A 114419-nucleotide genomic window follows, 5' to 3' on the forward strand; every position below is an offset into this window, starting at 1 on the left:
TGTGCCACTGCACGCGCGGGCTCAGCTTTTTCACCGCATCCATGAGCGCCTGGCGAACTAATGACGGTTCGAACAGGGCCAGTTGTTTACGACTCATGACAATTTCTCCGCAAAATCAGCGTAAAGAGAGGTATTCCGCGACCGGGCCTAACGCGAGGGCGGGGATAAAGGTCAGGGCGCCGACCAGCAACACGGTGCCGGTCAGCAGGCCGATAAACAGCGCGCCGTGGGTCGGCAATGTCCCTGTGGTGGTCGGCTGAATTTTCTTATTCACCAGCGATCCGGCGATCGCCATCACCGGCACAATGATCCCGAAGCGACCCACAAACATGCAGAACGCCAGCAGGCAGTTCCAGAACGGAGAGTTGGCGCTTAAGCCTGCAAAGGCGCTGCCGTTGTTGTTGGCGGCAGAAGAGACGGCGTACAGCACTTCACTAAAGCCGTGAATGCCGGGGTTGAAGATGCCGCTGCGTCCGGCCTCGGTCATCAGCGCCAGCGCGGTGCCGAGCAGCACGAGAGCCGGGGTGACCAGAATCGCCAGCGCGGTTAACTTCATCTCGCGAACGTCGATTTTTTTACCCAGATATTCCGGGGTGCGGCCAATCATCAGACCGGCAATAAACACCGCCAGCAGCACGAACAGCAGCATGCCGTACAGACCCGAGCCCACGCCGCCAAACACCACCTCGCCAATCTGCATCAGCCACATCGGGATCATGCCGCCCAGCGCCGTAAAGGAATCATGCATGGCGTTGACCGCCCCGCACGACGCCGCCGTGGTCACTACCGCATACAGGCTGCTGGCGAGAATGCCAAAGCGGCTCTCTTTGCCTTCCATGTTGATATTGCTGTTAGCCCCAAGCTGCATGAAATGGCTGTTGCCGTTCCACTCGGCCCACATCACCAGCGCAACGCAGACCACAAAGATAAGCGACATGGTCCAGAGCAGGGTGCGCCCCTGACGGCGATCGTTCACCACGTCACCAAAGGCAAAGCAGAGCGCGGCGGGGATCAGGAAGATCGCCAGCATCTGCACAAAATTGGTCAGGGCGGTTGGGTTTTCAAACGGGTGCGACGAGTTGGCGTTGAAGAAGCCGCCGCCGTTGGTGCCGAGCATCTTGATGGCTTCCTGCGACGCCACTGGCCCCATCGGCAGGAGCTGTTTCGCTCCTTCCAGCGAGGTATAAGGCGCATAAGGCAGCAGGTTTTGCAGGCTGCCCTGCTGGATAAAGAACAGCGCAATCAGCAGCGCAATCGGCAGCAGGATCCACAGCGTAATGCGCGTCAGGTCCACCCACGCGTTACCCAGCGTGCTCACGTTCTGGCGCGCAAACGCACGCGTCAGCGCGAAGATCACCGCAATACCGCTCGCGGCAGAGAGGAAGTTCTGCACGGTTAAACCGACCATCTGGCTGAAGTAGCTGAGCGTGGTTTCACCGGAATAGGACTGCCAGTTGGTGTTGGTGACAAAGCTGACCGCCGTGTTCAGCGCCAGATGCCAGGACAGGCCCGGTAACTGCTGCGGATTCAGCGGCAGGATACCCTGCACCATCAGCATGGCAAAAAGCGCAATGAGTCCAACGATATTCAGCAGCAGAATGGCAATCAGATAGTCGCGCCAGTTCATCTCCCGATCGTCGATGCCCAGGACGCGCCAGATCCCTTTTTCAACGCTTCCCGTGCCGGGCAGGGGAACGTTATTGATTAGCCGTGCCAGCCCCGAGCCCAGCGGCCTTGCCAGGACAAACAACACCACTAAGAAACTGGCAATAAGCAAAAACGCCTGAGCAGCCATCAGAATGCCTCCGCATTAATCAGGGCATAAACCAGATAACCCAATAACAGGAACACCAGCACGATGCCGGCAATAAGACCTGCACTCACAATCCACCTCCGGGTGACTTTCGTTGTTGTGTTAACGGTAGGATTTATGGCGCAAAGATTTCGCAAAAATGGGAAGGGCGGGTGTAAAAAAAGTATAAAAATGGCAAAGCCCACAATTTAACTATTGATAAGTAAATCGTTAACTTTTTTGTAACTTAATTACGGCGTGAATGTAAATTTTCCCTAAACGGGCAAAAATAAGTGGTCGGATGAGTAGTAAAATTACAAACAAAGCGATATTATTTTAGCCAGGTCACAGATTTTGAATTTTCCGGATGACGTTTCCGGCCAACTATAGGGGAGAAAAATATGGATCTTTATAAAGAGTTTCCGGCTCATATCGTGTTCATGCGCCGCACTTTCGCCGTAGTGGCTGGCGTGCTGGCTCTGCCTGTGATGCTGTTCTGGAAAGATCGCGCCCGTTTTTACAGCTATCTGCACCGCGTCTGGGCGAAAACCAGCGAGAAGCCGGTGTGGATGGAGCAGGCCGAGAAAGCGACCTGCGATTTTTACTAAAAGAAAGGCTACACGCAGCAATAAAAAAACCGCCAACAGCAATGTGGCGGTTTTTTTGTCCCTCGGGATTCGCGGTCCGTTGGGTAGTCTTCAAGCTCTCGTCAGAGGCTTATAAGAATATCTCGGGTCCTTAAGTAATCAAACTGCAACTCCCTAAATATATTCTTAAAAACCTTTTCGGTGGATTACGTTTTACGCCAGGGCCAACTACTATGCAGCGTCCCTTTCCGCCATCTCGCACATGGGCACCGGTCCCGGGAAAGGCGTGACCACAACCGTAAGTCAGGCTCTCGTCAGAGCTTGTGTCCACCGACTTATCACCGGTGGTGAACGGTGGAGCGGTTAGCAGCAGGGACCGCATAATGAAACGCTATTTTTGCATCGCGTTCATTGTCGCCAGCGTACTCGTTGTCAAAAGTGATGAACCGATGGGGTTTGTTGCATTTAACACGATAGTGCAGGACAAGTAGCGTTAAGGCCGCCCTGGGCGGCCTTTTTTATTTCATCCCGTCTACACTTCATGGCAAAGTAGTTCAATGCATGCTTTTTCCTTTGAGGGCATGCCCTTACGGACATAATGGATAACTGCCTGGAGTTTTATGCCCACCCATCTGGTTTGGTTTCGCGCGGACCTGCGCGTACATGACAACATCGCACTCGCGGCGGCCTGCCGCGCCAAAGGCGCTAACGTACTGGCTCTGTTTGTGGCTACGCCCGGGCAGTGGCGACAGCATGACATGGCGCCCCGCCAGGCGGCCCTGCTGCGTGCGTATCTGACCGATCTGCAGCACTCGCTTGCCGGAAAGGGGATACCGCTTCTCTATAAAGAGGTGAGTGATTTTTCCGCACAGCTGCAGACGGTGCAGGAGATCTGCAAGCAGCACAACGTCACGCGTCTGTTTTACAACTATCAGTACGAATTCAACGAGCAGCAACGCGACCGGCAGCTGGATAAGCTGCTGCAGGGTGTGGTTTGTGAAGGATTTGATGACAGCGTGATGCTGGCGCCGGGCAGCGTCATGACCGGCAGTCAGGAAATGTACAAAGTGTTTACGCCGTTTAAAAATGCGTTTGTTAAACGCCTGAAAGAGGCGCTGCCCGAGTGCGTGGCCGCGCCCGCCGCTCGCGGCGATGCCATCACCGATCTCCCTGAATTAACGTTTAACTATCCCCAACAGGCGTTCGATGAACTTCTGTTCCCTGCCGATGAGAAATCCGCTATTGCGAAGCTGCGCCAGTTTTGCAAGCAGGGCGCGGGAGAGTACGACGCGCGCAGGGATTTTCCGGGGATTGAAGGCACGAGCCGCTTATCCGCGAGCCTGGCGCTGGGCGCAATCTCCCCGCGTCAGTGTTTACACCGCCTGCTGGCCGAGCAGCCGCAGGCGCTGGAGGGGGGCACCGGTTCTGTCTGGCTGAATGAGCTTATCTGGCGCGAGTTCTACCGCCATCTGATGACGTTTCATCCCGATCTCTGCAAGCATCGTCCGTTCATTCCCTGGACCGATAACGTTAAATGGCAGCACGACGAGACCCTTTTACAGGCCTGGCAAAAAGGGGAAACGGGGTATCCGATTGTGGATGCCGCGATGCGTCAGCTCAATGAGACGGGGTGGATGCACAACCGTCTGCGAATGATTACCGCCAGCTTCCTGGTGAAAGATCTGCTTATCGACTGGCGTGTCGGGGAGCGCTATTTTATCTCTCAGCTGATCGACGGCGATCTGGCGGCAAATAACGGCGGATGGCAGTGGGCGGCCTCGACCGGCACCGATGCGGCACCCTATTTCCGGATTTTTAATCCGACCACGCAGGGGCAAAAATTTGATGCGGACGGCGACTTTATTCGCCGCTGGCTGCCCGCGCTCAGGAATGTTCCGGCGAAAGCGATCCATGACCCCTGGGCGTGGGCGGATAAACAGGGCGTAAAGCTGGATTATCCTCGTCCGATTGTTGACCATAAGCAGGCGCGCGTCGCCACGCTGGCGGCGTACGAAGCCGCCCGAAAAGTGTGAGAGAGTAAAGATGAAAAACAGTGAACTGGAACGCCTGATCAACGAAAAACTGAACACCAGCGCCTTTAGCGACTACGGTCCGAATGGCCTGCAGGTGGAAGGCCGTGAGGCGGTGCAAAAAATCGTCACCGGCGTGACGGCAAGTCAGGCATTGCTGGATGAAGCGGTGCGCCAGGAGGCCGATGCGGTGATTGTCCATCACGGCTATTTCTGGAAAAACGAATCGCCGATTATTCGCGGCATGAAGCGCAACCGCCTGAAAACGCTGCTGGCAAATGACATTAACCTGTACGGTTACCACCTGCCGCTGGATGCGCACCCGGAACTCGGTAACAACGTCCAGCTGGCGCAGCTTCTGGGGATTACCGTGATGGGCGAAATCGAGCCGCTGGTGCCGTGGGGCGAGCTGGCGATGCCGGTGCCAGGCCTGGAGCTGGCCTCGTGGATTGAAGCGCGCCTGGGGCGTCGCCCGCTGTGGAGCGGCGATACCGGCCCGGATACGGTGAAGCGTGTTGCCTGGTGTACCGGCGGCGGCCAGGGCTTTATCGACAGCGCCGCGCGTTTCGGCGTCGATGCTTTTATCACCGGCGAGGTGTCCGAGCAGACCATTCATTCGGCGCGTGAACAGGGGCTGCATTTTTACGCGGCCGGCCATCATGCCACCGAGCGCGGCGGCATTCGCGCCCTCAGCGAATGGCTGACGGAAAATACCGATCTCGACGTGACCTTTATTGATATCCCTAACCCGGCCTGATGAGAGGTGCCTGAGTGCAGCGAGCGCGTTGTTATCTTCTGGGGGAAACGGCAGTGGTTCTGGAGCTTGAACCGCCGGTAACCCTTGCCACGCAAAAGCGTATCTGGCGGCTCACCCAGCGTCTGGTCGAACTGCCCGAGGTGGTTGAAGCCATTCCGGGGATGAATAACATCACGGTGGTGCTGCGTAGCCCGCATACCGTGGCGCTGGACGCTATCGAACGTTTGCAGCGCTGGTGGGAAGAGAGCGAGGCGCTGGAGCCGGAATCGCGCACCATCGAACTCCCGGTCGTTTACGGCGGGACGGGGGGGCCGGATCTTGGCGTGGTGGCAGACCACTGCGGATTAACGGAAAAGCAGGTTGTTGAATTGCACAGTTCTGTTGATTACGTGGTCTGGTTCCTGGGTTTCCAGCCCGGGTTCCCGTATCTGGGGGGATTATCACCCCAGCTGCATACGCCGCGTCGCGCTGAACCGCGGCTGAGCGTACCCGCCGGGACGGTGGCGATTGGCGGCGAGCAGACCGGCGTCTATCCGCTGACGTCGCCTGGCGGCTGGCAGCTGATTGGGCATACCGCTACGCCGTTATTTGAACCCGGGCTGGAGTCGCCAATACTCCTGCGTCCGGGCGATACCCTGCGCTTTATCCCGCAGAAGGAGGGGGTATGTTAACGCTTATTCGCGCGGGGCTTTATACCTCCGTACAGGATGCCGGGCGCTTTGGCATGCGCCAGTCTGGCGTGAGCTATTGCGGCGCGCTGGACAGGCCCGCGCTGGAGATTGCTAACGTGCTGGTGGGTAACCCCGGCAATACGGCCGCGCTCGAAATTACGCTCGGCCAGTGCGTCATTGAGTTTGGTCAGGAAACCTGGTTTGCCTTAACCGGCGCAGGCTGTGATGCCACGCTGGATGGCAAAGCCGTCTGGACCGGCTGGCGGCTGCGGGCGAAAGCCGGACAGCGTCTGACCTTAAAGCGCCCTTTGCACGGCGTGCGTAGCTATCTCGCGGTGGCGGGCGGCATTGACGTGCCGGAGGTGCTGGGCTCATCCAGTACCGATCAAAAAGCCGGGATCGGCGGTCACGAAGGACGCCTGTTGCGCGACGGCGATCGCCTGGCGATTAAGCCTTCATCGCGCCACTTCTCGACGGCTCAGGGGGTGAAACAGCTTCTCTGGGGAAACCAGATCCGTGCCTTACCGGGGCCGGAATACCATGAGTTCGACGAGGCTTCGAAAGAGTCCTTCTGGCGCTCGCCGTGGAAGCTCAGCCCACAGAGTAACCGCATGGGCTACCGCCTGCAGGGGCAGCCGCTGACCCGCACGACGGACCGGGAGCTGCTTTCCCACGGCCTGCTGCCGGGCGTCATTCAGGTGCCGGGCAACGGGCAGCCCATCGTGCTGATGAACGATGCGCAAACTACCGGTGGTTATCCGCGAATTGCCTGCATTATTGAAGCCGATCGTTACCATCTGGCGCAAATTCCCCTCGGTCAGCCGATTCACTTCGTACAGTGTTCGCTGGAGGAGGCGCTTAAGGCGCGCCAGGATCGGCAGCGTTATCTGGAGCAGCTGGCGTGGAGGCTTGATGGTAAAGATTGATTTAAACGCTGACCTGGGCGAGGGCGGCGGCGCCGACGCAGAGCTGATGACGCTGGTCACCTCGGTTAACATCGCCTGCGGCTTTCACGCGGGCGATGCGCAAACCATGCTGGAGAGCGTGCGTCATGCCATTAAAAATGGCGTCGCGATAGGCGCGCATCCGAGCTTCCCCGACCGGGAAAACTTTGGCCGCACGGCGATGGACCTGCCGCCTGAGACGGTCTACGCTCAGGTGCTTTACCAGATCGGCGCGCTGGAAGCGATGGTGCGCGCTGAGAGCGGTGTGCTGCGCCACGTGAAGCCGCACGGGATGCTTTACAACCAGGCGGCAAAAGATCCGGCGCTGGCTGAGGCGATTGCCCGCGCGGTGAGGGATTGCAACCCGCAGCTGATCCTCGTGGGGCTGGCAGGCAGCGAGTTGATTCAAGCCGGACAGCGGCTGGGGCTGACGACGCGTCAGGAAGTCTTTGCCGACCGGGGATATCAGCCGGACGGCAGCCTGGTGCCGCGCGCTCAGGCTGGAGCGCTGATTACCGATGAAGATAGAGCGCTGGCGCAAACGCTGGAGATGGTGCGCGCCGGGCGGGTGACCGCGGTGGATGGAACCTCAGCGAACGTTCAGGCCGATACGGTATGTTTACACGGCGACGGCGAGCATGCGCTTCAGTTCGCACGCCGCTTGCGGGCCGCGTTCTCTGAAGAGGGTATCCTCGTTAGCGCAGAATAATCATGAAAGGACAATAACATGCCAGAAGGTCCGGAGATCCGCCGCGCGGCGGATAGCCTGGAGGCGGCGATAAAGGGCAAACCGTTGACGCGTGTCTGGTTTGCTTTTCCTCAGCTAAAACCGTTTGAATCACAGCTGGTGGGGCAGACGGTGACCCACATTGAAACGCGCGGCAAGGCGTTGCTCACGCACTTTTCCCATAACCTCACGTTATATAGCCATAACCAGCTTTACGGCGTCTGGCGCGTGGTGGAGGCGGATGAACAGCCGCAAACCACCCGCGTGCTGCGCGTCAGGCTGCAAACGGCGGATAAAGCCATCCTGCTTTACAGCGCGTCGGACATTGAAATGCTAACGCCGGAGCAGCTGCTCACTCACCCGTTCTTACAGCGGGTCGGACCGGACGTGCTGGACATGCGCCTGACGGCGGGCGATGTAAAAGCACGCTTGTTATCGCCTAAATTCCGCAACCGACAGTTTTCCGGCCTGTTTCTTGACCAGGCCTTTCTGGCCGGGCTCGGCAACTACCTGCGGGTGGAAATCCTCTGGGAAGTCGGGCTGGCGCCGCAGCATAAAGCCTCGCAGCTCAGCGATGAACGGCTGGAGGCGCTGTCCCATGCGCTGCTGGACGTTCCGCGTTTATCCTACACGACGCGCGGCGTGGTGGATGACAACAGGCATCACGGGGCGCTGTTCCGGTTCAAGGTGTTTCATCGGGCGGGGAAAAAGTGCGAGCGGTGCGGCGGGATTATTGACAGGATGATGCTCTCTTCGAGACCTTTTTACTGGTGCCCGCACTGCCAGAAATAAAAGTAAAACGGTAACCCAAGGGTTACCGTTTTAAGGTTTTCACCCTCTCCCTGTGGGAGAGGGCCGGGGTGAGGGCATCAGGACGCGCCCAACCTCTTTTAACGCTTCAGGTCAGACTTAAAATCGCGCTGCTCGTAGCCGGTGTACAGCTGGCGAGGACGGGCGATTTTCATGCCTTCGCTGTGCATTTCGTTCCAGTGCGCAATCCAGCCTACGGTACGGGCCATCGCGAAGATTACGGTGAACATGGAGGACGGAATACCCATCGCTTTCAGGATGATACCGGAGTAGAAGTCGACGTTCGGGTAGAGCTTCTTCTCGATGAAGTACGGGTCGTTCAGCGCGATGTGTTCCAGCTCCATCGCCACTTCCAGCAGGTCATCTTTGGTACCCAGCTCTTTCAGCACTTCGTGGCAGGTCTCACGCATCACGGTGGCGCGCGGGTCGTAGTTTTTATAAACACGGTGACCGAAGCCCATCAGGCGGAAGGAGTCATTCTTGTCTTTCGCGCGGCGCACGAACTCAGGAATGTGCTCAACGGTGCTGATCTCTTCCAGCATCTTCAGTGCCGCTTCGTTCGCGCCGCCGTGCGCCGGTCCCCACAGGGAGGCGATGCCCGCAGCGATACAGGCGAACGGGTTCGCGCCTGAAGAGCCTGCGGTACGCACGGTAGAGGTGGAGGCGTTCTGCTCGTGGTCAGCGTGGAGGATCAGAATACGGTCCATCGCGCGTTCCAGCACCGGGTTCACTTCGTACTCTTCGCACGGTGTGGAGAACATCATGCGCAGGAAGTTACCCGCGTAGGAGAGGTCGTTGCGCGGATACACAAACGGCTGGCCGATGGAATATTTGTAGCACATCGCCGCCATGGTCGGCATTTTGGACAGCAGGCGGAACGCCGCGATGTCACGGTGACGCGGGTTATTCACGTCAAGGGAGTCGTGGTAGAACGCCGCCAGCGCGCCGGTAATCCCGCACATCACCGCCATTGGGTGAGAGTCACGACGGAACGCATGGAACAGACGGGTAATCTGCTCATGGATCATGGTGTGACGGGTCACGGTGGTTTTGAATTCATCGTACTGTGCCTGCGTCGGTTTTTCGCCGTTCAGCAGGATGTAGCACACTTCCAGATAGTTGGATTCGGTGGCTAACTGATCGATGGGGAAGCCGCGATGGAGCAGGATACCTTCGTCACCGTCAATGTAGGTGATTTTGGATTCGCAAGATGCGGTAGAGGTGAATCCAGGGTCAAAGGTAAACATACCTTTAGAACCCAGCGTACGGATATCAATAACATCCTGACCGAGCGTGCCTTTTAGCACATCCAGTTCAATAGCATCACCACCGTTGAGGGTGAGTTTTGCCTTTGTATCAGCCATTTACGGTCTCCTTAGCGCCTTATGCTTAAGACTGCGCTTTACCGGATTTGCTTTCAGCTGTTAATCACCGTTACCAGATTGTTATTTGGCTTACCGCTCAGCTCACGAGGACAAACCAGGGTACAGAGCTATGGCGCCTTGCAGGTAAACGAATGAAATATCAGTGAAACAACAGCAAATCAGCGTTTTTGCAGTCCGAATTATTCAAACCTGTATATCACTAATAACTGTCCTGATAACTTCGGTCAATACCATCACACTGTTACATAACTATTTGTCAGGTGAAAGAGAGACCTCATAACTTTTGCGCATTATATGCCTTTTCTGATGACGTTTGTAACAATATTGTTTAACATTTGTCAAATCAGATGATTAAAAATTAAAAAGATGTTGTTATCGTGACCCCGATCACTGTTCCAGAGAAAACCCGACAAACTGTATGTAGGTTAATTGTAATGATTTTGTGAACGGCCTATACTGCCGCCAGGTCTCCGGAACACCCTGCAATCCCGAGCCACCCAGCGTTGTAACGTGTCGTTTTAGCATCTGGAAGCACTGTTTTGCATGACGCGCAGTTATAGAAAAGGAACGCTGCTTGACCCGCATCGCAGTCCGGAGGAAGGAAACAATAAGAACAGCATGTGGGCGTTATTCATGATAAGAAATGTGAAAAAACAAAGACCTGTCAATCTGGATCTCAAAACGATCCGGTTCCCCGTAACAGCAATAGCGTCCATTCTGCACCGTGTCTCTGGTGTGATTACGTTTGTGGCGGTCGGCATTTTGCTGTGGTTACTGGGTACCAGCCTCTCTTCCCCTGAAGGATTCCTCCAGGCCTCCGCCATCATGAACAGCTTCTTCGTGAAATTCATCATGTGGGGCATTCTGACCGCGCTGGCGTATCACGTCGTTGTCGGCGTTCGCCATATGCTGATGGACTTTGGCTACCTGGAAGAGACTTTCGAAGCCGGGAAACGCTCCGCTAACATTTCATTTGTGATTACAGTCGTGCTTTCACTTCTCGCAGGAGTTCTCGTATGGTAAGCAACGCCTCCGCATTAGGACGCAACGGCGTACATGACTTCATTCTTGTCCGTGCTACCGCTATCGTTCTCACCCTTTACATCATCTATATGATCGGTTTCTTCGCGACCAGCGGCACGCTGACGTGGGAAATCTGGAGTGGGTTCTTCGGATCCGCCTTCACCAAAGTGTTCACCCTGCTGGCGCTGTTCTCCATCCTTATTCATGCCTGGATTGGCATGTGGCAGGTGTTGACCGATTACGTTAAACCGCTGGCGATTCGCCTCCCTCTGCAGCTGGCCATTGTCGTTGCACTGGTGGTTTACGTTATTTATGGATTCGTTGTGGTGTGGGGTGTGTAATGAAACTGCCAGTCAGAGAATTTGATGCTGTTGTAATCGGTGCCGGTGGCGCAGGTATGCGTGCCGCACTGCAAATTTCCCAGAGCGGCCAGACCTGTGCGCTGCTCTCTAAAGTGTTCCCAACCCGTTCCCACACCGTATCCGCGCAGGGCGGTATCACCGTTGCGCTGGGTAACTCCCATGAAGATAACTGGGAATGGCACATGTACGACACGGTGAAAGGTTCCGACTACATCGGCGACCAGGATGCCATCGAATATATGTGTAAGACCGGCCCGGAAGCGATTCTGGAGCTGGACCATATGGGCTTGCCGTTCTCCCGTCTGGAAAACGGCACCATCTACCAGCGTCCGTTTGGCGGCCAGTCGAAAAACTTCGGCGGCGAGCAGGCGGCACGTACCGCGGCGGCGGCTGACCGTACCGGCCACGCGCTGCTGCACACTCTGTATCAGCAGAACCTGAAAAACCACACCACCATCTTCTCCGAGTGGTACGCGCTGGATCTGGTGAAAAACGCCGACGGCGCAATTGTTGGCTGTACCGCGCTGTGCATCGAAACCGGTGAAGTGGTTTACTTCAAAGCCCGCGCGACCGTGCTGGCGACCGGCGGCGCAGGCCGTATTTACCAGTCCACCACCAACGCCCACATCAACACCGGTGACGGTGTCGGTATGGCTATCCGCGCGGGCGTGCCGGTGCAGGATATGGAAATGTGGCAGTTCCACCCAACCGGTATCGCCGGAGCGGGCGTTCTGGTAACGGAAGGCTGCCGCGGTGAAGGCGGTTACCTGCTGAACAAACACGGCGAACGCTTCATGGAGCGTTATGCCCCGAATGCGAAAGACCTGGCGGGTCGTGACGTGGTGGCGCGTTCCATCATGATCGAAATCCGCGAAGGCCGCGGCTGTGACGGCCCGTGGGGTCCACACGCGAAGCTGAAGCTCGACCATCTGGGTAAAGAAGTGCTGGAATCCCGTCTGCCGGGCATTCTGGAGCTGTCCCGCACCTTCGCACACGTCGACCCGGTGAAAGAGCCGATTCCGGTTATCCCAACCTGCCACTACATGATGGGCGGTATTCCGACCAAAGTGACCGGTCAGGCGCTGACCGTGAACGAGCAGGGCGAAGACGTGGTCATTCCTGGCCTGTTCGCGGTAGGCGAAATCGCCTGCGTATCCGTACACGGCGCCAACCGTCTGGGCGGCAACTCGCTGCTGGACCTGGTGGTGTTTGGTCGCGCAGTGGGTCTGCATCTGCAGGAATCCATTGCCGAGCAGGGCGCGCTGCGTGACGCGACCGACGACGAAATTGATGCTTCTCTGGAGCGCCTCAACCGCTGGAACGGCAACCGTAACGGCGAAGATCCGGTGGAAATCCGTAAAGCCCTGCAGGAATGCATGCAGCACAACTTCTCGGTATTCCGCGAAGGCGACGCGATGGCCAAAGGTCTTGAGCAGCTGAAGGCGATCCGCGAGCGTCTGAAAAATGCCCGTCTGGACGATACCTCCAGCGAGTTCAACACCCAGCGCGTTGAGTGCCTGGAGCTGGATAACCTGATGGAAACCGCGTTCGCGACCGCGATGTCGGCAAACTTCCGTACCGAAAGTCGTGGCGCGCATAGCCGCTTCGACTTCCCGGATCGTGATGACGAAAACTGGCTGTGCCATTCCCTGTACCTGCCAGAGTCGGAAACCATGACGCGTCGTAGCGTCAACATGGAACCGAAACTGCGTCCGGCGTTCCCGCCGAAGATTCGTACTTACTAATGCGGAGACAGGATAATGAAACTCGAATTCTCAGTTTATCGTTATAACCCGGATGTTGATGACGCTCCGCGCATGCAGGACTACACCCTGGAAGCGGAAGAAGGTCGCGACATGATGCTGCTGGATGCCTTAATCCAGCTGAAAGAAAAAGATCCAACGCTGTCGTTCCGCCGCTCCTGCCGTGAAGGGGTGTGTGGCTCTGACGGGGTGAACATGAACGGCAAAAATGGCCTGGCCTGCATCACGCCAATTTCCGCGCTGCAGCGTCCTGGTCAGAAAATTGTTATCCGTCCTCTGCCAGGCCTGCCGGTCGTGCGTGATTTGGTGGTAGACATGGGGCAATTCTATGCACAATATGAGAAGATTAAGCCTTACTTATTGAATAATGGGCAAAATCCACCCGCTCGCGAGCACTTACAGTCTCCCGAGCAGCGTGAAAAACTCGACGGGTTGTACGAGTGTATTCTCTGCGCATGCTGTTCTACGTCCTGCCCGTCGTTCTGGTGGAACCCGGACAAGTTTATCGGCCCGGCCGGCCTGCTGGCTGCCTATCGCTTCCTGATCGATAGCCGCGATACCGAAACCGACAGCCGTCTGGAAGGACTGAGTGACGCTTTCAGCGTATTCCGCTGCCATAGCATCATGAACTGCGTCAGTGTGTGTCCGAAGGGGCTGAACCCGACGCGCGCCATCGGCCATATTAAGTCGATGCTGCTGCAGCGCAGTGCATAAGTCGTGAGAGGGGAGCACTGTTCCCCTCACCCTAACCCTCTCCCAAAGGGAGAGGGAACAGATTGCAGAAACCTTTAAAAACTGCCAGATAAGTAAATAATCGAGACGTTCAGCGCGAGACAAGGCGCGGTTGAACGAATCCCCAGGAGCATAGTGAACTATGTGACTGGGGGGAGTGAAAGCCGCAACGCAGTCGCAGCCGGAACGACGAAGATTATTTAGACAGTTTCTAAAGGTTCCTTCGCGGGCCACATAGAGCTCGCAGGTGAACCCCGGCACGTACACGCGGTGTGCGTGGTAGTTTCTACGGCGAAAGTAAGCATAAAAATGCTTAAGGGATCACGATGCAGAACGGCGCAATGAAAGCCTGGCTGGACTCTTCTTTCCTTTCTGGTGCAAACCAGAGCTGGATTGAACAGCTCTATGAAGACTTCTTAACCGATCCTGACTCAGTGGACGCAAACTGGCGTTCCATGTTCCAGCAGTTGCCTGGCACAGGGGTCAAACCGGATCAATTCCATTCCAAAACACGTGATTATTTCCGTCGTCTGGCGAAGGATGCCTCACGTTACTCTTCTGCGATTTCCGACCCTGACGCCAATGCGAAGCAGGTTAAAGTCCTGCAGCTTATCAACGCTTATCGCTTCCGCGGTCACCAGCATGCGAATCTCGATCCGCTGGGACTGTGGAAACAAGACCGTGTGGCCGATCTCGATCCGGCGTATCACGATCTGACCGAGGCCGATTTCCAGGAAAGCTTTAACGTAGGTTCCTTTGCCATCGGCAAAGACACGATGAAGCTGGGCGATCTGATTGACGCGCTCAAGCAAACCTACTGCGGCTCCATCGGCGCGGAATACATGCACATTACCTCTACCGAAGAGAAACGCTGGATCCAGCAGCGCATCGAATCCGTAGCGGGCCACGCGACCTTCTCGGCTGACGAGAAAAAACGCTTCCTGAACGAACTCACCGCAGCGGAAGGGCTTGAGCGCTACTTGGGCGCGAAATTCCCGGGCGCAAAACGCTTCTCGCTGGAAGGCGGCGACGCGCTGGTGCCGATGCTGAAGGAGCTGATTCGTCACGCAGGCAAGAGCGGCACCCGTGAAGTGGTGCTGGGCATGGCGCACCGCGGTCGTCTGAACGTGCTGGTCAACGTGCTGGGTAAAAAACCGCAGGACCTGTTCGACGAGTTCGCGGGCAAACATAAAGAACACCTCGGCACCGGCGATGTGAAGTACCACATGGGCTTCTCGTCTGATATCGAAACCGAAGGCGGTCTGGTTCACCTGGCGCTGGCGTTTAACCCGTCGCACCTGGAGATCGTCAGCCCGGTGGTTATCGGTTCCGTGCGCGCGCGTCTGGATCGTCTGGACGAGCCGAGCAGCAACAAAGTACTGCCCATCACCATTCACGGCGATGCGGCGGTCACAGGGCAGGGCGTGGTTCAGGAAACCCTGAACATGTCGAAAGCGCGTGGTTATGAAGTGGGCGGTACCGTTCGCATCGTGATCAATAACCAGGTGGGCTTCACCACCTCTAACCCGCTGGATGCGCGCTCTACCCCGTACTGCACCGACATCGGTAAGATGGTGCAGGCGCCAATCTTCCACGTTAACGCGGATGACCCGGAAGCCGTTGCCTTCGTTACCCGTCTGGCGCTGGACTTCCGTAATACCTTCAAACGCGATGTGTTCATTGACCTCTTCTGCTACCGCCGTCACGGCCACAACGAAGCGGATGAGCCAAGTGCAACCCAGCCGCTGATGTACCAGAAAATCAAAAAACACCCGACCCCGCGCAAAATCTATGCTGACAAGCTGGAGAGCGACAAAGTGACGACGCTGGAAGATGCGACCGAAATGGTCAACCTCTACCGCGACGCGCTGGATGCGGGTGAATGCGTGGTGAAAGAGCTGCGTCCGATGAACATGCACTCTTTTACCTGGTCGCCGTACCTCAATCACGAGTGGGATGAGAGCTACCCGAACAAGGTTGAGATGAAGCGCCTGCAGGAGCTGGCTAAACGCATCAGCACCGTGCCGGACGCCATCGAGATGCAGTCTCGCGTGCAGAAAATCTACGCTGACCGACAGTCCATGGCGGCAGGCGAGAAGCTGTTCGACTGGGGCGGCGCGGAAACGCTGGCTTACGCGACGCTGGTTGACGAAGGCATTCCTGTACGTCTGTCCGGTGAAGATGCGGGCCGCGGCACCTTCTTCCACCGTCACGCGGTGGTTCACAACCAGTCCAACGGTTCAACCTATACTCCGCTGCAGCACGTGCACAACGGTCAGGGCCAGTTCAAGGTCTGGGACTCCGTGCTGTCTGAAGAAGCGGTACTGGCCTTCGAATATGGTTATGCCACGGCGGAACCGCGCACTCTGACCATCTGGGAAGCGCAGTTCGGTGACTTCGCCAACGGTGCGCAGGTGGTTATCGACCAGTTCATCTCCTCCGGCGAGCAGAAGTGGGGCCGTATGTGTGGTCTGGTGATGCTGCTGCCGCACGGCTATGAAGGCCAGGGTCCGGAGCACTCCTCCGCGCGTCTGGAGCGGTATCTGCAGCTTTGCGCCGAGCAGAACATGCAGGTCTGCGTGCCGTCTACCCCGGCGCAGGTGTACCACATGCTGCGTCGTCAGGCGCTGCGCGGTATGCGCCGTCCGCTGGTGGTCATGTCGCCGAAATCCCTGCTGCGTCACCCGCTGGCGGTGTCGAGCCTGGACGAGCTGGCGAACGGCACCTTCCTGCCAGCCATCGGTGAAATTGACGAGCTGGATCCGCAGGGCGTGAAGCGCGTGGTGATGTGTTCTGGTAAGGTTTATTACGACCTGCTTGAACAGCGCCGCAAGAACGATCAGAAAGATGTCGCCATCGTGCGTATCGAACAGCTTTATCCGTTCCCGCATCAGGCGATGCAGGAAGTGCTGAAACAATATGCTCACGTACATGATTTTGTCTGGTGCCAGGAAGAGCCGCTCAACCAGGGCGCATGGTACTGCAGCCAGCATCATTTCCGTGAAGTGATTCCATTTGGGTCCGCTCTGCGTTACGCAGGTCGCCCGGCCTCCGCCTCTCCGGCGGTAGGGTATATGTCCGTTCACCAGAAGCAGCAACAAGATCTGGTCAATGACGCGCTGAACGTCGATTAATTAAAGGATACAAAATGAGTAGCGTAGATATTCTTGTTCCCGACCTGCCTGAATCCGTAGCAGATGCGACCGTCGCTACCTGGCATAAAAAACCAGGCGATGCCGTTAAGCGCGATGAAGTGCTGGTAGAAATCGAAACTGACAAAGTGGTACTGGAAGTACCGGCTTCGGCGGATGGCGTACTGGACGCGGTGCTGGAAGATGAAGGCACCACCGTCACCTCTCGCCAGATCCTGGGTCGCCTGCGTGAAGGCAACAGCGCGGGCAAAGAGTCCAGCGCGAAATCTGAAGAGAAAGCGTCTACGCCAGCGCAGCGCCAGCAGGCCTCCCTGGAAGAACAGACGAACGACGCGCTCAGCCCGGCGATCCGTCGCCTGCTGGCTGAACACAGCCTCGACCCGGCCGCTATCAAAGGCACCGGTGTGGGCGGCCGTCTGACCCGCGAAGACATTGACAAGCACCTGGCGAAAGCGCCTGCTCAGGCGGCAGAAGCGAAAGCCCCTGCGGCCGCGCCAGCAGCAGCTCAGCCTGCTCTGGGCGCCCGCAGCGAAAAACGCGTGCCAATGACCCGCCTGCGCAAGCGCGTGGCCGAGCGTCTGCTGGAGGCGAAAAACTCTACCGCGATGCTGACCACCTTCAACGAAGTCAACATGAAGCCCATCATGGACCTGCGCAAGCAGTACGGCGACGCGTTTGAAAAACGTCACGGTATCCGTCTTGGCTTTATGTCCTTCTACGTGAAGGCGGTTGTTGAAGCGCTGAAACGCTACCCGGAAGTGAACGCGTCCATCGATGGCGATGACGTGGTTTACCACAACTATTTCGACGTCAGCATGGCGGTGTCTACTCCACGCGGCCTGGTGACCCCGGTTCTGCGTGACGTGGATACCCTGGGTATGGCTGACATCGAGAAAAACATTAAAGAGCTGGCCGTGAAAGGCCGCGACGGCAAGCTGACCGTAGACGACCTGACCGGCGGTAACTTCACCATTACCAACGGCGGCGTATTCGGCTCGCTGATGTCTACCCCGATCATCAACCCGCCGCAGAGCGCGATCCTGGGTATGCATGCCATTAAAGATCGTCCGATGGCGGTAGACGGTAAAGTTGAGATCCTGCCGATGATGTACCTGGCGCTCTCTTACGACCACCGCCTGATCGACGGCCGCGAGTCCGTGGGCTTCCTGGTCGCGATTAAAGAGCTGCTGGAAGATCCAACGCGTCTGCTGCTGGACGTCTAGTAACGATTTAGCATCACCTGCCCTGTAGGCCGGATAAGCGTAGCGCCATCCGGCACACACATCGCGCCGGTCTACAGGTTTGAAGATAACGATTACCCTGAAGGATGGATAGAACACATGAACTTACATGAATATCAGGCCAAACAGCTGTTTGCCCGGTATGGCTTACCGGCTCCGGTGGGTTATGCCTGTACTACCCCGCGTGAAGCAGAAGAAGCCGCATCTAAAATCGGTTCCGGCCCGTGGGTAGTTAAATGTCAGGTTCACGCTGGTGGCCGTGGTAAAGCGGGCGGTGTGAAGGTTGTTAAGAGCAAAGAAGAGATTCGCGCGTTTGCGGAACATTGGCTCGGCAAGCGTCTGGTGACCTACCAGACGGATGCGAACGGCCAGCCGGTTAACCAGATCCTGGTTGAAGCCGCGACCGACATCGCAAAAGAGCTGTACCTGGGCGCGGTTGTTGACCGTAGCTCCCGTCGCGTGGTGTTCATGGCGTCTACCGAAGGCGGCGTGGAAATCGAAAAAGTGGCGGAAGAGACCCCGCACCTGATCCACAAAGTGGCTATCGATCCGCTGGCGGGCCCAATGCCTTACCAGGGTCGCGAGCTGGCGTTCAAGCTGGGCCTGGAAGGCAAGCTGGTTCAGCAGTTCACCAAGATCTTCATGGGTCTGGCGACCATCTTCCTGGAGCGCGATCTGGCGCTGATCGAGATCAACCCGCTGGTGATCACCACCCAGGGCGACCTGATCTGCCTCGACGGCAAGCTGGGCGCTGACGGCAACGCGCTGTTCCGCCAGCCGGATCTGCGCGAAATGCGCGACCAGTCTCAGGAAGACCCGCGTGAAGCACAGGCTGCACAGTGGGAGCTGAACTACGTGGCGCTGGACGGCAACATTGGCTGCATGGTTAACGGTGCGGGCCTGGCAATGGGCACCATGGACATCGTTAAGCTGCACGGCGGTGAGCCAGCGAACTTCCTCGACGTGGGCGGTGGCGCAACCAAAGAGCGCGTAACCGAAGCGTTCAAAATCATTCTCTCTGACGACAACGTGAAGGCCGTTCTGGTTAACATCTTCGGCGGTATCGTACGTTGCGACCTGATCGCCGACGGTATCATCGGTGCGGTAGAAGAAGTGGGCGTTAACGTTCCGGTTGTTGTGCGTCTGGAAGGTAACAACGCTGAACTCGGCGCGAAAAAACTGGCTGACAGCGGCCTGAATATTATTGCAGCGAAAAGTCTGACGGATGCAGCTCAGCAGGTTGTTGCCGCAGTGGAGGGGAAATAATGTCAGTTTTAATTAATAAAGATACCAAGGTTATCTGCCAGGGCTTCACCGGTAGCCAGGGGACTTTCCACTCCGAACAGGCGATTGCCTACGGCACGCAGATGGTTGGCGGCGTAACGCCAGGTAAAGGCGGCACCACGCACCTGGGCCTGCCGGTGTTCAACACCGTGCGTGAAGCCGTAGAAGCGACGGGCGCAACCGCGACCGTGATCTACGTTCCGGCACCGTTCTGCAAAGACTCCATTCTGGAAGCGATCGACGCGGGCATCAAGCTGATCATCACCATCACTGAAGGTATCCCAACGCTGGATATGCTGACCGTGAAGGTGAAGCTGGATGAAGCCGGCGTGCGCATGATCGGCCCGAACTGCCCGGGCGTTATCACCCCGGGCGAATGCAAAATCGGCATCATGCCGGGCCACATTCACAAGCCGGGCAAAGTGGGCATCGTCTCCCGTTCCGGTACCCTGACCTATGAAGCGGTTAAGCAGACCACCGACTACGGCTTCGGCCAGTCCACCTGCGTGGGCATCGGCGGTGACCCGATCCCGGGCTCTAACTTCATCGACATCCTGAAGATGTTCCAGGAAGATCCACAGACCGAAGCGATCGTGATGATCGGTGAGATCGGTGGTAGCGCGGAAGAAGAAGCGGCTGCTTACATCAAAGAACACGTGACCAAGCCGGTTGTCGGTTACATCGCCGGTGTAACCGCGCCGAAAGGCAAGCGCATGGGTCACGCAGGCGCGATCATTGCCGGGGGTAAAGGTACGGCTGATGAGAAATTCGCAGCGCTGGAAGCCGCAGGCGTGAAGACCGTTCGCAGCCTGGCGGATATCGGCGAAGCACTGAAATCCATCATTAAGTAAGTCCTCTCTGCTCCCCGAAAGGGGGGCGTTGCAGTATAAAAATGTCCGTTTCGACATGGTTGGCCGCTGTAAAGCGGCCTTTTTTTATTGCCTGCCGGGCGTCATGCAATAGTCACACAGTGGTGTTAATTAGAGAGGGTGTGAAAGTAAAATAATTGTTATTCATTTACCTTGCAGCGAGCAGATGGAAAAAAATGAAAAATACACTAAAATTTATGTCCTGAATAAATCGGTCGTTCAGGATTGCTGAGTTAATAAAAATCACTTCTGTTTATATTTATCTGTCGATTCGATAACCTTAATTGTATTTCATATACATATCTTTAACATGGTTTTTACCATGTTCACCACATCAAAACACAATTAACATAACGGATTGTTTTTGATTTAAATCAATGTTTAATCCTTGGAAAAACCCATCAAAAGGCGCTAAATTGTCCCCGATCAAAATGGCCGAAAAGTGGTAATTTTGCTATAAATTGATCGCCGTCGAAAAACGTAAATGTGATTCAATAAAAACCTGTTTATTGTAAGGGTTTTGCAGCGTATTATATTTGCGGGATCAATTTGAGTTTTTTATTAACGTATTTGTAACCTCACGTCATCGTTTTTATCTTCCTTTAGGGTAATAACGACGACAAGGATGCGAATAATTTGTATTGGGGCATGCGTGTGGATCTCTCTCTGACGGGGTTCACTCTCGGAGTCTTCATGCGATGAGCAAGGAGTCATGATGTTAGATATAGTCGAACTGTCGCGCTTACAGTTTGCCTTGACCGCGATGTACCACTTCCTTTTTGTGCCGCTGACGCTCGGTATGGCGTTCCTGCTGGCCATCATGGAAACGGTATACGTTCTCTCCGGCAAACAGATTTATAAAGATATGACCAAGTTCTGGGGCAAGTTGTTTGGTATCAACTTCGCACTGGGCGTGGCAACCGGTTTGACCATGGAGTTCCAGTTCGGGACTAACTGGTCTTACTATTCCCACTATGTAGGGGATATCTTCGGTGCGCCGCTGGCCATTGAAGGTCTGATGGCATTCTTCCTCGAATCCACCTTTGTAGGTCTGTTCTTCTTCGGCTGGGACCGTCTGGGTAAAGTCCAGCATATGGCGGTGACCTGGCTGGTGGCATTAGGTTCGAACCTGTCCGCGCTGTGGATCCTGGTGGCGAACGGCTGGATGCAGAACCCTATCGCGTCTGATTTCAACTTCGAAACCATGCGCATGGAGATGGTCAGCTTTGCCGAGCTGGTCCTGAACCCGGTTGCGCAGGTTAAATTCGTTCACACCGTTGCCTCTGGCTACGTGTGCGGCGCGATGTTTGTCCTGGGTATCAGCTCCTACTACATGCTGCGCGGTCGCGACTTCGCGTTTGCTAAGCGCTCCTTTGCTATCGCTGCAAGCTTCGGTATGGCTGCCATCCTCTCTGTTATCGTTCTGGGTGATGAATCCGGTTACGAAATGGGTGACGTGCAGAAAACCAAACTGGCTGCGATCGAAGCCGAATGGGAAACCCAGCCGGCGCCTGCCGCCTTTACGCTGTTCGGTATTCCCGATCAGGACGCGCAGGAAAACCGCTTCGCGATTCAGATCCCTTACGCGCTGGGCATCATCGCCACCCGTTCTGTTGATAAGCAGGTAACCGGTCTGAAAGAGCTGATGGTTCAGCACGAAGAGCGTATTCGTAACGGTATGAAAGCCTACTCGCTGCTGGAACAGCTGCGTGCCGGTTCTACCGATCAGACGGTGCGCGACCAGTTCAACGACGTGAAGAAAGATCTGGGTTACGGTCTGCTGCTGAAACGCTATACCCCGAACGTTTCTGATGCGACGGAAGCGCAGATCCAGATGGCAACCAAAGACTCCATTCCGCGCGTTGCGCCGCTGTACTTTGCATTCCGTATCATGGTGGGCTGCGGCATCATCATGCTGCTGATCATTGCGGCCTCCTTCTGGTCCGTGATTCGCAACCGTATCGGCGAGAAAAAATGGCTGCTGCGCACCGCGCTGTACGGTATTCCACTGCCGTGGATCGCGATTGAATCCGGCTGGTTTGTTGCCGAGTATGGCCGTCAGCCATGGGCGATTGGTGAGGTACTGCCAACCGCGGTAGCGAACTCGTCCCTGACAGCGGGCGATCTGATCTTCTCCATGCTGCTGATTTGTGGTCTGTACACCCTGTTCCTGGTGGCTGAACTGTTCCTGATGTTCAAGTTCGCGCGCCTTGGCCCAAGCAGCCTGAAAACCGGTCGCTATCACTACGAGCAGTCCACTGCGACTACTCAGCCGGCACGCTAAGACAGGAGTCATCAAATGATCGATTATGAAGTATTGCGTTTTATCTGGTGGCTGTTGATTGGCGTTCTGCTGATCGGTTTCGCCGTCACCGATGGTTTCGACATGGGGGTGGGGATGCTCACCCGTTTCCTCGGTCGTAATGACACCGAGCGTCGAATCATGATCAATTCCATCGCCCCGCACTGGGACGGTAACCAGGTGTGGCTGATCACCGCAGGCGGCGCGCTGTTTGCTGCCTGGCCGATGGTCTACGCGGCTGCGTTCTCCGGCTTCTATGTGGCGATGATTCTGGTGCTGGCCTCTTTGTTCTTCCGTCCGGTCGGTTTCGACTACCGTTCCAAGATTGAAGACACCCGCTGGCGCAACATGTGGGACTGGGGCATCTTCATCGGTAGCTTCGTTCCACCGCTGGTGATCGGCGTGGCGTTCGGTAACCTGCTGCAGGGCGTACCGTTCCATCTGGACGAATACATGCGCCTCTACTACACCGGTAACTTCTTCCAGCTGCTGAACCCGTTTGGTCTGCTGGCGGGTGTGGTGAGCGTGGCGATGATCATCACCCAGGGCGCTACCTACCTGCAGATGCGTACGGTGGGTGAGCTGCACCTGCGTTCCCGCGCGACGGCTCAGGTTGCTGCGCTGGTCACGCTGGTCTGCTTCGCGCTGGCCGGTGTGTGGGTGGTGTACGGTATTGATGGCTACGTGGTGACCTCTGCGATCAACCATACCGCGCCGTCTAACCCACTGACCAAAGAAGTGGCGCGTCAGGCAGGGGCATGGCTGGTGAACTTCAACAACACCCCTGCGCTGTGGGCGATTCCGGCGCTGGGCGTGCTGCTGCCGCTGCTGACCGTGCTGACGTCTCGTCTGGAGAAAGGCGCGCTGGCGTTCGTGTTCTCTTCACTGACCCTGGCATGCATCATCCTGACGGCGGGTATTGCCATGTTCCCATTCGTCATGCCATCCAGCACCATGCTGAATGCTAGCCTGACCATGTGGGATGCAACGTCCAGCCATATGACGCTGAACCTGATGACTTACGTTGCTTGCGTGTTTGTTCCGATCGTTCTGGCCTACACCATCTGGTGTTACTGGAAAATGTTCGGCCGCATCACCAAAGAACATATCGAAAGCAACACCCACTCTATGTACTAAGTAAGGAGCTGAATATGTGGTATTTCGCATGGATTTTAGGGACGCTTCTTGCCTGTGCATTTGGTGTCATCACTGCCCTGGCGCTTGAGCACGTCGAAGCGACCAAAGCGGGTGAAGAAAAACACTGATGAATATTATCGCAACGTTATATGCGGTAATGGATAAGCGCCCGTTACGGGCGCTTTCTTTAGTGATGGCATTACTGCTGGCAGGTTGTATCTTCTGGGACCCGTCGCGCTTTGCAGCGAAGACCAGCGAGCTTGAAATCTGGCACGGCTTCCTCATTATGTGGGCGGTGTGTGCTGGGGTGATCCACGGCGTGGGCTTTCGTCCGAAAGCCGTTCACTGGCAGGGAATTTTTTGCCCGCTGATTGCCGACCTGGTGCTTCTCGCCGGTTTGATTTTCTTCTTCTTCTGAATAAGAAATGTCCGTTAACGTTATGGGCTTACCCAAGCCCATAAAAATTTACTCTCCGTTTACTTTCTCCCATTCCCAACCCTCATTCCCGCGCGTATAGTAGCGAAGTTTAAAAGCATTAACTTTTGTTGCATTACTGGGATGTAAAGTGAATACAACGCTGTTTCGATGGCCGGTTCGCGTCTATTACGAAGACACCGATGCCGGTGGTGTGGTTTACCACGCCAGCTACGTTGCTTTTTATGAACGGGCACGCACAGAGATGCTGCGCCATCATCACTTTAGTCAACAGGTGCTGTTGGCTGAGCGAGTTGCCTTCGTGGTACGCAAGATGACGCTTGAGTACTTTGCGCCTGCCAGACTCGACGATATGCTCGAAGTCCAAACTGAAATTACATCAATGCGCGGGACCTCACTGGTTTTCACGCAGCGGATAGTCAACGCAGAGAATACCGTACTGAACTCAGCTGAAGTGCTGATTGTTTGTGTTGATCCAACCATAATGAAGCCTCGTGCGCTTCCTAAGTCTATTGTCGCGGAGTTTAAGCAGTGACTGACATGAATATCCTTGATTTGTTCCTGAAGGCAAGCCTTCTGGTTAAACTTATCATGTTGATTTTGATTGGTTTTTCAATCGCATCCTGGGCCATCATTATCCAGAGAACGCGTATCCTCAATGCCGCTGGCCGTGAAGCTGAAGCGTTTGAAGATAAGTTCTGGTCGGGTATTGAGCTTTCTCGTCTGTATCAGGAAAGCCAGGGACGCCGTGAAAACCTTACAGGCTCCGAGCAAATTTTTTATAGCGGTTTCAAAGAGTTTGCTCGTCTCCATCGTGCAAACAATCATGCGCCGGAAGCGGTGGTGGAAGGTGCCTCGCGTGCGATGCGTATCTCGATGAACCGTGAGCTGGAAAATCTCGAAACGCACATTCCATTCCTCGGCACTGTCGGTTCCATCAGCCCGTATATCGGCCTGTTTGGTACCGTGTGGGGGATCATGCACGCCTTTATCGCGCTGGGCGCGGTAAAGCAGGCGACGTTGCAGATGGTTGCACCGGGTATCGCTGAAGCACTGATTGCGACCGCTATCGGTCTGTTTGCGGCCATTCCGGCGGTTATGGCGTATAACCGTCTGAACCAGCGCGTGAACAAACTGGAACTGAACTACGACAACTTTATGGAAGAGTTCACCGCGATTCTGCACCGTCAGGCGTTTACCAGCACCGAGAGCAACAAGGGGTAAACCATGGCCAGATCGCGTGGACGAGGTCGTCGCGAGCTCAAGTCCGAAATCAATATCGTTCCACTGCTGGACGTCCTGCTGGTACTGCTGCTGATCTTCATGGCAACAGCGCCCATCATTACCCAGAGCGTGGAAGTGGATCTGCCGGATGCGACAGAATCACAGGCGGTGAGCACCAATGACGATCCTCCTGTTATCATTGAGGTTTCCGGCGTAGGGCAATACAGCGTGGTGGTCGAGAAAGATCGTATGGATCAGCTGCCGCCTGAGCAGGTTATTGCTGAAGCGCAGCGTCGCCTGGCGTCAAATCCGAAAACGGTCTTCTTAATCGGTGGCGCGAAGGACGTACCCTACGATGAAATTATTAAAGCGCTGAACTTGCTACATAGTGCGGGCGTTAAGTCAGTTGGCTTAATGACCCAACCTATTTAATCATCCGCGTAGTTTTTGGGAACCGATAGTGTCAAAGGCAACCGAACAGAACGACAAGCTTAAGCGAGCGATAATCGTCTCCGCAGTGCTGCACGTTATTCTTTTTGCAGCGCTGATCTGGAGTTCGTTCGACGAGCATATTGATGCATCAGCCGGCGGCGGTGGAGGCTCTTCCATTGACGCCGTGATGGTGGATCCCGGTGCGGTAGTACAGAACTATAATCGCGAACAACAGCAGAAAGCGAGTGCCAAACGGGCTGAAGAGCAGCGTGAAAAACAGGCGCAACAGCAGGCGGAAGAGCTGCGTGAAAAGCAGGCCGCAGAGCAGGAGCGTTTGAAGCAGCTTGAGAAAGAACGTTTGCAGGCGCAGGAAGCCGCGAAAGCGCAGGCGGAACAGCAGAAACAAGCCGAAGAGGCCGCGAAGAAAGCCCAGGAGCAGCAAAAGCAGGCGGAAGAGGCGGCAGCAAAAGCCGCAGCGGACGCGAAAGCGCAGGCTGATGCCCAGGCAAAATTAGCGGCAGAAGCGGCGAAGAAAGCCGCTGCTGATGCCCAGAAGAAAGCCGAAGCGGAAGCCGCGAAGAAAGCCGCTGCTGATGCTCAGAAGAAAGCTGAAGCGGAAGCCGCGAAGAAAGCCGCTGCCGATGCTCAGAAGAAAGCCGAAGCGGAAGCCGCGAAAAAAGCCGCTCAGGAAGCAGAGAAGAAAGCTGCTGCCGAGGCCGCGAAGAAAGCGGCTGCTGCTGAAAAAGCAGCAGCAGAAAAAGCGGCAGCCGCCGAAAAAGCCGCTGCTGATAAAAAAGCTGCAGCTGAGAAGGCCGCTGCCGATAAGAAAGCGGCAGCTGAAAAAGCCGCTGCGAAGAAGGCCGCCGCCGCTGAGAAAGCTGCTGCCGCCGCAGGGGTTGACGATCTGCTGGGCGATTTGAGCTCCGGTAAGAATGCGCCGAAAACGGGCGGTGGTGCGAAAGGAAACAACGCAGCGCCGACGGGAAGCGGTAACACTAAGAGTAACGGTGCGACAGGGGCTGAAATCAACGGTTATGCCGCGCAGATTAAATCCGCTATTGAAAGCCGATTCTATGATGCGTCTTCCTATGCCGGTAAAACGTGTACGTTGCGTATAAAACTGGCTCCGGACGGCATGCTGCTGGATATTAAGTCTGAAGGTGGCGACCCGGCTTTATGCACTGCGGCCCTGGCTGCAGCGCGTCAGGCGAAGATGCCTAAACCGCCTTCGCAGGCAGTCTACGAAGTCTTCAAAAATGCGCCGCTGGACTTCAAACCTTAAGTTACATTTTCCCCGTGCAAACGGGGAAAAATAGACCAGGTTTAGTCACAGGGTTCGGTAGTTTTGTCTATTTGAGTTTGTTAACATTCTGCTAAATTATCGTGGGTAAGGTTACCCGGATAAGGGAGATATGATGAAGCAGGCATTACGTGTAGCATTTGGTTTTTTAATGCTGTGGGCAGCAGTCCTGCACGCAGAAGTACGTATCGAGATCACCCAGGGGGTGGACTCGGCACGCCCAATCGGCGTCGTTCCGTTCCAGTGGGCCGGTCCTGGCGCTGCACCTGAAGATGCCGGTGGCATCGTGGCGGCTGACCTGCGTAACAGCGGTAAATTCAACCCGTTAGATCGTTCTCGTCTGCCTCAGCAGCCGGGCAGCGCGCAGGAAGTACAGCCTGCTGCATGGTCTGCGCTGGGTATTGATGCGGTCGTTGTGGGTCAGGTTACCCCTAACCCGGACGGCTCTTACAACGTGGCCTGGCAGCTGGTGGATACCGGTGGTGCACCGGGTACCGTTCTGGCTCAGAACTCTTACAAGGTCACTAAACAGTACCTGCGCTACGCGGCTCACGCTGCCAGCGATGCGGTATTTGAAAAACTCACCGGCATTAAAGGTGCGTTCCGTACCCGTATTGCTTATGTAGTGCAGACCAACGGTGGTCAGTTCCCGTATGAGCTGCGCGTCTCTGACTACGACGGCTACAACCAGTTCCTGGTGAAGCGTTCCTCACAGCCGCTGATGTCTCCAGCATGGTCTCCGGACGGTTCTAAGCTCGCCTATGTGACCTTCGAAAGCGGCCGTTCAGCGCTGGTTATTCAGACGCTGGCAAACGGTGCCGTTCGTCAGGTAGCGTCCTTCCCACGTCACAACGGCGCGCCTTCGTTCTCTCCGGACGGGTCTAAACTGGCGTTTGCGCTGTCGAAAACCGGTAGCCTGAACCTGTACGTGATGGACATTGGCTCTGGCCAGATCCGTCAGGTGACGGATGGTCGCAGCAACAACACCGAACCATCATGGTTCCCGGACAGTCAAAACCTGGCGTTTACCTCTGACCAGGCTGGCCGTCCACAAATCTATAAAGTCAACATCAACGGCGGTGCTCCGCAGCGTATTACCTGGGAAGGTTCACAGAACCAGAACGCAGACGTGAGCACCGACGGTAAATTTATGGTAATGGTCAGCTCAAACGGTGGGCAGCAGCACATTGCCAAACAAGATCTGGTAGCGGGTGGCGTTCAAGTTCTGTCGTCAACGTTCCTGGATGAAACGCCAAGTCTGGCACCTAACGGCACGATGGTAATCTACAGCTCTTCTCAGGGGATGGGATCTGTGCTGAATCTGGTTTCTACGGATGGGCGTTTCAAAGCGCGTATTCCGGCCACTGATGGACAGGTAAAATCACCTGCCTGGTCGCCGTATCTGTAAATAATAATTAATTGATTACTAAAGGAATCATAGAAATGCAACTGAACAAAGTGCTGAAGGGGCTGATGATCGCTCTGCCTGTAATGGCAATCGCAGCGTGTTCTTCTAACAAGAACGCCAGCAATGACCAGAGCGGCGAAGGCATGATGGGTGCCGGCACCGGTATGGACGCGAACGGCAATGGCAACATGTCTTCTGAAGAGCAGGCGCGTCTTCAGATGCAGCAGCTGCAGCAGAACAACATCGTTTACTTCGATCTGGATAAATACGACATCCGTTCTGACTTCGCTGCGATGCTGGATGCTCACGCTAACTTCCTGCGTAGCAACCCATCTTACAAAGTCACCGTAGAAGGTCACGCGGACGAACGTGGTACTCCAGAGTACAACATCTCCCTGGGTGAACGTCGTGCTAACGCTGTTAAAATGTACCTGCAGGGTAAAGGCGTTTCTGCTGACCAGATCTCCATCGTTTCTTACGGTAAAGAAAAACCTGCAGTACTGGGTCACGACGAAGCGGCTTACTCCAAAAACCGTCGTGCCGTACTGGTTTACTAAGAGAATGGCATGAGCAGTAACTTCAGACATCATCTGTTGAGTCTGTCGTTACTGGTTGGAATAGCGGCCCCCTGGGCCGCTTTTGCTCAGGCACCAATCAGTAGTGTCGGCTCAGGCTCGGTAGAAGACCGGGTCACTCAACTCGAGCGTATTTCTAACGCTCACAGCCAGCTTTTAACCCAGCTCCAGCAACAACTTTCCGACAACCAGAATGATATTGACTCTCTCCGCGGCCAGATTCAGGAAAGCCAGTATCAGTTGAACCAGGTTGTGGAACGCCAGAAGCAGATTTTGCTGCAAATTGATAGCCTGAGCAGCGGTGGTGGTGCAGCACAAGCACAGCCAGCCGCGGGCGATCAGAGCGGTGCAGCAACATCAGCTCCGGCTGCGGACGCGTCTGCTTCAACAGGTGCGCCTGTACAGAGCGGTGACGCGAATACGGACTACAACGCGGCCATTGCCCTGGTGCAGGATCAATCTCGTCAGGATGACGCGCTGGCTGCGTTTCAGAACTTTGTTAAGAAATACCCTGATTCCACTTACCAGCCGAATGCGAATTACTGGCTCGGTCAGCTGAATTACAACAAGGGTAAAAAGGACGATGCGGCGTTTTATTTTGCCTCCGTGGTGAAAAATTACCCGAAATCGCCGAAAGCGCCTGATGCGATGTACAAAGTGGGCGTGATCATGCAGGACAAAGGCGATACGGCGAAAGCCAAAGCGGTTTATCAGCAGGTGGTCGCAAAATTCCCAGGTACCGAAGGTGCTAAGCAGGCGCAAAAACGTCTGAATTCGATGGGATGATTATCGCATGACCAGAAATCGCGTTATTTCTGGTCGTGCAGCATGATTACTAAGCAGTTAAGTGATCTTCATCGAAATTTTTGTTGCGCTGAATTCTTAAATCAGTAATATATGCCGCCGTTGCCACGGGATATCAAACAACGTGAAAACAGCGTAAAAGTGGGTCGTTAGCTCAGTTGGTAGAGCAGTTGACTTTTAATCAATTGGTCGCAGGTTCGAATCCTGCACGACCCACCACTTAAAGCAGTTCCGGCAGTACAGAGTGGGTGATTAGCTCAGTTGGTAGAGCATCTCCTTTACACGGAGGGGGTCGGCGGTTCGAGCCCGTCATCACCCACCACTCGGGTCGTTAGCTCAGTTGGTAGAGCAGTTGACTTTTAATCAATTGGTCGCAGGTTCGAATCCTGCACGACCCACCACTTAAAAGTGGTACCGAGTAAAAATCTTCGAAGTCAGCACCCGAATGGGTCGTTAGCTCAGTTGGTAGAGCAGTTGACTTTTAATCAATTGGTCGCAGGTTCGAATCCTGCACGACCCACCACTTCGAAGAAAAAATCCCGCAAGGGGTCGTTAGCTCAGTTGGTAGAGCAGTTGACTTTTAATCAATTGGTCGCAGGTTCGAATCCTGCACGACCCACCAGTGTAGAAAGGCGCCCTAAAGGCGCCTTTTTGCTACCTGGAGCTTTTGTAGGTCGGGTAAGGCGAAGCCGCCACCCGACAAATGCTATCCGCACCTATTTCCGGTGACTTTTTCTCTCATATTCGCTATCTTGTTTAGTATACAAAACACAATTGCCATGCGTTTTGCTATGTCAGGCAAAAGAAAGGCAATATTGTTAAGCCAGTAAAACGAGAAGCCATAATGAGCGTGATGTTTGATCCCGAAGCCGCAATCTACCCCTTTCCGCCAAAGCCTGCCCCGCTGAGCCTTGATGAAAAGCAATTCTACCGCGAGAAGATCAAACGTCTTCTCAAAGAGCGCGATGCGGTGATGGTAGCCCATTACTACACCGACCCGGAAATCCAGCAGCTGGCGGAAGAGACCGGGGGCTGTATTTCTGACTCGCTTGAGATGGCGCGCTTCGGGGCAAAACATCCCGCTTCCACGCTGCTCGTCGCCGGCGTGCGTTTTATGGGCGAAACGGCAAAGATCCTCAGCCCTGAAAAAACCATTCTGATGCCCACGCTCAATGCGGAGTGTTCGCTGGATCTCGGCTGTCCGATTGATGAATTCACGGCTTTCTGCGACGCGCATCCTGACCGGACCGTGGTGGTTTACGCCAACACTTCCGCGGCGGTAAAAGCGCGGGCAGACTGGGTCGTGACCTCCAGCATCGCAGTTGAGCTGATTGAGCATCTGGACAGCCTGGGCGAGAAAATTATCTGGGCGCCTGACCGCCATCTCGGCAATTACGTTCAGAAGCAGACGGGCGCAGACGTCCTCTGCTGGCAGGGTGCCTGCATTGTGCACGATGAGTTCAAAACCCAGGCGCTGGCACGCATGAAGGCGCTGTACCCTGACGCCGCCATTCTTGTTCACCCTGAGTCACCGCAGTCGATTGTCGACATGGCGGATGCCGTGGGATCAACCAGCCAGCTTATCAACGCAGCCAGAACGCTGCCAAACAGGCAGCTCATCGTGGCGACCGATCGCGGTATTTTCTACAAGATGCAGCAGGCCGTGCCGGAGAAAGAGCTCCTTGAGGCGCCAACGGCGGGCGAGGGCGCGACGTGCCGCAGCTGTGCGCATTGTCCGTGGATGGCGATGAACGGCCTGAAGGCCATTGCCGAAGGGCTGGAGACAGGCGGCGCAGCGCATGAAATCCACGTGGATGCCGCTCTGCGTGAAGGCGCGTTAATTCCGCTTAACCGCATGCTGGATTTTGCGGCTACACTACGTACTTAATTCAACACGTCCCGGGGAAAAGATGGATTTTTTTAGCACGCAGAACATTCTGGTACATATACCGATTGGTGCAGGTGGCTATGACCTGTCATGGATTGAGGCCGTCGGCACGCTGGCGGGATTACTCTGCATCTGGCTGGCAAGCCTGGAGAAGATTAGCAATTATGCATTCGGGCTGATTAACGTCACGCTCTTTGCGATTATCTTCTTTCAGATCCAGCTGTACGCCAGCCTGCTATTGCAGCTGTTTTTCTTCGCCGCCAATATTTACGGCTGGTACGCGTGGTCGCGTCAGAACGGCCAGCAGGAAGCTGAGCTGCAGATCCGCTGGCTCCCCCTGCCGAAAGCCATCGCCTGGTTTGTTGCCTGCGTGGTCGCCATTGGCTTAATGACCGTCTACATCAACCCGGTGTTTGCGTTCCTGACCCGCGTTGCGGTGTCGGTCATGTCCGGTTTAGGCCTGAACGTGACGATGCCTGTGCTCCAGCCGGATGCCTTCCCGTTCTGGGATTCCTGCATGATGGTGCTGTCGATTGCGGCGATGATCCTGATGACCCGCAAATACGTTGAGAACTGGCTGCTGTGGGTCGTTATCAACGTCATCAGCGTAGCGATCTTCGCGCTACAGGGCGTCTATGCCATGTCGCTGGAGTACCTGCTGCTGACCTTCATCGCGCTCAACGGTAGCCGGATGTGGATTAACAGCGCGCGCGAGCGAGGTTCCCACGCGCTTTCCAGCTAGTGGTGATGGTGATGTGAATGGCCGGACTGCGCCTCGTTAAGGTCGCAGTCCGGCCCGCTGCAGGGCTGATACTCCATCTGGACGGTGGCGTGGCTAATATCGTAGTTGTGCTCCAGGAAGTGCTGGATGCGATCGAGCAGCGCATCGTGATCGTGAGGCGGGATCACCTGGACGTGCAGCGTCATCACCGGTTTTTCACCCACCAGCCAGACGTGCACATGATGAACATTGCGCACTTCCGGAACTGAACGGCGCAGGTTACGCTTCAGCTCGTCGATATCCATGGAGGCAGGCGCCCCTTCAAGCAGTTCATTCACGCTCTCCTTCAGCAGCCGCCAGGCACTGCGCAAGACCAGACACGATACCAGCACGGACAGAATCGGATCGACAGGCGTCCAGCCGGTGTAGAGGATCACCAGCGCTGCGACAATCGCCCCAACTGAACCGAGCAAATCACCCAGCACATGCAGGGCCGCCGCACGCACGTTGAGGTTCTTTTCCCCGCTACCGCGATGCAAAATCCAGAACGCCAGAATATTGGCCAGCAGTCCCGCCACCGCAATGACCATCATTGTTGCCCCGGCGATAGGCTGAGGGTGTCTGAAGCGCTGTACGGCCTCCCAGACGATGAGGATCGTAATGACCACCAGCGCGATGGCGTTAACAAACGCGGCAAGGGTGGTCAGCCTCAGCCAGCCGAAGGTATGGCGCGCGTTCGCTGGACGACGCGCGAACTGCACGGCCAGCAGGGCGAAGAGCAGCGCGGCGGCATCGGTCAGCATATGCCCGGCATCTGCCAGAAGCGCCAGAGAGCCGGACACAAGGCCGCCAATGACCTCGATAATCATAAACGTTGCCGTGACGCCAAAGGCCAGCAGCAGTCGTTTTGCGTTGTCGTTGCCGGGAGCGTGCGAGTGGGAATGGGAGTGCGCCATGTCTGCTTTCCTGATGTGTTATTGTTTTTAGTGTAGCGTTTTTAATAGGTTACTCCAAAAAGAAAGGAGAGCCTGAGCTCTCCTTTTTATTCCCGATCGGAACCCGTTACTGGGTCGTGCCATCGGTTTTGGTATTGGCGTCGCTACCCACCTTGTCGTTAGGGTTCGGGCATTTGCCGTCCTTGCACACAGAGTTCTTATGGACCTCATCTGAACTCATATTGTCATGGTTCATGGTACCGGAACTGCCGCCGTTGGGATGCATCATGGTACCGCCAGTGTTGGTGTTCCCGGTATTGATCTGGCTGTTGTCGACGTTATTTGGGGCGATATTCTGTTTCGCATCAGGGGCAACCTGGCCTGCTGCCGCTGCTGCGTTAGCATCCCCGTTGCTGTCTGAGGTACCCGTTTCCGCGGCCAGGACGCTGCCGCTGGCTAAAGTGAGTGTGGCGGTCAGGAAGAGGGTTGCCAGTTTTGTCATTTTCATCATGGTGCTCCTGTTCTTGTCGTTACGCTGGATAACATCTCCAACAGTGCATCTTTTCAAAGGCGAAAGATTCCACCATACGGACTTACGTCAGTAGGGAATCGCGTTTAAGCATGTAAAAGTGGTTGTTACAGTTAAAAAGCTTAGGTTAGATCTCACTTTTCTCTATTTTGTGGCGATTTTTAGGTGAATTCCAGGAATTATCTGCGTGAAGTGTAAAACCGTGTTTACACTTCCATACCGACAAGATAGATTGAAAGGATTGCTTTCATTACTAAAGATATGGCAGAGCTGGAAAGAAGATGAATTATCAGAACGACGATTTACGCATTAAAGAGATCAATGAGTTATTACCTCCCGTAGCGCTCCTTGAGAAATTCCCCGCCACTGAAAATGCCGCAAACACGGTTTCTCATGCTCGTAAAGCGATCCATAAGATCCTGAAAGGTAATGACGATCGTCTTCTGGTGGTGATTGGCCCATGCTCCATCCACGATCCCGCCGCCGCGAAAGAGTACGCCGCCCGTCTGCTCACCCTGCGTGAAGAGCTGAAGGACGAGCTGGAAATTGTGATGCGCGTCTACTTTGAAAAACCGCGCACCACCGTGGGCTGGAAAGGGCTGATTAACGATCCGCATATGGATAACAGCTTCCAGATCAACGACGGCCTGCGCATTGCGCGCAAGCTGCTGCTGGAGATCAACGACAGCGGCCTGCCTGCGGCCGGTGAATTCCTGGACATGATTACGCCGCAGTATCTGGCAGACCTGATGAGCTGGGGGGCAATTGGTGCCCGCACCACTGAATCTCAGGTTCACCGCGAGCTGGCGTCCGGCCTCTCTTGCCCGGTAGGGTTCAAGAACGGCACTGACGGTACCATTAAGGTGGCTATCGACGCCATCAACGCAGCGGGTGCGCCGCACTGCTTCCTCTCCGTGACCAAATGGGGTCATTCCGCCATAGTGAATACCAGCGGTAACGGTGACTGCCATATCATTCTGCGCGGCGGTAAAGAGCCAAACTACAGTGCAAAACATGTGGCAGAAGTGAAGGTCGGGCTGGAGAAAGCCGGGCTGTCGCCGCAGGTGATGATCGATTTCAGCCACGCCAACTCCAGCAAGCAGTTCAAAAAGCAGATGGAAGTGGGGGCAGACGTCTGCCAGCAGATTGCCGGCGGCGAGAAGGCGGTGATTGGGGTGATGATCGAAAGCCACCTGGTTGAAGGTAACCAGAATCTGGAAGGCAGCGAGCCGCTGGTGTATGGCAAAAGCGTCACCGATGCCTGCATCGGCTGGGACGATACCGACGCCCTCCTGCGCCAGCTGGCGAATGCGGTTAAAGCGCGTCGCGGCTGAATGCTCAGGCACAAATAAAAAAGCGCGGAAGGCTCCGCGCTTTTTTTATGGTCAGCGAAAATTACTTCGCTTTACCCTGGTTCGCAACGGCCGCTGCTTTCGCCGCGATTTCGTCCGCGTTACCCAGGTAGTAGTGTTTGATTGGCTTGAAGTTCTCGTCGAACTCATACACCAGCGGTACGCCGGTTGGGATGTTCAGTTCGAGGATTTCGTCTTCACTCATGTTGTCCAGGTATTTCACCAGCGCACGCAGGGAGTTACCGTGAGCGGCGATAATCACGCGCTCGCCGCTTTTCAGGCGTGGCAGAATAGTTTCGTTCCAGTAAGGCACAACGCGATCGATGGTCAGCGCCAGGCTTTCGGTGGTTGGCAGCTCGGCGTCGGTCAGCTTCGCGTAACGCGGATCGTGGCCCGGGTAGCGCTCGTCATCTTTGGTCAGCTCTGGCGGGGTGATTGCGAAGCCGCGACGCCACTGTTTAACCTGCTCGTCGCCGTATTTCTCAGCGGTTTCCGCTTTGTTCAGGCCCTGCAGCGCACCGTAGTGACGTTCGTTCAGCTTCCAGGATTTCTCAACCGGCAGCCAGGCCTGATCCAGTTCGTCCAGCACGTTCCACAGGGTGTGGATGGCACGTTTCAGCACAGAGGTGTAAGCAAAATCAAAGCTGAAGCCTTCTTCCTTCAGCAGTTTACCTGCTGATTTTGCTTCGCTTACGCCTTTCTCGGACAGATCAACATCGTACCAACCGGTAAAGCGGTTTTCGTTGTTCCACTGGCTTTCGCCGTGACGCACCAGGACCAGCTTAGTAATAGCCATCTCTTACTCCTCAAGCATTTTTAGAATGATAACAATTCTCATTATATTGCTGTGGCCACGCCACCAGCAACGCTTAACCCTAACCATAGCGAAAATAGTCTCTGAGTGTAAGATGCTTGTGAATCCAGGGTTATGATTTTGTCTGCGATCGGCGCTATTTTCAGCAAGGCGCACAGAAAAAAGCCCTCCAGAGGGAGGGCTGAATATTAATGTGGAATAAAATGATATTCCGTCACGCTAACGTACTCTTCACCCGGGCGCAGCACGCAGTCCGGCTGCGGCCATTCCGGATGATTCGGGCTGTCCGGCAGGAACTCGCTCTCCAGCGCCAGGCCCTGCCAGTCGCTGTATTCATTATGTTCGCGCGCCGTCGTGCCGCCGAGGTAGTTGCCGGAGTAAAACTGCAGGGCAGGGGCGGTGGTATACACCGTCATCTGCAGCTTATCGTCCGCGGACCAGACCTGCGCGGCAGGCTGTTTCACATCGCCTTTGGCCTGCAGCAGGAAAGCGTGGTCGTAGCCTTTCACCCTGCGCTGATCGTCATCGCTCAGGAAATCCCTTGCGATAGCTTTTGCATTGCGGAAGTCGAAGCTGGTGCCGCTTACGTCTTTAAGGCCCTGATAAGGAATGCCTATCTCGTCGACCGGCAGATACGCATCCGCCAGGATCTGCAGCGTGTGCTCACGCACGTCGCACTGGCTACCGTCCAGATTAAAGTACGCGTGGTTGGTCAGGTTGACCGGACACGGCCTGTCGACCGTCGCACGGTATTCAATGGCGATACGGTTATCGTCCGTCAGCGTAAAGCGCGCGGTGGCGATAAGATTACCCGGGAACCCCTGATCGCCATCGAGCGAATCCAGCGAGAACACCGCTTCGCTGTCGTTTTGGCGGACAATTTTCCAGCGGCGTTTATCAAACCCTTCCGGTCCGCCGTGCAGCTGGTTTTCCCCCTGGCTTGAAAGCAGGCTGTACTGCACGCCGTCGAGTTCAAAACGGCTCTTCGCGATGCGGTTAGCATAGCGCCCAACGGACGCGCCCAGATAGGCGGACTGATTGACATACTGCTCGGGCGAGGCGCAGCCGAGCAGGGTCTCGCGCACGCTGCCGTCCGGCATCGGTACGCGGGCTGAAAGAAGGGTTGCACCCCAGTCCATCACCGTAACGACCATCCCCGCGCTGTTGCGCAGGGTCAACAGGCGATACGGCAGACCATCCGGTGCGAGGGTAGGCGTTTCGTTTAGCACTGTCCGGCTCCTTGTGATGCTTTACACACGTAGAAGGTTTCTTTGATGCCCGTTTTTGCTTCGTACTGTTTCGCCACGGCATCCTGTACGGCAGGGACCAGCTCTTCAGGCACCAGCGCAACGATGCAGCCGCCAAAACCGCCGCCCGTCATGCGCACGCCGCCTTTGTCGCCGATGGTGGCTTTAACGATGTCCACCAGGGTATCGATCTGCGGAACGGTGATTTCAAAATCATCGCGCATGGAGGCGTGGGATTCCGCCATCAGCTCACCCATGCGTTTCAGGTCACCTTTCGCCAGTGCGGATGCGGCTTCAACGGTACGGGCGTTTTCCGTCAGCACGTGACGAACGCGTCTGGCGACGACCGGATCCAGCTCGTGCGCCACTTTGTTAAATTCATTGAGCGATACGTCGCGCAGGGCAGGCTGCTGGAAGAAGCGGGCGCCGGTTTCGCACTGCTCGCGGCGGGTGTTGTATTCGCTGCCCACCAGCGTGCGCTTAAAGTTGCTGTTGATAATCACCACAGCCGCGCCTTTTGGCAGGGGAACGGCTTTGGTGCCCAGCGAGCGGCAATCAATTAACAGGGCATGCTCTTTTTTGCCCAACGCGGAGATCAGCTGGTCCATAATGCCGCAGTTACACCCCACGAACTGGTTTTCTGCTTCCTGACCATTCAGGGCGATTTGCGCGCCGTCCAGCGGCAGATGATAAAGCTGCTGGAACACGGTGCCAACGGCGACTTCCAGCGACGCAGAGGAGCTTAAGCCCGCCCCCTGCGGCACGTTGCCGCTGATCGCTAAATCCGCACCGCCAAAGTTCTTGTTACGCTTCTGCAGATGCTTCACCACGCCGCGCACGTAGTTAGACCACTGCTGGCTATCGTGCGTCACGATTGGCGCATCGAGGGAAAACTCGTCGGTTTCGTTACCATAATCCACCGCAATCACGCGGACCTTACGGTCGTCGCGCTTCGCACAGCTGATGACGGTCTGGTAATCAATAGCGCACGGCAGCACGAAACCGTCGTTATAGTCGGTGTGTTCACCAATCAGGTTAACGCGGCCGGGCGCCTGGATAACGTGGGTGGCAGGGTAGCCAAATTTCTCAGCAAACAGGGATTGTGTTTTATCTTTCAGACTCATTTTTTAGACTCCTGATTCGCGATAGTGTACGTCGCTAACGGCACGCAGACGTTCTGCCGCCTGTTCCGCCGTCAGGTCACGCTGGGTTTCCGCCAGCATTTCATAGCCCACCATAAATTTACGTACCGTTGCAGAGCGCAGCAGCGGCGGATAGAAATGGGCGTGCAGCTGCCAGTGTTGATTCTCTTCACCGTTAAACGGTGCGCCGTGCCAGCCCATGGAATACGGGAAGGAGCACTGGAACAGGTTATCGTAACGGCTGGTCAGCTTTTTCAGCGCCAGGGCAAGGTCGTCGCGCTGCGCGTCGCTGAGATCGGTGATGCGCTGCACGTGCGCTTTCGGCAGCAGCAGCGTTTCAAACGGCCAGGCAGCCCAGTAGGGGACGACGGCCAGCCAGTGTTCGGTTTCCACCACGGTGCGGCTGCCGTCGGCCAGCTCGCGCTGGGTGTAGTCCACCAGCATCGGCGAACCGTTTTCCGCGTAATACGCTCTCTGCAGACGGTCTTCGCGCTCGGCTTCGTTGGGCAGGAAGCTGTTCGCCCAGATCTGGCCGTGCGGGTGTGGGTTAGAACAGCCCATGGCCGCGCCTTTATTTTCGAACACCTGCACCCACGGATAGGTCTGCCCCAGCTCGGCGGTTTGCGTCTGCCAGGTGCTGACCACCTCTTTCAGCGCCTCAACGCTCAGCTCCGGCAGCGTTTTGCTGTGATCGGGCGAGAAGCAGATCACGCGGCTGGTACCGCGCGCGCTTTCGCAGCGCATCAGCGGATCGTGGTTTTCCGGCGCGTCCGGCGTGTCGGTCATCAGGGCGGCAAAATCGTTGGTGAAAACGAAGGTGCCTTTGTAGTCCGGGTTTTTATCTCCGGTGACGCGCGTGTTGCCCGGACACAGGAAGCAGTCCGGGTCGTGCTGTGGCAGCGTCTGTTTTGCAGGCGTCTCCTGCGCCCCCTGCCAGGGACGCTTGGCGCGATGCGGAGAAACCAAAATCCATTGCCCGCTTAGCGGGTTAAAACGACGATGCGGGTGATCGACGGGATTAAATTGCGTCATGACGGATCCTTAGTCCGGATAGCCTTGCGGATGGCGTGACTGCCAGTGCCAGGTATCTTGTGCCATTTCATCAAGCGTGCGCGTGACACGCCAGTTAAGCTCTTTGTCGGCTTTGGTGGCGTCGGCCCAGTAAGCGGGCAGGTCGCCATCACGACGCGGGGCGAAGTGGTAGCTCACCGGCTTACCGCAGGCTTTGCTGAAGGCATTGACCACGTCCAGCACGCTGCTGCCGACCCCGGCGCCGAGGTTATAAATATGCACGCCGGGTTTATCCGCCAGCTGCTGCATGGCCGCCACGTGACCGTCGGCCAGATCCATCACGTGGATGTAGTCGCGCACGCCGGTGCCGTCTTCGGTCGGGTAGTCATTGCCAAAAATCGCCAGCGACTCGCGACGGCCTACCGCCACCTGGGCGATATACGGCATCAGGTTGTTCGGAATGCCCTGCGGATCTTCCCCCATGTCGCCAGACGGATGGGCGCCGACCGGGTTGAAGTAGCGCAGCAGGGCGATGCTCCACTCCGGCTGCGCTTTTTGCAGGTCGGTCAGGATCTGCTCCACCATCAGCTTGCTTTTGCCGTACGGGCTTTGCGGCGTCCCGGTCGGGAAGCTTTCAACATAAGGGATTTTGGGCTGATCGCCGTAGACGGTGGCGGAGGAGCTAAAGATGAAGTTTTTGACGTTCGCCGCACGCATGGCGGAGATGAGACGCAGGGTACCGTTGACGTTGTTGTCGTAATACTCAAGCGGCTTCGCAACGGATTCACCGACCGCTTTCAGACCCGCGAAGTGGATCACCGCTTCGATGGCGTGGTCGTGAAGGATCTCGGTCATCAGCGCTTCGTTGCGGATGTCGCCTTCCACGAAGGTGGGCTGTTTACCGCCAAGACGTTCAATCACCGGCAGCACGCTGCGCTTGCTGTTGCACAGGTTGTCGAGAATGATGACGTCATGACCGTTTTGCAGCAGCTGCACACAGGTATGACTTCCGATGTAACCGCTACCACCTGTTACCAGAACTCGCATAATTCGCTCCATTGGGCTTATGGTATGTAATAACCATAGCATAACAGAGACGTGAAAAGTGTGACACGGGATAAAATAGTGGAATCGTTTACACTGTTTTTAAAATCCGATTTTCAGCGGCCATGAGGCATTGTAGATCAACGGGATAGCAATGTCTTAGTGCAGGTTATCTGAAAAACGGAGGGCAGTGCCCTCCCGGGATTAATCGATTTTACTTTGCCGATAGTGATAGCGTTCACCGTCCGCAACAAACTCAAGTCGATGGGTGATACAGGAGGGAGCATCTTCGGCATGGTGTGAAACAAACAGCAGCTGCGTTTCGCCTTCGCTAATCAGCACGTCCACAAAGCGGCGGATGAGCTGTCGGTTCAGCGGATCGAGTCCCTGCAGCGGTTCGTCGAGGATCAGCAGCGTAGGGTGTTTCACCAGCGCGCGAACGATCAGGGCCAGACGCTGCTGCCCCCACGACAGGCTATGAAACGGCGCGTCAGCGACCCGGCTGTCCATGCCCAGAATATCCAGCCACTGCTGGGCCAGCTTGAGTTGCCTGTCCGACACCGCCTTATAAATGCCGATGGAGTCAAAATATCCGGAGAGGATCGCGTTGCGTACCGTGGTGCTGACCCGGTAATCCAGATGCAGGCTGCTGCTGACGTAGCCGATATGTTTTTTGATATCCCAGATGGTTTCGCCGCTGCCGCGACGGCGGCCAAACAGCGTGAGATCGTTGCTATAGCCCTGCGGGTGATCGCCGGTTACCAGGCTCAGCAGCGTGGATTTCCCCGCGCCGTTGGGGCCAACAATCTGCCAGTGCTCGCCGGGATTGACCGTCCAGCTGAGGCGGTTAAGGATCGGGCGATCGTCATAAGAGACAATCCCATCCCGCAGCACGATGCGCGGCTGGTGGGGATCGAGCGCATGGCGCGCCGAAGGAGCGTCGGGTTCCGGAAGGGCAATTCCGTCGAGCCGTTCGCTGTGCGCAAGCTGGGCAATGAGCGCCTGCTGAAGCAGCGCGTTTTTTTCGCCGGTCTCGGTCAGGCTACAGTCGGCCAGTACGCCTGCGTGCTGAATAAAGTCCGGAATTTCATCGAAGCGGTTAAGCACCAAAACCAGGGTATATCCCTGCTGATTAAGCGACGCCAGCAGGGCCGCCAGCTGCGCACGGGACTGCACGTCAAGGCCGTCAAACGGTTCGTCGAGGATAAGCAGTTCGGGCTCGCTCATCAGCGCCTGACAGAGCAGCGTTTTTCGCGTCTCGCCGGTAGAGAGGTATTTAAAGCGCCGGTTCAGCAGTGTGGTGATGCCGAACCGTTCCGCCAGGCGCTGACAGCGGGCGGGATCTTTCACCTCATCCTGAATAATTTCCGCCGTCGTGCGGCCGGTATCGTCTTCGCCAGGGCTGAGTAAATCGGTGTTATTGCGCTGCCACTCGTCGCTTACCAGCTTTTGCAGCTGTTCAAAGGACAGGCGCGTCAGGCGCGTAAAGTCGCTCTGGTATTCGCCCTTGAGGAGGGGGAGCTCTCCGGCCAGCGCGCGGGCCAGCGCGGATTTACCGCTGCCGTTAGTGCCGACAAACGCCCAGCTTTCACCCGCGCGTATCGTCAAATCGGCAATCGTCAGCGTTTTTGTATCGCTAAGACGAAACGTGCCTTGCGAAATATGCAATGATGACATGATTTATCCCTGTTTTTGCAGCAATAGATATCAGGGATACGCACTGTCGGCGCGATTGTCAATGCGCTCAGCACAATGTGGCGATAATCACCCGGTCCGCGTTGAACCAGGCGGTAACAATCATACCTTCTTCTAAACCCTCCGCTTCGCTAAGCGGGATCGTCGCGCAAAGCCGTTGTCCGTCTGCCAGGGTCATCAGCACTTCGCACTGCGCCTGGCCGCGTTCGATATGGCCGATTGCGGCCCGTAGCTGGTTATCGGCTGCCTTTGCGCTGTCGGGATCGCGCGTGATGTTCACCCACGGCGCTTTCACGAGCGCCAGTACCTCTTTACCTTCATCCAGACCAAGACGTTCTGCGCTCTGCGCCGTGATGGCGGCTTTCAGACGGGTGGTGCCATCGGCGAGCAGGATCTCAATATGCTGCTGGACCTGCAGATTATCGCGCGCCGTCACCGTCCCAAACCACTGGTTACGGGCGCTGGTTTGCAGCGAGAAGCGGGAAATGGCCGCCAGCAAACTGTCCAGCGGCACGCTATCGTCGTCGCTCAACGCGTCAAACGCTTTTTGCTGGATCTGGGCCAGCAGATCGTAAAGCTGAATGAGACGCTGGCCGTAACGCGTGACGATCGCACCGCCGCCGCCCTTGCCGCCCGTGGCTCTGTCCACCAGCGGCTGTTCGCTGAGGGTGTTCATCTCGTTGATGGCATCCCAGGCGCTTTTGTAGCTGATGCCTGCATTCTTTGCCCCCTGGCTAATCGAGCCCGTTTGTTCTATTTGTTTAAGCAGGGCGATACGTCGCGGGTCGGCGAAAAGCTTTTGCTGGAGTCGGAGTGTGAGGAGAATTTCGGCCTGCATAACAGTATCCTGGCAAAAAGAGTATTGTGACCCAAATGGCGCAGGGCGCAAAGGGTACCGCACAAAAGGGGATGTTTTTCTCACCTGAAAGGGTAGAATAAGCTATTCACAATATCTGGAGAAAACCATGTTAGAGTTGTTGAAAAGTCTGGTATTCGCCGTGATCATGGTACCAGTAGTGATGGCCATCATCCTCGGTGCCATCTACGGCCTGGGTGAAGTGTTCAACCTCTTTTCGAACATTGGTCACAAAGACCAGCCTAAAAAGCAGCATTGATTCCCTCCAGAACGCCCGGCCAGCCCGGGCGTTTTGCTCTCAAGTTTCCCGCATTTTCGTCGATAATATTGTAGGCATCACGCCGGTTTACCTCTTCAGCGGTACGATTTAACGCTGGGATCTCCCTGACGTTATCGTTATATTAATGTGTATATAACGCTACTCACAGGAGTTACAGATGGCACGTTCATGGGTACGCCTTTTCGCAGGGGCAACGCTGACGCTTTCACTTACCGGACACGCGCTGGCGGACGACGGTAAAATCACGGTCTTTGCGGCGGCGTCGCTGACAAACGCGCTGCAGGATATCGCGGCGGCGTATAAAAAAGAGAAAAACGTCGAGGTGGTCTCCTCGTTTGCCTCTTCCTCAACGCTGGCGCGCCAGATAGAAGCGGGTGCACCGGCGGATCTGTTCATTTCGGCTGACCAGAAGTGGATGGATTACGCGGTGGAGAAGAAATCGATTGATGCGGCAACCCGCGAAACGCTGCTGGGGAATAGCCTGGTTGTCGTGGCGCCGAAGGCCAGCCCGCAGGCCGACTTCACCATCAACAAAGAGACTCACTGGACGAGCCTGCTCAACGGTGGCCGTCTGGCGGTGGGCGATCCGGAGCACGTTCCGGCCGGTATTTATGCCAAAGAAGCGCTGCAAAAGCTGGGGGCATGGGAGACATTGTCACCGAAGCTAGCCCCGGCGGAAGATGTCCGCGGCGCGCTGGCGCTGGTGGAACGCAACGAGGCCCCGCTGGGCATTGTGTATGGCTCTGATGCCGTTGCCAGCAAGGGCGTGAAAGTGGTGGCAACGTTCCCGGAAGACTCCCACAAGAAAGTGGAATATCCTGTTGCGATTGTTGATGGACATAAAAATGCGACCGTGACGGCCTTCCGCGATTACCTGAAGGGGCCGGAAGCGTCCGCAATCTTTAAACGTTACGGATTTACGACTCACTGATGATATTGACCGATCCTGAATGGCAGGCTGTTCTGCTGAGCCTTAAAGTCTCTTCCCTGGCGGTTGCGCTGAGTTTGCCCTTTGGGATCTTCTTTGCCTGGTTACTGGTTCGCTGCCGGTTTCCCGGCAAAGCGCTGCTCGACAGCGTGCTTCATCTTCCGCTCGTTTTGCCGCCCGTGGTGGTCGGTTACCTGCTGCTTATTTTGATGGGGCGACGCGGCTTTATCGGCGAGAAGCTCTACGACTGGTTTGGGCTGACGTTCGCCTTTAGCTGGCGCGGTGCGGTACTGGCGGCAGCGGTGATGTCATTCCCGCTGATGGTGAGGGCGATCCGCCTCGCGCTGGAAGGGGTGGACATGAAGCTCGAACAGGCGGCCCGCACGCTCGGTGCCGGGCGCTGGCGCGTCTTTTTCACCATCACGCTACCCCTGACGTTACCCGGTATTATTGTTGGTACGGTGCTGGCCTTCGCCCGTTCGCTGGGCGAGTTCGGCGCGACCATCACGTTCGTATCGAACATTCCCGGCGAGACGCGGACGATTCCGTCAGCCATGTATACGCTGATACAAACGCCCGGCGGAGAAGGCGCGGCGGCGCGGCTGTGCATTATCTCGATCGTCTTAGCCCTGGCCTCGCTGCTGGTGTCTGAATGGCTGGCGCGGCTGAGCCGCGAGCGGATGGGGAAATAAGCATGCTGGAACTGAACTTCACCCAGACGCTGGGAAACCATACCCTGACGCTTAACGAGACGCTGCCTGCGAGCGGTATTACCGCCATCTTCGGCGTGTCGGGGGCGGGCAAAACGTCGCTGATCAATGCCATCAGCGGCCTGACGCGCCCGCAGTCAGGCCGCATCGTATTGAATAACCGCGTTTTGAATGACGTGGAAAATAAGGTGTATCTGTCGCCGGATAAGCGCCGCATCGGCTATGTTTTCCAGGACGCGCGCCTGTTCCCGCACTACAGCGTGCGCGGCAACCTGCGTTACGGCATGGCGAAAAGCATGGCCGGGCAGTTCGATAAGCTGGTGACCCTTTTAGGGATTGAGCCATTGCTCGACAGGCTGCCATCGTCGCTCTCCGGCGGAGAAAAACAGCGCGTGGCCATTGGCCGCGCCTTGCTGACCGCGCCCGAACTGCTGCTGCTCGACGAACCGCTGGCCTCGCTGGATATTCCGCGTAAGCGCGAGCTTCTGCCCTATCTACAGCGCCTGACGCGCGAGATTAATATTCCGATGCTCTACGTCAGCCACTCGCTGGATGAGATCCTCCATCTGGCCGACAAAGTGCTGGTGCTGGAAGAGGGCAGCGTGAAGGCCTTCGGCAACCTCGAAGAGGTGTGGGGCAGCAGCGTGATGCACCCCTGGCTACCCCGGGAGCAGCAGAGCAGCATCCTGAAGGTGAGCGTGCTGGAACATCACCCCCACTACGCGATGACCGCGCTGGCGCTGGGCGACCAGCACCTGTGGGTCAATAAGATCGACAAACCGCTGCAGTCGGCGCTGCGAATTCGCATCCAGGCGTCGGACGTCTCGCTGGTGCTGCAGCCGCCGCTGCAAACCAGCATTCGAAATATTCTGCGCGCTAAGGTCGCGGAATGTTTTGACGATAACGGCCAGGTGGAAGTGAAGCTTGAAGTCGGCAGCAGGACGCTCTGGGCGCGCATCAGCCCGTGGGCCAGGGATGAGTTAGGGATCAAGCCCGGCCTGTGGCTTTACGCGCAAATTAAGAGCGTCTCGATCACCGCCTGATTACAGCAGGTGGGTATAAATGTACTGCGCGATGCTGTCGGTGGTGTTGTCGCCAATCACCACGTTAGCGCGCGCTTTCACCGCGTCGTCGGCATTGCCCATCGCCACGCCCGTACCGGCGGCTTCCAGCATGCTGATGTCGTTATAGTTGTCGCCAAAGGCGATGACGTCCTGCATTGACCCGCCCAGCGATTCCACGTACTGCGTCAGCCGCTTGCCTTTGCTGTTGCCTTTGCGGGCAATATCCACCTGATCGTGCCAGGACCATTCGCACGCCAGACCCAGCGTCTGCTCCACGTGCTTCGCGAAGGCATTCAGTTTGGTGGTGTCTTCATCCGTCAGGGCGAATTTCCAGATAGCCTCAACGTCCTGAGCCGCCTGGCGCAGGGAGGAGACCTGGGTAAAGACCGGACGCTGCGCTTCAGGGAGGGACAACGCCCAGTTGCTGGTGCGCACCACGTGGCCGGTTGGGCGTTCGTAGACCATCGCGTTGTCCACGTACATCAGGCCGTGAACGTTATGCTCATCCAGCAGATCAATCAGCTGCAGCGCCTGGGGAACCGGCAGCGGGTCGGAGGCTAAAACCTTTTTTGCCTGATAATCATACAAATAGGTGCCATTACAACAAATTGCAGGTGTATCTAACGCCAGTGCCTGATAAAAAGGATGAATGGCAACGTGATGTCGACCCGTAACGATAAGAAGTTGATATCCTGCTTCCTGGGCGCGCTTAAGCGCTTCAAGGGAGGAGGGGAGCAGGGTTTTCTGAGGGGTAAGTAATGTTCCGTCTAAATCCAGTGCAATCACACGCGAGGTCATTTGTTCTTCCGGGTTAATGTTGAATTTTAGGTCTCAGGCGATGTTACACCGAGAGTAAATCGCTGCAAAATTCCTGGCTAAAATTCAGCATTCACCGTTAAAAATAATCACTTTCACGCGCAGTGAGGAAAGGAGTGTTCATGAAACAAACCGTTTATACCGCCAGTCCTGAAAGTCAGCAGATCCACGTCTGGCGTTTGAATGCAGAAGGTTCGCTCACGCTGGTTCAGGTTGTTGATGTTCCGGGGCAGGTACAGCCAATGGTCGTCAGCCCGGATAAACGTTTTCTCTATGTTGGCGTACGCCCTGAGTTCCGGGTGCTGGCCTACCGCATTTCGCCTGACGACGGCGCGCTGACCTACACTGCCGAAGCGCCGCTGCCTGGCAGCCCAACCCACATCTCTACCGATCGTAAAGGGCGCTTTATCTTTAGCGGCTCCTACAATGCGGGCTGCGTCAGCGTGACCCGTCTTGACGACGGCATTCCGGTCGAAACCGTCGACGTGGTGGAAGGGCTGGAAGGCTGCCACTCGGCTAACATCTCTCCGGACAACCGCACGCTGTGGGTGCCCGCGCTGAAGCAGGATCGCATCTGTCTGTTCACCCTGAGCGACGATGGTCACCTGGTGGCGCAGACGCCTGCTGAAGTCACGACGGTAGAGGGCGCGGGTCCGCGCCATATGGTGTTCCATCCGAACCAGCAGTACGCCTACGTGGTTAACGAACTGAACAGCTCTGTGGACGTCTGGGAGCTGAAAGATCCTAACGGCCAGATTGAGTGCGTGCAGACGCTGGACATGATGCCGTCTGACTTCTCCGACACCCGCTGGGCGGCGGATATCCACATCACGCCTGACGGACGTCATCTGTACGCCTGCGACCGTACCTCCAGCCTGATTACCGTGTTTAGCGTGTCTGAAGACGGCAGCGTGCTGGCGATTGAAGGCTTCCAGCCAACGGAAACCCAGCCGCGCGGCTTTAACATCGATCGCAGCGGAAAATACCTGATTGCGGCGGGGCAGAAATCCCACCACATCGCGCTGTATGAAATTAAAGGCGAGCAGGGTCTGCTGGAAGAGAAAGGGCGCTACGCCGTAGGCCAGGGGCCAATGTGGGTCGTGGTTAACGCTCACTAAGCGGCTTAAAATAAAAAACCTCGCGAATGCGAGGTTTTTTTATGCCCGGTGGCACTGCGTTTACCGGGCCTACGGGGGGTAGGCCGGGTAAGGCGAAGCCGCCACCCGGCAAAACGGCTTACTGCTTCGGCTCAGCAACCACTTTGCTACCCAGACCGCGGTTGTTGTACTCCCACATGCGGTTGAAGTTCGCGTCGTTCAGGTTGCGCTGCACGTTTCCTTTATCATCCACCGCGCCGGTATTGCCGGAGAACGGACGTTTGGAGACTGCGGCATCCGCCCACGGTTTCGCCATGTTAAAGCCTTCGTTGATCACGCTGTCGCGGATCACCACCTGACCGTTGGTCGCAGCGTCCACGTCCAGGGAGCGTCCCAGCTGCGCCACGCCGTCACCGGCCGCGTTAAAGCGGCTGTTCACGGCCAGGAAGCCGTAGAAGAGGTTCGACTGGGTTGCCGGGGCAAACACGTAACCTTCCTGCTGAGTACGTGAGTTGACCACGCGGAAATCGGTATTATCAAATACCACCGCGCCGCGGCCGGACACCAGATCCACGTCACCTTCAACGTAGCTGTTGGTCACCAGCGTGCGGGTCAGGCGGTTGTTCTGCAGGGTGTTCTGCACGCCGCTGTTGGTCACGAAGAAGGTGTTCTGACGCCCCAGGATGTTAACGTTGTTTATCTGCACCTGGTCACCATCGCTACGCAGCGCAACGGCCTGGTGGTTGCCGGCATCAACGCTGTCGCCCAGGGTATTCTGAATGGTCAGGTTCTGCAGCTGCAGGCCGTTATTCTGAGACCAGAATACCGCCGAGCACATCACGCCAACGGTGGCGGAACGCTTGCTCTGGCAGTTATCAAACATGTACCACGCCGGTTTGCCCGGCATGTATTTACCGGCCGGGTTAACCAGGTGACGCCAGGTGTTGCTGTCGATTTCGGAATCAATCGCCAGGCCAATTTTAACGTCGATCGCTTTTTCGCCCAGACCGTAAAGCGTGATGCTGCCCGGGGCTGCCGGAACATACACGGTGCCTTCATATTCACCCGGCAGGATCGCGATGTACTGGCGAGACGCGCTGTGTTTCGTGATGGCAGCATCGACCGCAGCCTGGATCGAGGTGTGCGTTACGCCCTGCGCGCCCGCCGGGCCAACCACGAAGTCAGGCTGTTTAGGCAGGTTGATTGAGGACGGTGTCCACGGCGCAGCGTTAGGATCCATCGCCGAGAAGTAGTGCGCGCGATTGAAGTTCTTCGCTTCATCTGCGGACAAAATCGGGCGCGAGGCGGTACCGGGCGCAACCTGCTCAGAAGGGCGCTGATCCGGTGGGGTTGAACTGCATGCGGATAAGGTCACGCCAAAGGCGAGTGCCAACGCCAGACGGGAAATCCTGGAAATGTTCAAGGTGAAGCTCCTGGGTATGCAAGTCTTTACGGGATAGACGAAATAGCCTGCTTTTTTATACTAAGTTGAGCGAAACGGGAAGATAAAAAGGGTAAAAGTTGCATTTTTCGCCCCGGCGCGGCAGGTAAACGATCACAAATAAATAACATTCTCCGCAAAGTCGGTTGACAGCAGACAGCAGATGAAAATAAATGTCTATACAACCCATGACAAGTGGAATGCCCATGCAGCAGATTCATCCCGACGATGTTATATGGCGAAATGCGCGACTGGCTACGATGGCGCCTGACGTCTCCGCACCCTATGGACTGAAAGAGCAACACGCCCTGGTCGTGCGCGGCCACACCCTTCTGGCCGTGATCCCTGAATCTGACATTCCTGCCGGACACCCTCACTGTATCGATCTCCAGGGTCGTTTGGTCACCCCGGGCCTGATTGACTGCCATACCCACCTGGTGTTTGGCGGCGACCGCGCGGCGGAGTGGGAGCAGCGCCTGAACGGCGTCTCTTATCAAGCCATCAGCGCGCAGGGCGGCGGGATTAACGCTACCGTGACGGCGACACGCAACAGTTCGCCGGAAACCCTGCTTACGCTGGCGCAGGAGCGGCTCCAGCGTCTGATGAATGAAGGCGTCACCACGGTTGAAATCAAGTCCGGTTACGGCCTCAACGCCGAGGCCGAAGAGAAGATGCTGCAGGTCGCGCGGCAGCTGAGCCTCAATAATCCGATCGATATCAGCCCAACGCTGCTGGCGGCCCATGCGGTTCCGCCGGAATACCGACAGGATCCGGACGCCTACCTCACGCTGGTCTGCGAGCAGATATTGCCCGCGCTGTGGCAAAAAGAGTTATACGAATCAGTAGACGTGTTCTGCGAAAACGTCGGCTTTACGCCGTCGCAAACCGAGCGCCTCTTTCAGGCGGCAACCGCGCTCGGTATCCCTGTGAAAGGGCACGTCGAGCAGCTGTCGAATCAGGGCGGCGCGGCGCTGGTCAGCCGGTATAGAGGACTCTCCGCCGACCATATCGAATATCTCGACGACGCGGGCGTTCAGGCGATGGCGCAAAGCGGTACGGTGGCGGTACTGCTTCCCGGCGCGTTCTATTTTCTGCAGGAGCGCCAGCGCCCGCCGGTGGAACGGCTCAGAAAACAGGGGGTCCCGATGGCCGTCGCCACCGACTACAACCCCGGCACCAGCCCGTTTGCGAGCCTGCACCTGGCGATGAATATGGCCTGCGTTCAGTTTGGCCTGACGCCGGAAGAGGCCTGGGCTGGCGTGACGCGCCACGCGGCGCAGGCGCTGGGGCGTGGCGCAACCCACGGACAGCTGCGGGCCGGATTTGTCGCTGATTTTATCGTCTGGGATGCTCTCCATCCGGTAGAGATGGTCTACGAGCCGGGACGCAATCCGCTGTATCAACGTATTTTCCGTGGGGAGGCAGTATGAGGTTATGGCGGCCGGTAGCCGAAACGGTCTGGCAGGGGCGCGACGACAGCGCCGAGGCCAGCAACGCAACGCGCATTTTCCAGACGATAAGGCAGCAGGGGCAGTTCACGCCGCTATCATCCGGCATCGCGCTGATAGGCTTTGAATGTGATGCAGGCGTTAAGCGCAATCAGGGCAGGCCCGGCGCCGCGCAGGCCCCTGATATCCTGCGCAAGGCGCTGGCGAATATGGCCAGCCATCAGGGTCACGAACGGCTGGCGGATATGGGGTCGGTGTACGTTGAAGGCGACGAGCTTGAGGCGGCACAGCAGGCGTTAAGCGATGCGGTGACGTTATGCCAGCAGTCCGGAATGCGCACGCTGGTCTTTGGCGGCGGGCACGAGACCGCCTGGGCGCACGGTCGGGGCATTCTGGACGCCTTCCCGCACGAGCGGGTGGCCATTATCAACCTTGATGCGCATCTCGATCTGCGCAAGGCCGAGCGGGCCACGTCCGGCACGCCGTTTCGCCAGCTGGCGCACTACTGCGATGATCGCGGGCGGGCATTTCACTACGCCTGCTTTGGCGTCAGCCGGGCGGCGAACACGCAGGCGCTGTGGGATGAGGCCGAACGCCTGAACGTCACGCTGGTGGAGGATTTGCATTTCAGTCGCGATGCGCAGCCTGCGCTGGAAAAGGTGCTGGCGCAGGCCGACCGCGTCTACCTGACAATCGATCTGGACGTTCTGCCCGCCAGCGAAATGCCTGCCGTTTCCGCACCGGCGGCGTTAGGCATACCGGCACGGGATCTCCTCCCCCTGATTGAACAAATCTGCCGAAGCGGTAAGCTACAGGCCGCCGATCTGGTGGAGTTTAACCCGCAGTACGACCGCGACGGACAAGGCGCTAAGCTCGCCGCCCGTCTGGCCTGGCAAATTGCTCACTGGTGGGCATAACACGATTTAAGGAGTCACCATGTTTGCACGCTCACCTCTGCCGCCGTCGAGCCCTCCCGCGCCTTTCTACGAAAAGGTGAAGCAGGCGATCAGCGAAAAAATCGCCACCGGCGTCTGGCGGCCGCACGACCGCATTCCGTCGGAGGTCGAGCTGGTGGCGCAGTTTGGCTTTAGCCGGATGACCATCAACCGGGCGCTGCGCGAGCTGACCGATGAAGGTCTCCTGGTGCGCCTGCAGGGGGTGGGGACGTTCGTGGCGGAGCCGAAAGGGCAGTCGGCGCTGTTTGAAATCCGCAGTATTGCCGATGAGATACACTCGCGAAATCATCAGCACCGCTGCGAGGTGCTGGTGCTTGAAGAGACCCAGGCCAGCGCCGAGCAGGCCGCAGAGCTGAATGTTAAAGAAGGCAGCCGCATCTTCCACTCGGTGATGGTGCACTTTGAGAACGACGTTCCGGTACAGATTGAAGATCGCTGCGTCAATGCAGAACGGATCCCGGACTATCTCAGCCAGGATTACACCCAGACCACGCCGCATGCCTATCTCTCGCTCGTCGCACCGCTGACGGAAGGGGAGCACATCGTGGAGGCCGTGCGCGCCACGCCGCAGGAGTGCGAAAGGCTGCGCATTAAGGAACACGATCCGTGCCTGCTGATCCGCCGTCGAACCTGGTCCTCGTCGCACATTGTGTCCCATGCCCGGCTGCTTTTCCCGGGGAATCGCTACCGGCTGCAGGGCCACTTCATGTCATAAGTTTTATAAGCGTGATCGCTAACGCAATATAACAAAATTGTATCTTTTTTGTTAAATCCGACCTTGTGTGTGCTTGTCTATACAAGTATATCTAAATGCATCACTGTCCCGTATGAGGAGCACACAATGTCGTCAGGTAAATACCGCCAGCAGGACGTCCGCGCCGCGCGCGGCACCACGCTTACCGCCAAAAGCTGGCTCACCGAAGCCCCGCTGCGCATGTTGATGAACAACCTCGATCCTGAGGTGGCGGAAAACCCCCACGAGCTGGTGGTCTACGGCGGCATTGGCCGCGCCGCGCGCAACTGGGAATGCTATGACGCAATTGTAAAATCCCTGACCGAACTCGAACACGACGAAACCCTGCTGGTGCAGTCCGGCAAGCCGGTTGGCGTGTTCAAAACGCACAAAAACGCGCCGCGCGTACTGATCGCCAACTCTAACCTCGTGCCGCACTGGGCCACCTGGGAACACTTCAACGAACTCGACGCGAAAGGGCTGGCGATGTATGGCCAGATGACCGCCGGGAGCTGGATCTACATCGGCAGCCAGGGGATTGTGCAGGGCACCTACGAGACCTTCGTGGAGGCCGGTCGCCAGCACTACAGCGGCTCGCTCAAAGGTCGCTGGGTATTGACCGCCGGTCTCGGCGGCATGGGCGGCGCGCAGCCGCTGGCCGCCACGCTCGCCGGTGCCTGCTCGCTGAACATTGAATGCCAGCAGAGCCGCATTGATTTCCGCCTGCGTACCCGCTACGTCGATGAGCAGGCTGATAGCCTCGACGATGCGCTGGCGCGCATCAAAAAATACACCTCGGAAGGCAAAGCCGTGTCGATCGCCCTGTGCGGCAACGCGGCGGATATTCTGCCTGAACTCGTCGCCCGCGGCGTGCGTCCGGACCTGGTCACCGACCAGACCAGCGCCCATGACCCGCTGCACGGCTATCTGCCAAAAGGCTGGACGTGGGACGCCTACCAGCAGAAAGCGGAAACCGATCCGGAAGGTACGGTGCTCGCCGCGAAACGTTCGATGGCTGAACACGTCTCCGCGATGCTGGCCTTTAGCCAGATGGGCATTCCGACCTTCGATTACGGAAACAACATCCGCCAGATGGCGAAAGAGATGGGCGTTGATAACGCCTTCGACTTCCCGGGCTTCGTGCCTGCCTACATTCGCCCGCTGTTCTGCCGCGGTATCGGCCCGTTCCGCTGGGTTGCCCTGTCCGGCAATCCGGAGGATATCTACAAAACCGACGCTAAAGTGAAGGAGATCGTCGCCGATGACGAACATCTCCACCGCTGGCTGGACATGGCCCGCGAGCGCATAAACTTCCAGGGCCTGCCGGCGCGTATCTGCTGGGTTGGCCTGGAGTGGCGGCAAAAGCTGGGGCTGGCCTTCAACGAAATGGTGCGCAGCGGCGAAGTCTCCGCACCAATCGTCATTGGCCGCGACCACCTGGACTCCGGCTCCGTTGCCAGCCCGAACCGTGAAACCGAAGCCATGCGCGACGGCTCGGATGCGGTCTCCGACTGGCCATTGCTGAACGCCCTGCTGAATACCGCCAGCGGTGCGACCTGGGTGTCGCTGCACCACGGCGGCGGCGTGGGGATGGGCTTCTCCCAGCATTCCGGGATGGTCATCGTCTGTGACGGAACGGATGAAGCCGCCGCGCGTATCGCTCGCGTGCTGCACAACGACCCGGCCACCGGCGTGATGCGTCACGCGGACGCGGGCTACGAGATTGCCATTGACTGTGCCAAAGAGCAGGGGCTTAACCTGCCGATGATCCCTGCCACACAAGGAAAGCATGAATGAACGCGTTAACACTCACTCCCGGCTCGCTGACGCTGAAACAGCTGCGTAGCGTCTGGCGTCAGCCGGTCACCCTTTCGCTGGATGAAAGCGCCCACGCCGCCATTAACGACAGCGTCGCCTGCGTTGAAGCCATCGTGGCCGAAGGGCGTACCGCCTACGGGATTAACACCGGCTTTGGCCTGCTGGCGCAGACCCGCATCGCCACGCACGATCTGGAAAACCTGCAGCGTTCGCTGGTGCTGTCGCACGCGGCGGGCGTCGGCCAGCCGCTGGACGACGAGATTGTCCGTCTGATGATGGTGCTCAAAATCAACAGCCTGGCGCGCGGTTTTTCCGGCATTCGCCTGAACGTAATCCAGGCGCTGATGGCGCTGGTCAATGCGGAGGTCTATCCGTGGATCCCGGCGAAGGGCTCCGTCGGTGCTTCCGGCGATCTCGCGCCGCTGGCGCACATGTCGCTGCTGCTGCTGGGTGAAGGCAAAGCGCGCTGGCGGGGCGAATGGCTTCCTGCCAAAGAGGCGGTGAAAAAAGCCGGTTTAGCCCCGATCACCCTGGCGGCGAAAGAGGGGCTGGCGCTGCTGAACGGCACCCAGGCGTCGACCGCCTTCGCCCTGCGCGGCCTGTTTGAGGCGGAAGATCTGTTTGCCTCGGCGGTGGTGTGCGGTGCGCTGACTACCGAAGCGGTGCTGGGCTCGCGTCGTCCGTTCGATGCCCGCATCCACGAGGTGCGCGGCCAGCGCGGGCAGATTGATGCCGCCGCGATGTACCGTCACGTGCTTACCGATACGAGTGAAATCGCGGATTCGCACCACAACTGCGAGAAGGTGCAGGATCCGTATTCCCTGCGCTGCCAGCCGCAGGTGATGGGCGCGTGCCTGACGCAGCTGCGCCAGGCGGCTGAGGTGCTGCTGGTGGAGGCCAACGCGGTGTCCGATAACCCGCTGGTCTTCGCCGAGGAAAACGAGGTGGTCTCCGGGGGCAACTTCCACGCCGAACCGGTGGCGATGGCGGCGGATAATATCGCCCTGGCGATTGCCGAAGTCGGCGCGTTGTCCGAGCGTCGGATCGCGCTGATGATGGATAAACACATGTCGCAGCTGCCACCGTTCCTGGTGCGCAACGGCGGGGTCAACTCGGGCTTTATGATTGCCCAAGTGACGGCCGCAGCGCTGGCAAGCGAGAACAAGGCGCTGTCGCATCCGCACAGCGTGGACAGCCTGCCGACCTCGGCGAATCAGGAAGATCACGTTTCGATGGCACCGGCTGCCGGGCGCCGCCTGTGGGAGATGGCGTCAAACACCCGCGGCGTGCTGGCGGTAGAGTGGCTGGCGGCGAGTCAGGGCATCGATCTGCGTGAAGGGCTAAAATCCAGCCCGCTGCTGGAACAGGCGCGTCAGGTGCTGCGCGAGCACATATCGCATTACGATGATGACCGCTTCTTTGCGCCGGACATTGATAAGGCGATGCAGCTTCTGGAAGAAGGGCGGCTGGTAGGGCTGTTACCTTCGGTGCTGTGATTCGTGCCCGGTGGCGCTGCGCTTACCGGGCCTACGGGTGCAAAATGTAGGCCGGGTAAGGCGTAGCCGCCACCCGGCTTTTTTTACGAATACATCGCCGTAATCGACGCGCTACCCAGCGTATGGAAATGCACGTTAAACCCCACCATCGCGCCGCTCGCGCCTTCATCGACCTCAATCTGCTCCACGTCCAGCGCGTGCACCGTGAAGATATAGCGGTGGGTTTCCCCTTTTGGCGGCGCCGCGCCGCCGTAGCCCGCTTTACCAAAGTCAGTGCGCGTCTGAATAGCGCCTTCAGGAAGGGCAACCAGACCTGAACCGGAACCCTGCGGCAGCACGCGCGTGTCGGCGGGCAGGTTCGCCACGATCCAGTGCCACCAGCCGGAGCCGGTTGGCGCATCCGGGTCGTAGCAGGTCACGACAAAGCTTTTGGTGCCTGCCGGAACCTCGTCCCACGCCAGGTGTGGAGAGATATTGTCCCCCTGATACCCCATGCCGTTGAATACGTGGCGTTCCGGCAGCTTTTCACCGTCGCGCAGATCTTTACTGATGATTTTCATACGGTTTACCCTCGTTGATCGCTCGTTCAGCAAGTGTAATGCATCGGGTTAAATCACGAAATGCGCGGGAATGTTAACGGCTGTTACAACCGCATCGGTTAATTTACGCAGCTGCGCCGGCGCAATGCTGTACGGGGGCATCAGGTAGATAAGCTTGCCGAAAGGCCGCACCCAGACGCCGTGGTCCACGAAGAAGCGCTGCAGCACCGCCATGTTTACCGGATGGGTGGTTTCAATCACCCCGATGGCCCCCAGCACGCGCACGTCCGCGACGAAGTTCGCCCCCGAGGCGGCGCACAGCTCCGCTTTCAGCTGCGCTTCAATCGCCGCCACCTGCGTCTGCCATTCGCCGCTTTCCAGAATGGCAAGGCTTTCGCTGGCGACGGCGCAGGCCAGTGGGTTGCCCATAAACGTCGGGCCGTGCATAAAGCAGCCCGCCTCGCCGTCGCTGATGGTGTCGGCAACGTGGCGGGTGGTGAGGGTGGCCGAGAGCGTCATGGTGCCGCCGGTCAGCGCTTTGCCCAGACACAGAATATCCGGCGCAATGCCCGCATGTTCGCAGGCAAACAGCTTCCCGGTGCGGCCAAATCCGGTGGCGATCTCGTCGGCAATCAGCAGAATGCCCTCGCGGTCGCACATCTTGCGGATGCGCCTCAGCCATTCCGGGTGGTACATCCGCATGCCGCCCGCGCCCTGCACGATCGGTTCAAGAATGACGGCAGCAATCTCGTGACGATGCGCCGCCATCAGCCGCGCGAAGCCGACCATGTCCATCTCGTTCCACTCGCCGTCGAAGCGGCTCTGCGGGGCCGGAGCAAACAGGTTTTCCGGCAGGTAGCCCTTCCACAGGCTGTGCATGGAGTTGTCCGGATCGCACACCGACATCGCCCCGAAGGTATCCCCGTGATAGCCGTTGCGGAAGGTGAGGAACCGCTGGCGCGCTTCGCCCTTCGCATGCCAGTACTGCAGCGCCATCTTCATCGCCACTTCCACCGCCACGGAGCCGGAGTCGGCCAGGAATACGCACTCCAGCGAGTCAGGCGTCATTGCCACCAGACGGCGGCAGAGATCCACCGCGGGCTGATGGGTGATCCCGCCAAACATCACGTGCGACATCTGGTCAATCTGCGCCTTCATCGCCGCGTTCAGACGCGGGTGGTTGTACCCGTGAATCGCCGCCCACCAGGAAGACATCCCGTCAACCAGCCGCTCGCCGCTGGCGAGGTGCAGCTCGCAGCCGTGGGCGGAGGCCACCGGGTAGACGGGAAGGGGGCGGGTCGTGGAGGTGTAAGGGTGCCAGATATGATGCTTGTCGAAGGCGAGATCGTCCTGGGTCATAATCGACTTGTAAACCATTTTGAAAAGTTTTAGGTTTACGAGTATAAACCGAACCGAAAATTAACAAAACCCTTTGGAGAAGCCCGATGGCTCACCACGCACGCTGGACGATGTCGCAAGTTACTGAATTATTCAACAAACCTTTCCTTGAGCTGATGTTCGAAGCCCAACAGGTGCATCGTCAGCACTTCGATCCCCGCCATGTTCAGGTCAGCACGCTGCTGTCAATCAAGACCGGCGCCTGCCCGGAAGACTGCAAATACTGCCCGCAGAGCGCGCGCTACAAAACCGGTCTCGAATCCGAGCGCCTGATGGAAGTCGAGCAGGTGCTCGACTCCGCGCGCAAGGCGAAAAACGCGGGCTCAACCCGCTTCTGCATGGGCGCGGCGTGGAAGAACCCGCACGATCGCGACATGCCGTATCTGGAGCAGATGGTCAAGGGCGTGAAGGAGATGGGCCTCGAAGCCTGTATGACGCTCGGCACGCTGAACGACGAGCAGGCGCAGCGCCTCTCCGCGGCGGGTCTGGACTACTACAACCACAACCTCGACACCTCGCCGGAGTTTTACGGCAACATCATCACCACGCGTACCTACCAGGAGCGTCTGGACACGCTGGATAAAGTGCGTGACGCGGGGATCAAGGTCTGCTCCGGCGGCATCGTGGGCTTAGGCGAAACGGTGAAAGACCGCGCGGGCCTGCTGCTGCAGCTGGCGAACCTGCCGACCCCGCCGGAAAGCGTGCCGATCAACATGCTGGTGAAGGTCAAAGGCACGCCGCTGGCGGATAACGACGACGTGGATGCGTTTGATTTTATCCGCACCATCGCGGTGGCGCGCATCATGATGCCGACCTCTTTCGTGCGGCTCTCTGCCGGTCGTGAGCAGATGAACGAGCAAACCCAGGCGATGTGCTTTATGGCCGGGGCCAACTCGATCTTCTACGGCTGCAAGCTGCTGACCACGCCGAACCCGGAAGAGGACAAAGACGTTCAGCTGTTCCGCAAGCTGGGGCTGAACCCGCATCAGACCGAGGTGCTGACGGGCAATAACGAGCAACAGCAGCAGCTGGAGCAGCAGATTTTTAACGCCGACACCGACCAGTTCTACAACGCGGCAGCCGTATGACCTGGCAGGCACGAATTAATACCGCGCTGGACGAACGCCGGGCGGCAGAGGCGTTTCGCGTCCGCAGGGTGGTGGAAAACGGCGCGGGCCGTTTTCTTACCCGCGAGGGGCGGCAGTTTTGCAATTTTTCCAGCAACGATTACCTCGGGCTGAGCCAGCATCCGGCCATCGTCCGCGCCTGGCAGCAGGGCGCGGAGCGGTTTGGCGTGGGCAGCGGCGGCTCGGGACACGTCAGCGGCTACACCACGGCGCATCAGGCGCTGGAAGAGGCGCTTGCCGACTGGCTCGGCTACCCGCGCGCGCTGCTCTTTATCTCCGGCTTTGCCGCCAACCAGGCGGTCATCACGGCCCTGATGGGGAAGGACGATCGCATTGTCGCCGACAGACTCAGCCACGCCTCGCTGCTGGAGGCGGCAAATTTGAGCCCCGCCCAGCTGCGCCGCTTTGCCCATAACGATGCGGGACAGCTCGCTGCGCTGCTGGATAAACCCTGCGACGGCCAACAGCTGGCGGTCACGGAAGGGGTGTTCAGCATGGACGGCGACAGCGCGCCGCTTGCCGCGCTGCACGAGGCCGCTAAGCGGCAAAACGCCTGGCTGCTGGTGGACGATGCCCACGGCATTGGCGTCATGGGCGACGAAGGTCGCGGCAGCGCGCATCAGCAAAACGTGAAGCCGGAGCTGCTGATCGTCACCTTCGGCAAGGGCTTTGGCGCCAGCGGCGCCGCCGTGCTGTGCAGCGAGTCCGTCGCCGACTACCTCCTGCAGTTTGCCCGACACCTGATCTACAGCACCAGCATGCCCCCGGCGCAGGCGATGGCGCTCTCTGCGTCCCTGGCGGTGATCCGCAGCGCGGAAGGGGATGAACGTCGCCAGCGTCTGGCAGAGCATATCGCCCGCTTCCGCAAGGGATTAGCGGAATTACCCTTCCGCAGCCCCGATTCGCAAAGCGCCATCCAGCCGGTGATTGTCGGCGAAAACGGCCGCGCGCTGGCCCTGGCACAGGCGCTGCGCCAGCGCGGCATGTGGGTGACCGCCATCCGCCCGCCCACCGTCCCACCGGGCACGGCGCGGCTGCGCTTAACCCTGACGGCGGCGCATGAAGCGCGCGATATCCAGATTCTGTTGGAGGCGCTCCATGATGCCGGTGAATAAGCAGGCCGTCGCGGCGGCCTTTGGTCGGGCCGCCCGGAGCTATTCGCAGCACGACGACCTGCAGCGCCAGAGCGCGGAGGGGCTTCTGGCCGCGCTTGGCGAGAACCGCTTTGCGCAGGTGCTCGACGCCGGCTGTGGTCCAGGCAGCAATAGCCGCTACTGGCGCGGGACGGGGAGCCGGGTGACGGCTATCGATCTCTCGGACCGGATGCTTGACGTGGCGCGTCAGGGGCAGGCAGCAGATCGCTATCTGCTGGCCGATATCGAGGCGATCCCGCTGGGGGATGCGCAGTTCGATCTGGTCTGGAGTCATCTGGCGGTGCAGTGGTGCAGCAGCCTGCCGCAGGCCTTACGCGAGCTGTATCGCGTGGCGCGGCCGGGCGGGAAGGTGGCCTTTACCACCCTGCTGGAAAGTTCGCTGCCGGAGCTGAATCAGGCGTGGAAAGCGGTGGACGAACAGCCGCATGCTAACCGTTTTTTATCGCACGAGCAGGTGACGCAGGCGCTGGCAGGCTGGCGCTACCGCAGCACGGTGCAGACCATCACCCTCAATTTTGGCGATGCGCTTAGCGCCATGCGCTCGTTGAAGGGCATCGGCGCCACGCACCTGCACGCCGGGCGGGAGAAAAAGCCGCTGACCCGGGGACAGCTACAGCGCCTGGAGCTGGCCTGGCCGCAGCAGCGGGGGCATTTCCCGCTCTCTTATCAACTTTTTCATGGGATTATCGAACGTGACTGAACGTTATTTTGTCACCGGCACGGATACGGAAGTGGGCAAAACGGTTGCCAGCTCGGCGCTGCTGCAGGCGGCACGACGGCTCGGAAAAAACACCGCCGGATACAAGCCGGTCGCTTCCGGCAGCGAGATGACGGCGGAGGGGCTACGCAACACCGACGCCCTGGCGCTCCAGCGCAACAGTACCCTTGAGCTTGCCTATTCAGCGGTGAATCCGTACACCTTTGCCGAGCCGACCTCGCCGCACATTATCAGCGCCGACGAGGAACGTCCGATTGATTTCGCCGTGCTGTCTGCCGGATTACGGGCGCTGGAAAGCCGGGCCGACTGGGTGCTGGTGGAGGGGGCAGGCGGCTGGTTTACGCCCCTTTCGGACACGCAGACGTTTGCTGACTGGGTGCAGGCCGAGCGGCTTCCGGTCATTCTGGTGGTCGGCGTTAAGCTGGGCTGTATTAACCACGCCATGCTGACCGCGCAGGCCGTACGGCAGGCCGGGCTGCGTCTGGCGGGCTGGATAGCCAACGACGTGGTTGCGCCGGGTAAACGACACCAGGAATATCTGGCGACGCTCGGGCGCGTCCTGCCCGCACCGTGCCTCGGGGAGATCCCCTGGCTGGCTGGCGGCGTGGAAAAGGCCGACACCGGGCGTTATCTCGATCTCAGCGCCTTGCTTCCCGCGACATCCAGTGAGCGATAAGCTCGTCATCCAGCTCGTTAACGTGGCCCTGCGCCACGTTACGCCCGCGATAGAGCAGGCAGAAACGGTCCGCCACCCGGCGGATAAACGACAGCTGCTGCTCCGCTAACAGCACCGTCATACCCAACTCCCGGTTTAAGCGCACCAGCAGCTGCCCCAGCTTCTGGGCGAAGCTGTATCCTGCGCCGTGCAGGGGCTCATCGAGGATCAGCAGGTGCGGACGGTTGACCAGCGCATTGGCCAGCGCCAGCTGATACTGGTCGTCCGGAGAGAGCGCGTTAGCGCGGGTCTGTCGCAGCGCGTAGAGCGTCGGAAACAGGTCGTAAACGTCACTTTTCGCTTCCGGGTTGGGTTTCCCCATCGCCCGCATGGCGATATGCAGATTCTCCTCAATCGTCAGCTGGGAGAAGATCCGCCTGTCCTGCGGGACATAGCCTATCCCCGGCCCTGAACGCGGTTCTGGCGGCAGGTTGAGCAAATCGCGCGGCGGGGCCCCCGCCTCGTGCCAGATGATGCTGCCGCTTTCGACGGGCACTCTCCCGGCAATGCAGTTCATGAGGGTGGTTTTCCCCATCCCCGGCAGGCCAACGACGCCCGTACACATCCCTTGCGGAAAGTCCACATTCACGTTCCATAGCGTATGTTGGCTTCCGTAAAACTGATTCACAGCACGCAGACTCAACATCTTTCTCTCCTTAAAAATGTGTGTAGGTGAGGCTCGGGTTTGAGTCTGCAAAACCCCTGCCAGAAACCGAAATGTGCTTAAAAAACGGCTTTTTTAGGAATAGGTCACCGGAGAAGGGCTTAAAAAAAGCCGGGAGTGCACATTGACGGTGCTGGCGGTGTCGGGTTGTGGTGCAGCGGGAGAGTTGATGGAAATGTGAGCAAGATCGCATTGGTTGGTTATGAATGAGGCAACTGTTAATCAGCAAAAAAGAGCTATAAAAATTTTTTCCTGCCGTCTCGTGGGAAAACCCGGGAATTTGCCGAGCGCCACTCCGCACGGGCTGGAAGCAGTTATCCACTATTCCTGTGGATAACCATGTGCATTAGAGTTAGAAAACACGCGATAAGCGAGAGAAGACGCGGCTTTCAACCAAATTGACGCGAAACGCGGCTTTTGAAAATATCGTTTAATATTTAATTGCTTAGATAAAAGCAATTCCCGTCATGAAAGCGTCACCCGTTGCCACAAAACTATCATTACCTGGCTTGACAAATGTTAAAAAAGAAAAAGTTCTGGGGATAACCTGACCTGACTGGTGTTTTATATTGTCACAGTCCAAATTTTGGCCGCTATCGCGCTAATCATTCAGGCGCTACGCTAAATATCCTGACATGCTACTGGTTTTTCATCCAGTGTTTTTTACTGGCATTCCTGGCAACAACGAGTAAAATTACTCACCTGCCGCTTATAACGTCATCAGGTTGTCGCCCATGAGTAAACCGTTCAAATTGAATTCTGCTTTCCGTCCTTCTGGCGATCAGCCTGAGGCGATCCGTCGTCTCGAAGAGGGGCTGGAAGACGGGCTGGCGCACCAGACGCTGCTGGGGGTAACCGGCTCGGGTAAAACGTTCACCATCGCCAACGTGATTGCGGATCTCCAGCGCCCAACGATGGTGCTGGCGCCGAATAAAACCCTGGCCGCGCAGCTCTACGGTGAGATGAAAGAGTTCTTCCCGGAAAACGCCGTGGAGTACTTCGTCTCTTACTACGATTACTACCAGCCTGAAGCGTACGTACCGAGCTCTGACACCTTTATCGAGAAAGATGCCTCGGTGAACGAACACATCGAGCAGATGCGACTGTCGGCCACCAAGGCGCTTCTGGAGCGTCGTGATGTGGTTGTGGTCGCGTCGGTTTCGGCGATCTACGGTCTGGGCGATCCGGATCTCTATCTCAAGATGATGCTGCACCTGACGCAGGGGATGATCATCGACCAGCGTGCGATTTTGCGTCGACTGGCCGAGCTGCAGTACACCCGTAACGATCAGGCCTTCCAGCGCGGCACCTTCCGCGTGCGCGGTGAAGTGATCGACATCTTCCCGGCGGAATCGGACGATATGGCGCTGCGCGTCGAGCTGTTTGACGAAGAGGTCGAGCGCCTGTCGCTCTTCGACCCGCTGACCGGACACGTTGAGTCGGTGATCCAGCGCTTCACCATCTACCCGAAAACGCACTACGTGACGCCGCGCGAGCGTATCGTGCAGGCAATGGAAGAGATCAAAGTGGAGCTGGCCGAGCGCCGTAAGGTGCTGCTGGCGAACAATAAGCTGCTGGAAGAGCAGCGCCTCAGCCAGCGCACGCAGTTCGACCTTGAGATGATGAACGAGCTGGGCTACTGCTCCGGCATCGAAAACTACTCGCGCTTCCTCTCCGGGCGCGGGCCGGGCGAGCCGCCGCCGACGCTGTTTGATTACCTTCCGGCAGACGGTTTGCTGGTGATCGATGAATCCCACGTCACGATCCCGCAGATCGGCGGGATGTACCGGGGCGACCGGGCGCGTAAAGAGACGCTGGTGGAGTACGGATTCCGCCTGCCGTCAGCGCTGGATAACCGTCCGATGAAGTTTGAAGAGTTTGAGGCGCTGGCGCCGCAGACCATCTACGTGTCGGCCACCCCGGGCAACTACGAGCTGGAGAAATCGGGCGATGAGGTGATCGACCAGGTAGTCCGTCCGACCGGGCTGCTGGACCCGATTATCGAGGTGCGCCCGGTGGCCACGCAGGTGGACGATCTGCTCTCTGAGATCCGGGCCCGTTCCGCCATCAACGAGCGCGTGCTGGTGACGACGCTCACCAAGCGCATGGCGGAAGACCTGACCGAGTATCTTGAAGAACACGGTGAGAAGGTGCGCTATCTGCACTCGGATATCGACACCGTGGAGCGCATGGAGATTATCCGCGACCTGCGTCTGGGCGAGTTTGACGTGCTGGTGGGGATCAACCTGCTGCGAGAAGGCCTGGATATGCCGGAAGTCTCGCTGGTGGCGATTCTGGATGCGGATAAAGAGGGCTTCCTGCGTTCTGAACGCTCCCTTATCCAGACCATTGGCCGCGCGGCGCGTAACGTCAACGGCAAAGCGATTCTGTACGGTGACAAAATCACCCCGTCGATGGCGAAAGCGATCGGCGAAACGGAGCGCCGCCGCGAGAAACAGCAGCGCTACAACGAAGAGCACGGCATTACCCCGCAGGGGCTGAACAAGAAGGTGGTGGATATTCTGGCGCTCGGTCAGAACATTGCCAAAACCAAAACGAAAGGCCGCGGCAAGGCGCGTTCCGTGGTGGAAGAAGATACCGTCGTACTGACGCCGAAGGCGCTGCAGCAGAAAATTCACGAGCTGGAAGGGCAGATGATGCAGCACGCGCAGAACCTGGAGTTCGAAGAGGCGGCGCAGATCCGCGACCAGCTTCATCAGCTGCGGGATTTGTTTATTGCGGCATCGTGAGTCGGTGATGTTTTTTCTCCCTCTCCCTGTGGGAGAGGGCCGGGGTGAGCAGCTGTGTTTAAAGTCAACAGCTGACGACTAAGCTGCCGCCCATTTTTTATTGTCCCGCACCATCGCATTCAGGATTGTTACCAGCTTTCTGACGCAGGCTGTCATCGCCACTTTAAAGGCTTTTCCCTTGCTTCTCAGTTTCTCAAAAAAAGCCTGTATGGTTGGGTTATAACGCACCGCTGACATTGCCGCCATGTACAGCGCTGCACGCACCGCACTTCGTCCTCCCCAGATACATCGTTTTCCTTTCATCTTTCCGCTGTCATGGGCATAAGGACACACGCCTACCAGTGCGCTGATTTTACGTCTGTTAAGTTGTCCCAGCTCCGGCAGCATCGACAGCAGAACCGCCAGCGTTGTCCGTCCTATACCCTTGACTTCTTCCAGCAGCTTCACTTTCTCCTGCCATAGCGGCATCACTTTTATCTGCTGGTCGATGTCGTCATCCGTGTCCTTTATCTCTGCGTTAAGCCAGTCAATATGCCGTTTGATACCCATCCGGATAAGCTCATCAGTGCAGGAGCCGTAGCGGTTCTGCTCCATGGTTCTGTTGTCCACCAACTGGCGGCGGCGGGATACCATCATGGCGAGACGCTGCGTCTGTTCGTCCGGAGCGGGTCTGATATCCGGTGTCATCCTGCGGCCAAACTCGCAGATGATGCGGGCATCGTTCGGGTCTGTCTTGAACAGCGTCCCGAGAGCGCGGGCGAAGTGTTTGACCTGAGCAGGATTAACGACGGCGACAGGCAGCCCGGCAAGTTCAAGCGTGGCAGCAAGCAGGTTGTGGTAGCGCCCCGTGGCTTCCATCACGATGCGTGTAACGGTACGGGATGAAAGGGCGTCGAGGAGTAGCTGATGGCCCTGAGGGGTATTATCCAGATGAAGAAAAATCCCGTCAGGACTGATAAATACATCAAAGGTCTCTTTGGCGATATCGATGCCAACGTTGGTATGTTCAGTCATGTTCGAGTCTCCCGGCCTTGTAATATACGGGCTGGCACAGGCCGCCCAGGCAGCTGTTCGGGTTAACAGGAAAACTGATGCCACGCCATGAGCTCACCCGCGGGCTTGGAAACCCAGAGGGCTAACGGGCTGTGGCATCAGGTCAAACTCAGTGACAGTTTACCCGTCTGTTGACGGGTAACTGAAGTGACTTTAAACATACAAGGGCAACAGGCCGCACAAAACGAACCTAGCCCAGCGCCTGAATCGCTTTCTCCAGCGCCTCGCGCAGCAGGTGACGGTCGTGGCGATACTTGATGTCTGAGGCCTCCAGCGGCTCCTGCACCACCAGACGATCGCCAATCCCTGACACATCTACTTTCGGGCCCACGACTACACCGTCAATGATTTTCTTGCCGACGTACTGCTCCATCAGACTCAGTTTGTCTGCCAGCGACAGGCTCGCCGCCGCCGGGCTCAGCTCACGGCCTAAATTGCCGATATAAACCATCGGGGCAGGGGTGCGGCGCAGCGCCTGCGCCAGCTCTTTCACCAGCAGTATGGGCATCAGGCTGGTATAGAAACTGCCCGGACCGATCAGGATAAGATCCGCTTCCCCAATGGCCTCCACCGCTTCTCGCGTGGCGGGCACGGCCGGATAGGTCATGAGCTCCGTTGGCGGCACGAGGAGCTGGTCAATATTCACCTCGCCGTACACTTCATGCCCTTCAGCGTCGATTGCCATCAGGTCAACCGGTTGTTCAGACATGGGGATCAGGAATGCGTCCACTTTGAGCAAATTACGGATAAGGTTGATCGCTTCCAGGGGCCTTACGCTCAGGTGATCCAGCGCCTTTAACATGAGATTTCCAAGGTTATGCCCGGAAAGTTCGCCATTACCGCCAAAACGGTACTCAAACATCGCTGAGGCGACGCTTGGTTCGGTAATTAACTGGTTTAGACAGTTGCGCATATCTCCCCAGGCAATACCGCCTTCGGCACGACGAATTCGCCCGGTTGAGCCGCCGTTATCGGTGGTGGTCACTATCCCCGTCAGCCTTGAGCCGAGTGAAGACAACGAGGACATCACCCGGCCTAAGCCGTGCCCTCCGCCAAGAGCGACCACTCGGTCAAGATCCGCAAAAGTGCGATTGCGCATACGTATTCCTTATCACGTTCGATCGCGTAACAGTAACCTAACTACCCCTAAAAGACGATGCCTTACCCGATGCAAAATGACGTATATCAATGTGAAAATACGATTTTTAGGTATTCTGTAGCGAAAATGCAGGATTGAATCGCTATATAGATGATTATATAGCGCAAAGCGATAATGGCGCAGTCAGAATTTCCGCGCTACTATCGCTCTAACCACGTTTTCAACATTGAAAACATACACTCTAGCCCTTGTGCCTGTGTCGAAAGATATGGCGCTCTGGCCGTGGCAAATGTGCCACCAGGGTACAGAAAGAAATGACTGTGCCTCCCGTATCTGGAAAGGTGTACATGGCTTCACAACTTACTGATGCTTTCGCGCGTAAGTTTTACTACTTGCGTCTGTCGATTACCGATGTGTGCAACTTCCGTTGCACCTACTGCCTGCCCGACGGTTACAAACCGGGCAGCGTTACCAATAACGGCTTTCTCTCCGTCGATGAAGTGCGCCGCGTTACGCGCGCCTTCTCTGAGCTCGGCACCGAAAAAGTGCGTCTGACCGGCGGTGAACCCACTCTGCGCCGCGATTTCCCCGACATCATTGCCGCCGTGCGTGAAAACGAGCGCATCCGCCAGATTGCGGTGACCACCAACGGTTACCGCATGGCGCGTGACGTGGCGAACTGGCGCGATGCGGGGCTGACGGCGATTAACGTCAGCGTCGATAGCCTCGACGCCCGTCAGTTCCACGCCATTACCGGCCAGGATAAATTTCAGCAGGTCATGGACGGCATCGACGCCGCGTTCACGGTGGGCTTCGAAAAAGTTAAGGTCAACACGGTGCTGATGCGTGATGTGAACCATCATCAGCTTGATACATTCCTGGCGTGGATCAAATCCCGTCCCATTCAGCTGCGCTTTATCGAGCTGATGGAAACCGGCGAGGGCAGCGAGCTCTTCCGTCGGCATCACATCTCCGGCATGGTGCTGCGCGACGCGCTGCTCAGGCGCGGCTGGATCCACCAGATCCGCCAGCGCAGCGACGGCCCGGCGCAGGTCTTCTGCCATCCTGATTACGAAGGCGAGATCGGGCTTATCATGCCCTATGAGAAAGACTTCTGCGCCAGCTGCAACCGCCTGCGCGTCTCCTCCGTGGGTAAACTCCACCTTTGCCTGTTCGGCGACGGCGGCGTAGACCTTCGCGATCTGCTTGAAAACGATGCGCAGCAGGCCGCGCTTGAAGCACGCATTTCTGAAGCGCTGACGCACAAAAAACAGACCCACTTCCTGCATCAGGGCAATACCGGCATTACTCAGAACCTGTCCTACATCGGCGGGTAATCAGGCTTAAGAAGGAATCAGAAGATGAGTCAGGTCAGCGCAGAATTTATCCCGACACGCATTGCTATCCTTACCGTTTCCGACCGCCGTGGCGAAGAGGATGATACGTCCGGCCACTGGCTGCGCGAGGCGGCCCATGACGCGGGGCATCACATCGTCGATAAAGCCATCGTGAAGGAGAACCGCTACGCCATTCGCGCGCAGGTCTCTCAGTGGATCGCCAGCGATGACGTGCAGGTGGTATTGATCACCGGCGGCACCGGTTTTACCGCAGGCGATCAGGCGCCTGAAGCGCTGATCCCGCTGTTTGACCGCGAGGTGGAAGGCTTCGGCGAAGTGTTCCGCATGCTCTCCTTTGAGGAGATCGGCACCTCCACGCTGCAGTCGCGCGCCGTTGCCGGCGTGGCTAACAAAACCCTGATTTTCGCCATGCCGGGCTCGACAAAAGCCTGCCGCACCGCGTGGGAAAACATCATCGCCCCGCAGCTGGATGCCCGTACCCGTCCGTGTAATTTTCATCCTCATTTAAAGAAATAAGCTATGTCACAACTGACCCACATTAACGCCGCTGGCGAAGCGCATATGGTGGACGTCTCTGCCAAAGCCGAGACGGTGCGCGAGGCGCGCGCGGAAGCGTTCGTTACCATGCAGCCGGAAACGCTGGCGATGATTATCGACGGCAGTCACCACAAGGGCGACGTCTTTGCCACCGCGCGCATCGCGGGCATTCAGGCCGCCAAGCGCACCTGGGACTTAATCCCGCTGTGCCATCCGCTGATGCTGAGCAAGGTGGAAGTAAACCTGCAGGCGCAGCCGGAGCACAACCGCGTGCGGATTGAGTCACTCTGCCGCTTAACCGGCAAAACCGGGGTGGAGATGGAGGCGCTGACGGCGGCCTCCGTTGCCGCGCTGACCATCTACGACATGTGCAAAGCGGTGCAGAAAGATATGGTGATTGGCCCGGTGCGCCTGCTGGCTAAAAGCGGCGGCAAATCCGCTGATTTTAAGGTGGACAGCCATGATTAAGGTGCTCTTTTTTGCCCAGGTGCGCGAGCTGGTGAATACCGACAGCCTGACGCTGGAGGGCTCTTTTGAAAACGTTGCTGCCCTGCGCGCGCATCTGGCGGCGCAGGGCGACCGCTGGGCGCTGGCGCTGGACGAAGGCAAACTGCTTGCCGCCGTTAACCAGACGCTGGTGGAATTCAGCCATCCGCTGGCCGCAGGGGATGAAGTGGCCTTCTTCCCGCCGGTCACGGGGGGCTGAGATGGCTGAAACCCGAATTCTGGTGAGTCCCGCGCGTTTTAACGTGGGGACAGAATACAGCTGGCTGGCGGAACGCGATGAAGACGGCGCGGTCGTCACCTTCACCGGCAAGGTGCGCAACCACAACCTCGGCGACAGCGTGAAGGCGCTGACGCTGGAGCATTATCCGGGTATGACCGAGAAATCGCTGGCGGAGATTGTGGCGGAAGCGCGAGGCCGCTGGCCGCTCGGGCGCGTCACCGTGATCCACCGCATCGGCGAGATGTGGCCAGGCGAAGAGATTGTCTTTGTCGGGGTGACCAGCGCGCACCGCGGCAGCGCGTTCGCGGCGGGGGAGTTCATTATGGATTACCTCAAAACCAAAGCCCCGTTCTGGAAACGCGAAGCGACGCCGGAAGGCGATCGCTGGGTCGAATCCCGCGACAGCGATAAACAAGCCGCCAGCCGTTGGTAGTCGGTTGACGTGGATGTGTTAATCTTAAGGTGTGTGTCTACTTAATCTTAATCAGGAGTGAATCATGGACCGATTTCCGCGTTCCGATTCAATAGTACAGCAGACCCGTAGCGGCCTGCAGACGTATATGGCTCAGGTGTACGGCTGGATGACGGTCGGCCTGCTGCTTACCGCGTTTATCGCGTGGTATGCGGCGAACACGCCTGAACTGATGATGTTTATCTTCTCCAGCAAAATCACCTTCTTTGGGCTGATTATCGCCCAGCTGGGGCTGGTGTTCGTGCTCTCCGGTCTGGTGCATAAGCTCAGCGCGGGGATGGCGACCACGCTGTTTATGCTCTATTCGGCGCTAACGGGGCTGACGCTTTCCAGTATTTTCATCGTCTACACCTACTCCTCCATCGCCAGCACGTTTGTGGTGACCGGCGGAATGTTTGGCGCGATGAGCCTCTACGGCTACACCACCAAACGTGACCTGAGCGGCTTTGGCAGCATGCTGTTTATGGGGCTGATTGGGATTGTGCTGGCGTCGCTGGTGAACCTGTGGCTGAAGAGCGACGCGCTGATGTGGGCCATTACCTACATCGGGGTGGTGGTCTTCGTTGGGCTGACGGCGTATGACACGCAGAAGCTGAAAAACATCGGCGAGCAGATCGACGTGCGCGACAGTTCGAACCTGCGCAAATACTCGATTCTGGGCGCGCTGACGCTCTACCTGGACTTCATCAACCTGTTCCTGATGCTGCTGCGGATTTTCGGCAACCGTCGTTAAGGTTGTATTCCCCTCACCCTAACCCTCTCCCCATAGGGGAGAGGGGACTGCTCGGTGCAGTCTTTGCTCCCTCGCCCCTTAGGGGAGAGGGCTGGGGTGAGGGGGCTTTCATTTCGCTAACGCCTTCTCGTTCTTCGCTCTCAGCTTTTTCGCCCGACTCTCCAGCACCAGATAACAAACCGTTGCCAGCGCCAGCGGCAGGAAGTAATAGAGCATGCGGTACGCCAGCAGGGCGGCGATAATCGTTCCCTGAGAGACATGCTCCCCGGCCAGAAGGGCAATAAATACCGCCTCCAGCACGCCGATCCCCGCAGGAATATGCACAATGACGCCCGCAATACTGCTCACCAGCAGCACGCCCAGCACGAAGAAGTAATTCACGTCCTCGCCAATCAGCAGCCAGATGATGGCCCCCATCGCCATCCAGTTAGCGCTGGATACCGCCATCTGCAGCATCGCGAACTTCCACGACGGCAGCACCAGCTTTTGCCCTTTTATGGTCATGTGACGGCGCTTAGCGAAGGCGCAGGCCCACAGATACGCGGCGATGATCAGCAGCAGCACGATGCCCAGGATGCGCAGCGTGGCCTCATCGATGTACCAGTGCGCGGGCAGCTGGACTACGCCGATGGTGAAAATCACCCCGCCGAGCAGAATATAGCCCAGCCAGTTCGTGGTGATGCTCAGGGAAAAAATGCGTGTTATGGTCCCGCCCGGCAGCCCGAGACGCGAGTAGAGGCGATAGCGCATGCCAATCCCCCCGACCCAGGTACTCAGCGTCAGGTTGAAGGCGTAGCAAATAAACGACACCAGCATCACCTGGCGTTTAGCCAGCTTGTGGCCGCAGTATGCCCGGCCCAGCAGGTCGTAGCAGCCGTACATCAGATAACTCACGATAACCAGCCCTACCGCGCCCAGCAGCACCATCCGGTTGTAGTTGCGGATGACCTCCCACACCTCTTCCCAGTCAACTTTTTGGGCGTAAACCACCAGCAGAACGGCGACCGCAATAAAGAACACCCAGGTAAGAACTTTTTTCGCAAGCCGCCAGCGCGGATGTGATTTCGACATCAGGGTTTGCCTCCGTCTTCCGCCTCAACGCGGTCCTGGGTTTCCATTTCGGGCTGTACCGGCGGGTCGACCTGCGCCAGCTTCGGCGTATGCGCCGGCAGCCAGCCGACCATCGCCGGGAAATGGCGCAGGAAGTGGAACACCACTACGCTGATGCCCAGGTTCCACCAGGTGCGTTTCGGCACCATAGACTCATCCACGCGCACGCAGTCGTTAACGATCAGCGCCTGCAGGTTGTCCCGCAGGGTCTGGTTAAACTGGCGATCGTGAATGATCAGGTTGGCTTCAAGATTGAGCGACAGGCTCAGCGGATCCAGGTTGCTGGATCCGACGGTGGCCCAGTGATCGTCCATCAGCGCCACTTTGCCGTGCAGCGGTCGGCGGCGATATTCGTAGATCTGAACGCCACCTTTGACCAGGTAGTTATACAGCAGCCGAGCGCCGACTTTGACGATCGGCATATCCGGCTCGCCCTGCACAATCAGCTTCACCCGTACCCCGCGCCGGGCCGCGCTGCGCATGGCGTGCAGCAGGCGATAGCCCGGGAAAAAGTAGGCGTTAGCAATGATCACCTCGCGCTTCGCGTTGGCGAGCATCTTCAGGTAATGGCGTTCAATATCGTCCCGGTGCTCGCCGTTGTCGCGCCAGACGAAAAGGGCCTGCGCTTCGCCGGGCTTGCGGTTCTCCTCCGGGCGATGGCGGCGTTTCCACCAGCGGCGAACGGCCTCTTTCCCCGGCAGGTTCTCCAGTTCGAATAATACGATGTCCTGCACTACCGGGCCCTCAATGCGAATGGCGTAATCCTGCTTCGCTTCCGGGCCGTAGTCGGACATGTGCTCGGCGGAGTAGTTAATGCCGCCGACAAACGCCACCGTCTCATCCACCACCACAATTTTGCGGTGCATCCGGCGGAAAAGGTTGGTCCGCATGCCGAACAGGCGCGGACCGGGATCGTAGTAGCGGAACACCACGCCCGCAGCGGTCAGTTCATTGACGAAACCGTCGCTGAGGTCCGGCGAGCCGTAGCCATCCAGCAGCACTTCAATTTTGATGCCGCGTCGGGCGGCGCGCAGCAGCACGCCGTGCAGCTGTTTGCCGACGTTATCTTCGAACCAGATAAAGGTTTCGAGGATCACTCTCTGCTTAGCGTTATCAATCGCCTTAAAGACGGCCGGGTAATACTCATCGCCGTTGACCAGCAGCGAGATCCGGTTGCCTTCCTGCCAGGAACATTTCATAGGTGGATCTCCGCGCTGAGCGGGGCATGGTCGGAAAGATGTCGCCAGTTGAGGAGCGCCAGGGCGGTCGGGCTGCTGGCGTGGGCATTTTTCACGTAGATGCGGTCAAGCCGGAGCAGCGGGAAACGGACCGGAAAGGTGCGCGCAGGCCTGCCGTTGGCGCGAGTAAAAATCTCCTCCAGCCCGGCCTGCACCTTCAGCCGATGGTTTGCCCGCTGCCGCCAGTCGTTGAAATCGCCCGCCACCACTACCGGTTCACCTTCGGGAAGCGCGTTGGCCCAGTCGGCCAGCATATTCAGCTGCGCCTGACGATGGGCCTCGCGCAGGCCAAGGTGAACACAGCCGACATGGATGGGCTGCTCAAGGTCGGGCGGGGTAATGCGGCAGTAAAGCAGGCCGCGCTTTTCGCTTTCTCCGACGGAAACGTCGCGGTTTTCATAATATTCAATAGGGTAGCGGGACAGCACCGCGTTGCCGTGGTGGCCTTCCGGATAGACCGCGTTGCGGCCGTAGGCGTAATCGCTCCACATGGTGTCGGCCAGAAATTCATAGTGCGGCGTGTCGGGCCAGTTCTCAAAGTGGAGCGGATGGACTTCGTGTGCGCCCATCACCTCCTGCAGGCAGACAATATCGGCGCTGACGGTGCGTACCGCGTCGCGCAGCTCCGGTAAAATGAAGCGGCGGTTAAATGCCGTGAAGCCTTTATGAATGTTTATCGTCAGCACCTTAAGCGAGAAATGCTGCATTTTTTGAGTCATAAGCCCCTTCCTGAGTGACTATCCCAATGAAAATAAAGTGTAGTCGGCGTCACAAAAAGATGCGGCGTTACGGAATTTTCCGTAAAGTGCGGTAGTCTGATTAAGCAGAGAAAAATCCTTCAGGAGAGAAGCCATGAAGTGGCAACAACGTGTTCGTGTCGCAACGGGGTTAAGTTGCTGGCAGATAATGTTGCATTTAATGGTCGTGGCCGTGCTGGTGATGGGCTGGATGAGCGGCACGCTGGTGCGTGTTGGCCTGGGGCTATGCGTCCTTTATGGCGTCACCGTGCTGTCGATGCTGTTCTTACAGCGCCACCATGAAGCGCGCTGGCGCGAGGTGGGTGACGTGCTCGAAGAGCTCACCACCACCTGGTATTTTGGTGCGGCGATGATCGTGCTGTGGCTGCTGTCACGCGTGCTGCAAAACAACCTGCTGCTGGCCCTGGCGGGTCTGGCTATCCTCGCAGGGCCTGCGGTCGTCTCGTTGCTGACCAAAGAGAAAAAGCTACGCGATGTTGCGTCTAAACATCGCGTACGCCACTGAGCCCGTCGTGGCCGCGATGACCAGTAGCGGCCACAAACTTCCCCAGACAATATCCAGACTCGCATCCTTCAGATAGATCTGCTTGGTGATGTCCGTAAAGTGGCGAATCGGGTTTATCCACGTCAGATCCTGGAGCCACACCGGCATGTTCTCGACGGGGGAAACGTACCCGGAGAGCAAAATCGCGGGCATCATAAAGACGAATACCCCGATAAACGCCTGCTGCTGCGTTGAGCAGAGCGCCGAAATTAACAGCCCAAACCCCACCAGCGACAGCCCGTAAATCACCATCGTGAAGTAAAACAGCGCCAGCGAACCGGCAAACGGGATCTGGTAGGCCCAAATTCCCACCCCCAGCACGATGGTGGCCTGGAAGGTCGCAACGATCAGCGCCGGCACCGCTTTGCCGACGAAAATTTGCCAGGTGGCGAGCGGGGAGACCAGCAGCTGATCCAGCGTGCCCTGTTCGCGCTCGCGGGCGACGGAGAGGGAGGTGACGATCATCACCCCTATGGTGGTGATCATGGCGATCAGCGACGGCACCACGAACCACTTGTAGTCCAGATTCGGGTTGTACCAGTTGCGCACCACCAGCTCGCTGTTGTTGGGCTTCGGTTTACCGTCCATCAGCTCCTGCTGGTAATCCTTCACCACCTGCTGCAGATAGTTGGCCGCGATCTGGGCGCTGTTGGAGTTGCGCCCGTCGAGGATCAGCTGCATCGGCGCGGTCTGGAAGGTGTCCAGATTGCGGGAAAAATCCGCCGGGAAGCGCACCAGCAGCAGGGCTTTTTGCGTATCGATGGTCGGCTGGATTTCCTGCGGGCTTTTCAGCAGCAGGATGTGGGTAAAGGCTTTTGCCCGGGCAAAACGCTGCGTCAGCTCGACGGAATGCCTGCCGTTGTCCTCGTTGTAAATGGCAATGGTGGCGTTGGTCACCTCAAGCGTTGCGGCAAACGGGAACAGCAAAACCTGGATCAGCACCGGCAATACCAGAATGGCGCGGGTTTGCGGCTCGCGCAGCAGGGACTGCAGCTCTTTGCGTATTAACGTCCATAGTCGGTGAAACATGTTCGCTCCTTAATCCAGACGCCGTCTGGTTTTCAACCACGTCAATCCGATAAACATCACCGCTGACGCCATTAAAAACAGCGTGTTGATAATCAGCACCACCGGAATATTCCCCGCGAGGAACAGGCTTTGCAGCGTGCTCACGAAGTAGCGCGCCGGAATGATGTAGGTCACGGCGCGGATGACGGCAGGCATACTGTCTATCTGGAAAATAAACCCGGACAGCATAATCGACGGCAAAAAGGCGGCGTTGAGCGCCACCTGGGCGGCGTTAAACTGGTTGCGGGTGATGGTGGAGATGAGCAGCCCCATCCCCAGCGTGCTGAGTAAAAACAGGCTGGTGATAAAGAACAGCACCACCAGCGAGCCGCGGTACGGCACGCCGAGGATAAAGACGGCGACCAGCATGCAGAGCAGCATCGCCAGCATGCCGAGGAAGTAGTAGGGTATCAGCTTGCACAGCAGCAGCTCGACCCGCGTCACTTCGGTTGAAAGCAGCGCCTCCATGGTGCCGCGCTCCCACTCGCGGGCGATCACCAGCGAGGTCAGGATCGCGCCAATGACCGTCATGATAATCGTCACCGCGCCCGGAATAATAAAGTGCTGGCTGATGGCGGCGGGGTTGAACCAGTAGCGCGTCTGCACGTCAATCAGCGGCTTAAATTCTTCCCCCCGATCTTCCGCGCGCTGCATCTGCCAGAGCTGCCAGATCCCCTCCGCGTAGCCCTGCACGAAGTTCGCGGTGTTCGGCTCGCTGCCGTCGGTGATCACCTGGATCGGCGCATCGGTGTTCGCCCGCGCCATGTTGGCGGCAAAATCCACCGGAATAACGATCAGGCCGCGAATTTTCCCGGCCTGCATCTTCTGGATCAGTTCCTGGCGGCTGTCGCTGATGGTGGCATCAATGTAGGGCGAGCCGGTCATGGCGTGGGTGAAGCTCAGCGCCTCTTCGCTCTGCTGCTCCAGCAAAATCCCGACCCGCAGCCTGCTGGAGTCCAGGTTAATGCCGTAGCCGAAGATAAACAGCAGCAGCAGGGGGATCACCACCGCAATCAGCCAGCTGCTGGGGTCACGCACGATCTGCCGCGTCTCTTTAATGCATAGCGCCCGCACCCGGCGCCAGGAAATGGCGTTACTGCGCATGGGTATTCTCCTTATCCCAGTCGTGGATGAGGGTGATAAACGCCTGCTCCATGGTCGGGTCCGGGACCTCATCGTCGGCGGCCTGGTTTTTCAGGTCGTCCGGCGTGCCGTGGGCAATCAGCTTGCCGCGATAGACCAGCCCGATGCGGTCGCAGTACTCCGCCTCGTCCATGAAGTGGGTGGTCACCATCACGGTCACCCCTTTTTCCACCATGCTGTTGATGTGCAGCCAGAACTCGCGGCGGGTGAGGGGATCAACGCCGGAGGTCGGCTCATCGAGAAACAGAATATCCGGCTCGTGCATCAGCGAGCAGGCCAGCGCGAGGCGCTGCTTAAAGCCGAGGGGCAGTTCGTCGGTGGCGTGGGAGGCAATGTTGGTTAACCCGAAGGCGTCGCTCATGCGGCGGATTTTCTCGCTCTGGGCGCGCCCGCGCAGGCCGTATACCCCGGAGAAAAAGCGCAGATTCTGCTCGACGGTCAGGTTGCCATACAGCGAGAATTTCTGCGCCATATAGCCCAGATGCTGACGCGCCTTGCCGGAGCTGACCTTAAGGTCCATATCCAGCACCAGCGCCTTGCCGGACGTCGGCACCAGCAGGCCGCACATCATCTTAAAGGTGGTCGATTTCCCCGCGCCGTTCGGCCCGAGCAGGCCAAAAATCTCGCCGCGTTTTACCGCGAAGTTGACGTTATCGGTGGCGGCGAAATCGCCGAATTTTTTGGTGAGGGATTTCGCTTCAATCACCGTTTCCCCCGGCGTGCCCTCCACCGTGTGCAGAATGGCGCCGAGAGGAGACTCCGACGTCCCCGCGCCGCCCAGCAGGTCGATAAAGGCGTCCTCAAAGCGCGGCGTTGTCTCTTCCACTTCGATCTCAGGCATGCCGGGCGCGCGGCGAATATCGTCGACGTTGGCCTCTTTTTTGAGGATCGCCCGCACCGAGCGGCCCTGAATCATCCCGTCGCTGACCTGCGGCAGCCTGAGCACCCGCTGCAGCAGCCTGCGGTTGGACTCCTGCGGGCTGTGCAGCAGGAAGCTGCGCCCGGCCATGCTCTGGGTCAGCGTCGTCGGCTCGCCCTGATAAAGCAGTTCGCCCTCGTTCATCAGCAGCACGTCCCGGCACTGTTCGGCTTCGTCGAGGTAGGAGGTGCTCCAGAGGATCAGCATCCCGTCGCCCGCCAGCTCGTGCACCATCTGCCACAGCTCGCGGCGGGAAATCGGGTCCACGCCCACGCCGGGCTCGTCCAGCAGCAGCACCTTCGGCTCGCCCACCAGCGTGCAGGCCAGCCCCAGCTTCTGCTTCATCCCGCCGGAAAGCTTGCCCGCCAGCCGGTCGGTGAACGGGCCGAGGGAGGTAAACTCCAGCAGCCGGGCGAAGGTGTTTTGTCGCGTTTCGCCGGTGACGCTGCGCAGGTCGGCGTACAGGTTCAGGTTTTCCATCACCGTCAGGTCTTCATACAGGCCAAACTTCTGCGGCATGTACCCGAGCATGGCGTGGAGCGCGCCGTCATCTTTGATCGGGTCAAGGCCCAGCACGCTGGCCGAGCCTTCATCCGGCTTCAGCAGACCGGCCAGCATTCGCATCAGCGTGGTTTTGCCCGCCCCGTCCGGGCCGACCAGCCCGGTGACATAGCCTTTCTGGATGGTGCAGTTCAGCGGCGCGACCGCCGGTTTGTCCATCCCCTTAAAGCGTTTAACCAGATTGCTGAGCTGAATAACCGCGTCATTCATGTCGTTCCCCGTTGTTCACTTTTACGGTGACGGGCATGCCCTGACGCAGGGCGTCGTCCGCATCGGTGACGATGATGCGCAGGCGATACACGAGGTCGGTACGCAGGTCCGGCGTTTCAACGGTTTTCGGCGTGAATTCGGCGGTAGGGGAGACGAAGCCCACCTTGCCGTGATACGGCTTGTCCGGGCGACCGTCGGTATAGAGCAGCAGCTCGCGGCCCGGCTGCATCTGGCCGAGATTCGGCTCGTCAATGTAGGCGCGCACCCAGACCGGGCGGGTCAGGGAGAGCGTTAAGACGGTGCTGCCCGCGCTGAGCATGCTGCCCGGCTCCACGGCGCGGGTCATCAGCGTGCCGTCAGACGGCGCGATTAAGGTGGTGTCGTGCAGATCCAGCTGCGCCTGGGCCAGCTGCGCCTGAGCCTGTTCAAGGCTGGCTTTGGCCTGGGCAATGTCCTGCGGGCGGTTACCGGTGTGGTACTGGCTTAATTTATCCTGCGCGGACTTCAGCGTCGCCTGCGCCTGGTCGCGGGACGAGCGCGCATTCTCCAGATCGTTAGCGGAGATGGTGCGGCTTTTCCACAGCCCCTGCTGGCGCGCGTAGAAGTTCTGCGCGTAGTCGTAGGCCGCCTGCGCCTGCTTAACGGCCGCCGCGGCCTGGGCGATCTCTTCGTCGCGATAGCCGGCCAGCATCAGATCGTACTGCGCCTGGGCGACGGAGACGCCCGCTTTGGCCTGCATGAGGGCGTTCTCGTAGGGCGCTTTATCCAGCACGCCCAGCGTCTGCCCGGTTTTAATGGCATCGCCTTCGTCAACGCTCAGCGAGGCGAGACGTCCGCCGACGCGGAAGCTCATGTTCACCGTGCGAATATCCACGTTACCGTACAGCGTCAGGCCTTTATCCTGATGGCTCTGATACCACAGCCATCCACCGACGCCCGCGGCAAGCAAAACAACAACCACCAGAATGATGGCGACAGGTTTTTTCATGACTTCAGGCTCCTTTGCGTTAAGCCTTGCAGGATCAGATCGAGATGACAGGCGATGACCTGGCCAATCTGCGCGGCTTTATCCTCATCAAATTGTGTCCAGCCGGTGCGTAACAGGATGGTTTCCCGGCCCAGACGGAAGGCAAGGATCTCACCCAGCAGGGCGTGGGTATGCAAAATGGTCTCGGTATCGTTGGCATTGCGCCCGGTATAGGCGGCGATCAGCCGGGTCAGGTGGGTATGCATCGGGGCAATCACCCGATCGTGTACCCGCTGATAGGCGGCAGTGGGGGAGAGCTGCTCCCGGGAGATAAACTTGCTCAGGTTGAGCGTATCGTCGTGCGTCAGCAGGCGAATCATATTGTGGCAGGCAGTGAGAATAAGCTCGCGAACGGCGGCGCGATCGGGCGACGGCTCGCCGAGCAGCGCGGTGGCTTCCTCAACGTGCGGCTGAAACTGCGTACCGATAAAATCGGCGATCCAGTCGGCGCAGGCGAGATATAAATCCTCTTTTGAGCCAAAATAGTAAGTAATCGTCGCAATGTTCTGCCCGGCCAGCGCGGCAATATCGCGCGTGGTCGCATGCAGCCCGTACTCGCCAAACTGCGCCAGCGCGGCGGCGATAAGCTGATTTTTGGCCTGTTCACCTTTGCTTGTTGTGGGTGTCGTATTCATGGCAGCAGTAAAAATTAATCAATCGATTGATTAAGATTATGCCTGATTCACGCTAACGTCGAGGAAACGCTGAGGGATATTTTATGCGCCACGTCACAAAAGCTGCTACACTCCGCCCCTTCGCGACATTGTGGTTTTTGTCCTCCCCTATTCGTTATATCTCCCTGAAAACTACACCTGTGACGGTCGGGGCGGTTCGGAGTTTTTATGTCTTTTGATTCCCTTGGCCTGAACCCGGAAATTCTGCGCGCGATCGCAGAGCAGGGCTACGTTGAGCCAACCCCAATCCAGCAGCAGGCTATTCCTGCCGTTCTTCAGGGCCGTGACCTGATGGCCAGCGCCCAGACCGGTACCGGTAAAACCGCGGGCTTTACGCTGCCGCTGTTAGAGCTGCTGGTAAAAAACCAGCCGCACGCCAAAGGGCGTCGTCCGGTTCGTGCCCTGATCCTGACCCCAACCCGCGAGCTGGCGGCGCAGATTGGCGAGAACGTGCGTGACTACAGCCGCTATCTCAACATTCGCTCGCTGGTCGTTTTCGGCGGCGTCAGCATCAACCCGCAGATGATGAAGCTGCGCGGCGGCGTGGACGTGCTGGTGGCAACGCCGGGTCGTCTGCTGGATCTCGAACACCAGAACGCGGTGAAGCTCGATAGCATCGAAATTCTGGTGCTGGACGAAGCCGACCGCATGCTGGACATGGGCTTCATCCACGACATTCGTCGCGTGCTGGCTAAGCTGCCCGCGCGTCGTCAGAACCTGCTCTTCTCCGCGACCTTCTCCGACGAGATCAAGGCGCTGGCGGAAAAGCTGCTGCATAACCCGCTGGAAGTGGAAGTGGCGCGCCGCAACACCGCCTCCGAGCAGGTGACGCAGCACGTTCACTTTGTGGATAAAAAGCGCAAGCGGGAACTGCTCTCCCAGATGATCGGCCAGGGTAACTGGCAGCAGGTGCTGGTCTTCACCCGCACCAAGCACGGCGCGAATCACCTGGCGGAACAGCTGAATAAAGACGGCATCCGCAGCGCCGCCATTCACGGTAACAAGAGCCAGGGCGCGCGTACCCGTGCGCTGGCGGACTTCAAGTCCGGCGACATTCGCGTGCTGGTGGCAACCGACATTGCCGCCCGTGGTCTGGACATTGAAGAGCTGCCGCACGTGGTGAACTACGAGCTGCCAAACGTGCCGGAAGACTACGTGCACCGTATTGGCCGTACCGGCCGCGCGGCTGCAACCGGTGAGGCGCTCTCTCTGGTCTGCGTGGATGAACACAAGCTGCTGCGCGACATCGAACGCCTGCTGAAGAAAGAGATCCCGCGCATCGAAACCCCGGGCTATGAAGTGGATCCGTCCATCAAGGCCGAGCCGATTCAGAACGGTCGTCAGGGTGGCGGTCGCGGTCAGGGCGGCGGCGGTCGCGGTCAGCAGCCGCGTCGTGCCGAAGGCGGCGCGCCGAAGCCAGCGGGCAAACCGCCGCGTCGTAGCAACGACGGCAAACCGTCCGGTGAAAACCCGTGGCGCAGCGGCGAAGGCAAGCCGGCAGGAGAAGGGCAGCGCCGACGCCGCCCGCGCAAGCCTGCTAACCCGCAGTAATCTGGAAGCCCGGTCGTAAAGCCGGGCTTTTCTTTTTGCGGCAGCGAACAGAAAGTGCCACAATAGTGGCTGTTTATACAGTATTTCAGGTTTTCCGATGGCTTTAACCGCTGCGCTCAAGGCGCAAATTGGCGCATGGTATAAGGCGCTACAACAGCAGATCCCCGACTTTATCCCCCGAGCGCCCCAGCGGCAGATGATTGCCGACGTGGCAAAAACGCTCGCCGGGGACGACGGGCGACATCTGGCGATTGAAGCCCCAACCGGCGTCGGGAAAACCTTGTCGTATCTTATTCCCGGCATCGCCATTGCGCGGGAAGAGGACAAAACGCTGGTGGTCAGCACCGCCAACGTGGCGCTGCAGGATCAGATCTTCAGCAAAGATTTACCGCTGCTGCGCAAAATCATCCCCGATCTGCGGTTTACGGCTGCCTTCGGGCGCGGGCGCTACGTCTGTCCGCGCAACCTGGCGGCGCTTGCCAGCAGCGAGCCGAATCAGCAGGATCTGCTCGCGTTTCTGGACGACGAGCTGACGCCGAACAATAAGGCCGAGCAGGAGCAGTGTGCAAAACTCAAAGCCGAACTTGACGGCTATAAGTGGGACGGCCTGCGGGATCACACCAGTCTGGCGATTAACGACGATCTGTGGCGCAGGCTCAGCACCGACAAAGCCAGCTGCCTGAACCGCAACTGCCACTACTACCGCGAGTGCCCGTTCTTTGTCGCCCGGCGTGAGATTCAGGAGGCGGAAGTGGTGGTCGCTAACCACGCGCTGGTGATGGCCGCGCTCGAGAGCGAAGCGGTGCTGCCGGAGCCCAAAAACCTGCTGCTGGTGCTTGATGAAGGCCACCATCTGCCGGACGTGGCGCGCGACGCGCTGGAGATGAGCGCCGAGATTACCGCGCCCTGGTTCCGCCTGCAGCTCGATCTCTTCTGCAAGCTTGTCGCCACCTGCATGGAGCAGTTTCGCCCGAAAACCACGCCGCCGCTGGCGGTGCCCGAGCGGCTGAGCGACCACTGTGAAGAGGTTTACGGCCTGATCGCCTCGCTCAACAACATTCTGAATCTTTATCTTCCGGCAGCCCAGGAAGCAGAACACCGCTTTGCGATGGGCGAACTGCCGGAAGAGGTGATGGAGATCTGCCAGCAGCTGGCGAAGCACCTCGAAAAGCTGCGCGGGCTGGCGGAGATGTTTTTAAACGATCTCAGCGAGAAAACCGGCTCGCATGACGTGGTGCGCCTGCACCGCATTCTGCTGCAGATGAACCGCGCGCTTGGCATGTTTGAGGCGCAAAGCAAGCTCTGGCGGCTGGCCTCGATGGCGCAGGCGTCCGGCGCGCCGGTCACCAAGTGGGCCACCCGCGAGGTGCGCGACGGACAGGTGCATCTGTTTTTCCACTGCGTGGGCATCCGCGTGGCCGATCAGCTGGAGAAGCTGATCTGGCGCAGCGTGCCGCACGTGGTGGTGACCTCCGCCACGCTGCGCTCGCTGAACAGCTTTTCCCGCTTGCAGGAGATGAGCGGGCTCAAAGAGAAGGCGGGCGACCGCTTCGTGGCGCTGGACTCGCCGTTCAACCACTGTGAGCAGGGCAAGCTGGTGATCCCGCGCATGACCTACGAGCCGCTGATCGACAACGAAGAGCAGCACATTGCGGAGATGGCGGCCTACTTCCGCGAACAGGTCGAGAATAAAAAGTACCCCGGCATGCTGGTGCTGTTTGCCAGCGGGCGGGCGATGCAGCGCTTCCTGGAGCACGTCACCGATCTGCGTTTACTCCTGCTGGTGCAGGGGGATCAGCCGCGCTATCGGCTGGTGGAAACCCACCGTAAGCGCATCGATAGCGGCGAGCGCAGCGTGCTGGTGGGGCTGCAGTCATTTGCGGAAGGTCTGGATTTGAAGGGCGATTACCTGACGCAGGTGCATATCCATAAGATTGCCTTCCCGCCCATCGACAGCCCGGTGGTGATCACCGAAGGGGAGTGGCTGAAAAGCCTCAACCGCTATCCGTTTGAGGTGCAGAGTTTGCCTGCGGCGTCGTTTAACCTGATTCAGCAGGTGGGGCGTTTGATTCGAAGCCACGGCTGCTGGGGAGAGGTGGTGATTTACGACAAACGCCTGCTGACCAAAAATTACGGCCAGCGGCTCCTGAACGCGCTGCCGGTCTTCCCGATTGAACAGCCGGAGGTGCCGGAGGTAAAAAAACGCCCGGCAAAACTGGCCGCCGGGCGTCGAAAAAGCATCCGTGCTAAGGGGCGCGGTCCTACTGGTAAGTGAAGGTCACCTGAACGACGCTGCTGAAGGTGCCCGCGGTCACCGGCATAGAGGTGGCGTAATAGCGGGCGGCCAGCGGGAAGGTGGCCGAATGGTTGGTTTGGTCGATCACCGCGTTAAAGCTCGCCTGCGGCGCGATGAGGATATGGTCCTGACTGTCCGCCAGCTCCAGCGCCAGACCCTTCGCGCTGCCCGTGCTGGCAAACTTGGTCGGGTGCGCGCCGTCCGGCTGGCCGTAAAAGAAGGCGGTTGCCAGGGCGAGGGATCGTGGACAGTGCGTCACGTTCAGGCTGAAGGTTTTCCAGGCGCCGGTATCCCCCACGTCGCGAAAATCGCTGGAGGCCGCCTGGCCCAAATCAACGGTTAAATTCTTGCTGGCGCTGTCCACGACGCAGGTATTGGCGAAAATGTTACCCGTCATTTGCAGCTGAATATCGTCAGCCTGGGCCTGAGTCATCAGGGTGGCGGCCAGCGCGGCCAGCATCAGGATACGTTTTTTCATCATCATCACTTATAGGCCAGCGTAATGGTGGCGACGGCGTTTGCCGGGCCAGGAGTGACTTCATCAGCCACCTGCAGGTAGTTCAGCCTGACCGGGATATCCAGCGTCTGGTTGGCGTAGGCCATGCTTTCGGTTGGGGTGTAGGTATCGAACGTGGCCAGCTCGTTGTCGATCACCATGCGAACGCCGACCCCCGTTGCCACGCCGTCCTCCGGCGTGAGCTTAATCACCCCTTCGTAGCCGGGCACGTAGCCGTTACTGCTGGTCACCTTAAACTCAGGCTGAACGTTGGCGTTACAGTTCACCGTGATGTTGAATTTCTTATCGGGCATTGAAAGTGTACCGACCGCGATGAAATCACTCACCGGAAAATCGCCTATGTTGACGTTCAGGGTTCTTGGCAGCACGGAGCAGGTGACGTTTTCGAGGTTTACGTTGCCCGAGTAAGAAATGGTATTGGGGTCGCTAATCCCTTCATGTTGATAAACGCCGACACCAAATTTTGACGCAGCCTGGGAAAGCGAGCCTGATTTAACCGTATCACTGGTTTTCACCAGCTCAAGGGTGGCGTCAAAACTAAACGACTCAGCGACATCATCGGAGACATATCCCAGCGGTGTGGCGGTTGAGTTACAGTAAACCCCTCCTGCGCCGGTAATTCGCTGACCTTTATCATTCATCAATGCAACACCGACGCCTTCAATGCCCGATTCATAAACCCCTGAAAGACCGGGTATTTCGGTACCTGAACCGTAATAGCATGCAACGATAGGCAAGCCGTAGTCAGCAGGGTTATAACAATTACCCGAAATGTGAACGGTCTGCTCGGTGCCGGGAATGGTGGCCCCAACAGGCAACGTGCTGGAGACAGAGATGGATGACACGTTAATCATTTTTGGCAAATCGGGCGAAGTACACGTTGCCTTCGCATGCGGCATAAACAGCGATGCGGTCGCCAGGACGAGTAGGAAAAAGCATTGTTTTACAAGCTGCATATAAGCACCTGCCGGGTTGATTACTGACACTGCGCGGCAGCGTGAGTAATGTCTGTGTTGTCTTTTTCATCCGTGAGCGCGTATTCCGCAACGCAGCGGTCGCTGGCGTCCTGTCCCCATGAGACAGAGAGCTTGCCGCGATCGGGCATTCCGGAAAGATAGGTTTGGCCGTCGTTGCCGACGATATATTCGCTGTCCTTATCCTCGGTGGTGACCGTTGCGCCAAAGGGCAGCGGCTTACCGTTGTGCGTCAGGGTCATCAGCACGCGACGCCCCACGCGGGTATTGAAGCTTGCCCGCACCACCGCGCCGCGGGTTGGGGTGACGATCTGCGAGGCGTGCGTCACGTCAGCCTCGGCAGGAAGCGTTTCGGTATCCAGCGAAATCGTGTTGTGGCGATAGGCGGTGACGAACGGCACCACGGTGTAGCCACGGAAGTCGGTTTCTACCCCTGTCTGGTTGGCGATGTGCGTGCCGTGGGTGCCGGGCGCTTTCACCAGCGCGATGGTCTCACCCAGCGGCTGGCTCAGCGTGAGGCCGTTAGCGTGGGCGATCATGCCCCCCTGCAGGCCGACGTTGGTGGTCCGCTGGTATTTATCCTGGCTGAAGCCGCCACTCACCTCGCCGTAGGTGGCTTTGTAATCCGCGTTCAGACTGGTAGAGGTACCGTTCTCTGACGAGTCGTAGCCTTCCTGCACGTTCCAGTTAAGGTTGTTCTCCGCCAGCGCCGTCCCGTTCAGGCCCAGCGTGTGGGTCGCGCCGTCTTTACTGTCATTCATGTTGTAGGTGGCCCAAGTATTGCTCATCCAGCGATCCAGCGGAACCGAGACGCTCAGCGCGAACTGGTTATCGTTGCTGACCGATTCGCCTTCGTCATCGCTGCTGTTGGTGTTTTTGTTCAGGCTATAGCTCATGCTGTAGGTGATCCCTTTCCAGCTGTTGTTATAGCTAACGCTCATCGAGGTCATGTCCTGGCCCTGGTTCCAGTAGGTCTCTTTGACCAGGCTCAGCGTAAACGAACCCCAGCCGTCGCCGAGCGTCTGATCCACGGTGGCCTCGGTGCGCGCCCGGCGCTGCTGCGGTGCTGACCAGTCATCGGCGCGGGTGTAGGATTCCATGGTGTCTTCAAGGGTATAAAACCCTTTACTGTTGTAGCGATAGCCCGCCAGTGAGAAGTTCGTGCCCGTTCCGGCAAAGTCTTTGCTGTAGCGCAAACGCCAGGACTGCCCCTTGCTGGCCTGCTGTTTTTTGAGCAGCGCTTTGGCGCGCGTTACGTCGATGGAGAACGCGCCCAGATCGCCAAAGTTTTTACCGGTGCCCAGCGCCTGCGACTGATAGTGGCTGCTCTGCTGCAGGCCACCGTAGGCGGTGAAGCCGTACGGCAGGCCATAAATAGCGCTCCCCTGGGCGAAGGGGGTCTGCTCCACGTCTTTGTCGTAGGAGCGGTAGCGCCCGGCAGTGACGCTGTACTTCAGGTGCTTTTCGCGCTGCAGTACCGGAACGGAGGCGTAGGGCACCACAAAGTGGCGTTCGCTGCCGTCCGTCTCTTTCACGGTGACCTGGAGATCGCCGCTGCTGCCGGTGGGGTACAAATCGTTGATTTCAAACGCACCCGGCGCAACGGTATTTTGATAAATGACGTAGCCATTCTGACGCACCACCACCAGCGCGTTGCTGTGGGCAGTACCGCGGATGATTGGGGCGTAGCCTTTTTCGCTGTCGGGCAGCATATCGCTGTCGGAATTGAGCTGCGCGCCGGTGTACGGGACGCTGTCAAACACGTCTGCCGGAGAGCTGCTTTGGCCCACGGTCAGATCGCTTTTTAACGCCACGATGTCGCGCTGGGCGTACGTATAGACGGAGTTAAAGGACTGCTCTTCGTCATGACCGCTGGTGCTGCGGTTCCAGGTCGAGTAGTTGCGCAGGCGCCACGCGCCGATGTTCAGGCCCGGACGCAGGTTGACGTACTGGCTGCTGTTGTCCTGCATGCCCTGCTGACGCGCATGGCTCTGGCTGGCGCTGGCGCTGTAGTTCAGGATGCCGGCGGTGATCCCCTCGTCGAATTCCGTTGGGTCAATATAGCCACGGGGGACCTGACCGAGGGCGGACTGCGGAATGCTCAGCAAAAGCTGCTGGTTGCTGACGCGAAACGTCGCCGACGCCGCCGGTATGGCCTGCAAATCCGCGCATTTGCCCTTCGCGGCAAGCTGAGGGTAGTCGTCGGTTTTAATGCCCAGGCTTTTTAAATCGGCCAGGGTGAAGCAGGGCTGCAGGGAATTATCCCCGTTAGCCCGCTTTTGCAATGTAAAGGTCACGTCGCGGGTATCGATTTTATTATTATTGATAAAGATCGTGACCTGATATTTACCCGGTGCCTGTCCCGGGCCTTTTTCATAAATAGAGAGATCGGTTTTTCCCTGCTGCGGATTATCGACATCCAACAGCGCCGGATTAAAATAGTCATCCGCCCGCGTTTGCTGCGAAAAACCCACGGCCGCTAACCCGCATAATAGGGTCAGCAGCGTAAGCATCCGATAAACGGAAGGCAATTGCCTTCTTGGGGTTGAAGAATACGTAATCATAAGATCCGCTGTTGGATAATGTATTAACGCAGGGAAGCAGAGAGCGTTTTGCTGATGCTGCCGAAGTCAGTAATAATTGACCACGACACGGTTGAGCCGCCGGTATTGGCAGGCAGCGCAAAATGAGTTTCGGTTTTAGGCATGGCCCAGGTGGCTTTATCGATCTTATGCCCGTTAAGGGTGACCGTCTGGAAGTTCATATAAAACGGCGTGGGGTTGTTAACCACCAGGTCATTGCCTTCCCGATGCCACTCAAGCTTATCCGCCACGTCTTCGGGTCTACCCTTGATCGAGGCCGGACGGTACATCAGCTTAATGCGTGTGTTAATCGCGATTTGCAGGGTATTCTCACCCGCGACCGGTTTTGAAGACGGGATGGCCTTAATATTGAGCCAGAACAGCGACTCGCGATCTTCAGGCATATTTCCGCCGGTACGTACGACGCGCAGAACGTTTTCCTGCTTCGCGTCAAGACGAAACAGCGGTGGCGTAATCAGAAACGGTGCTTTAGCCAGGTTTTTACCGCCAGAATCCGCCCAGGATTGCACCAGATAATCCGTTGCATCTGGGTTTGAAATACCGATAGAGGATTCCTTTTTGCCTCCCCGGTAGATCAGCCGCGTGCCGTTAATAATCACGCCCGCGTGTGCCGTTGCAGCTACCAGTAACAGTGTGCTGAGTAAATAACCGTGACGCATAGTTTTTCTCAAATAAGGCAGGACTATTTCTTTTTTGCAAAATGAAATAGTCCCGGGTGAACAATATCAGTTATAAATAACCGTGAATGTTGAAACAGAGTTTGCCGGGCCAGCCGTGACGGCAGATCCGGTCTGAATATAACGCGCTGCGAACTGCAGATCGTTTACTGCCGTACCGGACGCCAGGGGATACTCTTTTGACGGGGTATATAAACTCACGGGCTGTTCAGAAGAATCGATCAGCTGAATAGCCACGCCGGTTGCGGCATCGGCGTCCGGCGTTAACGCCAGGGTGCTGTTGTTATTGGCATCCGGGGTGCCGCCAAAGTTAATCGCTGCCGTTGTAACGGTCTCCGGGCAGTTTTTTAACTCAATATCAAACTTCGTGGCGGTGCTGGTGGAGCCGGCACCGGTAAAGACCGTCTTCGAGACTTTACCTAACGTCACGTTCAACGGGTTACTTAAACCATTTACAACCTGACAGGCGGAATCAATGATTTCGCCCGTAAAGTTGATCTGTCCTTCACCGTCTGTGGCTGCAAACGCGGATGCCGAGCAGCCAACCACCGACGCGATAAAAAGACCTAACGCAATCTTGTTCATAATAGTTCCTGGTGTGTGGGTAAAAACGTGCCTAAGGTTTTTTGCCCGTTGTCCTCAATAATTTCCGCTCGTTATTTAATCAAAGAATGGATGGATAAGAATCTTCTATAGGCATCACAAATAATTGAATCAGTGCTTGCATAATTTTTTTCTTCGGAAAAACAGGCGGCTCTGGCGGTGGGGATAAAAAGCTATCGGGCAGGTCTTCATCGGGGATATAGTGTTAACAAGATGACGTTTTCAGGAGAGATACCGTGGATTATCGTAAAATTATCAAAGAGGTAGGGCGTGGAAAAAACCATGCCCGCGACCTGGATCATGAGACGGCGCGTGCGCTCTACACCCGCATGCTCAACGGTGAGGTTCCCGATCTTGAACTCGGCGGCATACTTATCGCCCTGCGCATTAAGGGAGAAGGCGAGGCGGAGATGCGCGGCTTTTACGAGGCGATGCAGGCGCAAACGCTGCGCCTGACGCCGCCGGTCGCTAAGCCGATGCCGATCGTCATTCCCAGCTATAACGGCGCGCGCAAGCAGGCCAACCTGACGCCGCTGCTGGCTATTCTGTTACACAAGCTGGGTTTCCCGGTGGTGGTGCACGGAGTCAGCGAAGATCCGACCCGCGTGCTGACGGAAACGATTTTTGAGCTGCTGGGGATCGAACCGACGCTCCACGCCGGGCAGGCTCAGGCGAAGCTCGATAGCCATCAGCCGGTCTATATTCCCGTGAAGGCGCTCTGCCCGCCGCTGGAAAAGCAGCTCGCTCTGCGCTGGCGAATGGGCGTGCGCAACAGCGCGCACACGCTGGCGAAGCTGGCTACGCCGTTTGCCGAAAACGCCGCGCTGCGCCTGTCCAGCGTTTCGCATCCGGAATACGTGGGGCGCGTGGGGAAATTCTTTGAAGAGATTGGCGGCAACGCGCTGCTGATGCACGGCACGGAAGGGGAGGTCTACGCCAATCCGCAGCGCTGCCCGCAAATAATGCTGATCGACACGGCGGGCACGCGTACCGCGCTTGAACGAGGGGAAGAGAACAGCGGCGTTATTCTGCCGGAGGCGAAAGATCCCTACACCACCGCGAAGTGGATTGAACAGTGCCTTGCCGGAAACGTGCCGGTGCCGCTGGCCATCAAGCTGCAGATGGCCTGCTGCCTGCTGGCGACTGGGGAAGTAGACAAGGTTGAGGCTGGCATGGAACGGGTTGAGGCGGCATTTTAGGCAAAAAAAAAGCCCGTCCAGTGGCGGACGGGCAAGCAAGGGTAACAAACAACAGGGTCAATGAGGGTTGGAGCAGCTCACCAGAGGGTTTGGCGAGGGTACAGCATTCGTTCAGGCGATTATTTGTAGATAACCGCAGTACCGCTCAGCTTGTTGTTGGTGTTAGCGGAGGTGATGGTGTATCCGCTTGCACCGGCAGCAGCCGCTTTCTCAGCCAGTTTGGCTTCCAGGCCGTCCAGCGTGGTTGCGCCTTCTGCACTCACCACACCGATTTTATTCATGCCCTGCGCCTGGGTAGATGAAACAGGCTCTACAGCGAATGCGCCAAAAGACAGAGCGGACAGGGCAACAGCAGCAACAGCATATTTGATGGTTTTCATAATTAATCTCTCGCAGGTTATTCTGTTAAGGGGACGATGTTCCGTCGATGTGATAAGTATCACGTTTTTTTTGGAGAGATAAAATCGAAGAGAATTGACGTGGTCAATCAAGAAAATTGAATGACAAATAACTTATTGATTATTAATAAATTCAAATTACGGCTTTACACTTCTTGTTGATGCGCTTTACAGAAGAAAGATGAATGGCACATTTTGCCACGCGGTTCGCTAAAAAGCGTGAGCGTAAAGGTAAGCATTCGGGCGGTTAACTTAGGTAAAGGAAAGTCAGCGTAACTGGCTGTCTTTCGATCCTCTACGATTATATCCTGAATGTGAAGCGTTTTTCGAATCTTTATCCTGCTGACAGGCTATGCATAACCTTACGCCGGGGATGGCTTTTTGCCGCGCCTCCGGAATCGGCTCACCACACTCTTCGCATTCCGTTAAACTTTCGCCGCGCGGAATTTCTCCGCGAGCGCGCGCGACCGCATCTTCAATCGTACTGTTGATCTGTTCGTTAACCGCGTCGTCATTTGCCCAGCCGGAAGCCATCGCGTCCTCCTGATAGTGGTTTAGGCCATAGCGTTAATATGGGTTTAAAAAATGCACAATCAAGGTGAAAGGGGAGACAAACTGCATCTGGCAGGCAGATGCAGTAGGGTGAAAGGAAACAGGTTATTTATAGATAGTCGCTGTGCCGTACATATGGTTATCTCCACCTGCGGAGTTCACCACGAAGCCTTTAGCACCTTCCTGACGGGCTTTTTCGGCCAGCTTATCCTGGAGATCGTCAAGGTTGCTTGCGCGGCTTACCGAAACGGTGCCCGCCGGGCGCAGCTGGCTGGTATCCGTGCTTTGAGTCAGGGACTGAACGGCCATCGCGGAGAAAGAGGCGCTCGCCAGGGCACCGGCGAGAAGAGCAAGGGTCAGATACTTTTTCATAATCACATCCTCATGAGGAAACAACGGGTGATTCCCTTTAAGTTTAGAAGCCTGACGAATGTGACTTAGCGCAAATATTTGATGATGATCTGCTTATTTTTTGAACGATACAAATTGACAATTCGCTGACGGATCATAGACATAAAGGTAGTTGATTTATGGTGAATTTTTGAGCGACGCAGAGAAAGATTTACCGTGGGTCCAGCAAAGGGTATCTTACGCCGCTGTTTAAAGGAGAATGCCATGACTGCCCAAAAGCCGGGATTGCACCCGCGAAATCGCCACCGCAGCCGCTACGACATGAATGCGTTATGCCAGAGCTGCCCGCCGCTGCAGGAGTACATTGTTGAGACCCCGGCGGGTGAACCCTCGGTCAACTTTGCTGACCCGCAGGCGGTTAAAATGCTGAATAAAGCCCTGCTGGCACATTTTTACGGTGTGGCGCAGTGGGATATTCCGGAAGGCTTTCTTTGTCCACCCGTGCCGGGCCGCGCTGACTACGTTCATCACCTTGCCGACCTTCTTGCCGAAGGCAATGAGGGCGTCGTTCCGCAGCAGGCCACCATTCTGGATATTGGCACCGGGGCGAACCTGATCTACCCGCTCATCGGCGCGCATGAGTATCAGTGGCGCTTTACCGGAAGCGAAATCGTTGACGAGGCCTTTGCCAGCGCGCAGGCGATTATCAGCGCGAACCCGGGACTCAGCCGCGCCATTCGCCTGCGTCGTCAGAAGGACGCGGAGTCGATCTTCAACGGCATTATTCACAAAAACGAAAGCTATGACGCCACAATGTGCAACCCGCCGTTCCACGATTCGGCGGCAGCGGCCCGCGCGGGCAGCGAGCGCAAGCGCCGTAACCTGGGTCAGGCTGAAGACGCTGCCCTGAACTTCGGCGGCCAGCAGCAGGAGCTCTGGTGTGACGGGGGCGAAGTGGCGTTTATCCTGCGCATGATTGCGGAAAGCAAACAGTTTGGCCGTCAGGTGAAGTGGTTCACCACGCTGGTTTCCCGCGGGGATAACCTGCCGCCGCTCTACCGTGCGCTCACCGAAGCGGGTGCCGTTAAGGTGGTTAAAAAGGAGATGGCGCAGGGGCAGAAGCAGAGCCGCTTTATCGCCTGGACGTTTATGGACAATAACAAACGTCGCAAATAGCACTCCGGTTGAAGGCCGGGAAAGGCGAAGCCGCCACCCGGCAACCAGGCTACAGCGTCGGCTCCTGCGGCGGCAGCGGCGAAGCGGGCGGCTGCAACACCTGATACGTCTGTACCGGCATCCGCACGTTCGCCAGGTCAAAGTGTTTTTTCACCATGCTGTCGAGCGCAAAGCGCACCGTCCACTGCTTCAGCGGCTGGGTGGTGAACGACACGCGCAGGGTAAACGCCGTGTTCGTCAGCCCAACGATGCCGGCAAATGACGGCTCGCCAATCACCAGCCCGCGAATATCCTCCATCTGCATCAGCTCTTCTACCGCATCGCGCAGCGCCTCCTTCGCTTTATCGGCATCCTCATGACGATCCACATCGTAGTTCGCCACCACGGAACCGATGCCGCGCACAAAGTTGGCGAAGGTGGTGATCGAAGACCAGGGAATGATGTGGTACGCCCCGGTGTCCTGGCGCACGCCCACCGAACGAATCGACATCCGCTCAACGGTGCCGGTTAACGGCCCGATAGTCACCAGATCGCCCGTGTTCATCCCGTTCTCAAACTGGATAAAGATGCCGGTAATAATATCCTTCACCAGCGTTTGCGACCCGAAGGAGATCGCCAGCCCCAGGGCACCGGCACCCGCCAGCAGCGGGGCGATATTCACGCCGATTTCTGAGAGCACGATCATGATGGTGATGGTGCTGATAATCACCGCCAGCGCGTTGCGGAACAGGGTTAACAGCGTTCTTGCCCGCGCGCTGGGCAGAGGCCTGCCGTGAATATCCGACACCAGACGGTTCTCAATCAGGCTCGCCAGCAGCGTCCAGCCGACGGCAGAGAAGAACAGGATCAGGGCGATACGAATTAAAATATCGACGGTCTTTTCGCCCGCGCCGTTGTGCAGCCAGTTCCAGAAATCAAACAGGCGCCACGCATTCAGGAGCAGCATAATCGCCACGCAGACGGTGAGAATGCGCGCCACCTTGAGCGACACCGACATCCAGCCGTTAACCCGCTTTTGCAGCTCCGGGTAATTCCGCTGTACCTGCGGCGACAGGGTGATGGTTTTCGAGATCCAGCGCGACAGCAGGCCGGACACAAACGCCGCGATGCCGATAATCGCCAGGCTTTTGAACGTCGCCCCCATCATAAATTTCAGGCTATTTCCCGGGTCGAACAGCGAGAAGAAGCACAATACGATGAAGTAAGCGCTTGCCAGCCAGTGCCACACCAGGGCGAACGCGCGAATAAACAGGCTGAAGAACGACAGGGAGCGATCGGCCAGATGCAGCAGGCTCTCCGTGATGGTCTTTTTATTGTGAAAGATAAGGTACAGCGACCAGACGGTGATGCAGAGCATGATAATGACGTTTGCCAGCGCGCCAAACTGGACGTTCACCTGGTTGGAAATGATCGGCACCGCAACCAGCAGGCCGTAGCCAATCAGCCCGCTGAGCACGCTCAGGCGCAGCGCCCAGTACTTCGCGGTTTCATCCCGGATGGAGAAAGGACGCAGCGCCGGGACGCGCGGACAAAAGAGCAGCCGCAGCAGCGCCTTGAAGAACTCAATCAGGGCAAAGGCATTCAGGAAAAGCGATTGCTGAAAGGCGATGGTTTTGTTGCCCGCGTTCAGCCTGTCGGCCAGCAGCTGGCCTATGAACAGCGTCAGCGCCAGCAGCAGTAAATCGATGATAAACGCTGAGGCAATCATCAACGGCAGGTGCAGCCAGCTGCTTTTCTGCTGATTCTTTCTGCGTCCCCATTGCCCCATTTTGCGGTACAGCGGCCACGCGCACAGGCGCACCAGCCAGTAGAACAGGAATACTGCACCGGCCAGTATCAGGAACTGCGTGGCGGCGGCGGTGAACGTTTGAGGATTAAACGGCTTATGCGGGGAGCCAATCAGGTTGCGGTAGAGCTGAGCAAAGCGCGAGGAGAGCGCTTCCCCATAGTGGCGACTCACGTCGGTGACGTTTTCCAGCACCGTTTTTTGTTCTTCCACCTGCGGCGGGGTGAGAGTGGGCACTGACTCCTGCGGCGGCGTGGCGGCCACTTTCCGCAGCTGGCCAATCAGCTCCTGCCGGGAGGTGTCGTTCTCAAGAACGTCGGCGAGGGCGCTGTAGGCGGCTTTCTTCTGCTCAACGTCCGGTTCCGGTGGTGGCGTACATTGCTGGCTGGCGGTTGTTCCGGTGGTCACGCCGGGGATCGCGACGGCGAACGATGGCGCACTAAACAGGCTAATCAACAGCAACAGGATCCACGGCACGGCGTCCTCCGGTGAAAATGTCGAACAAAATGATAAGTATAGAGGTCGGGACGAGGTGGGGGATTTTTGGGAACAATCTGGCGTAAAAAAGCCGGGCATGCCCGGCTTACGCGTGAAGTATCGATCAGGAGACGTGCTGCAGGAACTCCTGCAAACGCTGGCTAGGCGGGTTGGCAATCAGCTCCTGCGGGTTACCGTCTTCCGCGATGCGGCCTTTATCAATGAAGATCAGGCGGGAGGCCACTTTTTCGGCAAAGCCGATTTCGTGCGTCACGATAACCATCGTCATCCCTTCTTCCGCCAGATCCTGCATGACCTTCAGCACCTCGTGGCGCAGCTCCGGGTCGAGTGCGGACGTTGGCTCATCAAACAGCATCATTTTCGGCTTAACCGCCAGGGCGCGGGCAATCGCCACGCGCTGCTGTTGGCCGCCGGACAGCTCGGAAGGGTAGTGGTGCGCGCGTTCAGCCAGGCCGACTTTCGCCAGCAGATCTTTGGCCAGCGCTTCCGCTGCCGCTTTGCTGGCACCGCGCACGCGCAGCGGGCCAAACATCACGTTTTCCAGCGCCGTGAGGTGCGGGAAGAGGTAGAACTGCTGGAACACCATGCCCGCTTCCTGACGAATCAGGCGGTCGTCCACTTTCGGGTCGTTCACCTTCAGGCCGTCGACGATCAGGTCGCCGCTGGTGATCTCTTCCAGCTTGTTGATGCAGCGCAGCAGGGTGGATTTACCGGAGCCGGATGGCCCGATAATGACCACCACTTCACCCTGCTGGATGTTCAGATCGATATTGTGCAGCACCTGGGTTGGGCCAAAGTGCTTGGAAACGTTTTTAAATTCAATCACAGGATTTTCATCCTTCTTTCAAGACGACGCAGAACGAAGCTCAGAACCAGAGTAATGATCAGATAGACAACGGCTACCGCACTCCAGATTTCCAGCGCGCGGAAGTTGCCGGCAATGATCTCCTGCCCCTGACGGGTCAGCTCGGCCACGCCGATAACAATGAACAGCGACGTATCTTTAATGCTGATGATCCACTGGTTGCCAAGCGGCGGCAGCATGCGACGCAGCGCCAGCGGCAGAATAACGTGGCGGATGGTTTCGCGACGTGAAAGGCCTAACGCCAGACCCGCTTCACTGAAACCTTTATGAATCGACAGCACCGCACCGCGGGTGATTTCCGCAATGTAGGCGCCCGAGTTGATCATAATGGTGACAACGGCGGCGCTGAACGGGTCAATGCGCAGATCGGTGAACGCCATAGGCAGGGCGAAGTAGATGAACATGACCTGCACGACGATGGGGGTGCCGCGGATCACTTCGATGAAAACCAGTGCGATGTGGTTTGCAATCCAGCCGCCGTAGGTGCGGGCGAAACCGGCGACAAGACCGATAATCAACCCGCCAACCAGACCCAGGACCGAAATCCAAAGGGTCATTTTAGCGCCTTCAAGCAAGAGTGGAATGGCAGGCCAGATGGCGCTCCAGTCAAACTGCATGATGTATTCCTGTATACCGTGGTGAAAAACGAAAAACGTAGGCCCGGTAAGCGGCAGCGCCACCGGGCGTTACAAACCTGAATTCAGGTGAAATTATTTAGGCTCGGTACCGAACCATTTTTTGTAGATTTCGTTGTAGGTGCCGTTCTCTTTCAGCGTTTTCAGCGCGCCGTTCACTTTGGTGCGCAGGTCGTCGCTGCCTTTCGGGAACGCGATGCCGTACTGCTGGGCTTCCAGAGACTCGCCAACCGCTTTGAACTTGCCGTTGCCAGCGGTTTTGATGAAGTACAGGATGTTAGGCGTGTCGTGCAGAACCGCGTCGGCACGGTTGGTACCCAGTTCCATATACGCGTTGTCGATATTCGGGAACTGACGCAGGTCTTTGGTTTTGATATTGGCTTTCGCGTAATCAACAGAACCGGTGCCGCTCTTAACTGCCACCACTTTGCCGTCGAGATCTTTCACGCTTTTTACGTCGTTATTATCGGCTTTGACCATCACCAGCAGGCCGCTTTTGTAGTAACCGTCGGAGAAGTCGATCGCTTTTTTACGCTCGTCGGTAATGGTGATGCCCGCCAGCGCCACATCAACGTTCTTGGTTTGCAGCGCCGGGATGATGCCGCTGAAGTCCATTGGCTTCAGGGTGTAATCCAGCTTGAGCTCTTTTGCGACTGCGGCCCACAGATCCACATCAAAACCAACGTATTTATCACCCTGTTTGAATTCAAACGGAACGAACGCCGTGTCGGTCGCCACAACCAGTTTGTCGGCAGCCTGAGAGGACACTGCAAAAGCCAGGGTAAGTGCAGCCAGTGAAACTTTTAATACAGACTTCATAGCATTTCCTTTTATATCCACGGGGCGATCCCCTGCGAGAACAGGTGGCACAATGAAAAAATCGTGCCAACTTTACAAGCTGTTGTTTTGCAAAGGGGATGATGTCACGCATTGCACAATAAACGGGGCAATGGGCTTTTATTGCACCAAAGTGGAGCACTGTTTTGGTGCGCTTCGTTTGGCTCAACTGACGGGGAGATATTTAGCGTAAATTCTGACGAAAAAACAATCTTCCGTTAACGGTTGTGTGAGGTGATTATTACAATTTCTTCACTTTTGCACGGTCTCAGGCAAAAAGTGTGCACCATAGATGTGCAAAACCCTCACCGGATAGCGAGGGTTTGATAGAAAATTCGTATGGATTACTCGATGTTAGATTCGATAAACCACAGGAACTGATCCAGGTCGCGGGACGCGGCGGTGAAAATATCGGCTGTATCTTCGTCTTTCGCTTCGCCAATCGCTTTGCGCACATCGTTTGCCACAATCGCGTAGCGGTCCGCCAGCTCTTTCAGGTGGTCCTGAACGGTATGGATATCCAGCGGATAACTCTTCAGTGGCGTTTTGCTGTTAATCACCTGCGTGGTGCCCAGCGCTACGCCGCCTAACTGAACGGCGCGTTCAGCCATCGTATCGAGGTGGGTAACCAGCGCCGTGCGGAAGCCATCCAGCATTTCATGAACGGCAATAAAGTTTGCACCGCGCATATTCCAGTGGGCCTGTTTGGTGATCAGCGAAAGATCGATGAACTGGATCACCTGGCGATTCAGCAACTCAATGGTCGCTTTTTTGTCGCTATCCGATACATCGTTACGGGTATAAAGCAGATTAGACGCTTTCGTTTTCACCAGTTTAGCGGTACTCATAATCTCATATCCTCTTGATGTTTATGTCCCAGGTAATTACGGGACTAAGTATAGCACCGGATTTTTTATCTGCGGTTTGGCTGTGCCTATCGGTTTAATAGCGAGAAGGATGTTGAGAATTTAATGCATTGATATTTATCGATAATTTTAAAGTTGATACAGATCAATCTTAATTTCAGGCTGGGGGAAGTCAATTCAGAGGGATATTTTGAAACGGGGCAAAGTATGTAAGAAATTATAACGACCGTCTTTCTGGCCTTTATTCTGCATGGCGTGGAGGCCATGCAGAATATATGGCCTTAGCGGATATCCACCTTCTCAACTTTAGGTTCCGGGCGCATGGTGAGCGTCGAGCCCATGGATGCCGCGATAATCGAGCAGAGCGCCAGCGTCTGGGTTAATGTCAGGGTTTCGCCAAGAAATACCATCCCGGAGATGGCGGCTAGCGCAGGCTCCATGCTCATCAGGGTGCCAAAGATGCGTGTCGGCAAACGCGTAAGGGCAATCATCTCCAGAGAATAGGGGAGTGCGGTAGAGAGGATCGCGACCGCCAGTCCGATGGGCATGACGGACCATTGCCAGATAGATTCGGTCGCCTGCGCCATGCCGATGGGCACAAATACGATAGCCGCAATCAGGGAACCCAACGCCACCGTTGCCGGACCGTGCTCTTCGCCTGCACGCTGGCCCGTGAGGATATAAACGGCCCAGCAGGCGCCTGCTCCCAGCGCCAGGGCTGCACCCGTCAGATCAATCTCAGCGACGCTCTGGCCCAGGGGAAGCAGGAACCATAACCCCAGAACGGCTAACACGACCCAGATAAAATCGACCGGACGTCGGGAGGCGAAAAGCGCCACCGCCAGCGGGCCGGTGAACTCCAGCGCGACGGCAATACCCAGCGGTATCGTCTGGATGGAGAGGTAAAACAGGTAGTTCATCGCCCCCAGGGAGAGTCCATAAAACAGCAGGGGTAAACGCTGCTCCTTTTTGAAGCGCAGACGCCAGGGTTTGAAAATAATCACCAGTATTGCCGTGCCCAGCGCGATACGCAGGGCGGTCACCCCGGGCGCGCCAACCAGCGGGATAAGCGATTTTGCAAGCGAAGCGCCGCTTTGGATGGACAACATGGCAATCAGTATGACTGCGACCGGCAACCAGACCGACGACGTGCGGGATAACCCAGGCATCCTTTCTCCTGTCAGCTTATGTCAAACGAGGTAAAGGTTGCAGTGTAAAGGAAATATGCGGTAACGGTTGAGGCGCTGTTGAAAAAAATCCGCGTGAAATCCGTAAAATGGTTAAGCGCTGGTGGATTTATCGCCTGTCAGATTAGGAATAATCTGGATGAATGTCGCTGCGCAGACGCGCACTATGCGCATTTAGTAGTGAAAATTGTATGTGATTTGAAAGAGATAGCTGATGCTGGAAACGTTCTGTTACAGGAAAAGTTTTATTAGACATCACGAATCACAAAGAGTTTCGCAAATTTTTTTGATATATTTAAAACTTACGGACTTACTTGGATCACATTTGAGGTGGTTATGAAAAAAATTGCATGTCTTTCAGCACTGGCCGCTGTACTGGCTGTTTCCGCAGGTACCGCTGTAGCGGCGACTTCTACTGTTACTGGTGGTTACGCTCAGAGCGACTATCAGGGCGTGATGAACAAAGCTAACGGCTTCAACCTGAAGTATCGCTACGAGCAGGATAACAACCCACTGGGCGTGATCGGTTCTTTCACCTACACCGAGAAAGATCGTACTGACAACGGCGCGTACAACAAAGGTCAGTACTACGGTATCACTGCTGGTCCAGCTTACCGTCTGAACGACTGGGCAAGCATCTACGGTGTTGTAGGTGTTGGCTACGGTAAATTCCAGCAGACCGAAAACCAGGGTCTGAACCGCACTGCAAGCAACAGCGACTACGGCTTCTCCTATGGCGCAGGCCTGCAGTTCAACCCAATCCAGGACGTTGCTCTGGACTTCTCCTATGAGCAGAGCCGTATCCGCAACGTTGACGTTGGCACCTGGATCGCGGGCGTAGGTTACCGCTTCTAATCACTTCGGTGATTAAATAAAAAATCCGCCCATGTGGCGGATTTTTTTTTGTTTATTCCCCTCCCGCAGTGGGGAGAGGGAGCCGACTGTGCTGGCATCGGTCCGCACGAGACGGCAATTACTTACTCTTAATATCAAAAATATCCGTACCCAGATGGTTGTAGTCAACTTTCTGTAACTTAAAGTTGGTAACGTAAACTGGGGGAGCTTTCTTATTAGAGACAAACGGGTAAGCATTTTTTATCTGCTCGGCCGTAATCCCCGTCCACTGCGAAAAGAACTGCAGGAAATCATTTGCCGAACGACGCGCTTTAATAACGCGATGCGTTTTATCGTCACTCGACAGCACCATAAACGGCACCTGGAAATTCTGCTGGAACTTGTCATCGTGCGCCAGATACTGCACCTCTTTGCCGCGTTCCTTAAACGCCAGCCCGTGATCCGAGAAATAGACCATTGAGAAGCTGTCGCCCGTGTTGCGTAGCTGATCGTACAGCTTGCTGAGCAGGTCGTCGGTTTGCGTCATGGTGTAGAGATAACAGGACGTCTCTTTGGACTGCACGAACTCCGCGTACTTGCCGCCGGTCCGATCGCAGGCCTGCGGGTGAGACCCCATCAGATGCAGGACGATCAGCTGAGGCTGGGTGCGCGGGGTGGCGAAGACCTGGGCCGTCATCTTCAGCAGCGCCTCATCTTTGGTGTTTTTGTCGGCTTCAAAGTCACCGTTTTTCAGGAACTGCACTTCGTCAGCCCGTTTGGCGATGCTGGCGATAGCCGTATCGTATTCACCAATTTGCCCCTGATTGGAGAACCACCAGGTCTGGTAACCGGCGCGGTTTGCCAGGGTGACAAAATTATCCTGATACTGAGGTTTACCGTCGACGACCCGGTTAAGCGTCAGGCCGAGCGATTTCTGCGTTGAGCCGCTGGCCGCGACATAATCGGTAAACAGCGTGCCTTTGACCGAACTCGCAAACGGGGTGTTATCCCAGTGGCCGCCGAAGGCCCCCATGGCATCGCGACGCGCGCTTTCGCCAATCACCACCACGTAGGTGTGATATTTCGGCTTAACGGCCAGCACGTTCCAGGTGTCTTTCATATTGGAAAGCTCAGCCATGCGCGCCTGTTCGTCGAGAACCTCTTTATTATTCACCACGACGTCTTTCACGAAGCGGAATACCGGATAGCCGATGTTAATAAGCCTTAGCTTACCGTCCCAGGGAATATTCTGGATGGGGGCGACGAACGCCACGGCAACGCTGAATACCAGACAGAGTAGTTCGATCTTACCCCAGGATTTTTTCTCGCCCGGCTGGCGGCGGATGGCGATAACGCCCAACGCGAAGATAAAGAGCCCCACCACGTAGCTGTACCACGGGAAGATCGTCAGGATCTCCGTCGACTCTTCCATATTGGTCGAGTGCAGCGCCAGCAGGGTATTAAAGTTTGGCGAGCCGTAGGCCTGACCAAACGGGAAATAGAGCGCAGCAACCAGCGAACAGATCCCGATTAACGCTTTTTGCACGCGCGGCGCAGAGCGCCAAAGCACGTGCAGAATGCAGGTGAAGGCCACCGCGTAGAGCAGACTAAAGGGATAACCCAGCGCAAAGTTAATCAGTAATGACTGCAAAAAGTAAAACCCCGTCCACGGGCTTAAGGCCCGGCTGCGGGTCACAACGGTATCTATCAGGGTTACATTCATAGGTCACTATCATGGATGAAAACGCCATGTGCTCACCCTGGCGTCAAGGGTCATAACCTGCCTGACAGTGCGTGGAGAGGGAATGAGGGTCCGCTTCAGCGAGCCGCAAATTGTGCAGGGCTGCAAGAAGATAGTGCGAGCGCTAAAGAATATCAACAGTTGCTAAGCAGATGTTTTGCGAAGGGGATTGCAAATCCGTAAAAAAAAACGGGAATAGGGCGGCTGGAAGCCAGTTTACTGCGGGTTTGTGACGGAAAAATGAAGCGGCGTACCGCAACGCCGCTTAGTGGGATGGTTTGTCGTCCTGATGCGGTTTGTTGTTAAACATATCGCACAGCATGTTCAACAGCATTAAGCGCACTTTAAAGGGTGAGTGGGTAAACACGGTCATGCACCTCTTGAATTCGTTCATAAGCCCTCCTGAGTTTTGATCCCTTCGATCCGTGAAGGGTGACTGCATTACATACAGATATAGCACAGGCTATATTGTATAGCTATGGCTATTTCGTTAATTTTTTGTGCTTGCTTAGGGATGGTTTACAATGTGCGCTCTCGATACCGGGCGCTGGAAGCGTCACCCCACTGAGGAAGTACAATGAACCGTCGCGCAGGTAAGCCAACCATTAAAAAAACGACGCAGCTGGTGAATGTTGAAGAACATGTCGAAGGTTTTCGTCAGGTCCGTGAAGCGCACCGGCGTGAACTGATTGATGATTATGTTGAACTCATTTCCGATCTGATTCGTGAGGTTGGGGAAGCGCGTCAGGTCGATATGGCCGCCCGACTGGGGGTTTCGCAGCCGACTGTGGCTAAAATGTTAAAACGCCTGGCCTCCGTGGGCTTAATTGAAATGATCCCCTGGCGCGGCGTGTTTCTGACGCCGGAAGGGGAGAAACTCGCGCAGGAGAGCCGCGAGCGCCATCAGCTTGTCGAGAATTTTTTACTGGTGCTGGGCGTCAGCCCGGAGATCGCCCGCCGGGATGCGGAAGGCATGGAACACCACGTCAGCGAAGAGACGCTGGTGAAGTTTCGCGAATTTACCCTTAAATATGGTCCCTCCGCTGAATGAAAATCCCTGGACTGCAGGCCCTGGCACGCGATCGTTTCTTCCATCTCTTACTCATCATTGGCGCAGGGTTAAGCCTCTTTGTGCCGTTTGCCCCACACGCCTGGCCCGCCGCGATTGACTGGCGGACCATCATTACCCTGAGCGGCCTGATGATGCTCACCAAAGGGGTCGAGCTGAGCGGCTATTTTGACGTGCTGGGCCGTAAAATGGTGCGTCGCTTTGCCACCGAACGCAGGCTGTCCCTGTTTATGGTGTTCTCCGCCGCGCTGCTGTCGACGTTTCTGACCAACGACGTGGCGCTGTTTATCATCGTGCCCCTCACGCTTACGCTGCGTAAGCTGTGCGAAATCCCGGTCAGCCGGCTGATCATCTTTGAAGCGCTGGCCGTCAATGCCGGCTCGCTTCTGACGCCAATCGGCAACCCGCAAAATATCCTGCTCTGGGGACGGTCCGGCCTGTCGTTCGCCGCCTTCACCTGGCAGATGGCCCCGCTGGCGCTGGTGATGATGCTGTCGCTGCTGGCGGTATGCTGGTTTGCGTTTCCGGATAAAAAACTGCGGTACCACAGCGGCACGGCGGGCCCGCAGTGGCAGCCGCGCCTGGTGTGGAGCTGCCTCGGGCTATACATCGTCTTTCTGTTCGCCCTGGAGCTGAAGGTTGAGCTGGCGGGCGTTCTGCTCGTCGCCGCAGGGTTTGTCGTGCTGGCGCGCCGCGTGCTGGTCAGCGTGGACTGGACGCTGCTGCTGGTCTTTATGGCGATGTTTATTGATGTGCATCTCCTCATCCAGCTTCCGGTGCTGCAGAACGTGCTGCACGGGGTCAGCGCGCTGTCTCAGCCGGGACTGTGGCTGACGGCGATTGGCCTGTCGCAGTTTATCAGCAACGTGCCTTCCACCATTCTGCTGCTCAACTACGTTCCGCCCGATACCCTGCTGGCCTGGGCCGTGAACATCGGCGGGTTTGGGCTGCTGCCCGGATCGCTGGCAAACCTGATTGCCCTGCGTATGGCTAACGACCGTCGTATCTGGTGGCGCTTCCATCTCTGGTCAATTCCTATGCTGGTCTGGGCCGCGGCGATCGGTTTCGGACTATTCCTTCTCATATAGTGCGCAATTTGTCAGTTTTTCCTGGCAAACGTATAGCAACGTCCTAGCTTTAGTGAACGGCATAGTGTGATGCCGCTCACTGACAGGACCGTTGCTGAACTATGGCTGAAGATCAAAACCCGCCTGCTGACGAGCAGGACAAAAACAATAATGAGCGTAAGCGCCCGGGCAAAAAACCATTAATTATCCTCGGCATTGTCGTGGTGGTGATGGTCGTTGTGGCGCTGGTGTGGTGGCTTTTAACCCGTAACCAGGAGACGACTGACGACGCCTTTACCGACGGCGACGTGGTGACGATTGCCCCCAAAGCGGCGGGCTACGTCACCGAGCTGCGGGTGCGCGATAACCAGCGCGTGAAAAAGGGCGATTTGCTGGTGGTCATCGATCCGCGCGACACCACCGCGCAGCGCGATCAGGCTCAGGCCCAGCTTGGCCTGGCTATCGCCCAGTTGCATCAGGCCCAGGCGCAGCTGGCGCTCTCAAAGGTGCAGTATCCCGCCCAGCGTGACGAAGCCAAAGCGCAGGTGCTGAAAGCGCAGGCCGATCTGGCGAACGCGCAGGCGGAGTACCGTCGCCAGCGCGGCGTCGACCCGCGCGCGACCACCCAGCAAAGTATTGATTCCGCGAACGCCCAGCTGCGTAGCGCCCAGGCGGGCCTTGCCAGCGCGCAGGCGCAGCTGGAAGTGGCGGAGCAGGTACAGCTGCAAATCCGCCAGCAGGAAACCAACGTTGAAGCGCGGGAGCGTCAGGTTGAGCAGGCAAAGGCACAGCTGGAAACGGCTAACCTGAACCTCTCTTACACCGAAGTCCGCGCCCCGTTCGACGGGTTTGTCACCAAACGCAACGTGCAGCCCGGCACGCTGGTGCAGGCGGGCACCGCGCTATTCTCGCTGGTTTCCACGAACGTGTGGGTAGTGGCGAACTTCAAAGAGTCCCAGCTCGAGCGCATGAAGCCCGGCGACAAGGTCACGGTGTCCGTCGACGCGTGGCCTGACATGGCGCTTGAGGGCCACGTTGACAGTATCCAGCAGGGCAGCGGCTCGCGCTTCTCTGCCTTCCCGGCAGAAAATGCCACCGGTAACTTCGTCAAAATTGTGCAGCGCGTGCCGGTGAAAATCGTCATTGATAAAGGACTCGATGCCAACAAACCGCTGCCGCTGGGGCTGTCGGTGGCGCCGAAGGTGACGGTCGAATGACGGATCACAGCCACGACAGCTGGAAACCCGCCAGCAATCCGTGGGCGGTGGCGATTGTCGTCACCCTGGCGGTGTTTATGGAAATTCTGGACACCACCATCGTCAACGTGGCGCTGCCCCACGTGGCGGGGTCGCTCTCGTCCAGCTATGACGAATCTACCTGGGTATTAACCAGCTATCTGGTGGCGAACGGCATCGTGCTGCCCATCTCGGCGTTTCTGAGCCGGGTGTTTGGCCGCAAGCAGTTCTTCCTGATCTGCATCGTGATGTTCACCGTCTGCTCGTTCCTCTGCGGCATCGCCACCGAGCTGTGGCAGATCATCCTGTTCCGCGTGATGCAGGGCTTTTTTGGCGGCGGACTGCAGCCCACGCAGCAGTCGGTGCTGCTCGACTACTTCAAGCCCGAAGACAGGGGCAAAGCGTTCGGGCTTTCTTCCATCGCCATTATCGTTGCGCCGGTGCTTGGCCCGACGCTGGGCGGCTGGATCACCGACAACTACTCCTGGCGCTGGGTGTTCTTTATCAACATTCCGGTGGGGATTGTCACGGTGCTGGCGATCTATCAGCTGCTGGAGGATCCGCCTTGGGAGAGCAAGTCAAAAGAGAAGCTGAGCATCGACTGGACGGGGATCGGCCTGATCGCCCTGGGGCTGGGCTGCCTGCAGGTGATGCTTGACCGGGGGGAAGATGAGGACTGGTTTAACTCGAACTTTACCCGCACGTTCGCGGTATTAACGCTGATCGGCATTATCGGCGCGATTTACTGGCTGATGTATGCCAAAAAGCCGGTGGTGGATCTGCACTGCATGAAGGACCGCAACTTCGCTATCTCCAGCCTGCTGATGGCAGGAATGGCGATGATCCTGTACGGCAGCTCGGTGGTGATCCCGCAGCTGGCGCAGCAGGATCTGGGCTACACGGCGACGTGGTCAGGGCTGGTGCTGTCGCCCGGCGCGGTGCTGATCGTGCTGACCATCCCGCTGGTATTGAAGCTGATGCCGGTGGTGCAGACGCGCTGGATCATTGCCTTTGGCTTTACCTGCCTCGCGGTGTCGTTCTTCTGGTCGCGCACGCTGACGCCGGATATCGATTTCGAAACGCTGGTGCTGTTCCGCAGCGCCCAGTCGATCGGGCTGGGGTTCCTGTTTGTGCCCCTTACCACCATTGCCTTTATTTCGATCCCGAGACGGCTTAATGCCGATGCGGCGGCGCTGTTCACCATGTTCCGCAACGTCGCGGGTTCGATTGGGATTTCGCTCTCGACGGCGGCCATCACCGAACGATCCCAGGCGCACAGCGCGCATCTGGCGTACCACGCCTCGCCGTTTAACGAGCAGTTCCAGCTGGCGATACGCGAAAGCGCGCAGGCGATCCAGAACTTCACCACCCAGGTGGGTGACCCCACCGGCATCGCCACCGGACGCCTGTACCAGACCATGATCGAGCAGTCCCGTTTTCTGGCCTACATCGACGTCTTCACCATCCTGAGCGTCGTGGCCCTGTTGCTGATTCCGTTTTGTTTGTTGCTCTCGCCGGTTAAGAGCGAGGGGAGTGCAGGAGCACATTGATGATACACAGACGTTTACACCCCCTGATGATAATGCTGCTGCTGGCGGGCTGCGCCGTTGGGCCGGACTACCAGCAGCCCGCACCACCTTCCGTCACGCACTGGAACGATAAGGGCGACAGCGCGGTGAAATCGCAAACGTCCTCCGCCGCGACCAACCCGCGCTGGTGGAAGACCTTCGGCTCGCCGCAGCTCGATAGCCTCGTTGAACGGGCTATTGCCGGAAACCTGACCCTGCAGCAGACGGTGCTGCGCATCGCCGGGGCGCGCGAGCAGATTAACCAGGCAGGCGGGGCGTTTTACCCGTCGGTAAACGGCAATCTGCAGGCGACGCGCCAGCAGCTCGGCCTGGAAGGGGAGCTGAAATCCCACGGCGTATACGACCAGGTGGATAGCATCGATCCCAACCTGAAGGGCGCGCTGGGGCCGCTAACGCAGCCGATTAACCTCTACCAGGGCAGCTTCGACGCCCAGTGGGAGATCGACCTGTGGGGCAAGGTGCGCCGTCAGGTGGAAGCCGCCGAAGCGCAGCAGAAAGCCGCTATCGAGCAGCGCAACGACGCGCTGGTGTCGCTGGAGGCGGAAGTGGCGCGCGCGTGGCTCCAGCTGCGCGGGGCGCAGAGCGTTATCGCCACGCTGAACACCCAGATTAAAAGCGCCCAGCAGACGCTGGATCTGACCGAAAGCCGCCAGCGGGGCGGGCTGTCGCCGCAGATGGACGTGGAAAACGCCCGGGCGCAGTTAGGCAACCTTGAAGCACAGCTGCCGCAGTACCAGGCGCAGGAGCGGCAGGCGATGAATGGCCTGGCGATCCTGCTCGGCAAGCCGCCGGGGGCGCTGGATGCGGAACTACAGCGCGTGCAGCCGATGCCCGCGCTGCCGGATATCGTGCAGACCGGCATTCCGTCGACGCTGGCGCGACGCCGTCCGGACGTGCGCGAAGCCGAGGCGAACCTGCATGCCGCCACGGCGCAAATCGGCGTTTCGGTGGCCGAGCTGTTCCCGAGCTTTACCCTCTCCGGGCAGTTTGGCCTGCGCAACAGCGAAACCAACTGGCTGACCGACTGGAGCAGCCACTTCTACAGCTTCGGCCCGCAGGTCTCCATCCCCATTTTCCAGGGCGGTCGGCTGGTCTCCAGCGTCAAGGTGGCGCGCGCGCAGCAGGGGGCGGCGGTGCTGGACTATCGTCAGACGGTGCTCACCGCGCTTGGCGATGTCGAAAATGCGCTGGTGAGCTATCGCACCGACCAGCAGCGTGAAGCGGGGCTGGCGAAAACCATCGACGCGCTGCAAAACGCCTTCGATCTGGCGAGCGACAGCTACCGGCAGGGGATCGCCAGCTTTATCGACGTGCTGGACGCCCAGCGTCAGCTGGCCCAGGCCCAGCAGCAGCGCGCGCAGGCGCAGGTGCAAAGCGCGCTCGATCTGGTGGCGCTCTACAAGGCGCTCGGCGGCGGCTGGGAGCCGTATCAGCAGGTGCAGTTACCGGACTACAGCGTCTTTGGCGACGCCCCGCGCGGATAACTATTCAGAGGATTGGGCAAGAAACGGACAGGAACGCCACATTCGCGATGGCCGCGGGGCGGGTATAACTATCGGGTACCCCTTAAACGACATGCGAGGATTATCTTATGCGTTATCAAAAACTGGGCAATACCGGTCTGTTCGTTTCTGAACTGTGCCTCGGCACCATGACCTTCGGTGGCGAAGGCGGCATGTGGGGCAAGATTGGCCAGCTCCAGCAGAGCGAAGCAGAACAGCTGGTGGGCCGCGCGCTGGATGCCGGGATCAACTTTATCGATACCGCGGACGTGTACTCGGAAGGGCGTTCGGAGGAGATCACCGGTCAGGCGCTGAAGAACCTGAAGATCCCCCGCGAGAACGTGGTGGTCGCCACCAAAGTGTTCGGCGAAACGGGGATGGCAGGGGTGAACTCGCGCGGCAGCTCGCGCTATCACATTATCAGCAGCGTGAAGGAGAGCCTGCGCCGCCTGCAGCTCGATCATATCGATCTCTACCAGCTGCACGGCTTCGACCCGGCCACGCCGATTGAAGAGACGCTGTACGCGCTGGATAACCTGGTGCAGCACGGCCACGTGCGCTATATCGGCGTGTCGAACTGGGCGGCGTGGCAGATTGCCAAAGCGCTGGGCATTTCCGAGCGGCTCGGGCTGGCGCGCTTCGCCTCGCTGCAGGCGTATTACACCATCGCCGGGCGCGATCTGGAACGCGAGCTGGTGCCGATGATGCAGAGCGAAGGCGTCGGGCTGATGGTCTGGAGCCCGCTGGCGGGCGGCCTGCTGAGCGGGAAATATGGCCGCGACGGCCAAAGCGAAGCCGGTGGTCGCCGTCTGGAGTTTGACTTCCCACCGGTGAACAAAGATCGCGCCTTCGACTGCGTGGACGTGATGCGCACGATTGCCGAAAGCAAGGGCGTCTCCGTCGCGCAAATCGCGCTGGCGTGGCTGCTGCATCAAAAAGCGGTGACCAGCGTGATTGTTGGCGCGAAGCGCGTTGAGCAGCTGGATGACAATATCGCCGCAACCGGGATCCGCTTAAGCGAAGACGAGCTTAAACAGCTTGATGCCGTCAGCGCGCTGCCGCGGGAATATCCGGGCTGGATGCTGGAGCGGCAGGGGGAGTATCGTCGTAACCAGCTTGCACAGCAATAACCGTCCTCTCCCCGGTGGCGCTTCGCATACCGGGGCTACTTTCCTTAGGCATTATTTCAATCCATCTCACAAAAAACGATCCTCCCCTTTGATCAACTTTTCATCTTCGCCTATATGACTAGTCATGAAATATTAAATGACTAGTCATATAGGGAGAGAGCATGAATACATCGCTACCGGCCAATTTTTTATGGGGTAACTCGGTCTCCAGCATGCAGACGGAAGGGGCGTGGAACGAGGGCGGGAAGGGCATGTCGGTCTACGACATCCGTGAAGCCGGGGAGAATATTTCCGACTGGAAAGTGGCGACCGACTCCTACCACCGCTATCGGGAAGATTTCGACCTGATGCAGGACCTGGGCATGAACTGCTACCGTTTCCAGATTTCCTGGAGCCGCGTCTGCCCGCAGGGAGACGGTGATTTTAACGATGAAGGCATCGCGTTTTACGACCGCTTTATCGACGACCTGATCGCCCGCGGCATTGAGCCGATGATCTGCCTGTACCACTTCGATATGCCGCTGGCGCTGGCGCAGGAGTACAACGGCTTCAACGACCGCCGCGTGATGGACGCCTTTATCCGCTACGGCAAGAAGATGATCGACTGCTTTGGCGACCGCGTGAAGTACTGGCTGACCTTCAACGAGCAGAACATCTTCCATATGCCGGAAGCCTTCCGCATTTCCGGCTATATGAAAGGCGATAAAACCCTGCGCGAGCTGTACGAGCTGCAGCATCACACGATGGTGGCGCACATGGCGCTCACCGAATACCTGCACCAGACCAGACCCGGCCAGCTGATGGGCGGCATGCTGGCGCACCAGCTGATCTACCCGGCCACCTGCAAACCGCGCGATATCTTCTGCGCCCAGCAGTATGACGAATTCCTCAACCAGAACCTGCTGCGCGTCTTCGCCGGGCAGGGCTACAGCCCGGCGGTGATGGCGGTGGTGGAGCAGGAAGGGTTTGGCGATATCTACCGCGCCGAGGATTTAGCCCTGCTGGCGCGAACTAAAAACGACTATATGGCCTTCAGCTACTACGCCAGCAAAACGCTGGACAGCGACGCCATCCCGGAAGGCACGCCGGTAAATTATTACCTGCTGCACGGCGAGAAAAACAACCCATACCTGAAGGCCACCGAGTGGAACTGGCAGATTGACCCGCTCGGCTTTCGCACCATCATCACCCGCTACGCCAACGACTGGCGGATGCCGGTCTTCCCGATCGAAAACGGCATTGGGGTGATTGAGTCCTGGGACGGCGTGAACCCGATTGAGGACACCTACCGCATCGACTACCACCGGGCGCATATCGAGGCGATGAAAGCGGCGATGTTCGAGGACGGGGCAGAGGTCATTGGCTACCTCGGCTGGGGGTTAATCGACATTCTCAGCTCCCAGGGCGACATGCGTAAGCGCTACGGCGTGGTCTACGTCAACCGTGAAAACCACGACCTGAAAGACCTCAGGCGCGTGCCGAAGAAGAGCTACGCGTGGTTAAAACAGGTTATCCATACCAACGGACGCGAGATGTAAGCCGTACGCTGCCGGGCCGTTTTTGTGACTGATTGATGGGAACTCTCCGCTATGTCTGAAACAAAAATCACACCGCATATGCAGTCCTTTGTCGATAAATTTGTCGAGTTCTCGGCGCGCCTGGCAAACCAGGTGCACCTGCGCTCCCTGCGCGACGCCTTCGCCACGGTGATGCCCATTTTCATCCTCGCCGGCCTGGCGGTGCTGGTGAACAACGTGGTGTTTCCGTGGATTTTTCACGGCGATGCGCTGGCACACTTCAAAGTGTGGGGCGAGGCGATTATCAACGGCACGCTGAACATCGCCGCGCTGCTGCTGGCGCCGATGATCGCCTGGTCGCTGGCGCGCAACAAAGATTTCGACAATCCGGTCTCGGCAGTGGTTATCGCCGTGAGCAGCTTCATCATCATGATGCCGATGCGCCTGCAGATTACGCCCGTCGGCAGCGAGGCTGCGGTCAGCGTGACCCAGGTGCTGACCTTCGCCAACATCGGCTCGACCGGGATATTCGCCGGGGTGCTGATCGGGCTGCTCTCAACGGAGGTCTTTATCGCCATCTCGCGCCTGAAGGCGCTGCACATTTCGCTTGGGGAAAACGTGCCCCCGGCGGTGAGCAAATCCTTCACCGCGCTGATCCCGACCATCCTCACGCTCTCCCTGTTCGCGGTGCTGGCGGCGATACTGGCAAACGTGCTGCACACGGATCTGATCCATCTCATTACCACCTTTATCCAGCAGCCGCTGCGGCTGATCAACACCAGCCTGCCGGGGACGATTTTCATCTACAGCTTCGGTAACTTCCTGTTCACGCTCGGGATTCACCAGTCGGTGGTCAACAGCGTGGTGCTGGAGCCGTTCCTGCTGATCAACACCAACGAGAACATGCTGGCCTTCGCCAACGGCCAGCCCATCCCGCACATCATCAACAACATCTTCGTGCCGACCTTTGGCATGGTGGGCGGAACGGGCAGCACGATCTCGCTGCTGATCGCCATCTTTATCTTCTCCCGGCAAAAATCGGCGAAGCAGGTGGCGCGCCTGTCGCTGGCGCCCGGATTATTCAACATCAACGAGCCGGTGATTTTTGGCCTGCCGATCGTGTTTAACCTGCCGCTGATGATCCCGTTCGTGCTGCTGCCCGCTATAGGCATCTACTTCGCCTGGCTCTGCACCACGCTGGGGTTAATGTCGCGCTGCGTGGTGATGATCCCGTGGACCACGCCGCCGATTCTCAGCGCCTGGCTGGCCACGGCAGGGGACTGGCGGGCGGTGGTGGTGCAGTTGGCAATCATCGTATTTGGTGTATTCTTCTACCTGCCTTTCCTCAAAATTGCCGAGCGAGTGGCCTTGAAAAACAGCGGGATAGAAAACTAACAGAAAGGAAGGACGATGGCGGCGAAGTACATCACCATAGCGCGGGAAATCAAGAAACGCATTATCAGCCAGCAGTACGCCGCCAACGAACCGCTGCCGGACCAGTTTGCGCTGGCGGCGGAGTTCAGCACCAGCCGGATGACCATCCAGCAGGCGATGCGCCAGCTGATCGTCGAAGGGCTGGTCTATACCCGCCAGGGGCAGGGCACGTTCATCCGCAAAAACTTCCTTCAGCTTTCCCAGTGGGATCTCTCCGGCAGCGACTATTTTGGCGCCACCAAAACATGGGAACATCTGGGCACGGTCACGAGTCGGGTGGTGCATTTCGAGCTGCGCTTCCCGAACGAAAAGGAGCAGGCTTCGCTGATGGTAAACGCCGATGCGCCTGTCTATGACTTCATTCGACTGCGCTTGCTGAACGGCGAACCGATGTCGCTGGATTCCACCGTGATGCCGATGAATCTGGTGCCGGGCCTGACGAAAACTCATCTTGAAGGATCTGTGTTCCAGTACGTGCAGGAGACGCTGGGGCTGAAAATTATGGGATCGTACCGGGTGGTGAGGGCGCTCAAGCCTAATGCGCTGGACAGGGAACATCTGGTCTGTGAGGAAACCGATCCCGTACTGGAAGTGGAGCAGGTGATTTATCTCGAGGACGGTACGCCGCTGGAGTATGCCCACTGCCACTATCGATACGACCACGGCGGGATCGTGATCGTGAATAACGGGTAAAAAAAAGCGGGCATCGACGCCCGCTTTTTTAATGCGCGTGATTAGTTCAAGCGCACCGGCATACCGGAGCGGTTCTGCACGGCCTGGTCAACAATGGTCGTTTCCACGTCTGGCTGAGAGGTCACCGCCTGCACCGCGCTGTTCAGCGTCACAGGAACAACTTCGTTGTTGTTGATCTGGTCTTCGCTGGTGGACAGCGGGTTGTGCACTTCGATGTAGCGGCTGCCGTCTGGCTCAGAGGTCGCTTTCACCGGTTCGTTGATGAACTGCACGCGCGTACCGACCGGTACGTTTTCGAACAGGAACTTGATGTCGTCGTTACGCAGACGCACGCAGCCGTGGCTCACGCGCAGGCCGATACCGAAGTTGGCGTTGGTGCCGTGAATAGCGTACAGACGACCAATGTACAGCGCGTACAGGCCCATCGGGTTATCCGGGCCCGCTGGCACAACGGCCGGCAGCGGTTCGCCCGCAGCGATGTATTCCGCGTGCATTTTGGCGGTCGGCGTCCAGGTTGGGCCCGCTTTCTTACGCTCAACTTTGGTGGTCCAGTTCATTGGGGTGTCTTTACCCAGCTGGCCGATACCGATTGGCAGCACGATCACGGTGTTGGTGCCTTTCGGGTAGTAATACAGACGCATTTCGGCGCTGTTAATTACGATACCTTCGTGAACGGTATCCGGCAGGATCAGCTGCTGAGGGATATTCAGCACGGTACCCGCTTTTGGCAGATACGGGTCAACGCCCGGGTTCGCTTCCAGCATGTTAGACAGGCCCAGCTGGTACTGCGCCGCGAAGTACTCCAGCGGCTGAGAGTTACCTTCAGGAACCGTCACCACCTGGTTTTGACCCACCAGACGGCTACCGTCTGTTGGCAGGGGATACGTCACCGCAGACGCGGTCTTACAAAAACCTACTACGGCTAACGCCGCCGCAAAAAGCGTTGTTAATTTCATGTTCATGTTGTGCGAGG

At 57.6% G+C, this 114419-nt stretch carries 110 protein-coding genes, 5 tRNA genes and 1 riboswitch (1 of these 116 only partly in view); of the genes, 70 read left to right on the forward strand and 45 right to left on the reverse strand.

The features are described 5' to 3' along the window. The 3 genes in view from kdpB to kdpF are tightly spaced (at most 18 nt apart) and all read right to left on the reverse strand, a layout consistent with a single transcriptional unit that may run on beyond the window. A protein-coding gene (gene kdpB / locus FY206_RS07605) for a potassium-transporting ATPase subunit KdpB (protein ID WP_032638897.1) crosses the window boundary here: on the reverse strand, positions 1 to 97 show its 5' portion. The gene continues 1952 nt to the left of window position 1, outside the view; the window shows 97 of its 2049 coding nt (coding positions 1-97); it begins with the start codon at positions 95 to 97; its stop codon lies beyond the left edge, outside the window. An 18-nt stretch (positions 98 to 115) separates the two neighbouring features. Continuing rightward, positions 116 to 1795: a potassium-transporting ATPase subunit KdpA gene (gene kdpA, locus FY206_RS07610; protein WP_032638899.1), complete on the reverse strand. Its 1680-nt coding sequence runs from the start codon at positions 1793 to 1795 to the stop codon at positions 116 to 118. Further along, positions 1795 to 1884 (reverse strand): K(+)-transporting ATPase subunit F, encoded by a 90-nt coding sequence (gene kdpF / locus FY206_RS07615; RefSeq protein WP_014069365.1) that lies wholly within the window; start codon positions 1882 to 1884, stop codon positions 1795 to 1797. Before kdpF ends, kdpA begins: the two co-directional genes overlap by 1 nt. Before the next feature lie 309 nt (positions 1885 to 2193). Here kdpF and FY206_RS07620 point away from each other — a divergent pair, with 309 nt between their 5' ends. From FY206_RS07620 to nei, 7 genes are all read left to right on the forward strand, one after another. After that, entirely contained in the window at positions 2194 to 2400 is a 207-nt protein-coding gene (locus FY206_RS07620; protein ID WP_032638903.1) for a YbfA family protein, read from the forward strand. Positions 2401 to 2999: 599 nt separating this feature from the next. Then, positions 3000 to 4412 carry a deoxyribodipyrimidine photo-lyase gene (phrB, locus tag FY206_RS07625; protein ID WP_045890476.1) on the forward strand — a complete coding sequence of 471 codons (1413 nt, stop codon included), beginning with the start codon at positions 3000 to 3002 and terminating at the stop codon, positions 4410 to 4412. Between the two features lie 10 nt (positions 4413 to 4422). After that, the gene (locus tag FY206_RS07630; protein WP_032638907.1) at positions 4423 to 5166 is read left to right on the forward strand and encodes a type 2 GTP cyclohydrolase I; all 744 of its coding nucleotides are present in this window, start codon (positions 4423 to 4425) and stop codon (positions 5164 to 5166) included. Between the two features lie 14 nt (positions 5167 to 5180). Further along, positions 5181 to 5837 carry a 5-oxoprolinase subunit PxpB gene (gene pxpB / locus FY206_RS07635; RefSeq protein ID WP_032638908.1) on the forward strand — a complete coding sequence of 219 codons (657 nt, stop codon included), beginning with the start codon at positions 5181 to 5183 and terminating at the stop codon, positions 5835 to 5837. After that, positions 5831 to 6763, forward strand: a complete 933-nt coding sequence (gene pxpC, locus FY206_RS07640; RefSeq protein ID WP_032638910.1) for a 5-oxoprolinase subunit PxpC — start codon at positions 5831 to 5833, stop codon at positions 6761 to 6763. Before pxpB ends, pxpC begins: the two co-directional genes overlap by 7 nt. Beyond that, the gene (pxpA, locus tag FY206_RS07645; protein WP_032638912.1) at positions 6750 to 7490 is read left to right on the forward strand and encodes a 5-oxoprolinase subunit PxpA; all 741 of its coding nucleotides are present in this window, start codon (positions 6750 to 6752) and stop codon (positions 7488 to 7490) included. The genes pxpC and pxpA overlap by 14 nt, the downstream gene beginning before the upstream one ends. An 18-nt stretch (positions 7491 to 7508) precedes the next feature. Further along, positions 7509 to 8300 (forward strand): endonuclease VIII, encoded by a 792-nt coding sequence (gene nei / locus FY206_RS07650; protein ID WP_032638914.1) that lies wholly within the window; start codon positions 7509 to 7511, stop codon positions 8298 to 8300. A 98-nt stretch (positions 8301 to 8398) separates the two neighbouring features. Here nei and FY206_RS07655 read toward each other — a convergent pair whose 3' ends face one another. After that, complete coding sequence (locus FY206_RS07655; RefSeq protein WP_020684964.1) at positions 8399 to 9682, reverse strand: citrate synthase; 1284 nt, start codon at positions 9680 to 9682, stop codon at positions 8399 to 8401. Positions 9683 to 10321: 639 nt separating this feature from the next. On the opposite strand from FY206_RS07655, the gene sdhC reads away from it, so the two are divergent. The 26 genes from sdhC (at position 10322) to pnuC (ending at position 32377) form a co-directional block, all read left to right on the forward strand. Further along, positions 10322 to 10726 carry a succinate dehydrogenase cytochrome b556 subunit gene (gene sdhC / locus FY206_RS07660; RefSeq protein ID WP_020684965.1) on the forward strand — a complete coding sequence of 135 codons (405 nt, stop codon included), beginning with the start codon at positions 10322 to 10324 and terminating at the stop codon, positions 10724 to 10726. Continuing rightward, the gene (sdhD, locus tag FY206_RS07665) at positions 10720 to 11067 is read left to right on the forward strand and encodes a succinate dehydrogenase membrane anchor subunit (RefSeq protein WP_008501088.1); all 348 of its coding nucleotides are present in this window, start codon (positions 10720 to 10722) and stop codon (positions 11065 to 11067) included. Before sdhC ends, sdhD begins: the two co-directional genes overlap by 7 nt. Further along, a complete protein-coding gene (gene sdhA, locus FY206_RS07670) occupies positions 11067 to 12833 on the forward strand; it encodes a succinate dehydrogenase flavoprotein subunit (protein WP_032638917.1) in 1767 nt (588 codons plus the stop codon). The genes sdhD and sdhA overlap by 1 nt, the downstream gene beginning before the upstream one ends. Positions 12834 to 12848: 15 nt before the next feature. Next, positions 12849 to 13565, forward strand: a complete 717-nt coding sequence (sdhB, locus tag FY206_RS07675) for a succinate dehydrogenase iron-sulfur subunit SdhB (protein ID WP_008501090.1) — start codon at positions 12849 to 12851, stop codon at positions 13563 to 13565. Between the two features lie 344 nt (positions 13566 to 13909). Next, complete coding sequence (gene sucA, locus FY206_RS07680) at positions 13910 to 16717, forward strand: 2-oxoglutarate dehydrogenase E1 component (RefSeq protein ID WP_032638919.1); 2808 nt, start codon at positions 13910 to 13912, stop codon at positions 16715 to 16717. 14 nt (positions 16718 to 16731) lie between these two features. Beyond that, positions 16732 to 17958, forward strand: coding sequence for a 2-oxoglutarate dehydrogenase complex dihydrolipoyllysine-residue succinyltransferase (gene odhB / locus FY206_RS07685; protein ID WP_032638921.1), 1227 nt, complete (start codon positions 16732 to 16734; stop codon positions 17956 to 17958). Between the two features lie 117 nt (positions 17959 to 18075). Continuing rightward, positions 18076 to 19242, forward strand: a complete 1167-nt coding sequence (gene sucC / locus FY206_RS07690) for an ADP-forming succinate--CoA ligase subunit beta (RefSeq protein WP_006809579.1) — start codon at positions 18076 to 18078, stop codon at positions 19240 to 19242. Further along, complete coding sequence (sucD, locus tag FY206_RS07695) at positions 19242 to 20111, forward strand: succinate--CoA ligase subunit alpha (RefSeq protein WP_014169173.1); 870 nt, start codon at positions 19242 to 19244, stop codon at positions 20109 to 20111. Before sucC ends, sucD begins: the two co-directional genes overlap by 1 nt. 733 nt (positions 20112 to 20844) lie before the next feature. Then, positions 20845 to 22413, forward strand: coding sequence for a cytochrome ubiquinol oxidase subunit I (cydA, locus tag FY206_RS07700; RefSeq protein WP_032638923.1), 1569 nt, complete (start codon positions 20845 to 20847; stop codon positions 22411 to 22413). A gap of 15 nt (positions 22414 to 22428) precedes the next feature. Then, positions 22429 to 23568, forward strand: a complete 1140-nt coding sequence (gene cydB / locus FY206_RS07705; RefSeq protein ID WP_032638926.1) for a cytochrome d ubiquinol oxidase subunit II — start codon at positions 22429 to 22431, stop codon at positions 23566 to 23568. A gap of 14 nt (positions 23569 to 23582) precedes the next feature. Then, the gene (gene cydX / locus FY206_RS07710; protein ID WP_003858598.1) at positions 23583 to 23696 is read left to right on the forward strand and encodes a cytochrome bd-I oxidase subunit CydX; all 114 of its coding nucleotides are present in this window, start codon (positions 23583 to 23585) and stop codon (positions 23694 to 23696) included. Next, a complete protein-coding gene (gene ybgE, locus FY206_RS07715; protein WP_010428735.1) occupies positions 23696 to 23986 on the forward strand; it encodes a cyd operon protein YbgE in 291 nt (96 codons plus the stop codon). The genes cydX and ybgE overlap by 1 nt, the downstream gene beginning before the upstream one ends. Before the next feature lie 148 nt (positions 23987 to 24134). Then, positions 24135 to 24539 carry a tol-pal system-associated acyl-CoA thioesterase gene (gene ybgC / locus FY206_RS07720; protein WP_003858593.1) on the forward strand — a complete coding sequence of 135 codons (405 nt, stop codon included), beginning with the start codon at positions 24135 to 24137 and terminating at the stop codon, positions 24537 to 24539. Beyond that, positions 24536 to 25228 carry a Tol-Pal system protein TolQ gene (tolQ, locus tag FY206_RS07725; protein ID WP_008501101.1) on the forward strand — a complete coding sequence of 231 codons (693 nt, stop codon included), beginning with the start codon at positions 24536 to 24538 and terminating at the stop codon, positions 25226 to 25228. The genes ybgC and tolQ overlap by 4 nt, the downstream gene beginning before the upstream one ends. Before the next feature lie 3 nt (positions 25229 to 25231). Further along, the gene (gene tolR, locus FY206_RS07730; RefSeq protein WP_032638928.1) at positions 25232 to 25660 is read left to right on the forward strand and encodes a colicin uptake protein TolR; all 429 of its coding nucleotides are present in this window, start codon (positions 25232 to 25234) and stop codon (positions 25658 to 25660) included. A gap of 28 nt (positions 25661 to 25688) precedes the next feature. Further along, positions 25689 to 26942, forward strand: a complete 1254-nt coding sequence (gene tolA / locus FY206_RS07735; protein ID WP_032638929.1) for a cell envelope integrity protein TolA — start codon at positions 25689 to 25691, stop codon at positions 26940 to 26942. 133 nt (positions 26943 to 27075) lie between these two features. Continuing rightward, positions 27076 to 28368, forward strand: a complete 1293-nt coding sequence (tolB, locus tag FY206_RS07740) for a Tol-Pal system beta propeller repeat protein TolB (protein ID WP_032638931.1) — start codon at positions 27076 to 27078, stop codon at positions 28366 to 28368. Between the two features lie 35 nt (positions 28369 to 28403). Beyond that, positions 28404 to 28925, forward strand: coding sequence for a peptidoglycan-associated lipoprotein Pal (gene pal / locus FY206_RS07745; RefSeq protein ID WP_003858578.1), 522 nt, complete (start codon positions 28404 to 28406; stop codon positions 28923 to 28925). Between the two features lie 9 nt (positions 28926 to 28934). After that, on the forward strand, positions 28935 to 29729 hold the full coding sequence (cpoB, locus tag FY206_RS07750) for a cell division protein CpoB (protein ID WP_032638933.1): 795 nt from the start codon (positions 28935 to 28937) through the stop codon (positions 29727 to 29729). Between the two features lie 161 nt (positions 29730 to 29890). Continuing rightward, positions 29891 to 29966: transfer RNA gene (locus FY206_RS07755), tRNA-Lys, on the forward strand. Between the two features lie 27 nt (positions 29967 to 29993). Next, positions 29994 to 30069, forward strand: a tRNA-Val gene (locus FY206_RS07760). A gap of 3 nt (positions 30070 to 30072) precedes the next feature. Next, positions 30073 to 30148, forward strand: a tRNA-Lys gene (locus FY206_RS07765). A gap of 46 nt (positions 30149 to 30194) precedes the next feature. Beyond that, positions 30195 to 30270 (forward strand) — tRNA-Lys (locus FY206_RS07770). A 23-nt stretch (positions 30271 to 30293) separates the two neighbouring features. Then, positions 30294 to 30369, forward strand: a tRNA-Lys gene (locus tag FY206_RS07775). Positions 30370 to 30591: 222 nt separating this feature from the next. Beyond that, positions 30592 to 31635: a quinolinate synthase NadA gene (nadA, locus tag FY206_RS07780; RefSeq protein ID WP_032638935.1), complete on the forward strand. Its 1044-nt coding sequence runs from the start codon at positions 30592 to 30594 to the stop codon at positions 31633 to 31635. Positions 31636 to 31657: 22 nt separating this feature from the next. Next, the gene (gene pnuC / locus FY206_RS07785; RefSeq protein ID WP_032638937.1) at positions 31658 to 32377 is read left to right on the forward strand and encodes a nicotinamide riboside transporter PnuC; all 720 of its coding nucleotides are present in this window, start codon (positions 31658 to 31660) and stop codon (positions 32375 to 32377) included. On the opposite strand, the gene zitB is transcribed toward pnuC, so the two are convergent. Together zitB and FY206_RS07795 are read right to left on the reverse strand one after the other, a co-directional pair. Further along, positions 32374 to 33312 carry a CDF family zinc transporter ZitB gene (gene zitB, locus FY206_RS07790; protein ID WP_032638939.1) on the reverse strand — a complete coding sequence of 313 codons (939 nt, stop codon included), beginning with the start codon at positions 33310 to 33312 and terminating at the stop codon, positions 32374 to 32376. The genes pnuC and zitB overlap by 4 nt on opposite strands. A 106-nt stretch (positions 33313 to 33418) precedes the next feature. Continuing rightward, positions 33419 to 33799, reverse strand: a complete 381-nt coding sequence (locus FY206_RS07795) for a protein YbgS (protein WP_032638941.1) — start codon at positions 33797 to 33799, stop codon at positions 33419 to 33421. A 302-nt stretch (positions 33800 to 34101) separates the two neighbouring features. On the opposite strand from FY206_RS07795, the gene aroG reads away from it, so the two are divergent. Beyond that, entirely contained in the window at positions 34102 to 35154 is a 1053-nt protein-coding gene (gene aroG, locus FY206_RS07800; RefSeq protein WP_032638943.1) for a 3-deoxy-7-phosphoheptulonate synthase AroG, read from the forward strand. Positions 35155 to 35215: 61 nt separating this feature from the next. Here the strand turns inward: aroG and gpmA are convergent, their stop codons facing one another. From gpmA to modE, 7 genes are all read right to left on the reverse strand, one after another. Then, entirely contained in the window at positions 35216 to 35968 is a 753-nt protein-coding gene (gpmA, locus tag FY206_RS07805) for a 2,3-diphosphoglycerate-dependent phosphoglycerate mutase (RefSeq protein WP_032638945.1), read from the reverse strand. A 206-nt stretch (positions 35969 to 36174) separates the two neighbouring features. Beyond that, positions 36175 to 37215, reverse strand: coding sequence for a galactose-1-epimerase (gene galM, locus FY206_RS07810; protein ID WP_032638946.1), 1041 nt, complete (start codon positions 37213 to 37215; stop codon positions 36175 to 36177). Then, on the reverse strand, positions 37209 to 38357 hold the full coding sequence (galK, locus tag FY206_RS07815; protein WP_032638948.1) for a galactokinase: 1149 nt from the start codon (positions 38355 to 38357) through the stop codon (positions 37209 to 37211). The genes galM and galK overlap by 7 nt, the downstream gene beginning before the upstream one ends. A gap of 3 nt (positions 38358 to 38360) precedes the next feature. Further along, positions 38361 to 39407 (reverse strand): galactose-1-phosphate uridylyltransferase, encoded by a 1047-nt coding sequence (gene galT / locus FY206_RS07820; protein ID WP_032638949.1) that lies wholly within the window; start codon positions 39405 to 39407, stop codon positions 38361 to 38363. Between the two features lie 9 nt (positions 39408 to 39416). Beyond that, on the reverse strand, positions 39417 to 40433 hold the full coding sequence (galE, locus tag FY206_RS07825) for a UDP-glucose 4-epimerase GalE (protein ID WP_032638951.1): 1017 nt from the start codon (positions 40431 to 40433) through the stop codon (positions 39417 to 39419). A gap of 201 nt (positions 40434 to 40634) precedes the next feature. Then, entirely contained in the window at positions 40635 to 42107 is a 1473-nt protein-coding gene (gene modF, locus FY206_RS07830; protein WP_032638953.1) for a molybdate ABC transporter ATP-binding protein ModF, read from the reverse strand. Positions 42108 to 42174: 67 nt separating this feature from the next. Continuing rightward, a complete protein-coding gene (gene modE, locus FY206_RS07835; RefSeq protein WP_032638955.1) occupies positions 42175 to 42963 on the reverse strand; it encodes a molybdenum-dependent transcriptional regulator in 789 nt (262 codons plus the stop codon). 127 nt (positions 42964 to 43090) lie between these two features. Here modE and FY206_RS07840 point away from each other — a divergent pair, with 127 nt between their 5' ends. From FY206_RS07840 to modC, 4 genes are all read left to right on the forward strand, one after another. Further along, entirely contained in the window at positions 43091 to 43240 is a 150-nt protein-coding gene (locus tag FY206_RS07840; protein WP_032638956.1) for an AcrZ family multidrug efflux pump-associated protein, read from the forward strand. A gap of 178 nt (positions 43241 to 43418) precedes the next feature. Continuing rightward, entirely contained in the window at positions 43419 to 44192 is a 774-nt protein-coding gene (modA, locus tag FY206_RS07845; RefSeq protein WP_032638958.1) for a molybdate ABC transporter substrate-binding protein, read from the forward strand. Beyond that, positions 44192 to 44881, forward strand: coding sequence for a molybdate ABC transporter permease subunit (modB, locus tag FY206_RS07850; protein ID WP_077064529.1), 690 nt, complete (start codon positions 44192 to 44194; stop codon positions 44879 to 44881). The genes modA and modB overlap by 1 nt, the downstream gene beginning before the upstream one ends. A gap of 2 nt (positions 44882 to 44883) precedes the next feature. After that, positions 44884 to 45942 carry a molybdenum ABC transporter ATP-binding protein ModC gene (gene modC, locus FY206_RS07855; protein ID WP_023292995.1) on the forward strand — a complete coding sequence of 353 codons (1059 nt, stop codon included), beginning with the start codon at positions 44884 to 44886 and terminating at the stop codon, positions 45940 to 45942. On the opposite strand, the gene FY206_RS07860 is transcribed toward modC, so the two are convergent. Continuing rightward, on the reverse strand, positions 45943 to 46761 hold the full coding sequence (locus FY206_RS07860; RefSeq protein ID WP_032638962.1) for a pyridoxal phosphatase: 819 nt from the start codon (positions 46759 to 46761) through the stop codon (positions 45943 to 45945). It lies immediately after the preceding gene. A 140-nt stretch (positions 46762 to 46901) separates the two neighbouring features. Here FY206_RS07860 and pgl point away from each other — a divergent pair, with 140 nt between their 5' ends. Beyond that, positions 46902 to 47897, forward strand: a complete 996-nt coding sequence (gene pgl / locus FY206_RS07865) for a 6-phosphogluconolactonase (RefSeq protein WP_032638963.1) — start codon at positions 46902 to 46904, stop codon at positions 47895 to 47897. 118 nt (positions 47898 to 48015) lie between these two features. Here the strand turns inward: pgl and FY206_RS07870 are convergent, their stop codons facing one another. After that, complete coding sequence (locus tag FY206_RS07870; RefSeq protein ID WP_032638965.1) at positions 48016 to 49299, reverse strand: putative acyl-CoA thioester hydrolase; 1284 nt, start codon at positions 49297 to 49299, stop codon at positions 48016 to 48018. A gap of 224 nt (positions 49300 to 49523) precedes the next feature. On the opposite strand from FY206_RS07870, the gene hutI reads away from it, so the two are divergent. From hutI to hutH, 5 genes are all read left to right on the forward strand, one after another. Then, complete coding sequence (gene hutI, locus FY206_RS07875; RefSeq protein WP_077064528.1) at positions 49524 to 50747, forward strand: imidazolonepropionase; 1224 nt, start codon at positions 49524 to 49526, stop codon at positions 50745 to 50747. Continuing rightward, a complete protein-coding gene (gene hutG / locus FY206_RS07880; protein ID WP_032638970.1) occupies positions 50744 to 51682 on the forward strand; it encodes a formimidoylglutamase in 939 nt (312 codons plus the stop codon). The genes hutI and hutG overlap by 4 nt, the downstream gene beginning before the upstream one ends. A gap of 19 nt (positions 51683 to 51701) precedes the next feature. Next, entirely contained in the window at positions 51702 to 52436 is a 735-nt protein-coding gene (locus FY206_RS07885) for a histidine utilization repressor (RefSeq protein WP_077064527.1), read from the forward strand. A 126-nt stretch (positions 52437 to 52562) separates the two neighbouring features. Next, positions 52563 to 54251 (forward strand): urocanate hydratase, encoded by a 1689-nt coding sequence (gene hutU, locus FY206_RS07890; RefSeq protein WP_032638973.1) that lies wholly within the window; start codon positions 52563 to 52565, stop codon positions 54249 to 54251. Then, positions 54248 to 55768 carry a histidine ammonia-lyase gene (hutH, locus tag FY206_RS07895; RefSeq protein WP_032638975.1) on the forward strand — a complete coding sequence of 507 codons (1521 nt, stop codon included), beginning with the start codon at positions 54248 to 54250 and terminating at the stop codon, positions 55766 to 55768. Before hutU ends, hutH begins: the two co-directional genes overlap by 4 nt. A gap of 83 nt (positions 55769 to 55851) precedes the next feature. Here the strand turns inward: hutH and FY206_RS07900 are convergent, their stop codons facing one another. Both FY206_RS07900 and bioA read right to left on the reverse strand, forming a co-directional pair. After that, the gene (locus FY206_RS07900; RefSeq protein WP_032638977.1) at positions 55852 to 56328 is read right to left on the reverse strand and encodes a kinase inhibitor; all 477 of its coding nucleotides are present in this window, start codon (positions 56326 to 56328) and stop codon (positions 55852 to 55854) included. A 48-nt stretch (positions 56329 to 56376) separates the two neighbouring features. Beyond that, positions 56377 to 57666 carry an adenosylmethionine--8-amino-7-oxononanoate transaminase gene (bioA, locus tag FY206_RS07905; RefSeq protein WP_077064526.1) on the reverse strand — a complete coding sequence of 430 codons (1290 nt, stop codon included), beginning with the start codon at positions 57664 to 57666 and terminating at the stop codon, positions 56377 to 56379. 86 nt (positions 57667 to 57752) lie between these two features. On the opposite strand from bioA, the gene bioB reads away from it, so the two are divergent. Genes bioB through bioD form a run of 4 tightly spaced genes read left to right on the forward strand, consistent with a single transcriptional unit; the run spans position 57753 to position 61380 of the window. Beyond that, the gene (gene bioB, locus FY206_RS07910) at positions 57753 to 58793 is read left to right on the forward strand and encodes a biotin synthase BioB (protein WP_032638981.1); all 1041 of its coding nucleotides are present in this window, start codon (positions 57753 to 57755) and stop codon (positions 58791 to 58793) included. Next, on the forward strand, positions 58790 to 59947 hold the full coding sequence (gene bioF, locus FY206_RS07915; RefSeq protein WP_032638983.1) for an 8-amino-7-oxononanoate synthase: 1158 nt from the start codon (positions 58790 to 58792) through the stop codon (positions 59945 to 59947). Before bioB ends, bioF begins: the two co-directional genes overlap by 4 nt. After that, the gene (gene bioC, locus FY206_RS07920) at positions 59931 to 60686 is read left to right on the forward strand and encodes a malonyl-ACP O-methyltransferase BioC (RefSeq protein WP_032638985.1); all 756 of its coding nucleotides are present in this window, start codon (positions 59931 to 59933) and stop codon (positions 60684 to 60686) included. The genes bioF and bioC overlap by 17 nt, the downstream gene beginning before the upstream one ends. Next, on the forward strand, positions 60679 to 61380 hold the full coding sequence (gene bioD, locus FY206_RS07925) for a dethiobiotin synthase (protein ID WP_077064525.1): 702 nt from the start codon (positions 60679 to 60681) through the stop codon (positions 61378 to 61380). Before bioC ends, bioD begins: the two co-directional genes overlap by 8 nt. Here bioD and FY206_RS07930 read toward each other — a convergent pair. Continuing rightward, a complete protein-coding gene (locus tag FY206_RS07930; RefSeq protein ID WP_032638989.1) occupies positions 61343 to 62065 on the reverse strand; it encodes an ABC transporter ATP-binding protein in 723 nt (240 codons plus the stop codon). The two genes, bioD and FY206_RS07930, sit on opposite strands and share 38 nt — an antisense overlap. 752 nt (positions 62066 to 62817) lie before the next feature. Here FY206_RS07930 and uvrB point away from each other — a divergent pair. Then, positions 62818 to 64833: an excinuclease ABC subunit UvrB gene (gene uvrB / locus FY206_RS07935; protein ID WP_032638991.1), complete on the forward strand. Its 2016-nt coding sequence runs from the start codon at positions 62818 to 62820 to the stop codon at positions 64831 to 64833. A 78-nt stretch (positions 64834 to 64911) separates the two neighbouring features. On the opposite strand, the gene FY206_RS07940 is transcribed toward uvrB, so the two are convergent. Beyond that, positions 64912 to 65847, reverse strand: a complete 936-nt coding sequence (locus tag FY206_RS07940; RefSeq protein WP_032638800.1) for an IS110 family RNA-guided transposase — start codon at positions 65845 to 65847, stop codon at positions 64912 to 64914. A 229-nt stretch (positions 65848 to 66076) separates the two neighbouring features. Next, on the reverse strand, positions 66077 to 66985 hold the full coding sequence (yvcK, locus tag FY206_RS07945; protein WP_032638993.1) for a uridine diphosphate-N-acetylglucosamine-binding protein YvcK: 909 nt from the start codon (positions 66983 to 66985) through the stop codon (positions 66077 to 66079). 225 nt (positions 66986 to 67210) lie between these two features. Beyond that, positions 67211 to 67345: riboswitch (molybdenum cofactor riboswitch) on the forward strand. Here yvcK and moaA point away from each other — a divergent pair. The 6 genes from moaA to FY206_RS07975 all read left to right on the forward strand — a co-directional run bounded on the left by moaA (position 67333) and on the right by FY206_RS07975 (position 70812). After that, entirely contained in the window at positions 67333 to 68322 is a 990-nt protein-coding gene (gene moaA / locus FY206_RS07950) for a GTP 3',8-cyclase MoaA (RefSeq protein ID WP_032638995.1), read from the forward strand. It overlaps the preceding riboswitch by 13 nt. A 24-nt stretch (positions 68323 to 68346) precedes the next feature. Further along, complete coding sequence (gene moaB, locus FY206_RS07955; protein WP_032638997.1) at positions 68347 to 68859, forward strand: molybdenum cofactor biosynthesis protein B; 513 nt, start codon at positions 68347 to 68349, stop codon at positions 68857 to 68859. Between the two features lie 3 nt (positions 68860 to 68862). Continuing rightward, complete coding sequence (gene moaC, locus FY206_RS07960; protein WP_032638999.1) at positions 68863 to 69348, forward strand: cyclic pyranopterin monophosphate synthase MoaC; 486 nt, start codon at positions 68863 to 68865, stop codon at positions 69346 to 69348. Continuing rightward, entirely contained in the window at positions 69341 to 69586 is a 246-nt protein-coding gene (moaD, locus tag FY206_RS07965) for a molybdopterin synthase sulfur carrier subunit (RefSeq protein WP_032639001.1), read from the forward strand. Before moaC ends, moaD begins: the two co-directional genes overlap by 8 nt. A 1-nt stretch (position 69587) precedes the next feature. Beyond that, positions 69588 to 70040 carry a molybdopterin synthase catalytic subunit MoaE gene (moaE, locus tag FY206_RS07970; protein ID WP_032639003.1) on the forward strand — a complete coding sequence of 151 codons (453 nt, stop codon included), beginning with the start codon at positions 69588 to 69590 and terminating at the stop codon, positions 70038 to 70040. A 64-nt stretch (positions 70041 to 70104) separates the two neighbouring features. Then, positions 70105 to 70812 (forward strand): Bax inhibitor-1/YccA family protein, encoded by a 708-nt coding sequence (locus FY206_RS07975; RefSeq protein WP_032639005.1) that lies wholly within the window; start codon positions 70105 to 70107, stop codon positions 70810 to 70812. 108 nt (positions 70813 to 70920) lie between these two features. Here the strand turns inward: FY206_RS07975 and FY206_RS07980 are convergent, their stop codons facing one another. From FY206_RS07980 to FY206_RS07990, 3 genes are read right to left on the reverse strand one after another with little or no spacing between them, the layout of a single operon-like run. Continuing rightward, complete coding sequence (locus FY206_RS07980; protein WP_032639011.1) at positions 70921 to 71883, reverse strand: lysylphosphatidylglycerol synthase domain-containing protein; 963 nt, start codon at positions 71881 to 71883, stop codon at positions 70921 to 70923. After that, positions 71883 to 73121, reverse strand: coding sequence for a cardiolipin synthase ClsB (gene clsB, locus FY206_RS07985; RefSeq protein ID WP_032639013.1), 1239 nt, complete (start codon positions 73119 to 73121; stop codon positions 71883 to 71885). Before clsB ends, FY206_RS07980 begins: the two co-directional genes overlap by 1 nt. Further along, positions 73118 to 73879, reverse strand: a complete 762-nt coding sequence (locus FY206_RS07990) for an endonuclease/exonuclease/phosphatase family protein (RefSeq protein WP_032639015.1) — start codon at positions 73877 to 73879, stop codon at positions 73118 to 73120. The genes clsB and FY206_RS07990 overlap by 4 nt, the downstream gene beginning before the upstream one ends. Before the next feature lie 133 nt (positions 73880 to 74012). On the opposite strand from FY206_RS07990, the gene FY206_RS07995 reads away from it, so the two are divergent. Beyond that, a complete protein-coding gene (locus FY206_RS07995; RefSeq protein WP_032639017.1) occupies positions 74013 to 74423 on the forward strand; it encodes a YbhQ family protein in 411 nt (136 codons plus the stop codon). Here FY206_RS07995 and FY206_RS08000 read toward each other — a convergent pair. From FY206_RS08000 to cecR, 5 genes are read right to left on the reverse strand one after another with little or no spacing between them, the layout of a single operon-like run. Continuing rightward, positions 74385 to 75491, reverse strand: coding sequence for an ABC transporter permease (locus FY206_RS08000; RefSeq protein WP_032639021.1), 1107 nt, complete (start codon positions 75489 to 75491; stop codon positions 74385 to 74387). The genes FY206_RS07995 and FY206_RS08000 overlap by 39 nt on opposite strands. Before the next feature lie 9 nt (positions 75492 to 75500). Then, positions 75501 to 76634, reverse strand: a complete 1134-nt coding sequence (locus FY206_RS08005; protein WP_032639023.1) for an ABC transporter permease — start codon at positions 76632 to 76634, stop codon at positions 75501 to 75503. Beyond that, a complete protein-coding gene (locus tag FY206_RS08010; RefSeq protein WP_032639025.1) occupies positions 76624 to 78363 on the reverse strand; it encodes an ATP-binding cassette domain-containing protein in 1740 nt (579 codons plus the stop codon). The genes FY206_RS08005 and FY206_RS08010 overlap by 11 nt, the downstream gene beginning before the upstream one ends. After that, on the reverse strand, positions 78356 to 79351 hold the full coding sequence (gene hlyD, locus FY206_RS08015) for a secretion protein HlyD (protein WP_032639027.1): 996 nt from the start codon (positions 79349 to 79351) through the stop codon (positions 78356 to 78358). The genes FY206_RS08010 and hlyD overlap by 8 nt, the downstream gene beginning before the upstream one ends. Next, entirely contained in the window at positions 79348 to 80025 is a 678-nt protein-coding gene (cecR, locus tag FY206_RS08020) for a transcriptional regulator CecR (RefSeq protein WP_077064072.1), read from the reverse strand. Before cecR ends, hlyD begins: the two co-directional genes overlap by 4 nt. A 207-nt stretch (positions 80026 to 80232) precedes the next feature. Between cecR and rhlE the strand changes: the two genes are divergently transcribed. After that, entirely contained in the window at positions 80233 to 81615 is a 1383-nt protein-coding gene (gene rhlE, locus FY206_RS08025; protein WP_032639029.1) for an ATP-dependent RNA helicase RhlE, read from the forward strand. 97 nt (positions 81616 to 81712) lie between these two features. After that, positions 81713 to 83890, forward strand: a complete 2178-nt coding sequence (gene dinG, locus FY206_RS08030; RefSeq protein WP_032639031.1) for an ATP-dependent DNA helicase DinG — start codon at positions 81713 to 81715, stop codon at positions 83888 to 83890. Here the strand turns inward: dinG and FY206_RS08035 are convergent. The 5 genes from FY206_RS08035 to FY206_RS08055 form a co-directional block, all read right to left on the reverse strand. Beyond that, positions 83877 to 84389 (reverse strand): fimbrial protein, encoded by a 513-nt coding sequence (locus FY206_RS08035; RefSeq protein ID WP_032642503.1) that lies wholly within the window; start codon positions 84387 to 84389, stop codon positions 83877 to 83879. The genes dinG and FY206_RS08035 overlap by 14 nt on opposite strands. Positions 84390 to 84394: 5 nt before the next feature. Continuing rightward, on the reverse strand, positions 84395 to 85384 hold the full coding sequence (locus FY206_RS08040; protein WP_032639033.1) for a fimbrial protein: 990 nt from the start codon (positions 85382 to 85384) through the stop codon (positions 84395 to 84397). 20 nt (positions 85385 to 85404) lie between these two features. Continuing rightward, positions 85405 to 87915: a fimbria/pilus outer membrane usher protein gene (locus FY206_RS08045; protein WP_077064071.1), complete on the reverse strand. Its 2511-nt coding sequence runs from the start codon at positions 87913 to 87915 to the stop codon at positions 85405 to 85407. 74 nt (positions 87916 to 87989) lie between these two features. Beyond that, complete coding sequence (locus FY206_RS08050; RefSeq protein WP_032639035.1) at positions 87990 to 88664, reverse strand: fimbrial biogenesis chaperone; 675 nt, start codon at positions 88662 to 88664, stop codon at positions 87990 to 87992. Positions 88665 to 88730: 66 nt separating this feature from the next. Then, complete coding sequence (locus tag FY206_RS08055; protein ID WP_032639038.1) at positions 88731 to 89267, reverse strand: fimbrial protein; 537 nt, start codon at positions 89265 to 89267, stop codon at positions 88731 to 88733. 254 nt (positions 89268 to 89521) lie between these two features. Between FY206_RS08055 and ybiB the strand changes: the two genes are divergently transcribed. Next, positions 89522 to 90484, forward strand: a complete 963-nt coding sequence (gene ybiB / locus FY206_RS08060) for a DNA-binding protein YbiB (protein ID WP_032639040.1) — start codon at positions 89522 to 89524, stop codon at positions 90482 to 90484. A gap of 119 nt (positions 90485 to 90603) precedes the next feature. Here the strand turns inward: ybiB and ybiJ are convergent, their stop codons facing one another. From ybiJ to mcbA, 3 genes are all read right to left on the reverse strand, one after another. Continuing rightward, positions 90604 to 90864 carry a DUF1471 family protein YbiJ gene (gene ybiJ, locus FY206_RS08065; protein WP_032639042.1) on the reverse strand — a complete coding sequence of 87 codons (261 nt, stop codon included), beginning with the start codon at positions 90862 to 90864 and terminating at the stop codon, positions 90604 to 90606. A gap of 285 nt (positions 90865 to 91149) precedes the next feature. Further along, on the reverse strand, positions 91150 to 91416 hold the full coding sequence (locus FY206_RS08070) for a DksA/TraR family C4-type zinc finger protein (protein WP_032639044.1): 267 nt from the start codon (positions 91414 to 91416) through the stop codon (positions 91150 to 91152). A 123-nt stretch (positions 91417 to 91539) separates the two neighbouring features. Beyond that, a complete protein-coding gene (gene mcbA / locus FY206_RS08075; RefSeq protein WP_032639046.1) occupies positions 91540 to 91806 on the reverse strand; it encodes a DUF1471 family periplasmic protein McbA in 267 nt (88 codons plus the stop codon). 243 nt (positions 91807 to 92049) lie between these two features. On the opposite strand from mcbA, the gene rlmF reads away from it, so the two are divergent. Next, entirely contained in the window at positions 92050 to 92961 is a 912-nt protein-coding gene (rlmF, locus tag FY206_RS08085; RefSeq protein ID WP_032639050.1) for a 23S rRNA (adenine(1618)-N(6))-methyltransferase RlmF, read from the forward strand. A gap of 49 nt (positions 92962 to 93010) precedes the next feature. On the opposite strand, the gene ybiO is transcribed toward rlmF, so the two are convergent. The 6 genes from ybiO to rhtA all read right to left on the reverse strand — a co-directional run bounded on the left by ybiO (position 93011) and on the right by rhtA (position 99617). Continuing rightward, positions 93011 to 95224, reverse strand: a complete 2214-nt coding sequence (ybiO, locus tag FY206_RS08090) for a mechanosensitive channel protein (RefSeq protein WP_032639052.1) — start codon at positions 95222 to 95224, stop codon at positions 93011 to 93013. A gap of 124 nt (positions 95225 to 95348) precedes the next feature. After that, a complete protein-coding gene (gene glnQ / locus FY206_RS08095) occupies positions 95349 to 96071 on the reverse strand; it encodes a glutamine ABC transporter ATP-binding protein GlnQ (RefSeq protein ID WP_032639054.1) in 723 nt (240 codons plus the stop codon). Continuing rightward, entirely contained in the window at positions 96068 to 96727 is a 660-nt protein-coding gene (gene glnP / locus FY206_RS08100) for a glutamine ABC transporter permease GlnP (RefSeq protein ID WP_003858462.1), read from the reverse strand. The genes glnQ and glnP overlap by 4 nt, the downstream gene beginning before the upstream one ends. 93 nt (positions 96728 to 96820) lie before the next feature. Then, positions 96821 to 97564, reverse strand: a complete 744-nt coding sequence (glnH, locus tag FY206_RS08105) for a glutamine ABC transporter substrate-binding protein GlnH (RefSeq protein WP_032639056.1) — start codon at positions 97562 to 97564, stop codon at positions 96821 to 96823. A 362-nt stretch (positions 97565 to 97926) separates the two neighbouring features. Continuing rightward, on the reverse strand, positions 97927 to 98430 hold the full coding sequence (dps, locus tag FY206_RS08115; protein ID WP_010428924.1) for a DNA starvation/stationary phase protection protein Dps: 504 nt from the start codon (positions 98428 to 98430) through the stop codon (positions 97927 to 97929). Between the two features lie 299 nt (positions 98431 to 98729). Next, positions 98730 to 99617 carry a threonine/homoserine exporter RhtA gene (gene rhtA, locus FY206_RS08120; protein ID WP_077064070.1) on the reverse strand — a complete coding sequence of 296 codons (888 nt, stop codon included), beginning with the start codon at positions 99615 to 99617 and terminating at the stop codon, positions 98730 to 98732. 354 nt (positions 99618 to 99971) lie between these two features. On the opposite strand from rhtA, the gene ompX reads away from it, so the two are divergent. Next, complete coding sequence (ompX, locus tag FY206_RS08125; protein ID WP_032639060.1) at positions 99972 to 100490, forward strand: outer membrane protein OmpX; 519 nt, start codon at positions 99972 to 99974, stop codon at positions 100488 to 100490. A 118-nt stretch (positions 100491 to 100608) separates the two neighbouring features. Here ompX and FY206_RS08130 read toward each other — a convergent pair whose 3' ends face one another. Next, positions 100609 to 102192: a phosphoethanolamine transferase gene (locus tag FY206_RS08130; protein WP_032639062.1), complete on the reverse strand. Its 1584-nt coding sequence runs from the start codon at positions 102190 to 102192 to the stop codon at positions 100609 to 100611. A 283-nt stretch (positions 102193 to 102475) separates the two neighbouring features. Beyond that, on the reverse strand, positions 102476 to 102604 hold the full coding sequence (gene mntS, locus FY206_RS08135; RefSeq protein WP_014831181.1) for a manganase accumulation protein MntS: 129 nt from the start codon (positions 102602 to 102604) through the stop codon (positions 102476 to 102478). Between the two features lie 183 nt (positions 102605 to 102787). Here mntS and mntR point away from each other — a divergent pair, with 183 nt between their 5' ends. The 9 genes from mntR to FY206_RS08180 all read left to right on the forward strand — a co-directional run bounded on the left by mntR (position 102788) and on the right by FY206_RS08180 (position 113446). After that, entirely contained in the window at positions 102788 to 103261 is a 474-nt protein-coding gene (gene mntR, locus FY206_RS08140) for a manganese-binding transcriptional regulator MntR (protein WP_008501176.1), read from the forward strand. Further along, positions 103258 to 104367, forward strand: coding sequence for an anion transporter (locus FY206_RS08145; protein WP_032639064.1), 1110 nt, complete (start codon positions 103258 to 103260; stop codon positions 104365 to 104367). The genes mntR and FY206_RS08145 overlap by 4 nt, the downstream gene beginning before the upstream one ends. 101 nt (positions 104368 to 104468) lie before the next feature. Continuing rightward, positions 104469 to 105563, forward strand: a complete 1095-nt coding sequence (locus FY206_RS08150) for an HlyD family secretion protein (protein WP_032639066.1) — start codon at positions 104469 to 104471, stop codon at positions 105561 to 105563. Then, on the forward strand, positions 105560 to 107131 hold the full coding sequence (locus FY206_RS08155; RefSeq protein WP_032639069.1) for a DHA2 family efflux MFS transporter permease subunit: 1572 nt from the start codon (positions 105560 to 105562) through the stop codon (positions 107129 to 107131). Before FY206_RS08150 ends, FY206_RS08155 begins: the two co-directional genes overlap by 4 nt. Further along, complete coding sequence (locus FY206_RS08160) at positions 107131 to 108654, forward strand: efflux transporter outer membrane subunit (RefSeq protein WP_032639071.1); 1524 nt, start codon at positions 107131 to 107133, stop codon at positions 108652 to 108654. Before FY206_RS08155 ends, FY206_RS08160 begins: the two co-directional genes overlap by 1 nt. A 107-nt stretch (positions 108655 to 108761) precedes the next feature. Continuing rightward, positions 108762 to 109802 carry an aldo/keto reductase gene (locus FY206_RS08165; RefSeq protein WP_032639073.1) on the forward strand — a complete coding sequence of 347 codons (1041 nt, stop codon included), beginning with the start codon at positions 108762 to 108764 and terminating at the stop codon, positions 109800 to 109802. A 161-nt stretch (positions 109803 to 109963) separates the two neighbouring features. Beyond that, entirely contained in the window at positions 109964 to 111340 is a 1377-nt protein-coding gene (locus tag FY206_RS08170) for a glycoside hydrolase family 1 protein (RefSeq protein WP_032639075.1), read from the forward strand. A 51-nt stretch (positions 111341 to 111391) separates the two neighbouring features. Beyond that, positions 111392 to 112714: a PTS sugar transporter subunit IIC gene (locus tag FY206_RS08175; RefSeq protein WP_032639077.1), complete on the forward strand. Its 1323-nt coding sequence runs from the start codon at positions 111392 to 111394 to the stop codon at positions 112712 to 112714. A 15-nt stretch (positions 112715 to 112729) separates the two neighbouring features. Beyond that, on the forward strand, positions 112730 to 113446 hold the full coding sequence (locus tag FY206_RS08180; RefSeq protein WP_032639078.1) for a GntR family transcriptional regulator: 717 nt from the start codon (positions 112730 to 112732) through the stop codon (positions 113444 to 113446). Between the two features lie 41 nt (positions 113447 to 113487). On the opposite strand, the gene ldtB is transcribed toward FY206_RS08180, so the two are convergent. Beyond that, entirely contained in the window at positions 113488 to 114408 is a 921-nt protein-coding gene (gene ldtB / locus FY206_RS08185; protein WP_032639080.1) for a L,D-transpeptidase, read from the reverse strand. Positions 114409 to 114419: the final 11 nt, after the last annotated feature.

It is taken from the genome of Enterobacter chengduensis, assembly GCF_001984825.2.
Classification (GTDB): domain Bacteria; phylum Pseudomonadota; class Gammaproteobacteria; order Enterobacterales; family Enterobacteriaceae; genus Enterobacter; species Enterobacter chengduensis.

Coding starts and splice junctions, on each gene's coding strand:
- kdpA (WP_032638899.1), bottom strand. CDS start 1,795: ATGGCTGCTCAGGCGTTTTTGCTTATTGCCAGTTTCTTAGTGGTGTTG.
- FY206_RS07620 (WP_032638903.1), top strand. CDS start 2,194: ATGGATCTTTATAAAGAGTTTCCGGCTCATATCGTGTTCATGCGCCGC.
- phrB (WP_045890476.1), top strand. CDS start 3,000: ATGCCCACCCATCTGGTTTGGTTTCGCGCGGACCTGCGCGTACATGAC.
- FY206_RS07630 (WP_032638907.1), top strand. CDS start 4,423: ATGAAAAACAGTGAACTGGAACGCCTGATCAACGAAAAACTGAACACC.
- pxpC (WP_032638910.1), top strand. CDS start 5,831: ATGTTAACGCTTATTCGCGCGGGGCTTTATACCTCCGTACAGGATGCC.
- pxpA (WP_032638912.1), top strand. CDS start 6,750: ATGGTAAAGATTGATTTAAACGCTGACCTGGGCGAGGGCGGCGGCGCC.
- nei (WP_032638914.1), top strand. CDS start 7,509: ATGCCAGAAGGTCCGGAGATCCGCCGCGCGGCGGATAGCCTGGAGGCG.
- FY206_RS07655 (WP_020684964.1), bottom strand. CDS start 9,682: ATGGCTGATACAAAGGCAAAACTCACCCTCAACGGTGGTGATGCTATT.
- sdhC (WP_020684965.1), top strand. CDS start 10,322: ATGTGGGCGTTATTCATGATAAGAAATGTGAAAAAACAAAGACCTGTC.
- sdhD (WP_008501088.1), top strand. CDS start 10,720: ATGGTAAGCAACGCCTCCGCATTAGGACGCAACGGCGTACATGACTTC.
- sdhA (WP_032638917.1), top strand. CDS start 11,067: ATGAAACTGCCAGTCAGAGAATTTGATGCTGTTGTAATCGGTGCCGGT.
- sdhB (WP_008501090.1), top strand. CDS start 12,849: ATGAAACTCGAATTCTCAGTTTATCGTTATAACCCGGATGTTGATGAC.
- sucA (WP_032638919.1), top strand. CDS start 13,910: ATGCAGAACGGCGCAATGAAAGCCTGGCTGGACTCTTCTTTCCTTTCT.
- odhB (WP_032638921.1), top strand. CDS start 16,732: ATGAGTAGCGTAGATATTCTTGTTCCCGACCTGCCTGAATCCGTAGCA.
- sucC (WP_006809579.1), top strand. CDS start 18,076: ATGAACTTACATGAATATCAGGCCAAACAGCTGTTTGCCCGGTATGGC.
- sucD (WP_014169173.1), top strand. CDS start 19,242: ATGTCAGTTTTAATTAATAAAGATACCAAGGTTATCTGCCAGGGCTTC.
- cydA (WP_032638923.1), top strand. CDS start 20,845: ATGTTAGATATAGTCGAACTGTCGCGCTTACAGTTTGCCTTGACCGCG.
- cydB (WP_032638926.1), top strand. CDS start 22,429: ATGATCGATTATGAAGTATTGCGTTTTATCTGGTGGCTGTTGATTGGC.
- cydX (WP_003858598.1), top strand. CDS start 23,583: ATGTGGTATTTCGCATGGATTTTAGGGACGCTTCTTGCCTGTGCATTT.
- ybgE (WP_010428735.1), top strand. CDS start 23,696: ATGAATATTATCGCAACGTTATATGCGGTAATGGATAAGCGCCCGTTA.
- tolR (WP_032638928.1), top strand. CDS start 25,232: ATGGCCAGATCGCGTGGACGAGGTCGTCGCGAGCTCAAGTCCGAAATC.
- tolB (WP_032638931.1), top strand. CDS start 27,076: ATGAAGCAGGCATTACGTGTAGCATTTGGTTTTTTAATGCTGTGGGCA.
- pal (WP_003858578.1), top strand. CDS start 28,404: ATGCAACTGAACAAAGTGCTGAAGGGGCTGATGATCGCTCTGCCTGTA.
- cpoB (WP_032638933.1), top strand. CDS start 28,935: ATGAGCAGTAACTTCAGACATCATCTGTTGAGTCTGTCGTTACTGGTT.
- nadA (WP_032638935.1), top strand. CDS start 30,592: ATGAGCGTGATGTTTGATCCCGAAGCCGCAATCTACCCCTTTCCGCCA.
- pnuC (WP_032638937.1), top strand. CDS start 31,658: ATGGATTTTTTTAGCACGCAGAACATTCTGGTACATATACCGATTGGT.
- zitB (WP_032638939.1), bottom strand. CDS start 33,312: ATGGCGCACTCCCATTCCCACTCGCACGCTCCCGGCAACGACAACGCA.
- FY206_RS07795 (WP_032638941.1), bottom strand. CDS start 33,799: ATGAAAATGACAAAACTGGCAACCCTCTTCCTGACCGCCACACTCACT.
- aroG (WP_032638943.1), top strand. CDS start 34,102: ATGAATTATCAGAACGACGATTTACGCATTAAAGAGATCAATGAGTTA.
- gpmA (WP_032638945.1), bottom strand. CDS start 35,968: ATGGCTATTACTAAGCTGGTCCTGGTGCGTCACGGCGAAAGCCAGTGG.
- galK (WP_032638948.1), bottom strand. CDS start 38,357: ATGAGTCTGAAAGATAAAACACAATCCCTGTTTGCTGAGAAATTTGGC.
- galT (WP_032638949.1), bottom strand. CDS start 39,407: ATGACGCAATTTAATCCCGTCGATCACCCGCATCGTCGTTTTAACCCG.
- galE (WP_032638951.1), bottom strand. CDS start 40,433: ATGCGAGTTCTGGTAACAGGTGGTAGCGGTTACATCGGAAGTCATACC.
- modF (WP_032638953.1), bottom strand. CDS start 42,107: ATGTCATCATTGCATATTTCGCAAGGCACGTTTCGTCTTAGCGATACA.
- modE (WP_032638955.1), bottom strand. CDS start 42,963: ATGCAGGCCGAAATTCTCCTCACACTCCGACTCCAGCAAAAGCTTTTC.
- FY206_RS07840 (WP_032638956.1), top strand. CDS start 43,091: ATGTTAGAGTTGTTGAAAAGTCTGGTATTCGCCGTGATCATGGTACCA.
- modA (WP_032638958.1), top strand. CDS start 43,419: ATGGCACGTTCATGGGTACGCCTTTTCGCAGGGGCAACGCTGACGCTT.
- modB (WP_077064529.1), top strand. CDS start 44,192: ATGATATTGACCGATCCTGAATGGCAGGCTGTTCTGCTGAGCCTTAAA.
- modC (WP_023292995.1), top strand. CDS start 44,884: ATGCTGGAACTGAACTTCACCCAGACGCTGGGAAACCATACCCTGACG.
- FY206_RS07860 (WP_032638962.1), bottom strand. CDS start 46,761: ATGACCTCGCGTGTGATTGCACTGGATTTAGACGGAACATTACTTACC.
- pgl (WP_032638963.1), top strand. CDS start 46,902: ATGAAACAAACCGTTTATACCGCCAGTCCTGAAAGTCAGCAGATCCAC.
- hutI (WP_077064528.1), top strand. CDS start 49,524: ATGCAGCAGATTCATCCCGACGATGTTATATGGCGAAATGCGCGACTG.
- hutG (WP_032638970.1), top strand. CDS start 50,744: ATGAGGTTATGGCGGCCGGTAGCCGAAACGGTCTGGCAGGGGCGCGAC.
- FY206_RS07885 (WP_077064527.1), top strand. CDS start 51,702: ATGTTTGCACGCTCACCTCTGCCGCCGTCGAGCCCTCCCGCGCCTTTC.
- hutU (WP_032638973.1), top strand. CDS start 52,563: ATGTCGTCAGGTAAATACCGCCAGCAGGACGTCCGCGCCGCGCGCGGC.
- hutH (WP_032638975.1), top strand. CDS start 54,248: ATGAACGCGTTAACACTCACTCCCGGCTCGCTGACGCTGAAACAGCTG.
- FY206_RS07900 (WP_032638977.1), bottom strand. CDS start 56,328: ATGAAAATCATCAGTAAAGATCTGCGCGACGGTGAAAAGCTGCCGGAA.
- bioA (WP_077064526.1), bottom strand. CDS start 57,666: ATGACCCAGGACGATCTCGCCTTCGACAAGCATCATATCTGGCACCCT.
- bioB (WP_032638981.1), top strand. CDS start 57,753: ATGGCTCACCACGCACGCTGGACGATGTCGCAAGTTACTGAATTATTC.
- bioF (WP_032638983.1), top strand. CDS start 58,790: ATGACCTGGCAGGCACGAATTAATACCGCGCTGGACGAACGCCGGGCG.
- bioC (WP_032638985.1), top strand. CDS start 59,931: ATGATGCCGGTGAATAAGCAGGCCGTCGCGGCGGCCTTTGGTCGGGCC.
- FY206_RS07930 (WP_032638989.1), bottom strand. CDS start 62,065: ATGTTGAGTCTGCGTGCTGTGAATCAGTTTTACGGAAGCCAACATACG.
- uvrB (WP_032638991.1), top strand. CDS start 62,818: ATGAGTAAACCGTTCAAATTGAATTCTGCTTTCCGTCCTTCTGGCGAT.
- FY206_RS07940 (WP_032638800.1), bottom strand. CDS start 65,847: ATGACTGAACATACCAACGTTGGCATCGATATCGCCAAAGAGACCTTT.
- yvcK (WP_032638993.1), bottom strand. CDS start 66,985: ATGCGCAATCGCACTTTTGCGGATCTTGACCGAGTGGTCGCTCTTGGC.
- moaA (WP_032638995.1), top strand. CDS start 67,333: ATGGCTTCACAACTTACTGATGCTTTCGCGCGTAAGTTTTACTACTTG.
- moaB (WP_032638997.1), top strand. CDS start 68,347: ATGAGTCAGGTCAGCGCAGAATTTATCCCGACACGCATTGCTATCCTT.
- moaC (WP_032638999.1), top strand. CDS start 68,863: ATGTCACAACTGACCCACATTAACGCCGCTGGCGAAGCGCATATGGTG.
- moaD (WP_032639001.1), top strand. CDS start 69,341: ATGATTAAGGTGCTCTTTTTTGCCCAGGTGCGCGAGCTGGTGAATACC.
- moaE (WP_032639003.1), top strand. CDS start 69,588: ATGGCTGAAACCCGAATTCTGGTGAGTCCCGCGCGTTTTAACGTGGGG.
- FY206_RS07975 (WP_032639005.1), top strand. CDS start 70,105: ATGGACCGATTTCCGCGTTCCGATTCAATAGTACAGCAGACCCGTAGC.
- FY206_RS07980 (WP_032639011.1), bottom strand. CDS start 71,883: ATGTCGAAATCACATCCGCGCTGGCGGCTTGCGAAAAAAGTTCTTACC.
- clsB (WP_032639013.1), bottom strand. CDS start 73,121: ATGAAATGTTCCTGGCAGGAAGGCAACCGGATCTCGCTGCTGGTCAAC.
- FY206_RS07990 (WP_032639015.1), bottom strand. CDS start 73,879: ATGACTCAAAAAATGCAGCATTTCTCGCTTAAGGTGCTGACGATAAAC.
- FY206_RS07995 (WP_032639017.1), top strand. CDS start 74,013: ATGAAGTGGCAACAACGTGTTCGTGTCGCAACGGGGTTAAGTTGCTGG.
- FY206_RS08000 (WP_032639021.1), bottom strand. CDS start 75,491: ATGTTTCACCGACTATGGACGTTAATACGCAAAGAGCTGCAGTCCCTG.
- FY206_RS08005 (WP_032639023.1), bottom strand. CDS start 76,634: ATGCGCAGTAACGCCATTTCCTGGCGCCGGGTGCGGGCGCTATGCATT.
- FY206_RS08010 (WP_032639025.1), bottom strand. CDS start 78,363: ATGAATGACGCGGTTATTCAGCTCAGCAATCTGGTTAAACGCTTTAAG.
- hlyD (WP_032639027.1), bottom strand. CDS start 79,351: ATGAAAAAACCTGTCGCCATCATTCTGGTGGTTGTTGTTTTGCTTGCC.
- cecR (WP_077064072.1), bottom strand. CDS start 80,025: ATGAATACGACACCCACAACAAGCAAAGGTGAACAGGCCAAAAATCAG.
- rhlE (WP_032639029.1), top strand. CDS start 80,233: ATGTCTTTTGATTCCCTTGGCCTGAACCCGGAAATTCTGCGCGCGATC.
- dinG (WP_032639031.1), top strand. CDS start 81,713: ATGGCTTTAACCGCTGCGCTCAAGGCGCAAATTGGCGCATGGTATAAG.
- FY206_RS08035 (WP_032642503.1), bottom strand. CDS start 84,389: ATGAAAAAACGTATCCTGATGCTGGCCGCGCTGGCCGCCACCCTGATG.
- FY206_RS08040 (WP_032639033.1), bottom strand. CDS start 85,384: ATGCAGCTTGTAAAACAATGCTTTTTCCTACTCGTCCTGGCGACCGCA.
- FY206_RS08045 (WP_077064071.1), bottom strand. CDS start 87,915: ATGCTTACGCTGCTGACCCTATTATGCGGGTTAGCGGCCGTGGGTTTT.
- FY206_RS08050 (WP_032639035.1), bottom strand. CDS start 88,664: ATGCGTCACGGTTATTTACTCAGCACACTGTTACTGGTAGCTGCAACG.
- FY206_RS08055 (WP_032639038.1), bottom strand. CDS start 89,267: ATGAACAAGATTGCGTTAGGTCTTTTTATCGCGTCGGTGGTTGGCTGC.
- ybiJ (WP_032639042.1), bottom strand. CDS start 90,864: ATGAAAACCATCAAATATGCTGTTGCTGCTGTTGCCCTGTCCGCTCTG.
- FY206_RS08070 (WP_032639044.1), bottom strand. CDS start 91,416: ATGGCTTCCGGCTGGGCAAATGACGACGCGGTTAACGAACAGATCAAC.
- mcbA (WP_032639046.1), bottom strand. CDS start 91,806: ATGAAAAAGTATCTGACCCTTGCTCTTCTCGCCGGTGCCCTGGCGAGC.
- rlmF (WP_032639050.1), top strand. CDS start 92,050: ATGACTGCCCAAAAGCCGGGATTGCACCCGCGAAATCGCCACCGCAGC.
- glnP (WP_003858462.1), bottom strand. CDS start 96,727: ATGCAGTTTGACTGGAGCGCCATCTGGCCTGCCATTCCACTCTTGCTT.
- glnH (WP_032639056.1), bottom strand. CDS start 97,564: ATGAAGTCTGTATTAAAAGTTTCACTGGCTGCACTTACCCTGGCTTTT.
- dps (WP_010428924.1), bottom strand. CDS start 98,430: ATGAGTACCGCTAAACTGGTGAAAACGAAAGCGTCTAATCTGCTTTAT.
- rhtA (WP_077064070.1), bottom strand. CDS start 99,617: ATGCCTGGGTTATCCCGCACGTCGTCGGTCTGGTTGCCGGTCGCAGTC.
- ompX (WP_032639060.1), top strand. CDS start 99,972: ATGAAAAAAATTGCATGTCTTTCAGCACTGGCCGCTGTACTGGCTGTT.
- FY206_RS08130 (WP_032639062.1), bottom strand. CDS start 102,192: ATGAATGTAACCCTGATAGATACCGTTGTGACCCGCAGCCGGGCCTTA.
- mntS (WP_014831181.1), bottom strand. CDS start 102,604: ATGAACGAATTCAAGAGGTGCATGACCGTGTTTACCCACTCACCCTTT.
- mntR (WP_008501176.1), top strand. CDS start 102,788: ATGAACCGTCGCGCAGGTAAGCCAACCATTAAAAAAACGACGCAGCTG.
- FY206_RS08145 (WP_032639064.1), top strand. CDS start 103,258: ATGAAAATCCCTGGACTGCAGGCCCTGGCACGCGATCGTTTCTTCCAT.
- FY206_RS08150 (WP_032639066.1), top strand. CDS start 104,469: ATGGCTGAAGATCAAAACCCGCCTGCTGACGAGCAGGACAAAAACAAT.
- FY206_RS08155 (WP_032639069.1), top strand. CDS start 105,560: ATGACGGATCACAGCCACGACAGCTGGAAACCCGCCAGCAATCCGTGG.
- FY206_RS08160 (WP_032639071.1), top strand. CDS start 107,131: ATGATACACAGACGTTTACACCCCCTGATGATAATGCTGCTGCTGGCG.
- FY206_RS08165 (WP_032639073.1), top strand. CDS start 108,762: ATGCGTTATCAAAAACTGGGCAATACCGGTCTGTTCGTTTCTGAACTG.
- FY206_RS08170 (WP_032639075.1), top strand. CDS start 109,964: ATGAATACATCGCTACCGGCCAATTTTTTATGGGGTAACTCGGTCTCC.
- FY206_RS08175 (WP_032639077.1), top strand. CDS start 111,392: ATGTCTGAAACAAAAATCACACCGCATATGCAGTCCTTTGTCGATAAA.
- FY206_RS08180 (WP_032639078.1), top strand. CDS start 112,730: ATGGCGGCGAAGTACATCACCATAGCGCGGGAAATCAAGAAACGCATT.
- ldtB (WP_032639080.1), bottom strand. CDS start 114,408: ATGAACATGAAATTAACAACGCTTTTTGCGGCGGCGTTAGCCGTAGTA.